The sequence below is a fragment of the Bradyrhizobium sp. cf659 genome (assembly GCF_900113725.1).
Classification (GTDB): domain Bacteria; phylum Pseudomonadota; class Alphaproteobacteria; order Rhizobiales; family Xanthobacteraceae; genus Bradyrhizobium.
The window spans coordinates 397,022-512,364 of the sequence record NZ_FOQJ01000003.1 but is presented as its reverse complement, the minus strand read 5'-3'; the positions used below and the strand labels follow the sequence as shown (position 1 = coordinate 512,364).

88 protein-coding genes and 2 tRNA genes (2 of these 90 running past the window's edge) are annotated in these 115,343 nt (G+C 63.0%); 38 read left to right on the top strand and 52 right to left on the bottom strand.

Annotated features, from left to right (window positions below):
* The 4 genes from BM118_RS16435 to BM118_RS16420 form a co-directional block, all read right to left on the bottom strand.
* A protein-coding gene (locus tag BM118_RS16435) for an OmpW/AlkL family protein (RefSeq protein ID WP_092186584.1) crosses the window boundary here: on the bottom strand, positions 1 to 478 show its 5' portion. 269 nt of this gene lie to the left of the window's left edge; only the first 478 of its 747 coding nucleotides appear in the window; the start codon lies at positions 476 to 478; its stop codon lies beyond the left edge, outside the window.
* A 183-nt stretch (positions 479 to 661) separates the two neighbouring features.
* The gene (locus tag BM118_RS16430; protein WP_092186583.1) at positions 662 to 931 is read right to left on the bottom strand and encodes a hypothetical protein; all 270 of its coding nucleotides are present in this window, start codon (positions 929 to 931) and stop codon (positions 662 to 664) included.
* Between the two features lie 266 nt (positions 932 to 1,197).
* Positions 1,198 to 3,108 (bottom strand): propionyl-CoA synthetase, encoded by a 1,911-nt coding sequence (locus BM118_RS16425; RefSeq protein ID WP_092186582.1) that lies wholly within the window; start codon positions 3,106 to 3,108, stop codon positions 1,198 to 1,200.
* A 341-nt stretch (positions 3,109 to 3,449) separates the two neighbouring features.
* The gene (locus BM118_RS16420; protein WP_092186581.1) at positions 3,450 to 4,835 is read right to left on the bottom strand and encodes a tetratricopeptide repeat protein; all 1,386 of its coding nucleotides are present in this window, start codon (positions 4,833 to 4,835) and stop codon (positions 3,450 to 3,452) included.
* A gap of 326 nt (positions 4,836 to 5,161) precedes the next feature.
* Between BM118_RS16420 and BM118_RS16415 the strand changes: the two genes are divergently transcribed.
* On the top strand, positions 5,162 to 5,620 hold the full coding sequence (locus BM118_RS16415; protein WP_143099479.1) for a hypothetical protein: 459 nt from the start codon (positions 5,162 to 5,164) through the stop codon (positions 5,618 to 5,620).
* Positions 5,568 to 6,683 (top strand): right-handed parallel beta-helix repeat-containing protein, encoded by a 1,116-nt coding sequence (locus tag BM118_RS16410; protein WP_244550162.1) that lies wholly within the window; start codon positions 5,568 to 5,570, stop codon positions 6,681 to 6,683. Before BM118_RS16415 ends, BM118_RS16410 begins: the two co-directional genes overlap by 53 nt.
* Positions 6,684 to 6,754: 71 nt before the next feature.
* On the opposite strand, the gene BM118_RS16405 is transcribed toward BM118_RS16410, so the two are convergent.
* On the bottom strand, positions 6,755 to 7,516 hold the full coding sequence (locus BM118_RS16405) for a tetratricopeptide repeat protein (protein WP_177234368.1): 762 nt from the start codon (positions 7,514 to 7,516) through the stop codon (positions 6,755 to 6,757).
* Between the two features lie 70 nt (positions 7,517 to 7,586).
* Here BM118_RS16405 and BM118_RS16400 point away from each other — a divergent pair, with 70 nt between their 5' ends.
* A complete protein-coding gene (locus BM118_RS16400; protein ID WP_092186577.1) occupies positions 7,587 to 9,164 on the top strand; it encodes a cation:proton antiporter in 1,578 nt (525 codons plus the stop codon).
* Between the two features lie 206 nt (positions 9,165 to 9,370).
* The gene (locus BM118_RS16395) at positions 9,371 to 10,141 is read left to right on the top strand and encodes a hypothetical protein (protein WP_092186576.1); all 771 of its coding nucleotides are present in this window, start codon (positions 9,371 to 9,373) and stop codon (positions 10,139 to 10,141) included.
* Positions 10,142 to 10,310: 169 nt separating this feature from the next.
* Here the strand turns inward: BM118_RS16395 and BM118_RS16390 are convergent, their stop codons facing one another.
* The 5 genes from BM118_RS16390 to BM118_RS16370 all read right to left on the bottom strand — a co-directional run bounded on the left by BM118_RS16390 (position 10,311) and on the right by BM118_RS16370 (position 15,495).
* Positions 10,311 to 11,117, bottom strand: coding sequence for an SDR family NAD(P)-dependent oxidoreductase (locus BM118_RS16390; protein ID WP_092186575.1), 807 nt, complete (start codon positions 11,115 to 11,117; stop codon positions 10,311 to 10,313).
* A 57-nt stretch (positions 11,118 to 11,174) separates the two neighbouring features.
* Positions 11,175 to 11,552, bottom strand: coding sequence for a DUF1850 domain-containing protein (locus BM118_RS16385; protein ID WP_244550161.1), 378 nt, complete (start codon positions 11,550 to 11,552; stop codon positions 11,175 to 11,177).
* Positions 11,549 to 13,657: a TRAP transporter permease gene (locus tag BM118_RS16380; RefSeq protein WP_092186573.1), complete on the bottom strand. Its 2,109-nt coding sequence runs from the start codon at positions 13,655 to 13,657 to the stop codon at positions 11,549 to 11,551. Before BM118_RS16380 ends, BM118_RS16385 begins: the two co-directional genes overlap by 4 nt.
* A 217-nt stretch (positions 13,658 to 13,874) precedes the next feature.
* Positions 13,875 to 14,822: a TAXI family TRAP transporter solute-binding subunit gene (locus BM118_RS16375; RefSeq protein ID WP_177234367.1), complete on the bottom strand. Its 948-nt coding sequence runs from the start codon at positions 14,820 to 14,822 to the stop codon at positions 13,875 to 13,877.
* A 193-nt stretch (positions 14,823 to 15,015) separates the two neighbouring features.
* Positions 15,016 to 15,495, bottom strand: coding sequence for a hypothetical protein (locus BM118_RS16370; RefSeq protein ID WP_177234366.1), 480 nt, complete (start codon positions 15,493 to 15,495; stop codon positions 15,016 to 15,018).
* 195 nt (positions 15,496 to 15,690) lie between these two features.
* On the opposite strand from BM118_RS16370, the gene BM118_RS16365 reads away from it, so the two are divergent.
* Positions 15,691 to 15,993, top strand: coding sequence for a hypothetical protein (locus BM118_RS16365; protein ID WP_092186570.1), 303 nt, complete (start codon positions 15,691 to 15,693; stop codon positions 15,991 to 15,993).
* A gap of 208 nt (positions 15,994 to 16,201) precedes the next feature.
* Here the strand turns inward: BM118_RS16365 and BM118_RS16360 are convergent, their stop codons facing one another.
* Positions 16,202 to 17,416, bottom strand: a complete 1,215-nt coding sequence (locus BM118_RS16360) for a hypothetical protein (protein WP_092186569.1) — start codon at positions 17,414 to 17,416, stop codon at positions 16,202 to 16,204.
* A 56-nt stretch (positions 17,417 to 17,472) separates the two neighbouring features.
* A complete protein-coding gene (locus BM118_RS16355) occupies positions 17,473 to 18,102 on the bottom strand; it encodes an NUDIX hydrolase (protein WP_092186568.1) in 630 nt (209 codons plus the stop codon).
* Positions 18,103 to 18,170: 68 nt separating this feature from the next.
* On the opposite strand from BM118_RS16355, the gene BM118_RS16350 reads away from it, so the two are divergent.
* The 6 genes from BM118_RS16350 (at position 18,171) to BM118_RS16325 (ending at position 23,654) form a co-directional block, all read left to right on the top strand.
* A complete protein-coding gene (locus BM118_RS16350) occupies positions 18,171 to 18,596 on the top strand; it encodes a PaaI family thioesterase (RefSeq protein WP_177234365.1) in 426 nt (141 codons plus the stop codon).
* 342 nt (positions 18,597 to 18,938) lie between these two features.
* Positions 18,939 to 19,949 carry an aldo/keto reductase gene (locus tag BM118_RS16345; RefSeq protein ID WP_092186566.1) on the top strand — a complete coding sequence of 337 codons (1,011 nt, stop codon included), beginning with the start codon at positions 18,939 to 18,941 and terminating at the stop codon, positions 19,947 to 19,949.
* Between the two features lie 15 nt (positions 19,950 to 19,964).
* The gene (locus BM118_RS16340; RefSeq protein WP_092186565.1) at positions 19,965 to 21,278 is read left to right on the top strand and encodes a tetratricopeptide repeat protein; all 1,314 of its coding nucleotides are present in this window, start codon (positions 19,965 to 19,967) and stop codon (positions 21,276 to 21,278) included.
* A gap of 33 nt (positions 21,279 to 21,311) precedes the next feature.
* On the top strand, positions 21,312 to 22,130 hold the full coding sequence (locus BM118_RS16335) for a CoA transferase subunit A (protein WP_092186564.1): 819 nt from the start codon (positions 21,312 to 21,314) through the stop codon (positions 22,128 to 22,130).
* A complete protein-coding gene (locus BM118_RS16330) occupies positions 22,130 to 22,873 on the top strand; it encodes a CoA transferase (protein ID WP_092186563.1) in 744 nt (247 codons plus the stop codon). The genes BM118_RS16335 and BM118_RS16330 overlap by 1 nt, the downstream gene beginning before the upstream one ends.
* A 202-nt stretch (positions 22,874 to 23,075) precedes the next feature.
* Positions 23,076 to 23,654 (top strand): hypothetical protein, encoded by a 579-nt coding sequence (locus BM118_RS16325; RefSeq protein WP_092186562.1) that lies wholly within the window; start codon positions 23,076 to 23,078, stop codon positions 23,652 to 23,654.
* A gap of 4 nt (positions 23,655 to 23,658) precedes the next feature.
* Here the strand turns inward: BM118_RS16325 and BM118_RS16320 are convergent, their stop codons facing one another.
* Entirely contained in the window at positions 23,659 to 25,257 is a 1,599-nt protein-coding gene (locus BM118_RS16320; RefSeq protein WP_092186561.1) for an oleate hydratase, read from the bottom strand.
* 233 nt (positions 25,258 to 25,490) lie between these two features.
* Entirely contained in the window at positions 25,491 to 27,302 is a 1,812-nt protein-coding gene (locus tag BM118_RS16315) for an AMP-dependent synthetase/ligase (protein WP_092186560.1), read from the bottom strand.
* A 109-nt stretch (positions 27,303 to 27,411) separates the two neighbouring features.
* On the opposite strand from BM118_RS16315, the gene BM118_RS16310 reads away from it, so the two are divergent.
* The 3 genes from BM118_RS16310 (at position 27,412) to BM118_RS16300 (ending at position 29,000) form a co-directional block, all read left to right on the top strand.
* Positions 27,412 to 27,759 carry a DUF3088 domain-containing protein gene (locus BM118_RS16310; RefSeq protein ID WP_092186559.1) on the top strand — a complete coding sequence of 116 codons (348 nt, stop codon included), beginning with the start codon at positions 27,412 to 27,414 and terminating at the stop codon, positions 27,757 to 27,759.
* Between the two features lie 186 nt (positions 27,760 to 27,945).
* Positions 27,946 to 28,515, top strand: a complete 570-nt coding sequence (locus tag BM118_RS16305; RefSeq protein ID WP_092186558.1) for a cysteine hydrolase family protein — start codon at positions 27,946 to 27,948, stop codon at positions 28,513 to 28,515.
* Positions 28,516 to 28,679: 164 nt separating this feature from the next.
* The gene (locus BM118_RS16300; protein ID WP_177234363.1) at positions 28,680 to 29,000 is read left to right on the top strand and encodes a hypothetical protein; all 321 of its coding nucleotides are present in this window, start codon (positions 28,680 to 28,682) and stop codon (positions 28,998 to 29,000) included.
* Between the two features lie 213 nt (positions 29,001 to 29,213).
* On the opposite strand, the gene BM118_RS16295 is transcribed toward BM118_RS16300, so the two are convergent.
* The 5 genes from BM118_RS16295 to BM118_RS41445 form a co-directional block, all read right to left on the bottom strand.
* On the bottom strand, positions 29,214 to 30,485 hold the full coding sequence (locus BM118_RS16295) for a flavin monoamine oxidase family protein (protein WP_092186556.1): 1,272 nt from the start codon (positions 30,483 to 30,485) through the stop codon (positions 29,214 to 29,216).
* 9 nt (positions 30,486 to 30,494) lie between these two features.
* Positions 30,495 to 31,205 (bottom strand): RibD family protein, encoded by a 711-nt coding sequence (locus tag BM118_RS16290; protein ID WP_092186555.1) that lies wholly within the window; start codon positions 31,203 to 31,205, stop codon positions 30,495 to 30,497.
* Positions 31,206 to 31,224: 19 nt separating this feature from the next.
* The gene (locus BM118_RS16285) at positions 31,225 to 31,893 is read right to left on the bottom strand and encodes an FABP family protein (RefSeq protein ID WP_092186554.1); all 669 of its coding nucleotides are present in this window, start codon (positions 31,891 to 31,893) and stop codon (positions 31,225 to 31,227) included.
* Positions 31,894 to 32,215: 322 nt separating this feature from the next.
* Entirely contained in the window at positions 32,216 to 32,395 is a 180-nt protein-coding gene (locus BM118_RS41450) for a hypothetical protein (protein ID WP_177234362.1), read from the bottom strand.
* 219 nt (positions 32,396 to 32,614) lie between these two features.
* Positions 32,615 to 32,776 (bottom strand): hypothetical protein, encoded by a 162-nt coding sequence (locus BM118_RS41445; RefSeq protein WP_177234361.1) that lies wholly within the window; start codon positions 32,774 to 32,776, stop codon positions 32,615 to 32,617.
* Positions 32,777 to 32,948: 172 nt separating this feature from the next.
* Between BM118_RS41445 and BM118_RS16275 the strand changes: the two genes are divergently transcribed.
* Entirely contained in the window at positions 32,949 to 34,439 is a 1,491-nt protein-coding gene (locus tag BM118_RS16275) for a hypothetical protein (protein WP_092186553.1), read from the top strand.
* 92 nt (positions 34,440 to 34,531) lie between these two features.
* Here the strand turns inward: BM118_RS16275 and BM118_RS16270 are convergent, their stop codons facing one another.
* From BM118_RS16270 to BM118_RS42085, 5 genes are all read right to left on the bottom strand, one after another.
* Positions 34,532 to 35,482: an efflux RND transporter periplasmic adaptor subunit gene (locus BM118_RS16270; RefSeq protein WP_092186552.1), complete on the bottom strand. Its 951-nt coding sequence runs from the start codon at positions 35,480 to 35,482 to the stop codon at positions 34,532 to 34,534.
* A complete protein-coding gene (locus BM118_RS16265; RefSeq protein ID WP_092186551.1) occupies positions 35,479 to 37,494 on the bottom strand; it encodes a preprotein translocase subunit SecA in 2,016 nt (671 codons plus the stop codon). Before BM118_RS16265 ends, BM118_RS16270 begins: the two co-directional genes overlap by 4 nt.
* Positions 37,487 to 39,643 carry an efflux RND transporter periplasmic adaptor subunit gene (locus tag BM118_RS16260; RefSeq protein ID WP_143099478.1) on the bottom strand — a complete coding sequence of 719 codons (2,157 nt, stop codon included), beginning with the start codon at positions 39,641 to 39,643 and terminating at the stop codon, positions 37,487 to 37,489. The genes BM118_RS16265 and BM118_RS16260 overlap by 8 nt, the downstream gene beginning before the upstream one ends.
* A 1-nt stretch (position 39,644) precedes the next feature.
* Entirely contained in the window at positions 39,645 to 41,510 is a 1,866-nt protein-coding gene (locus tag BM118_RS16255; protein ID WP_092186549.1) for a GAF domain-containing protein, read from the bottom strand.
* A 158-nt stretch (positions 41,511 to 41,668) separates the two neighbouring features.
* A complete protein-coding gene (locus tag BM118_RS42085) occupies positions 41,669 to 60,193 on the bottom strand; it encodes an LEPR-XLL domain-containing protein (protein WP_283806368.1) in 18,525 nt (6,174 codons plus the stop codon).
* Between the two features lie 554 nt (positions 60,194 to 60,747).
* Between BM118_RS42085 and BM118_RS16245 the strand changes: the two genes are divergently transcribed.
* The 4 genes from BM118_RS16245 to BM118_RS16230 all read left to right on the top strand — a co-directional run bounded on the left by BM118_RS16245 (position 60,748) and on the right by BM118_RS16230 (position 65,536).
* Complete coding sequence (locus BM118_RS16245) at positions 60,748 to 61,524, top strand: SapC family protein (RefSeq protein WP_092186547.1); 777 nt, start codon at positions 60,748 to 60,750, stop codon at positions 61,522 to 61,524.
* A gap of 365 nt (positions 61,525 to 61,889) precedes the next feature.
* On the top strand, positions 61,890 to 63,035 hold the full coding sequence (locus BM118_RS16240; protein ID WP_092186546.1) for a TRAP transporter substrate-binding protein: 1,146 nt from the start codon (positions 61,890 to 61,892) through the stop codon (positions 63,033 to 63,035).
* An 84-nt stretch (positions 63,036 to 63,119) separates the two neighbouring features.
* A complete protein-coding gene (locus BM118_RS16235; RefSeq protein WP_092186545.1) occupies positions 63,120 to 63,788 on the top strand; it encodes a TRAP transporter small permease subunit in 669 nt (222 codons plus the stop codon).
* Positions 63,785 to 65,536: a TRAP transporter large permease gene (locus tag BM118_RS16230; protein WP_092186544.1), complete on the top strand. Its 1,752-nt coding sequence runs from the start codon at positions 63,785 to 63,787 to the stop codon at positions 65,534 to 65,536. The genes BM118_RS16235 and BM118_RS16230 overlap by 4 nt, the downstream gene beginning before the upstream one ends.
* Before the next feature lie 278 nt (positions 65,537 to 65,814).
* Here the strand turns inward: BM118_RS16230 and BM118_RS16225 are convergent, their stop codons facing one another.
* From BM118_RS16225 to BM118_RS16210, 4 genes are all read right to left on the bottom strand, one after another.
* Positions 65,815 to 66,624, bottom strand: a complete 810-nt coding sequence (locus BM118_RS16225; protein WP_244550160.1) for a DUF2182 domain-containing protein — start codon at positions 66,622 to 66,624, stop codon at positions 65,815 to 65,817.
* Positions 66,625 to 66,648: 24 nt separating this feature from the next.
* Positions 66,649 to 67,281 (bottom strand): DUF1326 domain-containing protein, encoded by a 633-nt coding sequence (locus tag BM118_RS16220; protein WP_092186543.1) that lies wholly within the window; start codon positions 67,279 to 67,281, stop codon positions 66,649 to 66,651.
* A 443-nt stretch (positions 67,282 to 67,724) separates the two neighbouring features.
* The gene (locus BM118_RS16215) at positions 67,725 to 68,558 is read right to left on the bottom strand and encodes a nucleoside phosphorylase (protein ID WP_092186542.1); all 834 of its coding nucleotides are present in this window, start codon (positions 68,556 to 68,558) and stop codon (positions 67,725 to 67,727) included.
* A gap of 21 nt (positions 68,559 to 68,579) precedes the next feature.
* Complete coding sequence (locus tag BM118_RS16210; protein WP_092186541.1) at positions 68,580 to 69,248, bottom strand: ArsR/SmtB family transcription factor; 669 nt, start codon at positions 69,246 to 69,248, stop codon at positions 68,580 to 68,582.
* A 74-nt stretch (positions 69,249 to 69,322) separates the two neighbouring features.
* Between BM118_RS16210 and BM118_RS16205 the strand changes: the two genes are divergently transcribed.
* The 5 genes from BM118_RS16205 (at position 69,323) to BM118_RS16185 (ending at position 73,278) form a co-directional block, all read left to right on the top strand.
* Positions 69,323 to 70,063 carry an MBL fold metallo-hydrolase gene (locus BM118_RS16205; RefSeq protein ID WP_092186540.1) on the top strand — a complete coding sequence of 247 codons (741 nt, stop codon included), beginning with the start codon at positions 69,323 to 69,325 and terminating at the stop codon, positions 70,061 to 70,063.
* Between the two features lie 4 nt (positions 70,064 to 70,067).
* Positions 70,068 to 71,360 (top strand): MFS transporter, encoded by a 1,293-nt coding sequence (locus BM118_RS16200; RefSeq protein WP_092186539.1) that lies wholly within the window; start codon positions 70,068 to 70,070, stop codon positions 71,358 to 71,360.
* A gap of 166 nt (positions 71,361 to 71,526) precedes the next feature.
* Positions 71,527 to 71,745, top strand: a complete 219-nt coding sequence (locus BM118_RS42080; protein WP_210189047.1) for an SHOCT domain-containing protein — start codon at positions 71,527 to 71,529, stop codon at positions 71,743 to 71,745.
* A 45-nt stretch (positions 71,746 to 71,790) separates the two neighbouring features.
* Positions 71,791 to 72,138, top strand: coding sequence for a DsrE/DsrF/TusD sulfur relay family protein (locus tag BM118_RS16190; RefSeq protein ID WP_092186537.1), 348 nt, complete (start codon positions 71,791 to 71,793; stop codon positions 72,136 to 72,138).
* An 18-nt stretch (positions 72,139 to 72,156) separates the two neighbouring features.
* Positions 72,157 to 73,278: a cysteine desulfurase family protein gene (locus tag BM118_RS16185; protein ID WP_092186536.1), complete on the top strand. Its 1,122-nt coding sequence runs from the start codon at positions 72,157 to 72,159 to the stop codon at positions 73,276 to 73,278.
* Between the two features lie 124 nt (positions 73,279 to 73,402).
* Here BM118_RS16185 and BM118_RS16180 read toward each other — a convergent pair.
* The 9 genes from BM118_RS16180 to BM118_RS16140 all read right to left on the bottom strand — a co-directional run bounded on the left by BM118_RS16180 (position 73,403) and on the right by BM118_RS16140 (position 79,653).
* A tRNA-Phe gene (locus BM118_RS16180) sits at positions 73,403 to 73,478 on the bottom strand.
* A gap of 185 nt (positions 73,479 to 73,663) precedes the next feature.
* Positions 73,664 to 73,846 (bottom strand): DNA gyrase inhibitor YacG, encoded by a 183-nt coding sequence (yacG, locus tag BM118_RS16175; RefSeq protein WP_092186535.1) that lies wholly within the window; start codon positions 73,844 to 73,846, stop codon positions 73,664 to 73,666.
* Positions 73,847 to 74,012: 166 nt separating this feature from the next.
* The gene (locus BM118_RS16170; RefSeq protein ID WP_092186534.1) at positions 74,013 to 74,642 is read right to left on the bottom strand and encodes a Maf-like protein; all 630 of its coding nucleotides are present in this window, start codon (positions 74,640 to 74,642) and stop codon (positions 74,013 to 74,015) included.
* Positions 74,643 to 74,959: 317 nt separating this feature from the next.
* Positions 74,960 to 75,427, bottom strand: a complete 468-nt coding sequence (locus BM118_RS16165; RefSeq protein WP_092186533.1) for an arsenate-mycothiol transferase ArsC — start codon at positions 75,425 to 75,427, stop codon at positions 74,960 to 74,962.
* Between the two features lie 6 nt (positions 75,428 to 75,433).
* Positions 75,434 to 75,931: a UPF0262 family protein gene (locus tag BM118_RS16160; protein ID WP_092186532.1), complete on the bottom strand. Its 498-nt coding sequence runs from the start codon at positions 75,929 to 75,931 to the stop codon at positions 75,434 to 75,436.
* A complete protein-coding gene (gene hisD / locus BM118_RS16155) occupies positions 75,928 to 77,223 on the bottom strand; it encodes a histidinol dehydrogenase (RefSeq protein WP_092186531.1) in 1,296 nt (431 codons plus the stop codon). Before hisD ends, BM118_RS16160 begins: the two co-directional genes overlap by 4 nt.
* A gap of 281 nt (positions 77,224 to 77,504) precedes the next feature.
* Positions 77,505 to 77,948 (bottom strand): DUF2948 family protein, encoded by a 444-nt coding sequence (locus BM118_RS16150; protein WP_177234441.1) that lies wholly within the window; start codon positions 77,946 to 77,948, stop codon positions 77,505 to 77,507.
* 80 nt (positions 77,949 to 78,028) lie between these two features.
* Entirely contained in the window at positions 78,029 to 78,688 is a 660-nt protein-coding gene (locus BM118_RS16145) for an NAD-dependent epimerase/dehydratase family protein (RefSeq protein WP_177234360.1), read from the bottom strand.
* A 26-nt stretch (positions 78,689 to 78,714) separates the two neighbouring features.
* A complete protein-coding gene (locus tag BM118_RS16140; protein WP_092186528.1) occupies positions 78,715 to 79,653 on the bottom strand; it encodes an SDR family oxidoreductase in 939 nt (312 codons plus the stop codon).
* An 88-nt stretch (positions 79,654 to 79,741) separates the two neighbouring features.
* Between BM118_RS16140 and BM118_RS16135 the strand changes: the two genes are divergently transcribed.
* Positions 79,742 to 80,383: a TetR/AcrR family transcriptional regulator gene (locus tag BM118_RS16135; protein ID WP_092186527.1), complete on the top strand. Its 642-nt coding sequence runs from the start codon at positions 79,742 to 79,744 to the stop codon at positions 80,381 to 80,383.
* A gap of 252 nt (positions 80,384 to 80,635) precedes the next feature.
* On the opposite strand, the gene BM118_RS16130 is transcribed toward BM118_RS16135, so the two are convergent.
* The 5 genes from BM118_RS16130 to BM118_RS16110 form a co-directional block, all read right to left on the bottom strand.
* A complete protein-coding gene (locus tag BM118_RS16130) occupies positions 80,636 to 81,460 on the bottom strand; it encodes an alpha/beta fold hydrolase (protein ID WP_092186526.1) in 825 nt (274 codons plus the stop codon).
* A gap of 124 nt (positions 81,461 to 81,584) precedes the next feature.
* Positions 81,585 to 82,094, bottom strand: coding sequence for a hypothetical protein (locus BM118_RS16125; RefSeq protein WP_092186525.1), 510 nt, complete (start codon positions 82,092 to 82,094; stop codon positions 81,585 to 81,587).
* A gap of 216 nt (positions 82,095 to 82,310) precedes the next feature.
* Entirely contained in the window at positions 82,311 to 82,619 is a 309-nt protein-coding gene (locus BM118_RS16120) for an EthD family reductase (RefSeq protein ID WP_092186524.1), read from the bottom strand.
* A 128-nt stretch (positions 82,620 to 82,747) separates the two neighbouring features.
* Entirely contained in the window at positions 82,748 to 84,454 is a 1,707-nt protein-coding gene (locus BM118_RS16115) for an FAD-dependent oxidoreductase (protein WP_177234440.1), read from the bottom strand.
* A gap of 40 nt (positions 84,455 to 84,494) precedes the next feature.
* Entirely contained in the window at positions 84,495 to 84,695 is a 201-nt protein-coding gene (locus BM118_RS16110) for a hypothetical protein (RefSeq protein ID WP_092186522.1), read from the bottom strand.
* Positions 84,696 to 85,013: 318 nt separating this feature from the next.
* Between BM118_RS16110 and BM118_RS16105 the strand changes: the two genes are divergently transcribed.
* Positions 85,014 to 85,088: transfer RNA gene (locus tag BM118_RS16105), tRNA-Thr, on the top strand.
* A 320-nt stretch (positions 85,089 to 85,408) separates the two neighbouring features.
* Here the strand turns inward: BM118_RS16105 and BM118_RS16100 are convergent.
* The 4 genes from BM118_RS16100 to BM118_RS16080 form a co-directional block, all read right to left on the bottom strand.
* Entirely contained in the window at positions 85,409 to 85,783 is a 375-nt protein-coding gene (locus BM118_RS16100; protein ID WP_177234359.1) for a hypothetical protein, read from the bottom strand.
* A 371-nt stretch (positions 85,784 to 86,154) separates the two neighbouring features.
* Positions 86,155 to 86,523 carry a hypothetical protein gene (locus BM118_RS42320; RefSeq protein WP_244550159.1) on the bottom strand — a complete coding sequence of 123 codons (369 nt, stop codon included), beginning with the start codon at positions 86,521 to 86,523 and terminating at the stop codon, positions 86,155 to 86,157.
* Between the two features lie 151 nt (positions 86,524 to 86,674).
* On the bottom strand, positions 86,675 to 86,878 hold the full coding sequence (locus BM118_RS16090; protein ID WP_092186521.1) for a hypothetical protein: 204 nt from the start codon (positions 86,876 to 86,878) through the stop codon (positions 86,675 to 86,677).
* A gap of 924 nt (positions 86,879 to 87,802) precedes the next feature.
* Positions 87,803 to 88,825 (bottom strand): SphA family protein, encoded by a 1,023-nt coding sequence (locus tag BM118_RS16080; protein ID WP_177234358.1) that lies wholly within the window; start codon positions 88,823 to 88,825, stop codon positions 87,803 to 87,805.
* Between the two features lie 719 nt (positions 88,826 to 89,544).
* On the opposite strand from BM118_RS16080, the gene BM118_RS16075 reads away from it, so the two are divergent.
* The 6 genes from BM118_RS16075 (at position 89,545) to BM118_RS16050 (ending at position 101,318) form a co-directional block, all read left to right on the top strand.
* Complete coding sequence (locus tag BM118_RS16075) at positions 89,545 to 92,043, top strand: arylsulfatase (RefSeq protein ID WP_092186519.1); 2,499 nt, start codon at positions 89,545 to 89,547, stop codon at positions 92,041 to 92,043.
* Positions 92,044 to 92,450: 407 nt separating this feature from the next.
* A complete protein-coding gene (locus tag BM118_RS16070) occupies positions 92,451 to 95,132 on the top strand; it encodes an arylsulfatase (protein WP_092186518.1) in 2,682 nt (893 codons plus the stop codon).
* 214 nt (positions 95,133 to 95,346) lie between these two features.
* Entirely contained in the window at positions 95,347 to 96,456 is a 1,110-nt protein-coding gene (locus tag BM118_RS16065; protein ID WP_092186517.1) for an HlyD family secretion protein, read from the top strand.
* A gap of 281 nt (positions 96,457 to 96,737) precedes the next feature.
* Positions 96,738 to 96,941 carry a hypothetical protein gene (locus BM118_RS41435; protein WP_177234357.1) on the top strand — a complete coding sequence of 68 codons (204 nt, stop codon included), beginning with the start codon at positions 96,738 to 96,740 and terminating at the stop codon, positions 96,939 to 96,941.
* A gap of 64 nt (positions 96,942 to 97,005) precedes the next feature.
* Positions 97,006 to 98,742, top strand: coding sequence for an adenylate/guanylate cyclase domain-containing protein (locus BM118_RS16055; protein WP_092187025.1), 1,737 nt, complete (start codon positions 97,006 to 97,008; stop codon positions 98,740 to 98,742).
* A 164-nt stretch (positions 98,743 to 98,906) separates the two neighbouring features.
* Complete coding sequence (locus BM118_RS16050; RefSeq protein WP_092186515.1) at positions 98,907 to 101,318, top strand: cytochrome c3 family protein; 2,412 nt, start codon at positions 98,907 to 98,909, stop codon at positions 101,316 to 101,318.
* 26 nt (positions 101,319 to 101,344) lie between these two features.
* Here the strand turns inward: BM118_RS16050 and BM118_RS16045 are convergent, their stop codons facing one another.
* Positions 101,345 to 102,238, bottom strand: a complete 894-nt coding sequence (locus BM118_RS16045; RefSeq protein WP_092186514.1) for a hypothetical protein — start codon at positions 102,236 to 102,238, stop codon at positions 101,345 to 101,347.
* A 441-nt stretch (positions 102,239 to 102,679) separates the two neighbouring features.
* Here BM118_RS16045 and BM118_RS16040 point away from each other — a divergent pair, with 441 nt between their 5' ends.
* The 3 genes from BM118_RS16040 (at position 102,680) to BM118_RS16030 (ending at position 107,277) form a co-directional block, all read left to right on the top strand.
* The gene (locus tag BM118_RS16040; protein WP_092186513.1) at positions 102,680 to 105,187 is read left to right on the top strand and encodes an arylsulfatase; all 2,508 of its coding nucleotides are present in this window, start codon (positions 102,680 to 102,682) and stop codon (positions 105,185 to 105,187) included.
* Between the two features lie 122 nt (positions 105,188 to 105,309).
* Positions 105,310 to 106,833, top strand: coding sequence for a DUF1254 domain-containing protein (locus tag BM118_RS16035; protein ID WP_092186512.1), 1,524 nt, complete (start codon positions 105,310 to 105,312; stop codon positions 106,831 to 106,833).
* A gap of 84 nt (positions 106,834 to 106,917) precedes the next feature.
* Positions 106,918 to 107,277, top strand: coding sequence for a hypothetical protein (locus BM118_RS16030; RefSeq protein ID WP_092186511.1), 360 nt, complete (start codon positions 106,918 to 106,920; stop codon positions 107,275 to 107,277).
* A 261-nt stretch (positions 107,278 to 107,538) separates the two neighbouring features.
* Here BM118_RS16030 and BM118_RS41430 read toward each other — a convergent pair whose 3' ends face one another.
* The gene (locus BM118_RS41430; RefSeq protein WP_177234356.1) at positions 107,539 to 107,790 is read right to left on the bottom strand and encodes a hypothetical protein; all 252 of its coding nucleotides are present in this window, start codon (positions 107,788 to 107,790) and stop codon (positions 107,539 to 107,541) included.
* Positions 107,791 to 108,549: 759 nt separating this feature from the next.
* Here BM118_RS41430 and BM118_RS40475 point away from each other — a divergent pair.
* A complete protein-coding gene (locus BM118_RS40475; RefSeq protein WP_143099477.1) occupies positions 108,550 to 109,596 on the top strand; it encodes a hypothetical protein in 1,047 nt (348 codons plus the stop codon).
* A 161-nt stretch (positions 109,597 to 109,757) separates the two neighbouring features.
* Here the strand turns inward: BM118_RS40475 and BM118_RS16010 are convergent, their stop codons facing one another.
* Together BM118_RS16010 and BM118_RS16005 are read right to left on the bottom strand one after the other, a co-directional pair.
* Positions 109,758 to 110,363 carry a hypothetical protein gene (locus tag BM118_RS16010; protein WP_092186508.1) on the bottom strand — a complete coding sequence of 202 codons (606 nt, stop codon included), beginning with the start codon at positions 110,361 to 110,363 and terminating at the stop codon, positions 109,758 to 109,760.
* A 136-nt stretch (positions 110,364 to 110,499) separates the two neighbouring features.
* Entirely contained in the window at positions 110,500 to 110,979 is a 480-nt protein-coding gene (locus BM118_RS16005; protein WP_092186507.1) for a Crp/Fnr family transcriptional regulator, read from the bottom strand.
* Positions 110,980 to 111,478: 499 nt separating this feature from the next.
* On the opposite strand from BM118_RS16005, the gene BM118_RS16000 reads away from it, so the two are divergent.
* Positions 111,479 to 111,970: a septal ring lytic transglycosylase RlpA family protein gene (locus tag BM118_RS16000; protein WP_092186506.1), complete on the top strand. Its 492-nt coding sequence runs from the start codon at positions 111,479 to 111,481 to the stop codon at positions 111,968 to 111,970.
* Positions 111,971 to 112,210: 240 nt separating this feature from the next.
* Complete coding sequence (locus BM118_RS15995) at positions 112,211 to 114,043, top strand: caspase family protein (protein WP_092186505.1); 1,833 nt, start codon at positions 112,211 to 112,213, stop codon at positions 114,041 to 114,043.
* Positions 114,044 to 114,234: 191 nt separating this feature from the next.
* Here the strand turns inward: BM118_RS15995 and BM118_RS15990 are convergent, their stop codons facing one another.
* Both BM118_RS15990 and BM118_RS15985 read right to left on the bottom strand, forming a co-directional pair.
* Positions 114,235 to 114,723, bottom strand: a complete 489-nt coding sequence (locus BM118_RS15990; protein ID WP_092186504.1) for a cyclic nucleotide-binding domain-containing protein — start codon at positions 114,721 to 114,723, stop codon at positions 114,235 to 114,237.
* 128 nt (positions 114,724 to 114,851) lie between these two features.
* Positions 114,852 to 115,343, bottom strand: the 3' portion of a protein-coding gene (locus tag BM118_RS15985; RefSeq protein WP_092186503.1) for a ferric reductase-like transmembrane domain-containing protein. It continues 147 nt past the right edge of the window; the window shows 492 of its 639 coding nt (coding positions 148-639); the start codon falls outside the window, past its right edge; the stop codon is at positions 114,852 to 114,854.

Below are 115,343 nucleotides of genomic sequence, written 5' to 3'. Positions count from 1 at the left end.
TGAAGAACACGGTGTAGTTCACGCCGGCGCCGATATACGGCTTGAACGCACCGAAATTGTCGAAGTGATATTGCAGCGTCAGCGTCGGCGGCAGCAGCGTGGTCTTGCCGATCGGCAAATTCGCGAGCGAGCCGGTGCCGCTGATCGAATGCCTGGTCACACCGAGGATCAGTTCGGCCGCGATGTTCTTGGTGAAGAAATAGCTGATGTCGAGCTCGGGCACGACCTGGTCGCTGATCGAGAGGCCGGAATTCGGCGACGACAGCGACGGCACACCCGCGACGTTGACGGTCGAGCCGCCGGCATCGGGCAACACGCCGAGCACGCGCAGGCGCACCATCCAGGGATTGAACGCCTCCACGGGCGGCGGCGCCTTCTTGTAGACCGGCAGGTCCGCAGCCTGCACTGATGCAAAAGTCCCCGCGAGCATCGCGCCAACCATCGCGATCCGCGCCAAGTTTCTTGTCGTTGTCTGCATTTCAATCCCCTTCAGCCGTCTCTCGCGCTTCGTTGCGCGACATCAGCGTCAGAGCAGAAAGGGGACGGTGAAGGATTTGACGCCGATCAAATCAGGCGAAATGCGGCACGATTTGTGTCGCGGCGTTGCAGATGTGTCACGACCAATGCGAGTGAATGACGCAGGATAGTACCAGGCCCGATCTCACGGCCGCTCGGGATGGTTCAGCATGTACTCGCCGAGATCGCGCTGGCGGCGGTCGGCGCGAGCGGTCGCGGCGCTGCGCTGGACGTCACGGTCCTTGCGGCAAGCCACATATTCCGGCGAGCCCGCCGCATAACCGCGGCTCTGGCACACCGCGTCGTCATCGTCGCCCCCCATCGCCACCGGCGTCTGGTAGCGCGCCGAGCAGGCGGAGAGTGCGATGGCGAAGAGTACGGCAGTGAGCAGGCGCGGCGCGGCGGCGAGTGGCATTCGAGGTCCCCTGTTGGCCGGCCCTGTTTAGCGCGGAATGAGGAGATTGTAAGTCCCTGGACACCGTTCCCCGCTCGCTGTCATTCCCCGCCACCGGGTCTCGCCTTCGGCGAGCCCGATGACAGGCTCCGGCGGGGAATCCAGTACGCCGCGGCGGTCATTGGGTCACAACTCCGGCCGCAGATTACTGGATCACCCGCCTGCGCGGGCGATGACAGCGGAGAGTGGTGAGGCAGCGCCGCCTCTCGCCGGAGCAACGCTTCGCCTCACACCCTCCCCTTCAGCGCCTCCCCGATCTCGTCCAGCACCTTGGGGTCCTCGATCGTCGCGGGCATGGTCCAGGACTCGCCGTCGGCAATCTTCTTGATGGTGCCGCGCAAAATCTTGCCGGAGCGCGTCTTCGGCAGGCGGCCGACGGTGATGGCGAGCTTGAAGGCGGCGACGGGGCCGAGCTTGTCACGCACCAGCGCGATGATCTCTTTCTCGATCTCGCTCGGTGCGCGCTTCACGCCGGCCTTGAGCACCAGGAAGCCGCAGGGCACCTCACCCTTGATCGCGTCCTTGACGCCGAGCACGGCGCATTCGGCGACGTCGGGATGCGAGGCCAGGATCTCCTCCATGCCGCCGGTGGACAGCCGATGGCCGGCGACATTGATGATGTCGTCGGTGCGCCCCATCACCCAGACATAGCCGTCCTCGTCCTTGTAGCCGGCGTCCGAGGTTTTGTAATAGCCGGGGAACTCGCTGAGGTAAGATTCCTTGAAGCGCGAATCCTGATTCCACAGCGTCGGCAGGCAGCCCGGCGGCATCGGCAGCTTGATGACGATCGAGCCCATGGTGTTGGGACCGACGGGCTTGGCCGCTTCATCGACCACGTCGACCTGGTAGCCCGGCATCGGCACTGTCGGCGAGCCGTGCTTCACCGGCAGCATGCCGAGGCCAACCGGATTACCGGCGATGCACCAGCCGGTCTCGGTCTGCCACCAATGGTCGATGACAGGCACCTTCAGCTGCTGCTCCGCCCATTCCACCGTCGGCGGATCGGCACGCTCGCCGGCGAGGAACAGGGTGCGGAATGTCGACAGGTCGTATTGCCGGATGAACTTGCCGTCCGGGTCCTCCTTGCGGATGGCGCGGAATGCGGTCGGCGCGGTGAACAGCGCCACTGCCTTGTGCTCGGAGATGACGCGCCAGAATGCGCCGGCATCGGGCGTGCCGACCGGCTTGCCCTCATACATGATCGAGGTCGCGCCATGCAGCAGCGGGCCGTAGACGATGTAGCTGTGACCGACCACCCAGCCGATGTCGGAACCGCACCACCAGACCTCGCCCGGCTTGACGCCATAGAGGTTGAACATCGACCATTTCACCGCGACCAGATGGCCGCCATTGTCGCGCACCACGCCCTTGGGAATGCCCGTGGTGCCCGAGGTGTAGAGGATGTAGAGCGGATCGGTGGCGGCAACCGGCACACAAGGCGCCTTCTTGCCGTCGTTGATCGCCTTGCGGCGCAGGCTGGCCCAATCGTAGTCGCGGCCCGGCGTCAGGTCACAGGTGAGCTGCGGACGTTGCAGCACGATGCAGGACTTCGGCTTGCTGCCGGCAAGCTTGATCGCCTCGTCGAGCAGCGGCTTGTACTGCACGATGCGGCCGGGCTCGATGCCGCAACTCGCCGACAGGATCAGCTTCGGCTGCGCGTCGTCGATGCGGGTGGCGAGCTCTTTCGCGGCAAAGCCGCCGAATACCACCGAGTGCACCGCGCCGATGCGTGCGCAGGCGAGCATCGCGACCACCGCCTCCGGCACCATCGGCATGTAAAGGATGACGCGGTCGCCCTTGGCGACGCCGAAATCCTGCATGATGGCGGCGAGCGCCTGCACCTCGTTCAGCAGCTCGGAATAGGTGAGCTTGGTGATCGAGTTCGTCAGCGGCGAATCATGAATCAGCGCGACCTGGTCGGCGCGGCCGCGTTCGACATGGCGGTCGAGCGCGTTGTAGCAGGTGTTGACCACGCCGCCGGTGAACCAGCGGCCGTAGGTTCCTTGCGAGGCATCAAAAATCGTCTTCGGCGGCTCGATCCAGTCGATCTCCTTGGCCGCCTCGGCCCAGAAGCCCTGGGGATCAGCCAGCGAGCGTGCATGGACCTCGTGATAGCTGCTCTTGCCCTGGATGTTCATTTCCCGCGCTCCCGTTTCCCTTTATTCGCCTGGCCTTGACCTGACGACAGGACGGGCGTCCCGCCATGACCAGGATCAATTGCCAGCGTTGTTTGGGCGGCTATTTTCCCGGGAACGGGCCGCGGTTCAAGCTGAAAAGGACCTATCTTCTCCCTCTCCCCGTTCTTACGGGGCCGCGACGAGCTTCGCTCGCGCTGAGAGCGTTGGGGTGAGAGGCACTTTCCGCAGACACCGTAAGAGTCGGATTCGCGGAGGCTCCCCCTCACCCGGTATTTGCTACGCAAATTCCGGCCTCTCCCCGCAAGCGGGGAGAGGCGAAGAACACCGGCGTCGAACGCTTCTCAGCTGTCCATCGCGTTCAGCCGCTGCAACCGTTCCTGCATGACCTTCCTCAGATCGTAGCCGGCCCGGCCAAAGCTGGCGTTGCGGGTGGCGAGGAAATCGCGCTGGGTACGGCGCAGATCGCCGGCCGAACGCTTGCTCGCGGATTTCAGCACGCGCTCGTAGGTCTCGGCGATCTGGCGGTCGAGCACGCCGAGCTGCGGATCGGCGCAGATCACCTTCTCGACCTCGCGCTTCGCGGTCGCACAATCGAACGAGGGACCGTTGCCGGCATTCGCCGCGAGCGGACGCCGCGGCTCATCGCCGAATTTCGCGATCTCCGCGATCATGGTGCGCCGGCCGTTGGCCGCGTTGTCGTTGCCGGGGTCGAGCTTCAGCGCGGTCTCGTAATCGGCCAGCGCCTTCCTGCGCTCGCCCATCTTCTTGTAGAGCACGGCGCGGTTGTTGTAGGTCTGCGCGAAATTCGGGTCGAGCTTCAGCGCGGCTTCATAATCGCTCAACGCCGCTCCGAGCTCGCCCTTGAGCTGATAGGAATCGCCGCGGTTGGTGAAGAAGTTCGGCTTCGGCGCCAGCCGCAGCGCCTGGTCGTAATCGGCGATTGCCTTGTCGTATTCGCCCATCGCGGCCAGCGACAGGCCGCGATTGTCGTAATATTCCGGCACCTTCGGATCGAGCCTGATCGCCTCGCCGTCGTCGGCGACCGACTTGTCGAGCTGGCCGAGCTTCTTGTAGGCCGCGCCGCGATTGGTGTAGGTGCGCGGCCGGTTCGGATCGAGCCGCAGCGCCTCGCTGAGATCGCGGATCGCCTTCTCGTTGTCGCCGCCGAGATAATAGGTCACGCCGCGGTCGGACCAGGCCTGCGCGTCATCCGGCTTCAGCTTGATCGCCTGGTCGTAATCGGCGAGCGCGCGGTCGAGCCGGCGCTGATTGGTGTAGACGACGCCGCGCAGCTCGTAAGACTCCGCATCCTGCGGATCGAGCTCGATCGCCTTGGTCAGGTCCGCCGCGGCGCGATTGAGGTCGCCGCCGGCCTCGCGCAGGAGATCGCCGCGCACGCGCCAGGCCTTTGCGTTCCTGCCGTCGAGCGCGATGGCGCGGTCCAGATCGCGCAGCGCCTGCGTCAGGCCTCCGGAGGTCCGCGCATTGGCTTCGGCACGAGCGACGAGAGCCACGGAGCGGTCAGGCGCGGGATTTGCGCTCTGGTCGATGATGGCGCTGCACGCGGAGATCAGTTCCGCGGCAGTCGCCTTGCTGCCGAGCACGCAATCGGTGCCGGCCGAGGCTGGAGCGAAAAGGGCAAGGCTTATCGCCGCACCAAGGAAGAAGGCGCGAGGCGAGATTTTGGCAAACGAGGGCATCTGCGCGGAAAAATGCGTGCCGCACATGGCATAGGGCTCCGTGACGTCGGGTTCTCATCATTGTCGCGGCCATGCAGCAACCGGTTCAAGCAATGAGGTCGCCCGCGGTTCGAAAGCCGGCCGACGCAGGCAGAGTCGCGGGATCCATCGCGCCGTATCGGAGCGCACCGAAATCTCCGGTCTCTACCTGTGAGCGAGTTCACAGACTTGTATGATTAATGAGGTGTATTGTGCGCGAGCATTTCCGACCAGCCTTGAGACGTCGTGCTGAAACCAGTACCGGCATATTCCGAAATACTACTTAAAATAGTCAATTTCCACAATTACATGCGGAGGAAACGATGCGGTATGCGATGCCAATCTTCCGACTGCGTTACAATTCCATCTGGCTCGGCGCTGTCATGCTCGTGGGAACGACCCTTGCCACAACGGCGCAATACGTCCCCAATCGCCCGATCGATCCGAACCAGCGGCAGGTGGTTCTCGTTCATCAGGACACATCCGATTGTTCAGGCCGTGATGTCCCCAATACCGACTCACCGTCGGTCAGGGGCACGATCTGGGCAACGCGGCTGTTCGACGGCAACACCAGCGTGAAGGTGGCAATAACCGCCAGGCCCAACACGATCTATCACGTCTCGCTCAAATGCGTTCGCCCGATCGGCGACATCAAGACCGATGACGAGGGCGTCGGCATCTTGTCGCTGGTGTTTCCGACCGATCTGGTCGGCGCGGAGTACTCGTTCGAACTGGCGCCGGATGTCGCGCCGGCGGGAAGTCGCTACCAGAGCGCGCAGATTTCATTCAAATAGCCGGCCCCTCGCAAGGCGAGCCTGCAACCATTCCATATTCTTGCGTGGCAGAGCCATTGCCAATCGCCACATCATTTCGGAGAGCACCATGAACAGGATTGCACTGTCGCTCACCATCGCAGCAACATTTCTGCTGCTCGCGCTGCCGGCCACGTCCGCTCACGCCCAGGCCTCGCGGACCTGGGTGTCGGGGGTCGGCGATGACGCCAATCCCTGCAGCCGCACTGCGCCCTGCAAAACCTTCGCCGGCGCGATTTCCAAGACTGCCCTCAACGGCGAGATCAACTGCCTCGATCCCGGCGGTTTCGGCGCAGTGACCATCGTCAAGTCGATCACCATCGACTGCCATGAGATCTTCGCCTCGGTCCTCTTCAGCGGCACCAACGGTATCAACATTCCGTTCAACAGCTTCGCGGCGACGGATACGAGAAAGACCGTCCGGCTGCGCAACCTCAATCTGAACGGCGTCGACACCGGCCTTGTCGGGATCCGGATCAGCGGCGGCTCCACCATCGCCGGCGGCGTGGTCATCATCGAAGACACCCTCATCGACGGCGTTTTCGCCGGCTCGGCGTCCGGCATCCTGGATGATCGCACCGGCGGCGGCGAATTATATGTTTCCAATACCACCGTCCGAAATACCGGCACCTTCGGCATCGCCTACAATCCCGGAGCCGCCGGGCAGCGCCTCGAGATCGCGCTCGACAATGTGCGCGTTCAGAATTCGGCGAATATCGGCATTCTCATCGGCAACAACGGCCGTGCCATGATCAACCGGGCGGTGGTTACGGGCAACGCCCAGATCGGTGTCGGCGCGTCGGGCGGCGCGGCGGCGTCTGAAATAAACCTCAGCAACAGCGTGGTCAGCAACAACGGTCTCGGCGTAGGCAACCTCAACGGAACGGTCACCGTCCGCCTCTCGAACAACGATATTTCCTTCAACGCCACCGCGTTCAGCGGCGTCACCCTGTCGCATTTCAACAACCGGATCCAAGGTAACAATGCACTCGGTCCGGCTCCGACGCCGATCGGCTCGACCTCCAACCCCACCGGCCTGCAGTAGACGCCGACAGGACGGATGGTTTTGCGGAACGGCAAGAGCATGATCGGTCCGATCATGCTCTCGAAAACGCTCTAGTAGCCGTCCACCCCGTTCAGCCGCTGCAACCGCTCCTGCATCGCTTTTTTGAGATCATAGCCCGGCCGCCCGAACCCCGCGTTGCGGCGGGCAATGAAGTCTTCCTGCTCGCGCTGGAGCGCCTTGGCCTCGCCCGCATTGCGCGCCTCGCGGATCACGCGGGCATGCGATGCAAAGATCTCCCGGTCGAGATCGGCAAGCTCGCGATTTCCGCAGATCGCCTTCTCCACGGCGCGGGCCGCGCGGGCGCAATTGAAGCTGGGCTTGCCCGCGACCGCCATCTGCGCGCCGATCCGCTCGAGCTCGCGCGCCATCGCCTTGTGATTGGCCTTGGCCTTCTCGTGGTTCGGATCGATCTTCAGCGCGGCCCCGAAATCCTGCACCGCCCTGGGCTTGTCGCCTTTCTTCAGCCACAGCTCGCCCCGCGCGTTGAAGACATCCGCGAGCGTGGGATCAAGCAAGAGAGCACGGCTGTCGTCGGCAATCGCGTGGTCGACCTGATCATGCCGCGCGTAAAGCGCGCCGCGCGCCACGAGCGCCTTGATCAGGTCCCCCTTCGCCGTCTTCTCATTGTCGATCACGTCGGCGCAGGCGGAATTGGCCTTGTCCAGATCGTCGCCGGCGGCAGCCGCGAGGCACGGCGCGATGTCGACCTGCGTGACGGCGGCCGGCTCGCCGCCGGTCGCCGCCAGAGCCATGCCGAGCGGGAGCGCGCAGAGCAGTACGGCACCGGACAATTGAATGAGAAGAGAACGCATGGTCCTTGCAGTCGGAAAGTCTTGCCTTGAGGCCCTGCTATCCAGCATACGGCCGGATTGGTGTTAGCTTGTGGCGCCGCTCAACTCGGTTTCGGGGATCATCGTGTCGACATTCGAATGGATCATCGCGCTGCTGCTCGGCGCTGTTGCCTTATCGGCGCTGGCGCGGCGGATCAAGGTCCCCTACCCGACCTTTCTCGCCATCGGCGGCGCGCTGATCGCCTTCGTACCGTCGAGCCCGACCTGGGCGCTGGAGCCGGACCTGGCATTGGCACTTTTTGTCGCACCGGTGCTGCTGGATGCGGCCTTCGACACCTCGCTGCGAGATTTGCGCAACAACTGGGTTCCGGTCTCGACCCTCGTGGTGGCCGCGGTCGGCCTGACCACGGCCGGCGTCGCCTACGTCGCGCACCGGCTGATGCCTGACATGCCCTGGGCCGCCGCGGTTGCGCTCGGCGCCATCGTGGCGCCGCCGGACGCCGCGGCTGCGGTCGCGATCCTGAGCCAGGTCAAGCTGCCCCACCGCATGGTGAAGGTGCTGGAGGGCGAAAGCCTGCTCAACGACGCAACCTCGCTGCTGATCTATCGCATCGCCGTCGGAGCGGTCGCCACCGAGCATCTGACGTGGAGCCAAGTCGCGCCGACGATGGCGCTGGCGCTGGTCGGCAGCGTCATCGCCGGCCTTCTCGCGGCCCGCCTCATCCCGCCCATCATGGAGCGCGTGACGGAAGCCCCGAGCGCGATCATCGTGCAATTCGCCACCACCTTCATGATCTGGATCGCCGCCGAACATCTCGGGCTCTCCGGCATCCTCACCATCGTGGTCTATGCCATCACCATGGCGCGCACCGCGCCGGCGCGGATGCCGGCACGGCTGCGGGTGCCGTCCTATGCGGTGTGGGAGACGATGGTGTTCGTGCTCAACGTGCTCGCCTTCATGCTGATCGGCATGCAGATGCGGCCGATCTGGACGCGGCTCGACGCGGACGTGCGCTGGGAATATTGCGTGGCAGCAGCCTGGATCCTGCTTACGGTGGTCCTGGTGCGGCTGTCCTGGGTGACGTTCTACCGCACGACGCTGCGCGTGCTGATCGCGCACGGGCTCTACCACCCGAAGGATCCGAAGCAGGTGGCCTCGCCGAAGGGCGGCCTCATCATCTCCTGGTGCGGCATGCGCGGCCTCGTCACGCTCGCCACCGCCTTCGCCCTGCCGGAGAACTTTCCCTATCGCGACTTCATCGTCTTCATCGCCTTCGCCGTCGTGCTCGGGACGCTGGTGATCCAGGGCCTGACGCTGCGGCCGCTGATCCTGGCCTTCGGCCTCACGGACGACGACCCCGTCGGCGCCGAGGTCGCGCGCGGCCGCACTGTAGCCTATCGCGCGGCCCTCGATGCGATCGAAAGCGACCCGTCGGAGGAGGCGGAGATCCTGAGGCTCGAATATCGCGCCATCCTGATGCAGGCGGATCACGATCCGAACGGCGGCATCGTCAATGGCGAATTGCCCGCCGATCCCCTGCGCCGCCGCGCCATCGAAGCCGCGCGCAAATCCATCTTCGACCTGCGCGCCACCGAAGTGATCGGCGACGACGCCTTTCACCGCCTCGAGGAGGAGCTCGATCGCGCAGAATTGAGCGCGGGAGGATGAGACTCTCGATCCATCCACAAACTCGGTGTCGTCCCGGCGAAGGCCGGGACCCATAACCCCAGGGAGCAGTTGTGGCGCCAGGTTGGTAACCTCGAGTCTTCGCCAAACACGGTTTTGTGGCTATGGGTCCCGGCCTTCGCCGGGACGACGCCGGAGGGTGAACGGTTGGCGTTGAACCAGACGCCCCCTCCGCAGACTCATTCCAGATGACGACCCTGACCGACGACCGTCGTGTCCGCGCGCGTGATGCGTCGCCTGCACGATATTTTTATCTCCACATGGCCCTGGCCTGCGCGGCGACCGCTTTTCTCGGCTTCGCGCCGACCTATTGGGTACCGCTCGCCCGCGGTGCGTTTTCCGCAAGCCCCGTGATTCATTTTCACGGCCTCTTGTTCTTTACCTGGTCTCTCTATTTCGTGATCCAGACCTGGCTCGCGGCCTCAGGCCGCGTGGTCAATCACCGCGCGATCGGCATCGTCGGCGTTTCGCTCGCGACCGCAATGACGATCTTCGGCTTCCTCGCCTCCGTGCACGTGATGCAGCACTCCGCCGCGCTCGGGCAGAAGGAGGCCGGCATCGCCTTCTCGATCGTGCCGATGAGCGGCATCGCGTTCTTTGCGCTGGTGTTCGTGCTCGGCATCGTGAACACGCGCAGGCCGGAAGTTCACAAGCGCCTAATGCTGCTCGCCGCGGTCTCGATCCTCGACGCCGCGATCGCGCGCTGGTTTCTGACTTTCCTCGCTCCTCCCGGACCGCCCGGCCCGCCCCCGGTGCCGGTGACCATCGCGCCGGCCGTGGTGGCCTCCCTGCTGCTCGTCGTCGCCATGGTGCGCGACTGGCGCACCGAGGGCCGCGTGCATCCGGTCTACATCACCGGCACGCTCGCGATGCTGGCGGTGAAGGTGCTGAACTGGCCGATCAGCGAAAGCGCGGCATGGCATGCGTTCGCCGGCGGGATTCTGGCGCTGGCGCAGTAGTTTCTCCGATGTCGTCCTGGCGAAAGCCAGGACCCATTACCCCGAATGTCAATTGTTGAGGAAGGCTGGAGCCACCAACCTTCGCCAAACTTGTCCCTGTGGTAATGGGTCCTGGATCAGCGCTCGCTACGCTCGCTTGTCCAGGACGACGGCGGATGTGAGGCGGCGCCTACGCCCCCGCCTTGCACGTGATCCCGCCGTCGACCACCAACTCGATCCCCGTCACATATTTCGACTCGTCCGACGCCAAGAACAGCGCGGCGTTGGCCACGTCCCAGGCATCGCCCATGTGGCCCATCGGCACTTGCGCATCGCGCGCGCGCCACATCGCCTCCACGTCGCCCTTGGCGTAGCTGGAGGCAAGGCCGGCGGAATGTTCGACCATCGGCGTCTTCATCAGGCCGGGCAGGATCGCATTGACGCGCACATGATGCGGCGCGAACTCGATCGCGGTGGTGCGTGTCATCTGGTTCATCGCCGCCTTCGAGGTGCCGTAGGTGACGTAGGAGATGCCCATATGGCGGATCGAGGCGATCGAGGAGATGTTAATGATCGAGCCGCCGCCCTGCTTCACCATCACGGGGATGACGTGCTTCATGGCGAAATAGGCACTCTTGAGGTTGACGCTGAAGACGCGGTCCCAGCTCTCCTCGGTCACCTCGACCACGCTGCCCATCTCGGCGATGCCGACATTGTTGTCGAGCACGTCGATGCGGCCATAGGCCTTGAGGCACGCCGCGACCATCGCCTCGATCTCGGCTGACCGAGAGACATCGGCGGTGAACGCGGTCGCCTTGCCGCCTTCGTCCTTGATGATCTTCGCGGTCTCCTCGGCAGCAGTGCCGTTGCGGTCGACGCAGAACACCTGCGCACCCTCGCGCGCAAAGGTCACCGCGGTGGCCTTGCCATTGCCCCAGCCGGGTCCGATCGAGCCGGCCCCCACCACCATCGCAACCTTGCCCTTGAGCCGATCCATCGCGTGTCTCCCGTGTTGTTGTTGATTGTAGCCCGGATGAGCGAAGCGATATCCGGGCTACGGATCGTTGCAGACTTTCATCGTCGTAACGTTAGCACCTATGGGATGCCCGACAATCTCCGACAACGTCCGGCACGCGCCGTCATGGCAGAGCCGCCATTCCCCGGCCGCGCCGGAATTGCCGAGCACGACCTCCCGCATCGGCACCCGCTTCGGCTGCCATTGAAACCAGCCATCGACGAGCCGCGCCTCGGGCGGCGGCTCCATGCCGGCACCGGTGCCCTTGACCCGCGCCTGCACCAGTTCGAGACCATCCGGCGTGACGCGCCAGTCTTCCTGCCAGTCGACCTTTTCGATCGAATGCGTCCACACCAGCGTGAAGGCCGTGAGCGCCAGCGCCTTCACGCCCGACGCTGTGGCGAAGCAGAGGCTCACACCGCCTCGATCGCTGCCGGCGGGCGCTGCCGCCACTGCCACAGCACCAGCGCGGCAGAGAGCACGAAGCCCGCGGTGTCGCTGAACGGGAAGTCGCCGAGCAGGCAGAGCGCAGCGCCGAGCGCGACCACGCGCTCGAGCAGCGTCAGCCGCGCGAACAGGAAGCCGATCGCCACCATGCCGAACAGGCCGATCGCCACCAGCGCCTTGAAGGTCGCCAGCGCCACCGCGCCGTAGAAGCCGAGTTTTGCCGCCATGGGATCGCCGGCCTGGAGCATCAAGGCCGGCGAGTAGACGAAGATGAAGGGGATGACATAGCCGGCGAGCGCGATGCGCATCGCCTCCCAGCCGATCTTGTCCGGATTTTCCTTCGCGATCGGCGCGGCCGCGAGCGCGGCAAGCGCCACCGGCGGCGAGAGGTCGGCCATGATGCCGTAGTAGAACGCGAACATGTGGCTGGCGATCAGGGGCACGCCGAGTTTCGCCAGCGCGGGCGCTGCGAGCGCGGCGGTGATGATGTAGGTCGGGATGGTCGGAATGCCGGTGCCGAGCAGGATCGACAGCAGCATGGTCATGATCAGCGCCAGGAACAGGCTCTTCTCCCCGAGCCCGATCACCCAGCCGCCGAAGATGGTGCCGACACCGGTCTGCGACATCATGCCGATGATGACGCCGACGATGGCGCAGGCCATGCCGACGGTGATAGCGGATTTGGCACTTTCGGCCAGCGCGTCGCGGCATTCGCGCAGGGCCTTGAACCCGCCATTGATGAAAGCGGTGATCACAATCAGCCCGACGACGACGCTCGCGACCGGCACGATCTGAAGGCCGTCGCGCGACAACGCGGCGACGACGAGCGCGAGCCCGACCCAGAAGATGGTGCGGATCACCATGGAGGACGCACCGGCCGTGATGCTGGCGCCCAGGATGAGCGTCACCGTCAGCGCGAGGCCCATGCTGCCGGCATAGAGCGGCGTAAAGCCTTCGAACAGCATGTAGACCAGCGCGGCGAGCGGCAGCACGAGGTACCAGCGCGTCACCAGGGCCTTCCAGGCGCTCGGGATCTCCGAGCGCTTCATGCCGACAAGGCCGTGCTTGCCGGCTTCCAGATGCACCATCCAGAAGGCGGATGCGAAATAGAGGATGGCCGGGATCGCCGCCGCTTTCACGATTTCCGAGTACTGGACGCCGAGCGTCTCCGCCATGATGAAGGCGACAGCGCCCATCACCGGCGGCATGATCTGCCCGCCCATCGACGCCGTGGCTTCGACGCCGGCGGCAAAGGCGCGGCGATAGCCGAACTTGATCATCAAGGGAATCGTGAACTGGCCGACGGTGACGACGTTGGCGACGCCCGAGCCGGAGATCGTGCCCATCATGCCCGAGGCGAACACCGCGACCTTGGCAGGTCCGCCGCGGGTGCGGCCGAACAGGCCGAGCGAGACGTCGGTGAAGAGCTGGATCATGCCGGCGCGCTCCAGGAACGAGCCGAACAGGATGAACAGGAAGATGTAGGTCGCCGAGACGTAGATCGGCACGCCGTAAAAGCCTTCGGTGCCGAACGACAGATGCGTGACGATCTGGTCGAAATCATAGCCGCGGTGGTTGAGCGGCGACGGCAGATATTGGCCGAAGAACCAGTAGAGCAGGCACGCGCCGCACATCAGCGGCAGCGCCGCGCCCATCAGGCGCCGCGTGCCCTCGAAGATCAGCACCGCGAGCAGCGTACCGACGGCGAGATCGAGCCTGGTCGGATCGCCATCACGCGCGATCAAATCGGCATAGAAGATCCACTGATAGAGCCCGCAGAAGAAGCCGGCGCCGCCGATCACCCAGCCGAGCGCGCGGCCGACATCGCTTCTGGCGGTGAAATTGCCGATCAGACCGAAGGTGAGCAGGACCAGGAAGCCGACATGGACGCCGCGCACCACCTGGCTCGGCAGATAGTTGAAGGCGGCGACATAGAGCTGGAAGGTGGCGAAGGCAATGCCGATCCAGTAGGCGAGACGGCCCCACCAGCCCGGGCCGAAGCCCTCCGGGAAACCGTGCTCGAAATTGTCGAACTCGACCTTGATGGGCTCTACGGAGCCCTCTGCCTGCAACATCGATGTGTCCCCGCGCCCAATGGGCGTTCTTACAGCATTCACGCTGCGCCCTGAATACGTCATGCCCGGGCAAAAGCGCCAAGCGCGTCTTCGCGCAGATGACCCGGGCATCCACGCTCACTCCGTCATTCCGGGATGGTCCGAAGGACCAGACCCGGAATCTCGAGATTCCGGGTTCGATGCTTCGCATCGCCCCGGAATGACGACGGAGGGAGAATTACTTGATCAGCCCCTTTTCCTTGTAATAGCGGATCGCGCCGGGGTGCAGCGGAACCGGGCTGCCGGTGGCGGCCGTCTCGAGCTTGATCTCCTTGCCGGCCGCGTGGGCATTCTGCAATTCCGGCAGCGACTCGTAGACCAGCTTGGTCATCTGGTAGGCGAGATCGTCCGACACTGCGGAGCTCGTCACGAGATAGTTGACCACGGCCGCGGTCGGCACGTCCTTGTCCTGGCCCGAATAGGTGTTGGCCGGGATGGTCGCCGCGATGAAGGGCGGGCCGATCTTGTCGACGGTCTCCTTCGGCACCGACACCACCGTGATCGGGCTCGAGGTCGAGAGATCCTTCAGCGAGGCAACACCGAGCCCGGCCGATTGCAGCGTCGCACCCAACTGGCGGTTCTTCATGAGGTCGACGGATTCGGCGAACGGCAGGTACTCCACCTTGCCGAGGTCCTTGTAGCTCATGCCGGCGGCCGCCAGGATCGCGCGGGAATTCAGCTCGGTGCCCGACTTGGGCGCGCCGACCGACAGGCTCTTGCCCTTGAGGTCCGCCAGCGTCTTGATGCCGCTCTCGGTGGTCGCGACGATCTGGATGTAGTTCGGATAGATCGCGCCGATGGTCCTGAGCTTGTCGAGCTTGGACTTGAAGCCCGCTTCCTCTTCGCCGTCCCAGGCGGCCTTGAGCGAGTCGCCCAGCGTGAACGCCAGCTCGCCGCGGCCCTGCTGGAGCAGGATCAGATTCTCGACCGACGCCTTGGTGGCCTGCACCTGCGTCTTCACGTTCGGAATCTTGTCGCCGTAGATCTTCCCGATCGCGACCCCGAGCGGATAATAGACGCCCGAGGTGCCTCCGGTCAGCACGTTGATGAAGGATTGCGCATGCGCGCAAGGCGCCGACGCCGCCAGAGCAAGAGCCGCGGCCACGCCGAAAATCGTCCGTTTCATGATTTCTGTACTCCCCAAACCGGCGGGGAAATTGGCCGGATGAGGGGAGCGGGTCAACCCATCCAATAGGCAAAACAGGACTGCGGCAAATGGCCGTTCCGGCTCAGCTTTTGGGGAACCGGTCGGGTGCGGCGAGGTGGCGCAGCCGGATCGCGGCGCGCCCGAACGCATCGGGTTCGAGCGCGCGGTCAGCTCACTGGAACGTCATGTCCAGGCACTTCGAGATGTCGGAGCCGAGGCCGGAGGAGATGGTGATGCAGCCGCGCACCTTCTGCGCGGTGACGTCGGCCGCCCAGATCGAGTAGCCGCCGGGACCGAAGAACGAATTGGTGTTCGGCGGCTCGGTCTCGGTGGCGTCGAAGTCGTAATGGCCGTCGGTCTCGAAGATGCGCGGCTTCTTAGTGCAGCCGCCGTCGGTCTGGACGTTGATGACTTCCTTGTTGTCCCGGGTCAGCGCCAGCGAGACCTGGCAGCGGAAATATTCCGAGGTCCTGGTGTTGAAGAGATAGGTGTAGGATTTGCAGGTCGCCGTGTTCAGCTTGCCCGGGGCAAGGCCGCGGCTGCACGAAATCCGCTGGTTGTGGCTGAGCTGGTAATCATCGGCCCGGGCGGCCGGCGCCAGCGCCGTCAGCGACAATGCAGCAGCCCAGCAAAATTTGATCACGTGGCGCATCCGAATCATCCCTACCAATAATTTTGTCGAGTTGCGTTCTAGACGGAAAGCGGAACATAGTCGCGAGGGGACGAAGGGAAAATCACAAACTGCTGGGCAAGACGTGATGCGCCGCGGCGCTTTCGCGAATTGACCCGGCAATACCGTTCGTGATTTGTTCAAGCCGGATGCCCCGACGATGGGGAGGATGGGATCATGGCATTTTCAACGAAGGCATTTGCAATCGCAGCCGCGCTCGGCGCATTCACAGCACCCGCATTGGCACAGGCCGAGGCGACGCCCTGGGAGCTCAAGCCCGACATGGGCTACGCCTATGACAAGGAAGGCAAGACCTATTCCTACAAGATGGGCACCAGCAATGCCGGCGAGCTGCTGAAGGGGGCCAAGAAGGTGCCGAAGGGCACGCTGTTCTTCATCGGCCACAACGGCCAGCTCTACATGCGCAGCGGCCCGTATCTGGAAGGCGACGGCAAGTTCAAGTTCGGGCCGGATCAGTAGGGGACGGGCGGGCACGCGACACACTCGGTGTCGTCCCGGCGAAGGCCGGGACCCATACCGCGTGATCTATCGGATGGCGGACGGTAGGAGTACCGAACGACTGTCTTCGCCAAACTACTCCCTGGGGTTATGGGTCCCGGCCCCCCGTGCGCAATTGCGCAACTAGGCCGGGACGACACCTTTTAAAACGCAACCGCCAGCTCCCTCGCTAAAACGCCCCCGCCAATTCCCGCGCGCCGGCATTGTTGCCGTTGCTGTCCATCCGCGTATCCGTCACCGCGAGCAGCTTCGCCACCGTGTTGTGGCGGATCGCGACCGGGTTGCGCTCGTAGCCGCCGCGCTGGAAGAAGTTCGAGGTCGGCACCTGCTCGCGCATCGCCTGCGGCATCGTCACCATGTCGAGCCCGGTGCCGTCGCCGGTGAGGTTCATCATCTCGAGCTCGGCCGCGCTGAGCGGACGGGTGTAGCCCTTGGCGCGCGCGAACAGCACCGACGTCAGCAGCTTGTGGGTCTGGAGCATCGGCCCGACGTCGATGTCGAGCACCATGGCGTGCATCGCCCAGCCCTGCGCGGTGTTGCCGATCTTCTCGTGCTCCGACCAGGTGTCCGGCACCGACTTGGCATGCGCCACCATTTTCTTCAGCACGACGAGCTTGTGCTCGAGCGACTGGCGCGCCGGCCCGGAGGTCCGCGCCACCTTGTCGGAGAGCACGCGAATGAATTCATGGCCCTGCTCGGCCAGCAGCTCGACGCTGTTGGTGGTCAGGAGCTGGTTGTAGCCCATCGCGGTCGAGATCGCGCGCTTGCCGCCATGCTCGATACCCGCCTGCACGTCGTAACTGCCGGTGCCGCCGGTCTCGAACGAATAGACCCGGACGGCCTGCTCGCGCGTCAGCCCGGAGGCGAGCGCGTAGCGTGCATAGGCGCGCTTGAACTCGACCTCGCTGGACGGGCGCTGCGGCGCGAACTGGTAGAGCTCCTGCGCCGCGCGCAGCAGATCGGCGACGACGGGGATCGGCTTTTTGGTCGGGCGCTCCGGCGTTTCCTCCGGCTCCGGATTCACCGGCCGCTTCGGTCCGTTATAGAGCGGCGGGTGCTCCAGCACGTAATCGTCGAGTGTGATCTGCTGCCCGCTGCGCCGCTTGGCATTGCGGGTCTTCCGCTTCTCGGAGATCTGGCTCCAGTAGGCGCCGGCTTCCTCGTCGAAGGCCGCGCGCGCGGCCTGATATTCCCCGAGCTTGCGGCGATATTCGAGCACGGCGGGCGATGCCCCGCCTTGCGCAAAGAACTGCGACAGGAGCTGGGCCTTGGCATCGCGGACGGCGGGCGGCAGCGCATCGGACGCGCCGCCGCGCGCGGCGGGCGCGAGCACGACGAGCGCGAATGGAACCAGCGCAAGGCTCTTTCGAATCGAATGATGCATGCCGCCCTCTTAACAGGCATCCGGTAACCGTCACGTTAACGCGCCGTTTACCATCGTCACTTCCAGGCGAACACCGGCTGTTCCAGCTCGGTCACGCGGGTCTGCCGCCCCGCCAGCACCTCGCGGAACTGGTAGATCAGCGCCGCCGTCGGCGCGTGAATCAGGCTCGCCTGATGATGGAAGCGGATGACGCGGCGCGCGCTCTCGGGGATCGCGACGAAGTCGAAGGCGTCGTCGTGCTCGATCGTGGCGAGCGCGATGCGATGAACGGAGGCGACCTCGTCCGGGTTCGGACGGATCGCGGCGTCGTCCGTAGCCCAGACCACCACCGGCGTGATCAGATAGCCGGAGCGGGTCGGATAATCGTCGAGCGTGCCGAGCACCTGCGCGCTGGTGAGACGAAGGCCGAGCTCCTCGTCGAGCTCGCGCAGCGCCGCCTCGACCGGCGTCTCGCCGGCATCGCAGCGTCCACCCGGCAGGGCCCATTGGCCGCGATGGGCGCGCAGATGCGATGCGCGCAGCGTGAGCAGGAAGGCGGTGTCGTCGCCCTCGCCCGCCGCGGTCAGCGCGACCGCCACCGCAGCGCGCTTCAACGCCGGCGCCGCGCCGTCGTCCGGCAGCCGCGTGAAGGCCGCGCAGGCGGCCGCGATATTCCGCCGTGTGGCATCGTCGAACGGTCTCATCATGCTTGACTACACCACGTCCGCCCCCGATGAAATGAGATCGCAAGGCCCGCAGAGGAATGGACGACGAGATGACCAACAAGGCCGCCGCAAGGCTGAAATCGGAGGGCTGGACCATCCTCGAGACTACGGGCTTCATGCACCTGATCGGCCCCTTGTGGGAACGCAAGTTCGACGGCCACTACGAATTCGCACTCGCCACCGAGGACAAGCATCACAACCGCCGCGGCATGGTCCAGGGCGGCGTGATGATGACGTTCGCCGACCGCACCTGCGGCATGACCGCCCGCTACGTCTCCGGCAAGGAGTTCATGGCGACGGTGCAGCTCGACACCCATTTCGTCGAGGCCGGCCAGATCGGCGACATCCTGATCTCGCGCCCGCGCGTGGTGCGCTCGACGCGCAGCCTCATCTTCATGAGCACCGAAGTCACCGTCGAGGGCCGCTGCATCGTGATGGCCAACGGCGTGTTCAAGATCTTGAAGGGGCCGGCGTAGCGGCTCGCTCTCCGTCGTCGTCCTGGCGAAAGCCAGGACCCATTACCCCAAGGAGAAGTTGTGGCGCGAGCACGTAACCACGAGTCTTCGCCAAACCACGTCCTGGGGTAATGGGTCCTGGATCGGCGCTCCGCTCCAGACAACGCTGCGCGTTGTCTGGAGCTGCGCTTGTCCAGGACGACGTTGGGAGGCGGTGTCGCGTCCCCCAACCTCGTCATTGCGAGCGCAGCGAAGCAAACCAGATGCGTTCCGCGGACGCATCTCTGGATTGCTTCGCTGCGCTCGCAATGACGGCGCGGGATGGTTATGCTGCCGGCTTCGACAGTGTTGAGGAAGCAGCCCATGCAATACCGCCAGCTCGGCCGCACCGGCCTGAAAGTCTCGCCGATCTGTCTGGGCACCATGATGTTCGGCGGGCCGACCGATGAGGCCGCATCAAAGCGGATCATCGCGAAAGCCCACGAGGCCGGGATCAATTTCATCGACACCGCGGACGCCTATTCGAAGGGCGGATCCGAAGAGGTGGTGGGCCGCGCCATCGGCAACAACCGCCATTCCTGGGTGCTGGCGACAAAGCTCGCGAACCCCATGGGCAGCGATCCCAATCGCGGCGGGCTGTCGCGGCGCTGGGTGTTGCAGGCGGCGGACGAAAGCCTGGCGCGGCTCGGCACCGACCACATCGACATCTACTATCTGCACAAGGAGGACCATGCGACGCCGCTGGAGGAGACGGTGCGCGCGATGGGCGATCTGATCCGATCAGGCAAGGTGCGCTATTTCGGCGTCTCGAACTACCGCGCCTGGCGCGTCGCCGAGATCTGCAACATCTGCGACCGGCTCGGCATCGACCGGCCCGCGGTGAGCCAGCCCTATTACAACGCGATGAACCGCATGCCCGAGGTCGAGCACTTTCCGGCCTGCTCCTATTACGGCCTCGGCATCGTGCCTTACAGCCCCTTGGCGCGCGGCGTGCTGACCGGCAAGTACAGGCCGGATGCAGTCCCGGACAAGGAGACCCGCGCAGGCCGCAACGACACCCGCATGATGCAGACGGAATGGCGGCCGGAGTCGCTCCAGCTCGCGCAGGAGATCAAGAGCCACGCTGAAAAGAAAGGCATCACCGCCGGCCAGTTCGCGGTCGCCTGGGTGCTGAACTCCGCTTTCGTGACCTCCATCATCGCCGGCCCCCGCACCGAGGAGCAGTGGGACGACTATATCCGCGCGCTCGACTATCGCTTCACCAGCGAGGACGAGGCCCTGATCGACCGCCTGGTGACGCCGGGCCATCCCTCGACGCCGGGCTACAACGACCCGGCCTATCCGATCGAAGGCCGCCGCGCGCGAACGGCTTGAACTCCGGAGACGACGATGGCGCATGACGACCGCTACGGCCTGCCACTCTCCACCGCATCCGATGCCGCGGCATCCGCCTATCGCGAAGGCGTCGACCTCATGCTGGCGGGCTGGACCGGCACCGCGGAGACGCTGGAGCGCGCCATCGCCGCCGATCCGGACTTTGCGCTTCCCCTTATCGCCCGCGCCCGCGTGCATGCCTTCTACCAGCAGGGCGACCTCGCGCGGCAGAAGGCGGCACGCGCGCGCGAGCTCGTGGCGAAGCGCGGCACGGAGCGTGAGCGCTCGCATGTCGAGACCTTGGCGCTGGCGATCGAGGGCCGCCTGCCCGAGGCGATTGCGGCGACGCTGAAACATATCGAGGCATGGCCGCGCGATGCCGTGGTGCTGTCGCTGCCGCTCGGCGCGTTCGGCCTGTTCGCCTTCTCCGGCATGGCCGATCACGACCGTGCGCGGCATGAGCTGTGCGAACGCGTTGCGCTACATTATGGCGAGGACTGGTGGTTCCTCACCATGTCCGGCTGGGCGATGACCGAGAACGGCGACGTCGCCCGCGGCCGCGGCATCACCGAGCGCGGCTTCGCCCTGCGCCGGCAGAATGCCCATGCCGCTCACGCCGTGCTGCATGCGATGTTCGAGGATGGCTCGATCGAGGCGGCCGACCGGCTCGTCGACGAGTGGATTCCGACCTACGACCGCGCCGGAATCCTGCACGGCCACATCCGCTGGCATCAGGCGCTCGGCGCGCTGGAGCATGGCGATGCAGCACGCGCACTCGCGATCTATGCCGACGTGCTCCAGCCCTCCGCCACGCAGGCGCCGCCGCTCAACGTCATCACCGACGGCGCCTCGCTGCTCTGGCGCCTGTCCTCTTACGGCCACGCCGTGCCGAAGGCACTCTGGCTTGATGCCGACGCCGCCGCGCAAAAGCTGTTTCCGAAATCGAGCCTGCCCTTCGCCGACGTCCACATGGCGCTGTTCGCCGCCGCAACGCAAAACCGCGACGCGCTCGCCGCACGCCTTGCCGTGATCGAGCAGCGGGTCGCCGAGGGCAAGCTGCCGGCCGGCCCCGTGGTGCCGGCGATCTGCCGCGCGCTGGCGGCCTTTGCGGACGAGGACTATGCGGCCTGCGTGCGGACGCTCGCGCCAGTGCTCACCGACGTCGTCCGCATCGGCGGCAGCCACGCCCAGCGCGAGCTGATCGAGGATACTTTTATTGTCGCCCTGATGCGCGGCGGCGAGCTGCCGCGCGCCCGCAGTATGCTCGACGCCCGCCTGCATCGACGCCCCTCCCTGCGCGATACGCGCTGGCAGGCGGCGTTGGCTTGAGGCAGGATAAGAAAAACAATGCGGGGGACGCCCATGACCGAGATCGTTGCGCTGGAGGCGCTTGTCGCGCGCGTCACATCGGGGCAGTCGCTGGCAATTCCCGTCGACGGCTCCGGCGTCGCGATGGCCGCGACCGCGGCGCTGCTCGAAGCCGGTATCCGCGATCTCAAGCTGATCTGCGTGCCGATCTCGGGCCTCCAGGCCGATCTCCTGATCGGGGCCGGCGCCGTCGCCTCGCTCGAGACCAGCGCGGTGTCGCTCGGTGAAGCCGGCGCCGCGCCGCGCTTCACCGCGGGCGTCAAGAGCGGCGCGTTTGCGTTACGCGACTCCACCTGCCCCGCGATCTACGCCGGCCTCCTCGCGGCGCAAAAGGGCGTGCCGTTCATGCCGATCGCCGGCATCATCGGCAGCGACCTGCTCAAGGTGCGGCCGGACTGGCAGGTGATCGACAGTCCCGTCGGCGAAGCGCGCAAGGTGGTCGTGGTGCCCGCGATCTCTCCCGATGTCGCACTGTTTCACGCGCCCGAGGCCGACCGTGCCGGCAATGTCCGGATCGGCCGCCACCGCGAGCTCGCCGGCCTCGCCTATGCCGCAAAACGCACGCTGGTCACCGTCGAGCGCATCGTCGATCGCAATCTGCTGGAGACGGAAGACTCCGCCGCCGGTGGGCTGCCTTCGCTCTATGTGGACACCATCGCGGTCGCCGCGCGCGGCGCCTGGCCGCTGGCCCTGTGGGACGAATATCCGGCGGACGAAGCCGAGATCGCGCGCTATGCGGCGATGGCGCGCAGCGAAGACGGCTTTCGCGCCTATCTCTCCGGCTTCCTGACGCATCGCAAGCAGGTGGCCTGATGTCATCGGAACGCGAACGGCGCGAAATCCTGATCGCCACCATCGCCGACCTGCTCGACGGCATCCGTCACGTCGCGGTCGGCGCATCGTCGCCGATCCCCGCGGCCGGTGCGATGCTGCTGCGCGCACGCAACGAACGCGACGGCAAGCCGCCGGTGCGCATCTCGATCCTGGGATCGCAGGCGCATAATTTCTTCACCAATGGCGGCATCGAGTTGTTCGACTGCGCCGCGCAAGGACGGGTCGATGCCTTCTTCCTCGGCGGTGGCCAGATCGACGGAGCGGGCAACATCAATCTGGTCGGCACCGGCGACTATCCCACGAACAGCGTGCGCTGGCCCGGCTCGTTCGGCTCGGCCTATCTCTATCATCTCATTCCGCGCGTGATCCTGTTTCGCGAGGAGCACACCCCGCGCGTGTTCGTGCCGAAGGTCGATTTCGTCAGCGCCCGGGCGATCACACCGGGGGTCGCTCGCCGCGGCGGGCCATACGCGCTCCTGACCAACATGGCGCTGTTCGGCTTCGACCGCGAGGCAGGCGGCTTTGCCTTACGCTCGGTGCACCCGCCCTTCACGCCGGCCGACATCAGGGAAAATACCGGCTTCACCTATGAAGAACCGGAGGTGGTGCGGGAAACCGCACGGCCCGATACCGCAACCCTGGCATTGCTGCGCGGCCGGATTTTCGACGAACTCGCCGAGACTTACCCGGCCTTTGCAAGGACGATGAAGCAGGCGGCGTGATCATTCGGCTCCGCCACGAAAAAAACACCGGCCTGGCGGCAAGTGCCTGCCGGGACGGGTTGGGCGATTGGACGAATCGCCGATGGGTGGCGCGGTGGTATTCAGGTCGGGCGTGGCGACACAAACGGGATCGCAACCAATTTGCGGTTCGATGGTTATTGAACGGAACTTTTCCGCGGTCCCCTGGCATATGAGCCCCACGATGCGCCTCTGCCGACCGGCCCTCGCAGCAGCCTTCGTTGCCCTCGCAAGTCCTTGTTTTGCCGACTCTTCCAGGCCGATTCCCGTCAACAATCCGTCGGTGCAGCAGAGCGCCTTCATCGATTTGCTGGCGCTGATGTCCGGCCACTGCAAGACGCTCAAGGTCGCCGGACGTACCCTTGCCTGCAAGACGGTGGCCTACGCCCATGGCGATACGGGCCGGGTCAATTTCGCCGTCGCCGTCGACGACCCCACCGACGAGAACCACGTCGTGTCGTTCTCCGGCGAGAACGGCAAGCGGGCCGACGACAACTCCTACGAGCTGCCGATCGACCGCATGCTGCTCAATTCCAAGGACCGGCCCAAGGTCGACGGCCTGCCCGTGCCGGCGGAGCAGACCTCCACCGGAATCTGCCGCCAGACCGGCAATTTTGCCGCCCGGAAGGTGACTGATGTCACCTGCTCCGCAACCGACAGCGAGGGCCGGAAGTACGAACTCCTGTTCGTCTCCGACGGCACGCCGGTGAGTGTGCGCCGCATCAGGCAATCGTCGCCGTCGATCCAGGATCCCTTCAAGTAGATCCTCACGCGAACGCCTTCTCCAGCGTCGCGAAGATCACCGCGAGCGACTTGTCGTGGCGGGTCACCGGCGGCACCGGGCGATCGATCTTCATGAGTTGATAGACCGCCATCTGCGCCGCGCGCACCGAATATTCGACGGTGAACACGACGTCGTCGGGGATTTCGACGAACTGGCTGACGAAGGCGAGATTGACCGAATTCCTGGGAACCGGCAGCGGCCGATCGGTCGCGTTGCGCGGCATGAACATGCTGGTGATGTAGGGCATGCGGCAGGGAATGCAGATCGCATTCTCGAACACATCGCGATCGAAGTTCAGGTGCCCGCACAGCTCGTTCAGGATGTCCGCACCGCCGCAATCGGACATCGGCTTCCCGACGAAATTGCCGACGCGGTCCGGATGCAGCGCATAGCCCCAGAACACCTGCACGTCCTTCGGCTGACCGGCGAAATGCGGCTGATGATACAGCACCGCCGACATCAGCCAGTTGGAATCCCTGAACGTCACCAGCCCGCCGGTGCCGGCCCTGTTGCCCGAGAACGCCTCCATCTTGTCGAAGAAGCGCGGATCGCGGCAGGTGACCGTAAAGGACAGCCAGTATGATTCCGGGATCGAGGTGTTGAACGCGGACGGATTGCCGAATTCGGGACGTCCCTGCGCGATCGTCTCCCACAGCGCCCAGCCCTGGCTGTCGGCCTTGGTCAGGTGCGGCGGCGGCTCGGTCATGGTGCCGAGGCTCGAGGCATCCGTCATCGAGCCGTTCTGGAAGAACACGAGATCGCCGTCCTCGAGGCGGACATTGGCGGTGCGGCCGTCGCGATCGAGCACGAGCTGGCGCACGCGCACGCGTCCGGCCTCGTCTTCGAGCGTCATGTCGGTGACGCTTGTGCCGCGCACGAATTGCACGCCCTGCCGCTTCAGCCAGTCGGCAAGCGGCCGCACGATCGCGTCATACTGGTTGTAGACGGTACGCTTGACGCCGGCGAGGGTTTCGATGCGCGGGAATTCGTTCATGAAGCGGTGCAGATAGCGCTTCAGCTCGACCGCGCTGTGCCAGGGCTGGAAGGCGAAAGTGGTCTGCCACATGTACCAGAAATTGGACTCGAAGAATTTCGGCGACAGCCAATCGGTGATGCGGCTGTTGCCGAGCGTCTCCTCCGAGGCCTCGGTGAGCCGCAGCAGCTCGAGCCGGTCGCGCGCGGAGAAGCCCATGTGGGAGACGTCGATCTTGAAGCGGTTGCGGTCGACCAGCCGCGCCTGCGAATGCGCCGGGTTCTCCTCGTTGAATGCGACGGTCTCGTCCCGCACGCTCAGGCCCGGACGTTCGAGCGAGGGGATGCCCGACAGCAGGTCCCAGGTGCATTCGTAGTGATCGGTGGTGAGCATGCGCCCGCCGCGCAACGAATAGGCGCCGTTCGCGAGCAGCGCGCCGTCGAGGCTGCCGCCGAGCAGCGGCTGCGCCTCGTAGATCACGATGTCGCGCCCCGGCACCTGCGCGTCGCGAACCAGGAACGCCGCGCCCGCGAGCGATCCGATGCCACCACCGATGAAATACGCCTTCATGACTTGCCTCGATTGCAATTCGAATTCTCGCAGAGAGATTGCATGGGGGCCGGCGGCCGAAGTTGCGCTGGATCAAGCGCAGCGGAAGCGGCGTTCAAGAGGACGTGAGCGCTCTCCTTCTCTCCCTCTCCCCGTTCTTACGGGGAGAGGGTCGGGGTGAGGGGCTGCCTCAGCAATAACGGTGAGAGTTAAACTCGCGGAGGCTCCCCCTCACCCGTATCGCATCTTCGATGCGATACGGCCTCTCCCCGCAAGCGGGGGAGAGGCGAAGATCAAGCCGGCTTCTTCGCATAGATCTGCGCGATCTCGTCGGCGAAGCGGTGCTCGAGCGCGGGGCGCTTGTTCTTCAGCGTCGGCGTCAGCAGGCCCGCGGCAATGGTCCAGGGATCCAGCGTCCACCACACCGCGCGCGGCGTCGCGTAGGACGGATAGGCCTTCACCGCCGCCGCGATTCTGGCAAGCAGGGCGGCCCGCTCCGCCGCGCCGCCTTGCTTGCCGCTCGCGGCGAGCCTTTCTTTCTCCTGCACCCAGGCTTTTGCATTGAGCACGACCAGCGCGGTGAGGAACGGGCGCTGCTCGCCGACCACCAGCGCCTGCTCGAACAGGGGATCGGCCAGGATCGCGGTTTCGAGATCCACCGGCGCGATCTTCTCGCCGGTGGACGTCACGAGGATGTCCTTGATGCGGCCGGTGATGGTGATGCGCCCGTTCTCGATGCGGGCCTGATCGCCGGTGTGCAGCCAGCCATCGGCCTGCTTCACGCGACGCGTCTCCTCGGGCTTGTGCCAGTAGCCGAGCATCACGCTCGGACCGCGCACCAGCAGCTCGTCGTTCTCGCCTAACCTGACCTCGACGCCGTCGAGCACGTGGCCGACCGAGCGTGGATCGTTGTCCTCGGGGGTGTTGACGGAGACCACCGGCGAGGTCTCGGTCATGCCGTAGCCCTGGAGGATGTCGAGCCCGAGCGCGAGAAACAGCCGAATGACGGGCTCGGCGATCGGCGCACCGCCGGAGACCGCGACGCGCAGGCGGCCGCCGAGCTGCGCCAGCACCTTGTCGGAGACGAGCCGCTTCAACAGCGGCCAGGCCAGCCGGTCGAACAGCGAGAGTGCGCCGCGTCCCTGCCGCGCATCGAAACGCCGGCCGCCGACGGCAATCGTGAGGTCGAGCAGCGCCCGCTCGATGCTTCCGGCCGATGCGCGATGCTGCATGATCAGCGCATGGACGCGCTCATAGATCCGCGGCACCGAGATCAGCACCGTCGGCCGCACATGCTTGAGGTCGTCCCCGAGTTGCGGCACCGAGCGCGCATAGGCGACGCAGGCCCCGGCCGCGATCGGATAATAATAGCCGCCGGTGCGCTCGAAAGTGTGCGAGAGCGGCAGGAAGGACAGGAAGACGTCGTCCGGCGACGCCGCGATGCGACGCGCGATCGCCTTCACATTGGCCACGATGTTGTCATGCGACAGCATCACGCCCTTCGGCCGCCCCGTCGTGCCCGAGGTGTAGACGATGACGGCAAGATCGTCCGGAGCAACCGCGACGTCGGGCAATGGCGCAGTCGCGCCAGGTGCGGACGCAAGCCACTGGTCGAGCGCGACAATACGTGAATCGGCCGGCACCGGCCCGGTCATCTCGGTGCACACGATCCGCTTGAGCGCATCGAGCGGTTGGCCGGTGGCCATGATCGCCTGCCAGCGCGCCAGCGTATCGACGAACAGCAGCAGCGCGCCGGAATCGGCCAGGATGTAGGCGATGCTGTCGGGGTTGTCGACCGCATGCATCGGCACCGGCACGAGACCGCGCGACAGCGCCGCCTGGTCCATCGCGATGTGCGGAATGCCGTTCGGCATCAGGATGGCCACGCGCTCGCCGGGCGAAAAATCCTCCGCGGCCAGCGCCCGCCGCCACAGCTCGAATTCCGCGTCGATCTCGTGCCAGGACTGGCTGACCCAGCGTCCCGCGCCCGCGTCGAAATGGCGATAGGCCTCCGCCGCCGGCGTCGCCTTGACGCGCCAGCGCAGCAGCTCCGGCAGTGTCTTCACGTCAGCGAGCGCCTGCGGTTGACTGATCGGCCCCGACATGGCGTCCTTTCCTGACCGTCGATTCCCGTGAATCTGGGGACTCGACACTAGGCTGGCCAGTCCTCGCCGCCTTGATCCTCAGCAAGGCGGCCATGCTTCGGAGCGATCCATGACGCGCGACCTGCTGTTTCTGCTGCGCCCGGGTTTCGAGGACCCGGCCTATCCGGGCCGGCGCTTCTATTGCTGGCATTGCGCGCTGATGGAGGGCGTGCTCGCCTCGTTTCCACAGCTGGCCGACAAGCTCGACGTCGAGCGCATCGCGTGGCCGCAGCCGCGGCAGGCCGTGATCGTGCTGGTCGGTGCGGAGAACCAGTCGCTGCCGCTGCTCGTGCTGGCAGACGGCGCGACATCGCGGCACCAGACCGGCAGCCACCGCGGCCGCGCCTTCATCGCCGACAAGGATGCGATCCTCGCCGCGCTCTCCGAACGCCACGGCTTTCCCGATCCGCATCCGTAGGACGAGGTTCGTAGCCCGCATGAGCGAAGCGACATGCGGGAACAGTCCCCCCGGATATCGCTTCGCTCATCCGGGCTACGGGCCTGCGTCCGGGGCACGAGAGCTGTCTTGAAACGAGGGAAAATCGGCATTGCCTGGACCCGCGAACGCGTCAAATACTTCCCCAAATTCTGAAAGCCACTCGCCATGCCAAGCCCCCTCCCCGCACTCATCGTCGTCGACGTCCAGCGCGTGTTCGACGAATGGGAGGCGGCAGGCAAGCGCCGCAATAATCCGGATGCGGTGGCGCAAATTGCCGCTCTCCTGAAGGCGTTCAGGGCGAGCGGTGCTCCGATCTTCCACATCCGCCACGAGGGCACGAAGCCGAATTCGTCGTTTCTGCCATCGCGTTCCGGCTACGCCGTCAAGGACGAGGCGCGCGAACAGGACGGCGAGCCCGTGATCGTCAAGCGCGTCAACAGCGCCTTCATCGGCACGGACCTCGAGACGCGCCTGCGCGCCAGCGGCATCACCGTGCTCGTCATTTGCGGCGCCACCACCAACCATTGCGTGGAGACGACGACGCGGATGGCCGGCAATCTCGGCTTCGACACGCGGCTGGTACGCGATGCGACCTGGACCTTCGACCGGATCGGCCCCGATGGCGATGCGCATTCCGCCGAGGAGATCCATGCGATGACGCTGTCGAATCTCAACGGCGAGTTCGCGCGCATCGTCACCACGGATGAGGTGGTCGCATCATTCGCGGCGAAGTGATGGCAACAGTGCGATCAACGCCGGTGATGCGACAATAAACCCCACGACACGCGATCATCTGCGCTGAATCGGACATCGCGCGCTGCGTCGTTTCGACGCCCGCACTGGCCGGAACGCAGCCAACGCCCATGTGTTGTCACACGACATTCAACTGGAGTGATGACATGAAGTATCTCATTGTCGCGATGGCCGTCGGTGCTGCGGCGCTTGCCGGCGGATCGGCGGCGAACGCGGCCAACACCACAAGCGCGACGCAGAGCGCGCGGGGAGGCCAGCCGACCGACATCAGCGCGCAGCACCGGCACCACCATCATGGCTATCGCCATCATCACTGGCGCCATCACCACCACGGCTATTATCGTCCGCACTACCGCAGCTACGGCTATTACCCGCGGCACCACGGTTATTACGGCGGCGGGCCGTACGGATATTACGGTGGCGGCGGTCCGGGCGTGAGCTTCAGCTTCGGCGGCGGCAGCTGGTAAGCGAAAGGTCCGCAGAGATGCGGGCCTTTTTGCTGCAGAGATAGCTCGGCCTCCATGGTTCGAGACGCGCCGTAAGGCGGCGCTCCTCACCATGAGGGTTTAAGATTTCACCGCGAAGCAAGACCTCATCCTGAGGAGCCCGCCCACAGCGGGCGTCTCGAAGGATGGCCGCAGGGACGCTGGCCGCCGAGATCCTTTGCGAAGGCCGCGCGCCTACCCCCGCAAGATCGTTCCCGCCGTCTCCAGCCCGCTCGCCAGCGCCGCCTCGACCGTGCCCATGTCGCGGCCGCGATAGAGCGCTTCGCCGGAGAACAACACCGCTCCGTCGGCGCGCGCGAGCATCGCTTGCGCATCGCGCGTGCGCGGCGTGGCCCAGGAATAGGCGCCGCGGGCGAAGCGATCGTGCCCCCAATTGGTCGCCGCAGCCGCGACGAGGTCGCGCGCGACCTCTTCGCGCGACAGGCCGAAGATGGCGGCGAGCGAACCGAGCCCGGCCTCGATCAACGCTTGCGGATCGAGGCCTTGCAGCTCCGCCGTCCGCGGGCCGCCGAACCAGCCGGTGAGCACGGGATGCTGCTCCGGATATCGCGTCCACCACACCGGGATGGTCTGGTCCGACAGCAGGAAGGTCATATCCGCAAGATCCGGCCTTCGCTCGCGCCACCATGGCCGCGCAAACCGCAGCAGGATCTTGACGACGTTGCCGAATCCGATGTCGTCGGCAGCCGCCGCCTTCGCACGCACGCTCGCCGGAAGCGCGATCTCGCGCAGCAGCGGCAGCGGCACGGTGAGGATCACCCGATCGCAGCGATGCACGTCGCCGCCGGCACCGCGAACGACCACCGTACCGCCCTCCTCCTCGATCGCCGACACCACGCAGCCAAGGCGGATCGTCACGCCATGCCTGCGGCACTCGGCCGCCAGAAAATCGATCAGCGCGCCATAGCCGCCATTGATGCGCGCCTGCCTGTGGAGCCCGCCGTCCATCCATTCCTCGCGCAGCGCCAGCGTGGAGGCGCGCTCGGGATCGGCGGCATCGTAGCCCTCGACCATCCGCTCGATCGAATAGCGCAGCCGATCATATTCGGGCCCGGCAAAATGACGGCGCAGGAAATCGGCGACGGTGAGGTCGTCTTTCAAATCCCCGAGCACGGCATGCAGCTCCGCCTCGTGCGGGTCGTGAGGGTCCTCGCGCGTGAAATTCGCGCCGTCAAAGCTCCGTAGCGTGCCTTCGATCTCCTGAAGGGACAGCCCCGCCTCGCCCAGCAGGGCGCGCGTCACCGGCGCCTCGCCATGGACGAATTCGGCGCCGCCATCGGCGGGGTAGCCGAACTCTGCCGCCGGCAGCGGGTGGATGCGCCCGCCGCAGCGCTCGCGTGCTTCCAGGATCGTCACCCTCTTGCCGGCGCGCGCAAGCTCGCGCCCCGCCATCAGGCCAGCCGCGCCGGCGCCGACGATGACGATGTGCTCGGATTTGTCCGACATGCCGGCGCTTTACCTGACGAGGCCCTGCGGATCGTTCTTGATCAGATACCGCAGCAGCAAGACACCGCCGCCGAGCTCCCGCGTGCTCTCCAGCGTCATCGCCGTGATGGGGGCGCGCTTGTCGCTGTCTGAGTCCGTCGAGTCGAAGACGAAGGGTGCGCCCTTGGCGCCATCGATCGCGGGGCTGAGGATCAGGTTGAATTCGTCGATGAGACCGGCGCGCAGGAACGCGCCATTGGCGACGCCGCCGCCCTCGACCAGCAGCCGTTTCACGCCAAGCTCGCGATTGAGGATGTCCAGCGCCAGCGCAAGGTCGATCTCCGACCTGCCGGCAAAGATGTAGGACACGCCCTCGCCGCGCAGGCCTGCAAGATGTGAATCCGGCACGCTCTCGGTCAGCACCACCACAATCGGATCGCCGCCGATGTCGGAGCGACCCCAGCCGATCTTGCCCTGCGCGTCGAGCACGACGCCATAGGTCTTTGCATCACGCCGCGCAAACCACGGCTCCCGCGGAAACGTCTCGGCCGTTGCGGCGGGATAGGGCGTGCCCTTGGCGAACTCCGAGCCGGTGACGCGGCCGATCACCCAGGCATCGCCGCCGAGCTCGTCATGGATCTTCTCGAACCAGTCCGTCCCGGCCCCCTTCGGACGCCAGCGGCTGGGGTGCGTGCGGCCATCCAGGCTGGAATGCATCAGACAGATGACATACGGCTTCATGCGAATCTCCGGACTGCGCTCAAGCGTCCGTTCCGCTGCCGCCGCTCTTGGCGCGATCGTTGACGATCACTGCGAGCGGATTGAGCTTTGGCGGCGCGACGAGCTTCAGCGTGTTGGTGTCGTGATGATTGAACGGCGCGCCGCGCACGAACAACTCGGTCTGGATCAGATAGGTCCAGCTTCCGTCGTCGTTGAAGGTGATGTCGCAGCGGTAAGCATCGGTGCGGAAGGCCTGTTCCAGGAAGTCGGTCGAGCAGATCCCGTAAGCGGTGTCGCCGCGCTTGGCCGTGACGGATATTTTCCTGTCGTCAGGCCCGGCCTTGCCGGAGGCGAGCAGCACCTGCCCGCGCGGGATCGCCAGCGTCTGCATGATCAGCCCGGTCGCGGGCTCCCACAGCCAGTAGCCGACCTGGTCGTGGAAGGTGATGTCCTCCTCGGGCGTGTTGATGTGGATGTGATAACGCAGACCGTAGAACAGCTGCGGCCCGTTGGCCTGCGGATCGATCGGGTCCATCCGGACGCGCTCGATGAAGGTCCGCCGCTCCGGCCCCTCCGCCTTCGGATTGACGTCGATCCCCTTGTCCGCCTGCCACGTGCCGGCGAGACGGCGGAGCGGGCCGAGATTGGCGAGACTGTCGGGCGAAACGTCCTCGGGCTCGGTGAAGATGTCGGCGGGAAGGGGAAGCATGGGTGTCCTCGCGGGAAGTTGCGGGGAGCAGCAATAGCACGGCGGCGGGAACGTGGCTCGTGCTCAAGCCTCACAATTGCGAATGGACATAGGCGCCACGCGCAGACGATTGTCGGGCTTGGAGGGAGTTCGCGAGGGCAAAAATACGACGCCCAGTCTCGATGGCTTAGGGCAAACCCTCGCGAAACAGCGATGACCAAGACAGTGCATTTGGTTCGGCGATCTTCAGACCATCAAACCGGCGACCGGTTCGAACGTGAATTGAGTGTCATGCCCCGAAGCGGAGCCGAACCGTCCTGGTTCGGCTCCGTCGCCAGGACGTTTAGTGGCGGTGGTCGCGGACCTCAGGTTGATTGCGGTGGTCCCGGACGATGGGTTGATTGCGATGATCGCGCACAACGGGCGGGTCGCGATGGTCGCGGACGATGGTGAGCGCGTTCGCCGGCGCCACCACGTTTGCCAATGCGATCGCTGCGAGAGCCACAAGAATGTAATTGCGCATGAATCTTGTCCTTTGCCTGGTGGCTCACTGCGAGCCACCTGACGACAAGCTAGATTGGCCAGCTCGAATGATATGTGCCGGCGATCACGCGCTGATTGTCGATGCGCTGGCGGCCGTGCCGTCGTCCGATCGGAGGAGAGGCCAGGCGACGGCCATCGCGATCCATCACAATTCGGCTGTGGCGGCGGAGGAGCCTCCTCAGCGCCGACGTCTGCTGCTTCAACGCAAGGCACCCGTGGTGATCGACCACTGAAAGAACGTCATCAGAGCAGCGACCACGATGGCCACGACAAAAAGGTTCGGCTCCTGGGCCGGCCGGAAATCTTCGCTACGCGCCGCCTTGATGCGAGCGCAGCCATGAATCAGCATGGTCAGCAGCACGGCGCCGGTCAGCGCATAAACGGAACAGATGGAACCATAAATAATTGCAATCTCTGTTTACTCAACCTTAGATTATCACCCCTAAACCGATAAATGTCTGCTTTTTGAAGAAGCAGGCCCAAAAGGCATGGCGGACCTTTGGCTGTCCGTTTCGATTGTAAGGGGCTGAACGATGGATGCACGCGCTGCCTGGAGCGATTCCAGGCAAGACGGCAGCCTCGAGACCGTCAAGCCGTGGTCGAACATCGGAACCTATGTGTTCCTGACAACCTTTGCCTGTGTGTTTTACGTTTCCAACGCGCCGCTTCTGCTTGGCCACTATGACCTGGGATGGCACCTGGCCGCCGGGGACCTGATTAGAGAGAGCGGGCGTATTCCCCTTCAGGATCCCTGGTCGTTCACCCTCGGAGACAAGTCTTGGTATAATCTTTCCTGGCTTTGGGACGTGATCGCCAGTGTCCTGCTGCAGTACGCGGGCTTGAGTGGTCTTGTCCTGCTTGTCGTCGCTTGCGGCGGAATGATAGTCGGGTGCCTCGCATCCGCCTGCTTGCGCGGCGGAGCTTCGGCGGTTGCCGCTTGCATCGCCGTCTTCTCTGCATGCCTTCTGTATCCTGCCTATGAGGCGGCCCCCAACATGTATCTCGCCGCTTCGCCGAACATCTCGACGATGCTGTTTTGCGTGATCTTCTACAGAGTGTGCATCGAGGGAGCGAGATGGCTGCTGTTGTTGCCGGCGATGATGGTCATTTGGGTCAATCTGCACGGCGGTTTCTTGATCGGCTTTCTTGTCATGGGCGTGTTCTGCGGCGTCTCGCTGCTCAAGCAGGATTGGCCGGATTTCAAGAGATATGGTCTTGCGGGAATTGGCTGCGCTGTCGCAGTGCTCGTCAATCCTCTTGGCTGGCACATCTATGACGGCGTGACGGCTACGATGGGTCACTTCGTGCAGGCCAATATCGGTGAGTGGTTACCCTACTCCCACAATCTGGAAATACCGGGAAGCATCCCCGGCATGATCTACATGGCAGCATTTGTTGCGCTCGAACTGTCCTGCGGAAGGCAGAGCCCCATTCCCTTGCAATCGCGGCTGCTCGCCTGGCTCTTCCTGCTGCTGGGGCTTCATCAGTTCAGATACATGTCCTTCTTCTTTATTTTCTCAGCGCTTCCACTGGCTCTCCACATCGATCAACTCCTTCTCAAACAACTGCCAAGACTCCAGGTTCAGAAATCGCTGCTGCTCGCCGGCCTCATCGGAGCGCTGGCACTGCCGCTGATCTTCCTGCAGTCGGTGCTGGCTCTCGAGCTTCCGCAGATGCTTTCGGAGCAGGACGTCAACTATCTCAACGCACACCTCTCGCATGCGCGGCTTCTGAACCACTGGAACGTCGGCGGACTTTTGATTTTCCACACCCGCGGCAGGGTACACGTATTCGTCGACGGTCGGGCGGCGACCGCCTATCCCGACGACCTGTTGCGTGACTATTTCAAGCTGGTTCGGGACGAGATTGATGAGGCTGCCTGGGACTCGGTCATTGAAAAATATCGTATCGATGCGGTTCTCTGGATACGGACGCATGAGCAGTTGAGGCGGTTTCTCGTCGATCGGCGGGGTTGGAAGGAGGATTATACGGGTTCGTATGAGAGTGTCTATGTCAGACCGTAGCCGCCGCAGCGCTCCCCAGGTGCCGGAAGACCGGCAAGGTCGTTTTCTGCAAGCGGATTGAAGCTGGCCAAGACGTGCGTCGTACGATCGCTTCACCCCAGACCGGAGAAGCGAACCCGACATTTCAGCCCTGCGGGGAGTGCGTAGTCGGGATTTGGCAGTTCGAGCCGTATTCCGATGGTGCCGCTGGCTGCATCAAAGACTTGATCGACGATGGTCACTTTTGCCGCGTATCGGCCTCCGATCGGCTCTTCCAGGTAAACCTCCGCGACCATGCCGCTCCGGATCTTTCCGAACTGGCTCAACGGCACGAACACCTCGACGTTGAGCGGATCGACTTGCGAAATGGTGACAAGCTGCGCCTGGTCAAAGGCATATTCCCCAGGCCCGAGCATGCGGGCGACCACAATTCCATCGATAGGACTTCGAATCGTGCGCTGCCGAAGCAATTCGCCCGCCCGCGCCAACTCAAGCTGCGCCAACTGCAAGTTGATTTTCGCTTCCTCCAGATCGATTTCCGCCACCCTCGCCGAGGTCTCCGCTTCGTCTGCGGCGGCGGCTGAAACGGTATCGTTTCTTCGCAACAGCCTGGTCCGTTCCTCCTTTCGCTTCTGAAACTCGAATTTGGCCGCGCCGGATCGCACGGCGCTGTCGTTTTCCGCACGCGCCTTGGCGAGCGCAACCGCCGCGGCCTCCACGCTCGATTCAATTCTGGCGACGACGTCGCCCTTCTTGAGAATTGCGCCGCGATCAACCAGAACTTCGGTGATCAAGCCCGGCACAGGGGTTCCCAGCTTGAGCACCATCTTTGGTTGAACAAGGCATTCGAACTGATCGTCCGCCTTCGCTTGCTGTGCGGTCGACGGAGCCGCGGCACTTATTGTGTAGAGCAAGAAAATGCCTGCCCCGAGCCGGTGCGGGCGGACAAACCATCGCCGTCCGCGTCTGAGAGTCCCTGCCGTCACATTCTCGCCCTGATTGCATCCTGATGCCTCGTTCCAACACGAGGACCAACCGGCAATGTTCGTCGTGCAACCGGTCATTCGCCCCTCCCTGCAAAAGCCAAAACCTGATCGAGACGTCGGTCGAGCTTGAGAGTCTGAGCCCGCACATAAGCGGCGTGGCGCTCGGCGCGATATTGCGCCAGACGGCGGAGTCCGACGTACAGGAAGGCAAAATGCCGGTTACTCCGCACACCAGACCGCTGCAACAGGTCCACCACTCGCGGCGCATACACCGTAAAGATGTCGTCTTCCAGAGACACGATGGCTTCGCAGCTACCGGCATCGCCCTGCCGCGCGCACCGTCCAAACAGTTGCCGGTCCACTCGCCGCGAGTCATGGTACTCGGTCAAGATGACATGCAAGCCGCCCCGTTCGGCGACATCCGGATCCAGCAAAATGTCGGTCCCCCGTCCGGCCATGTTCGTTGCAACCGTTACGCGAGACGCCTGCCCGGCGAGGGCGATAATGCTGGCTTCCATTTCGTCCTGCTTGGCATTGAGCAACGCATGCACGATCCCCCGCTCGCTCAATGCGGCACTAATTTCTTCGGATGATTGAACGGACCGTGTTCCGATCAGCACCGGCCGACCCGCGCAGGTTGCCAGATTTTCAACGACGCTGGCGACGCTGCGCCATTTCTCGGCTCGCGTGGCATGCACACGCTCGCTTCCATATTGGCGCCGCGACGGCTGATGCAGGGGCACGCGCACGACGTCGAGCCCGTAGACGGAACGGATTTCCCGCGCCACCTCGTGCGCCGTCCCGGTCATCCCTGCCAGCCGAATGTATCGCCGAAACAGCCGCTGGTAGGTCAGACGTGCGAGCGTTTCCCGCCGCTGCGTTGGCTCACAACCCTCCTTGACCTCGATGGCCTGGTGCAGACCTCGTTCCCACGAGCGGTCGGGCATGACCCGGCCGGTCGATTCGTCGACAATCTGCACCTTGCCCTCGGTGACGACGTAATGCTGATCGCGAAGGTAGAGCATCAGTGCGCTGAGCGCTTGCGTAACGAGCTCTTCACGCGCTCGGACGGAGGTCCACACTCCCTCCAGGTCATGCGTGAAGTCCTCGAGCTTGCTCCGACCGGTCGCCGTGAGCGACAGGCTGCGTTCGACCAGGTTGACGGTATAATCCTTCGGCGCGTCGAGTTTCCGCGCAAGCTCCAGCGCCTGCTCCCACTGGCGCGCTTCTTCGCCGGGGCCTACCGAAGACGACAGGATGAGCGGGGTGCGCGCCTCGTCAACGAAGACGCTGTCGGCCTCGTCAACGAGACCGAAGTATAGGCCACGCAACACCAACTCCTGGTCGCGCTGGGCGTCACCCCGGAGTTTATCGAGTGCCAGATGGAGCCTGCTGCCCTGCCGGGACATCGCAACCCTGTCTCGCAGATAGTCGAATGCCAACTCCTTGTTCGTGCAGTAGGTCACCGATTTCGAATAGGCCTCGCGCCGCTCGGCCTTCGGCAGTCCCTGCACCACAGCGCCGACGCTCAGGCCCAGGAAGCCGTAAAGCGATCTCATTTCGTCGGCATCGCGTTTTGCGAGATAGTCGTTAACGGTGATGACATGCACTGGGTAGCCGGCAAGGGCCATCGTGGCCGCCGGCAACGTCGCGGCCATTGTCTTGCCTTCTCCGGTCGCCATCTCGACCAGTTTGCCCTGCAGCAGGGCCCAGCCGGCCATCAACTGCGTGTCATAGTGCCGTTTGCCCATCGTGCGGGCGGATGCCTCGCGAATGAGTGCAAAGCACTTGCCGACGCGCTCCGGCACAAATCCTTCGCGGCGCAATGGCATCCGCATCCCGCGGGCCACTGCCAGCAGGTCCGCATCCGTGGCTGCGCCGAACGCGTCGGCATGCTGGTCTACATGCGTCAGGATTTGCCTCAACGCATCGGAGGGCTGACGCAGTCGATCGCGTATCGGCCTGACCGCCGTCGCCAACAGGAATTCAGCCGCACGGTCATGCCAGGGAGGATCCCGCTCCAGGCGCTCCGCATACGGACGCCCGGTCGCCAGATCGTCGATATCAATGCCAATCGCTGCCCTAGACATTGAAGCTTGAGAGAAAAAGCAGCCGAATGCTGCGGTAAATTCTGATCGCAAGTGGTTGCATCTGATGCTCGAACCGGACAAATACCCGCTGACCGAAGTGACCGACATGGTTCGTGTCGTCGAGCTGCACGTCGATCTGGAACATCCGCTCAAGCGTCTTTGGGCCTTTGGTATCGCGCGGATCAACCGCGATCTCGCCGCCACCCTCGACAGCCAGCGCTGTACTCGGCAGGTACTCAACGCCGCCCGGGACTTCGCGCAGCACCCTCCCTTCCCAGGTTTGCCGGGCCTGATCGACGCGGCGGACGCGGACCCGGTCGGTCGCCAGCCGCACCTGGTCCACGGACTCCTGCGCGATCACCACGCGGGCGAGCGGCATCGCTTCGCCAATGACATATCCAAGCGGATCTCCTTTGCGATAGAAGCGCCCCGGCATGTCCCCTGCCTGCTGCGCGACGAAGACTCCGTTGCCTTTGGCTCGAACCACGAGTTCGGAAACACGTTCGCTAAGCAGCCCCAGATTGGCCTGCTCGTGGGCAATCTTGTCGAGCGCCAGTTGCGCCTTGGTTCTATCGGTCACGAATTGCGCCGAATACTCGGCCTGCAGTTCAGCAACTCTGGCCTCGCTTCGACGCTGCTGCGCGATCAGGCCGGGCTCGTCGCACTGAACCAGAGCATCGCCCTGCCGGACAGGTGAACCTGGCTGGACAATGAAACGACTGAGAAATCCGTTCGCGCCGGCTCGGACGATCGCCTCCTCCGGCAACCAGAACACGCCTTCGGCGTGCGAATGATGCGGTACCGGCACGAACAGCAGGAAACCGGCGAGGCTGAGCGCAATGGTCGCGACTGTTGCCAGAACGCGTGGTCGATGTCTGCGCATTTTTGGATCGCTGACAAAGTGCCGGACCATCCTGACGACCGGAAATACGACCATCGCGCCGACCGCCCAGATCGCCAGCAGGACGCCAATGATGAAGAACTGCCCGGCGATGAACAACGCAATGGCGACGGTGACGCACAGCCGGTAGACCGTTGAGACGAGTCCGTAGAAGAGGAACCAGGCCTTCTCGGCGACCGAGGCATTGGGAGCCTCCGCTTCGTGCAGGCCGAGAACGTATCGCTCAATCACGTAGCCCCAATAGCGCGCCGATCGCACCGCAAGATTGGGAATTTCGATGAGGTCCGCCAGAATGTAATAGGCATCGTACCGTAGAAACGGATTTCCATTGAATAGCAGCGTGGATACGCCGGCGACCAGCATCGTGTTGAACAGGACGGCACGCACCGGGCCGGGTTCAATCAGGAGCCACAGATAGAACGCACAGGCAGCAATGAACAATTCGACCGCCATGCCGGCGGCGCCGATCATCGCCCGTTGATACTTTGACTTGAAGACGGTCGCGGCGGACGCCTCGACATATGGCACGGGCACCAGGACCATCAAGATCAGCCCGAGATCATGTACTTCGCCGGCACCGGCCTTGGTTGCCGTCGCATGACCGAGTTCGTGCATAAGCTTGATCAGCGGAAAGACCAAATAGAGCGCGACCAGATTCTCCGCCGCAAACACCCGATCCGAGAAGTTATTGCTGAGCTCTGGCCAGTGCGGCCAGATCAGGAATATCGCGGGAATCACGACCGCACACCACAGCAAACCGCCCCAGCGGCTCCAGATCCAGCGCACAAGCCCATCGAAGCGGTTCAGAAAACCGTCGGGATCCCACAGTGGAATGCGGATCGCCATCGGATTGGCGTAGGACCGGCGCAGCCGAGCGGTTTCCTCGCGTTCGCCGCGCGCGAACAGCTCGGCCACGTCCGGCGTCACGTCGCTTTGCAGCAGGTCGGCCGAATGCAGTTGCCCCAGCAAGTGGATCATTTCATCCTGCGTCGGAGCATCTTCGCCCAAATGGCGATTGGCGAGCTGCCACAGCTCCGCCACGCTTCGCGAACCGTCCATCAGCGCGATTATGAGCCGCGCGGCCGGTGTGAAGCGATGAATTCGAGACGATGTTGCGTCCTGCAGCAGGTACCACACCTCGCCGCGATAGCGGTGCCTATGCAGGCGCGCATGGGACCGCAGCTTCGGCTTACGCGAGGCGACGCGGTACCACCAATTGCTGACTAAGGGTGCCGTTGTCGCGCTCATGCTAGGGCTGCCATTTCCAGGCGGTCAAAATCAGCCAATCCATCAATCGATGGGTCCAGATCCAGAATAGATTGCGTTCGCCCACGATGATCTTGCCAATGCCTTCCATGCCGGGTCGCACCCGTTCCGAAGGGCTTTGAAGGCGCGCTTCGACACGAAATACATTTCGTCCCTCCTGCGCCGTCGATACCGGCATGATCTGTTCGATCGTAAAATCCATGCGTTCGCTGAGGATGCCGGATAGCGTCAGTTCGCCCGACTGCCCGACGACGACGTACGCGATGTCACGCTCCTCGACTTGAAGGATGATGCGATACGAATCCAGCGGCGCGATCTGGAAGAGCAATTTTCCCAGCTCAACCGGAGAGCCGAGCAGCTGACGGAGGTCGCCCGATACGACGACGCCGTCGAAGGGGGCAATCAGGGTCGCGCGGGCGAGTTTGTCGCTGACCAGCGTCAGGGCTGCCTCCGCCTGATCGATCTGTGCGGAGACAATTGCCATCGTGGAGCGCTCTTGAGCGGCAAGCGCCTGACGGTGCCTGCGCGTCAATTGCTCGCGTTCCGACATCAGCTTGATTCTTTCGAGCTTGAGGTCTCGATCGTCCAAGCGGCACAGGACCTGTCCCGCACGTACCGCGTCGCCCGCGCGCACGAAGCTTTCGACGAGATATCCGTCGAACGGCGCCGCCGCCGCACGTTGCACAGCCCCTTCGACGACCGTCTTTGCCGATATCCGATAAGTGCCGGTCGCAAAATTGAAGAACAACAATACGCCGACAATCGTCAGCGCTATCAGTTTGGCGCCGGGGTGCCGCGGTCCGAACAGGATTTGAAGGAAACGATGGAGTTTTTCGCCGGCGTGCCGCAGCAAGCCGCGCTCGGCCCCCAGCTTGAGCTCCAGGATCGGACCCAGCAGACCGCCTACGGTCTTGCACAATTCCACGGTCTCGGCGTCAAATGGCTCGCCGCTACCGCGCTCGAACGTCGCCACGCCGATGACGTTGCCGTTGTCGAGCAACGGCACCGAGCAAACGGCGACGTCCCCTAATTGTCGAGCCAGCTCCGCATGCGCAGTCGCCGCGGACCCAACCTCGTCGATCGCCGGGTAGACAATTGTCACGTCGAGATCGAGCACTTCGTCCATTGCCGTGCCGATGCGGCGGCCGAGATCCATCTTGGGATCGAATGTCGCGGTGTTCGAAATGGCGCGCACTTCCACGCTTCCGGACTTTTCCAGTCCGATGCTGACGCGATCACATTGCAATGCGCCGGCAAGCTCATTGCTCACCGCGAGTGCCGACGCAGCGAAACGGCGCTCGTTCATCGCGGTCGCAACCAGACCCATCGCGAGCGCCATCCTGGCCAGGCGAGCGTCCCGCTCTTCCAGAGTTCGCTGTCGAAACTGGTCGACCAGCCAGGCGCTGGCCCAGTGCAGCGTCCGCAAAGCTCGCTGCAGCGCCTTGTCCGAGCCGGCCGCGAGCTCGAGTACGACGGCGCCATGGAGGACGCCCGCAACCTCGATCGGATAGCCGACGAATGCCCGCTGATCGAACGCTGGCACCGATCCACCACCCGCCGGAATCACCACGCCCCGGCGCTCGGAAAGCGCGCGCTCGGCCGCGGGACTAAGGTGTTGCAGATCGCGTCCCGCATGCGGCCATAGCGCAGCCGGCGTGTAGGCGCCTTCCGCATTCGGACCAAGGAGCAGCAGCCCGCCGCCGACCCTCTCGATCTGCAAGCACAGGATCGTCAGCCAGCTCGCACAGAATTCCGCACTGTCCTTCGCGGCTGAGAACCTCGCCCACGCAGCCGATTCCGCGCGAATAGCATCCTCGACAGCGGAATAGAATGGCGCTGCATCGACCATCGCTTTACGTCAGCTCAATGCGCAAGATGTCGGCCGGGACGGCGCACCCTGCCCATCCAGACCGGGGAGCAATCGAAAATGATCCTTCCCTCGATCCCCAACGCGGGTATCCGTCGAAACGTCCAAACGGCAAATGTAACTTGCGCACCTGTTACCTGTTACCCCATCGCGCCTGTCGATATCGGGCGCACGCGAATCCCGGAATTCGGACTTCGTTGCACTTCGGTTCTTCCAAGATGATTGAGGAAGTCGTCCAGCCATTCCGAGGTTGCCTTCGAAGCCGTGCTGCGTTGATCCAGCAGGCCAGAGCTCGTGACCTGCCAGTCAATCACGGGCGTATCGGACTTCGGCACTGGAACGCTCGAAGAACGTGCCTGATGGTTGCCGTATGTGTCTTTCTCGTCTCCGACTGATTGCGACGCCTGCTCCGAACTCGCGACAACCGTCGCAGAGTCCAGCGAGCGAGCCAGTGGCGACGCCAGGTGAACGAACGAGGCGTCGAAACCATGCGGCGTGCTCGGTTCAGCCTTGACTCCTGCAGCCTGCCCGACCGGCTCGCGTGCCGGAACGGAAATCGGGGCGCCCGCAACCAATCCTGTCGTCGGCGTATTTGCGCTGCTTGCAGCATCGGCGTTGAGCGCCCTCAAGAGACCGGGGGCAAAGTCGATTTGCGAGACAAGCTCGGTCAGCTTGATAGCTGCGGTTTCGCGCCGCGAGTTGCCGCCGTCCGACACGATGACTTCCGAAGGAAGCCCGGCCGCGAACCAGCCGTCGGGCAACGCCCGTTCGCCAGGCATCCGCTCTTCGTCCATTACGCCGGACTCGCTGTGCCCGAATCCGATGGCGTGGCCAATCTCGTGGGCAAGCACCGACAGCAGATCGATGCGACCGGCGGCCTCCCCCGTCGGTTTCGCGGTCAAGGTCGCGCCGTGGCCGCTGAACTCGCTGTCGTCGCCCGGCGTCGGGTCGACGAACCAGCCGTAGCCGCCGGCATCCACGTCGACGGTAATCTTCCCATCGGCGAACTCTGCGAGCTGATCGCCAGGCAGATCGGCCACCGCGAACTCCAGTCCCGACAATCCCGTCAGGAGCGACGCATCCTCGACGCTTGCCCATCGGCGAACGGCTTCCGCTGCAAGGGTCAGCAACTGTTCGTTGCTCAAGCTCGCCGCAACGCCGTCAGCCGTGGCCGAAAGCGCCGTCGTAACCTGCGCCGCCGGAACTGCAGAATCGTTGGTCTTTGCGGTTACCGAGTCGAACGAGGCGGTGGCGCCCTTGGTGAAGAGGCCGAAGCGACCATCCGCGGCGACCGCGTTGAAGACGAAGCCAACCGAGGCCTGGCCGTTGATCGTGACGCTGACCGACGAGCCTCGCACCGATACGCCAAGCGTATAGTCGGTCGTCGCGTTGAGCGACTGTGAAGCCGCGGCGTCGATAAACCATCCGGCGGACGTCCGGTGGCCGATCAGCACCTGCTTGCTTGCCACATCGATCGCGGCAAACTTGAAGTCGGTGCTGCTGTAGTAGTCGAATACCAGCCCCGCACGGCCTGCCGTACGCAGGACAGCGCTGAGGTCCAGTAAAGACGTGGTCTTGAGGTTCGTGACGTTTGAGAGGTCGATCAGGTTCAGCGCGGTATCGCTGCCCGCCGGCGCCGCTCCCGTGAGCCGCCCGGCCGAGGTCGACCAGGTTCCGCTCGATTGCGTGTCGAACATCGCACCGGCGCCGGTCGTAAAGTCCTCCCGATAGGTCACGGTGGCCGTCAGCGGCACAACCTGCACCGCGATATTGTCGATGGCGCCGCGTGACTTGTTGGCGCCGAACCCGACCAGGCCCCAATTCAGGCCGTAGCTGTAGCCATCGACGACCGTCGGCTTGAACACATAGCTCAGACTGGTCTTGTTATCGACCGTCAGGGTCGCGGTCAGGCCGTTCACCGACAGCGACAGGTTATACCACGCGTCGGACTTGAGGCTCCCCGTGATGGCTCCCTGCGCAAGCACGTTCCAACCTGCGGCCGTGCGTTCTCCGATGACCACCTTGTTGGTGCCGATATCGATGCCGGCATATTTGAAGCTGGTTGCGCCCTGGTAGTCGAACACAACGTAGCTATTGGCGTCCCAGCCTCCGGTTGGCTTGATGACTTTTACCGTGGCCAGCACTTCATAATACGAGGGCAGCGCGTCGCCGATCTGGTAAATTGCGACGGCGTCCGATTTCGTCGAAGTCGACGCCACCTGCAGTGCGCCGCCGGAGGTCTGCCAAATGCCGCTATCGGCGGCAAACCCTTGCAGCTCGCCGGTGTTGAAATCGGCGGAACGCAGCACGTCGCGCTTACCACCCGGCACGTTGCCGGCCTGCGGATCCCGCGGCGCACCCGTCTGGTCCTGCCAGGCAGAATCCTGCTGGCGCACGACACCGAGCTCGGCCCATGGCTCACCATTACGGACGTCGCCGACGCTGCCGAGGGTCTGGTCGGCCCCGTCGCTCTTGCTCAGGGCGTACAGGAACTCCGCCAACTGAGGCTGAAGCGTTCGACTGACGGTGGCCGTGCCAAACGGCGCGAACGGAACAATGTAGCTGTTGAACTCGCCGACCCAGTCGATCAAGCGGTCGCCGCCGGTATTGCCGATCAGCACGTCACGGCCCGCACCGCCGTAAGCGCGATCTTCGTAGCTGGCGTGGGTATCCGGCGTCAGGTTGAGGCTGCCGACGGTGCCCTGGTTGTCGTCGGCGTTGATCAGATCATCGCCCCAGCCGCCGTACGTCGTATCGCGGCCGGTACCGCCAACCAGCCAGTCGTTGCCGTGGTCGCCGAAAATACGGTCGTCACCGTCGGTGAAGAAATCATCGGTGGTGGAAACAGTACCTTTGCCGGCCAGCTGCGGTCCCTCGGTGGCCGAGAAGTTGAGCAGGAACCCGTCGATGTAGGACATCGGGTGGTATTCGTCGTACAGGGCGAACTCGCCCGTCGCGCTGTCGTAATTGAGCACGTTACCGGGGTTGACCGGCTGGCTGTAGAAATTCGCCAGCGCCTCGGCGCCTGACATGGCATCGTCGCCCCAGCCGCCGTGCAGGAAGTCGTTGCCCCAGCCGCCATAGATGACGTCGTCGGCCTGCAACGGGTCAAACAACGGGTCCATCAGCGACTTTGCAAAGGGCGTGAGATCGACCGCTTTGAGCAATTGTCCGGTCACGTTGATGGTGGCGACCTGAACGTTGCCCGGCGTGCTGATAACCGATTCCGTGGTTGCCACCGTCACGCCTGCCAGCGCTTCAGTGAGGCCGTTGCGGCTGGTCAGAATCCGGCCGTCGTCGCCGATCACACCATCGTCGCCGGTGCCGCCGGAGATCCAGTCGAAGCCCCAGCCGCCGATCAGGTCGTCATCCTGGCCTTCACCGAACAGCACGTCGCTGCCGGTCATGCCGTAGATGAAGTCGTCGCCGGATTCGCCGTGGATCTCATCGGCCGCGCCGATATCGGTCGCGGCCGCCGGATCGAAGCTCACCCCGCCGGGCGTGTAGTCGAGCAACTGCGCCGCACGCGGAATGATCTTGTTGGTCGAGCCGGAGAGCGCGTTGTAATTGTCGTAGTTGAAGGACAGGTAATTTCCGCTGGACACGCCATTGGTGCCGACCAGGCGGAAGATATTGCCGTTGTCGCCGAGGATCGTATCGGCGTCGCGCGAGTGCCCGGTGGGCAGCGTATCAATCGTGGCGCCCGTGCTGTTGAGGCTGGCATCGCCGAGATTGTTCCGGCTGATGTCGATCCCGGCACCACCGAAGAGCAGATCCGCGCCGTCCGGCCGCAACGCAGCGGTCGTCAGGCTGAACAAGCTCGAGTTGCCACCGATGATGTCGTCCTGGCCAAGATTGCCGAAGATCACGTCGCTGCCGCCGTTGCCTTCGATGTAATCGTCGCCGTCGTTGAGGCCTTCAAAACTTGCCTGTACGGTCAATGTCGTCGACCGAGACGCGCCGACGTTGGTCGGCGCGCTCACATGAAGCGTGCCGCCTGCGGCAAGCGCAAAATCCATCGGCGGCAGGACAAACGTCGAGGGGATCAAGCCGGAGAGCGCTCCGATCGTGCCGTCGCCCTGGATCGTGTCGTTACCAAGCTGTCCGAAGATCTCGTCATCGCCGGAGCCGCCGGCGATGTAATCGTCGCCAAAGCGGCTCGCGACAAGCGTTGGATCCAGCGTGATGGTCCAATCACCCCACGCCGGCCTGCCGCCGGGCACGGGCTGCACCGTGGCGACGAATGCGCCAGCCACCTGGGCCAGCCCGTCGGGACCATAGATCAGCGTGCCGGTCAGGGCCCGGAAACGGGGATCGATGGCATCGCCTGAACCGGCGTTGAGAACCAGGCTCACGTTATCGCCGAACATCAGGTCTTTCTGATCGCCACCGTCGAGGCGGTCGCTGTTGGCGCCGCCAATGATGATGTCGTCCTCACTACCGCCGTAAATCGCGTCGGCACCGCCGCTCCCCGGATTGAGGCTGAGCGTGTCGATCCCCACGATCGTCACCCCGTCCAGCGCATAGAAGGCTTCGCCCTCGTCGCCGATGAGGATGTCGGCTCCGCCCAGGCCGCTGATCCTGTCGTTACCCAAGCCGCCGATGATCAGGTCGACGCCTGCTCCGCCGGTCAGGAAATCGTCGCCCGCCGTGCCGGGATCTTTGACATAGGTGACCTTGCCGCCAAACAACTGGAACAGCCCCTGGTCGCCGAGGATGATGTCGAGGCCGGCGTCGCCGCTGACGTTGTCGTCGCCGGTTCCGCCGATGAGAATATCGTTCCCGTTATTGCCGTAGATGGTGTCATTGCCGCCGAACGAGGCGTCGGTCGTCTGGATGAGATCGATCGTCGTCCCCAGCGCGTCGGCCCCGACATAACCGCCGTTGAATCTGATCAGGCCGTTATCGCCGATCACGATATCAGCGCCGTCGTTGGCACCATTCGAACCCGCCGCGTTATCGCCATAGATCGTATCGGCACCCTGGCCGCCGAAGATGATGTCGGCACCGGCGTCGCCGGAAAGCACGTCGTCGCCGCCGGTCCCGGGCGCGGTGGTCTGGATCAGCTTGACCTGCGTCGGGCCATCGTTGCCGCTGACCGGGTCGAAGTCGAAACGCGCGTTGTCGCCTGCGATCGAGTCGTTGTCGGCACCTCCGTTGACATGGTCCACACCGGCGCCGCCGATCAGCATGTCGGCCCCGGCGCCGCCGTTCAGCGTATCGCTGCCGCCGACCTCGGTGTCGATCGACCACGCGACGCGCGGGCCGCGGTATGTGCCGTCGGTCTGATCCTCCGGGTAAGAGGCGACGCGATAGAAGTAGTTCAACTGCGGCTTGCTCGGATCGACCACCACCGGCAACGTGTCCCACGGCTTGTCAAGGGTAAGCTGAGTGGCCGTGTTGGCGATGATTTGACGATACTGGACGTGACCGTCCGGCGAGATCGCCTGCACGATCAGACCGACCAGGCCGCCATAGCCCGTTTCAAAATTGCCCAGTGGATCCGTCAGCACAGCTCTCGGCGTGCCGTCGATCGAGACATTGGCCGCGCTGAACAGGACTCGGTAGAAACTCGAATTGACCGGAGTGATCGTCCAGTTCGAGTCGACGGTAATGACGGTCGCCGTATTGCTCACGATCGTCCGCAACTGCGCGCTGCCATCCGACGCCACGACCTGGATCGTGGATCCCACCAGCGCGCCCACCGCGTAATTGGCGGCGCTATCGGTGATCGTGGTCGCGGTCGCCGACGCGACCGTATGGGCGACAGGCGGATTGACCGGGCTCTGAGCCACGGTCGCACCCAGGCGCGTGACGATCTCGCCGGCATCATCCAGGTAATCGACCCGACCGATGTCGCCGAACAGGGTATCGGCGCCGGAGCCACCGGTGATGGTGTCATCGCCAGCGCCGCCGAAGATGACAAGCGGCAGGCTGGATGCCGAGCCATCGACCGTGTCATTGCCCGCGCCGGTGTCCAGCGAGAACGCGCCGGCCTGGCCGTCGATCAATTTCACCGTGACGTGGTCGTCTCCCTCCCCGGTATTGAGCATGGTGAGGGTGTAGAAATCTCCATTCCGCTTGGTGGTGTGGTCGTCGGAATGGGTCGCGTAGTTGACGGTGACCGTGTCGTCGCCCGAGCCGAGATTGACCTGAACGACTTCCATGTCGCCATAGGTAATGCCGCCAGGCTGGACGCCGTCGCCGATAATCAGGTTCGGGCCCATGCCGAAGCCGGTGATGCGTCCCTTCCGGTCGCCGCCTTCGATGCGATATTCGCTGCGGTCAGTCGGCGTCCCGCTGCCGCTCACGTTCGTCAGCGCCAGAATTTTGGTCCCGGCCGCCCCATCCGTTACCCCGTCGATCGTCCAGACGCGGTCCAGCCCCGGTCCGACCGTCACTTGCAGCGTCCTGCCGACCAATCCGGTCTCGAGATTCGGAATTGCAAGCAACTTTGCCAGCGCCTGAAGATCGGCAGTCTCGACCGTCATGGTGTTGGCGGCCGCATCATAGCCGAGCACATTGCCATCGGCGGAGGTCAACCGCCCGGTGTCGTCGGCGACGCTGTCTTCGTCGAAGACGGTCGTGAAATCGACCTGCTCTCTCTCGTCCGCAAAGAAGTTCGGGCTGAGATTTGTAATGGCGTACTTCGACAGAACGCTCGGCGCGGTGACACTGGGCGATGCCGGATCGACCGCGCTCGGGTTCTGCAGCTTCAGCCGCATATGGGCCGGATCGCCGGCAATCGTGTCGACGGCCTTGATCAGCCAGAAGCGGTCGAACAGGTCGCGAGGCCTGGAGGGATCGAGCACGACACCGGTGCCGGGCCCCTGGGTCAACTCGAGCGTCTTGTCAATGAGATCGACGAAGGTGTTGAAGTCCGCGATTCCGTCGTTGTTGAAATCCTTCGAAAGGTCGCCGAACAGGCTCTGCAGCTCCGCCGTCTTCACGTCCATGTATTCAAAGGCGCCCTCACCACTACCGGGTGTAAAGGCCACCACGTCTCCATCGGACGGGCGCACATTGAGCTCGCCCGGCAACATCAGTGGTGCCGGCAGGCTGAGTGAGCCGGAGCCTGCCGCACCTTCGATGATGAGAGGACCACGGATCTTGTTCACGGTGTGGAGTTCAGGCGCGAACACCTGCGTATCGTCGCCGTCGAGCACGCCGTCGTCGATCGCGCGAACATAGATCGTCTGTGGAGCGTTCCAGCTATCCGGCTGACCGCTATCGTTGTCGAAGGTGACCTGGACGGCTGACGCCCATGTGAAGCCGTCCAGCGAGACTTGCACCTGTTCCTGGAACCGCGCAAAGCCGTCCAGGGTCGTGCGCGTGTTCACCGCGTCGATCGTAAGCGTCACGGACGCCGTCGGCTGCTTCGAGAGCTGCACGGTGTAGCTGTCGGTAAGCCCGCCTTCGATGACGTCGGTCGAGCCATCGCTCTGGGTGACGATCACCGTCGGCGCATCGTTGTCGTAAATGTCGACCACCGAATCCTGGACGACGAGCTGGTCGTAACCAGGCTTCAGATAGTAGTAGCCCGCCCTGATCGCACCGCTGATCGAGGCCGCGTTGCCGTTGCGGTAGAATTCCAGTGTGTTGCCGGTGATTGCATAGCGCAGCTCACCATCGGTCTCCCCGTGGTACTTTTGCAACTCGACGGCCGTGCCGGCACCGAGATCGCCGTCGGCGTCGTACATGATGACGATCGGCTTCGCAGCGTCGTTCTGGACGGGCCGTGCCGCCAGGAACATGTACGACACCGGCTTTGTCGGCGCGAAATCGTCCGCCAGGCCGTCGCCGAAGACGTCCGTCAACAGATCGCCGTCGATCTTGTACAGGGGCTGTTGAAGGTATTGATCGACGTCGTGCTCGCTGGTGACCGAATACGAAATGTAGTCGGTGTGGAAGCCCTCCAGCACGTTATCGTCGATCGCGGTGATGGTAACGGTTTGCGGCTTGTTCCACGCGTTTGGAGCAGACGGATCGGCGCTGAACGTCAGCGTGGTGGCCGACAGGCTGACCTGATTGTTGATGGTCGTCAGGTGCACCGTCACATCGTCCGTCGGCGCCCGCGTCAGGACAACCTGATAGGTGTCGCCGAAGCCGCCTTCCAGAACGGTATTGTTCCGATTCGTCGGTGTTATGATCACCCCGGCGCGATCGTCGTCGTTGATCTGTACCTTGACGCTCAGCACCTTGGCGTCCGCGTAGAGCGGATCGGTGGTTTCGTCCGACATCGTGTGATTGATGAACGTGTAGGCAGTACCTTCGCTGCCGACGTCCTGGGCGGCCCGGAACTTCACCGTCTGCGGGGTAAACCAGTTCGTCGCGTCGAACGTCAAAACCGGACCGATCGGATTTCCCGCCGCATCGAGCAATATGTTGGACGGATTGGCCGGATCGTAGAATTCCAGATACCTGTATCCCTTGGCCTCGTCCTCGGGCGGCAACGCGGCCTGCACGACATTGATCTTCACCACGGTCCCGGGATCGGGCGCGCGGGTCAGGCGAACCGTATAGCTGTCGTATTGCCAGCCTTCGCCGCCGCTCGTCGCACCCTCGGTCACACGCGACACGCCGCCGCTTTCGCTGACGACGATGAAGTCCTTTTCGTTGTCGGCGACATTCGCCGACACGCCATCGACAGCAAGGCCGGCATAGCTCAAATCGCCGCTTTCGACGCTGTGAAGGACGATGCCGCTGTGACCCTTGAGGTCGTCGCTGATCACGGGGATCGGCGCATCGGACGGGCTGCCGCCGACAAAGAAGCTGTCGCTCCCGAGGCCACCGTCGAGCTCGGTGATGACCCCGATCCCAGTGGACAGCACGAAGAACCGGTCGTTGCCCTCGGCGCCATCGGCGACGAGCTTCTCGATATTGACGTAGCTGATATTGAGGCCTGCGCCAAACACGCCGGCATCGGTCACGACAAAGTCGTCGCTGAACTCGGTGCCGATGACCCGTACCGTATCGAATCCGTCGCCGCCGTCGATGCCGACCGGTGCGTTGACAGCGTAGAGAATCGTATCCGCGCCGGCGTCGCCCTTCATATCGGTGCGGCCGCGCTCGCTGTCGGTCGAACCCGCAAGTGCGAAGGCACGCACGGTGAACAGGTCGTCGCCTTCACCGCCGTTCAGATTGAGGGCTCCGATGTTGTGGAACACGGTGAATTCATCGTTGCCGTCACCACCGTTGACGGTGGTCGCGACGCTGACACCGTTGGACAGCCATCCGCGCGTGATCGCGATCGTCGCAAATACGTCGTCAGGCGCGATATGCGTCGTCAACCCGATGATCGGATTGTCGACTATGCGCTCCGAGTGGAACACCTGGCCGATCTGGATCCGGTCGTTGCCCGTTCCGAGATTGATGGTCGTGGCGCCGAGCACGTCGTCGCATACGACGTAATCGTCACCACCGACGGTGTTGAGCACCAGGCCTTCGATACTGCGGTAGTTGAACCGCTCGACATTGGCACCGCCATTGTTGAGCAACGCGACGAAGGCGGTATTGTGGTCTGCGCCGAGCGCGGTCAATTCCGAGACGTAGTGGCTTGAAACCGCCAGTTTCAAGGCAGCGAGCACATCTGTCTTGGTGTACCCCGGGCCGGTGGTCAGATTGACGGCGTCAAGGGCGGCAAGCATCGTCGCCGGCGCCTGATGCGGGCCATAGGCCGCCGTGATCGCATCCTTGAAGAGCTCGTGCTTCTTCAGGTCGGTATCGAGCAGGTCGGCCTTGATGAAGGCCTTGTCCAGGGCCGCCGTCAGCTTCGCCTCCAGCGGGAAGTAGGAGTCCGACATGGCGCGGAGCAGGAACACGTCCGCTTCGCCCGTGCCGGTCACGGTCAGCAAATCCGAATCGCTCGTTCCGCCGCCGCTGTCGTATGCGGTGGTGAGCTCGGTGGTGTTACCGCCGCGCGCGTTGATCAGATAGAAGTCGCCATCGGCCTCGCCATCCAGGACGTCCGACCCATAGCCGGCGACCAACGTGTCGACGCCGTCGCTGGCGCCGGCCACGCCGTCGTGCTTGCCGACGACGCCATCGCCGCCGAACAGGATGTCGTTGCCGTGCCCGCCCTCGAGAATGTCGTTGCCGGAGCCGCCGTACAGCTTGTCCTGGTCAGACTCGCCGAGGATGGTGTCGTTGCCAGCGTCGCCATACAGCGTATCCGCGCCGGTGCCACCCCACAGCACGTCGTTGTCGTCGTCGCCGTGCATGACGTCGTTGCCACCGCCGCCGAGCAGATTGTCATTGCCGAGACCGCCAAAGATCGTGTCGGCGTCGCCACCCACCGTGACGACGGGCTTGGCGAGATCGCCGTCGATGAACGTGCCGAAGTCGCCGAACAAGGTGTCCTTGTCGGCGCCACCGTCGATGGCGTCCTTGCCGGACCCGCCGAACACCACGTCATCGCCGCTGTCGCCGTGGATCGTGTCGTCGCCCTTGCCGCCGTACAGCCAATCGTTGCCGCTGCCGCCGCTGATCAACACATCCGCATAGCCCTGACCGGACTCGGTCCCGCTGACCGCAACCGGGCTGTTGTAGGTGAACAAGGCGCCGTCGCCGACGACGACGTCGTTGTCCGCACCGCCGTCGAGCAGCGTGTCGGCCGCGCCCGAGCCCGCGATGATGTCGTCACCCTCGTTGCCTTGGATCGTGTCCGCCCCGTCGGTCAGACTGACGAGCGCGCGGACGAAGCCGTGGCGAGTGGCCATGTCGATCAGGCCATCGGTGATCTCGCCGTTGTCGCCAAGCAGGATGTCCGCGCCCTTGCCTCCGGCGATCGTGTCGCCGCCTTCGTTGCCGAGGATCAAATCCGCGCCATCACCGCCATACAGGAAATCGTCCCCGGCGCCGCCGCGCATGACGCCGCCGCCGTTGCTGCCGTGGATCGTATCGCTGCCGATGCCGCCGTCGATCTCGTACTTGATGCTCGAGCCGACGCCCGACAGGTCGATGATGTCGTCGCCCTTGCCGCCGATCGCGATGATCTTGCCGGTGACGTGGTAATATTGCTTGGCGTCCGAACCTGCGTCTTCCAGATTGTCGGACCAGATCGCGACGACGTTCGGATCAGCGGTGGCTTCCACGGTGATGTGTTCGCCGAAATCGCTGAGATCGCCGAGCTTTCGCTCGCCGGCGAAGTCGCCGATGTTGATGATCAAGTCGCCGTTGTCGAGCTCGCTGGCCAGCACCGGCGGGCGGAAGAAATCCACGTCGAAGTCGGCCAGAACCGCCGGCGGCGTGATCTGGAATTTCTTGTCCAGTTCGAAGAATCCAAAGTCGATCTTCAGGAACGCGAACAGTTCGGCCGTGACCTTGCCTGACACGTCGAAAATCGCCAGCGGCGCAAGGAAGCGGTCGGCAACGTCCGGCGCCTTGAGCTGGTTGCTGAAATTGGTGGCCAGTTCGTCGAGACGAATCTTGCCGTCGCCGTCGTTGTCGAACAGGTTGAAATCCACGTCGATGAAGATACCGCCGCCGACGCCGCCGCGGGCGATGCCGAGATTCAATTCGGCCGCGGCCCACAGACCGCCATCGAACGTGAGTTCGGGCGGATCCTCGCCGTCGCTCGGATCGCTGGGCGTCGGGTCGTCGTTGATGAACAGGCCGTTGGCCAACAGCAGCGGATTCTTGAAGTCGCTGGCGGCGAAATCGATGAAGCCCTGCGTATCGTAGCCGAAGGCGAAGTCGATATTGAGATTGGCCTCCAGGTTGATCGAGACGCCGAGCGGGCCGAAGATCGAGAAGAAGGCCGAGAATTCGGCTTCGAAACTCAGCTTCGGCATGTCGTACGAAATCAGCGTCGCCGGCTTGCCCATCAGCATGCCGAACACCTGCGACGGATCCTCGAGGATGTCGAATTTGAAGGGATCGCTGGTGCCGCCGCCGGCACCTTGGGCCATCCCGCCGAGGATTTCGGCCGCCACGCCACCCGCCTCGCCGAGAACCTCTTGCAGGCCCGCCGGAAGCCCGGAGATGAGACCGTGCAGCGGACCATTGGGATCCAGCACACTCGCCGCAAATCCGCTCAGGTCGAAGTCGACCGAGCCGAGATTGCCGCCGAAGTTCGCGAACAACGGCGAGCTGCTGTCGTAGACCGTGAAGTCGCCGAACGGCACCAGCAACGAGCCGCCCGATGAAAGGTCGATCGAGTTGAGCATGCTGATGATGTCGAAAATCGTCTCGACCGCATCAATGAACCTCGGATCCACTGACCCCGAGGCCTTCGCAATGTCGAGCAATGTGATGTCGAGACCGAGGTCCGACAGGACCGGCAATGGCGTCGTGACGATGTCGATGATCGGCTGAACCGGCTCGGTGACGTCCTGAATCTTCTCGACCAGCGGCTCGACGACGTTGGTGATATACGAACCGACGTCCAGGCCGACGTTCTTGAACTCGACCACCTTCAACCCGTCCATGATCGCGGAGCCGAATTCGAAGTTGTCGCCGGGGTCGAACAGGTTGATCGGGTCGATACCCCAATCGAACAGGAAGTCTGCCTTGAGCTGCGGGAAACCACCGTCGTCGCCTGCAATGCCGAGGGTCATCCCCAGTTCGGCGGAGGCGTCGGCGCTGAACAGCACATTGAAGCCCATGCGGCCGAGCTCCGACAGGCCCAGCCGCGTATCGTTCGGATCGTCGTCGTTTACGATGTCGATTCCGAAGTTTGCCGTCAGATGGGTCTCGTCGCCGTCCCCGTCGACATCCTTGTTCTCAGCGGTGAATTCCAGGAAGCCGAGCGTGCCTTTCAGGCTCGCGTCCGGCAGCGTGACGCTGGCGCGGAGCTGCAGCTCGGGATTGCCATGTCCATCGTCCAGGAAGAAGAAGAATCCGTCCTTGCCGCTCAACCCGAAGCCCAGGTTGAGCTCCCAGTCGATGTTCAGCTTGATCTCGCCGTCGGTTTCCAGCCCCAGCCCGGGAATCCCGATGTCGAAGCCGATGTCGGCGCCGGTATCGAGCAGGTTTTGGCCGATCTTGACCTTCCACCAGATCTCGGCGTCCGCGATATCGGAGACGTCGCCGAGATTGTTGTAGCTCTGGATGTCGTCTTCGGTGCCGGCAACGAACTTGCCGTCGCCATCCTTCAGGGCATTCCCGTCCTGATCGACCGCGATGAGGAATCCGCTGTCGCCCAGCAGCTTGAACAGGATGTCCTTGATGCCGTTTTCGCTGGGATCGGCCAGCTTTTCCACTTCGGCGCGGAAGTCGTTGAGGAAACCGGTGCGGAAATCGCCGACGACATCGGCCGCCCGGCCGAGCTTGTCGCCGATGATCGGCAGCGTGAAGCCGAACATTTCCCCATCCATGGCATCCTGCACGCCGCCGAGCGCGACGTCCACGCCATCGACGATGAACATGATCTGGTCGAGCAGGCTCAGGTTCTGGAAGCCGTCGGTCAGGTCGTTCAGCACGTCCGAGACGTCGAGCACGATCGTGTCGGCGGGCGCCGCGGCCGCGTCGGTCTTGAGGAAAAGGCCGTTGGCCAGGTCTTGCAGATCGCCGGTCAGGGTGATGTCGCCGACGAGATGCGTCTCGGTCGGGAAGTAGATCGGCAAGGTGGCGCTGACGGGCGCACTGAAATCGACGTCGATATCGCCCAGCAGGCTCTGCAGGTCCGCGAGATCCTGCACCAGGCTGCGGCCGTTGGTGAAATGGCCGGCCGCGAATGACGCGTTGACCGTTCCGGCGATGCTCGCCGAGCCGCCGATGACCGACAGGCTCAGCGGACCCAGCGCCGCCTTGAATGCCATGTCGCTGCCGGACAGATCGAGGTTCGCCTGGAGGCCGCTGCTGTCGTAGAGGTAGAGCATCGAGGGGTCGTTCAGGCCGATGCCGATATCCAGCTTGAAGTTCGCACTGCCGTGCGCATCGAGCGTGGCGGCGCCGCCGAAATCGACCACTCCCGTCGGCAAATCCAGATCGGGAATGCGGACGCTGAGCGACCTGCCGAACGCGGCGCCGAGGTTCAGCTCGATCTTGATGACGTCGTCGTCGACGTTTCCGGGTGTGCCGAAATCGTCAAGCGTGAAGCTGATGAGATCACCGGCGGGATCGACGCCGAAGGCCTCGCTGATCGTCTTGTCCAGCAATTGCAGCGAAGCTGCCGGATTGTGCTGCGCTTCGGTCAGTGCATGGGAGAACGTGTCGGCGAAGTCGAGCAGATCGCTGACGCTGACGTCCACCAGCGGAATCGGGGCGCTGAGCAGACTGTCGGCGACTTCGATTTCACCGAGCAGGTTGCGCACCATAAGTAGCGCGTCGACGATCGAGTCGAAATCGAAGTCGACGTTGTCGAACTCGACCAGATTGCCGAGATCGCTCTCGAAGTCGGAAATGGCCGCGTTGGGCGTACCGATGGAAAGTCCTGCCAACGAAACCGGAAGGTCGTCCAGGACCTCGACCGTGGTGAGGCCGCCGGAGAAGGAAACCCCGCCGACGAAGGTTTCGAACGACCCGACCGTCACGCGCGCGCCACGAACGAACTTGTCCGTGAGATCGCCGCTCAACGTGAAATGCGTATCATCGACCGGCGTCACGGTGACGCCGGCCAGGTTGACGACGTCATCCCATTTCGCCAAAGCGTCGCCAAGGTTCGCGGCCAGGTCGACCGTGCCGGCGCCGAGGGTAATGAACGGAAGACTGCCATCCAGCGAGACGTCGAGATGCAGCTGCACCAGGCCGGTCAGGCTAGGGGCATCGAGCAGGGTGTTGACGTGCGACAGACCGGTGGTGAACTCGGTAAGCGAGATGCTGTTATCGGCACCCGCGCCGGTGCCGGGGTCGTTGACCCCGATGCTGAAGTCGGCGCTCAAGCTGGCATCGCCGGCAAGATTGATGCCGACAAAGCCGACATGTCCGCTGGCGTCGATCCCGCCCGGCGTAGACACCTCGAGGCTGCCCACCAGGGAAGCGTCTCGCATGAAGAAGCGATCGGAAAGCTTGATGCCGGTGAGTTGACCGCCGTCGATCTTGCCGTCGCGTTGCGCTTCGTCGATGGCGTCGATACCCGCGATCCGCAGGCCGGCGGCCGCGCCGGAGCCGTTGGCCGCGCTGACCATGAAGGCACGGGCGTTGGGGCCGTTCGCGAGGTAAGTCGTGTCGATCAGGGTCAAGCCAGTCTGGGCTTCGTTGATCTCGACCTGCACCTGTCCGGCAGTGGCCGTCTCGATCGCGAGGATCACGCCTGCAATGTCGGTGACGCCATCGAGGGACACGCGGATCACCTGACCCGCGACGGTCGGGTTGCTAACGCGAATCTCGATGTCGTCGCTGTCGGAGGCTTGCGGACCGGCGGCAAGACCCAGTGCCTGCGCCCCGGTATCGCCGGCGACGGTGAACCCGGTTATCCCGCTGCCCGCGACCGCCGACAGCACCAGCTTGTTGCCGGCGGAATCGGCCACCAGCTGGCCGGAGAAGTTCGTAGCGGTTGCGCTCGTCGGAAGCGCCAACCCATTGCCGGCCGACGCGGTGATCTGCAACTGCAGCACGGTCGCCGGATCGCCTTCGAACTTCACCCGCGCATGACCGAGGGCGGAGTCCGAGCCCGAGGACTTTGCCGTGACGACGCCGCCGAGACCTGCCGCCTCCAGCGCGGCGTTGATGTCTTCGACGAGGTCGGAAAGATTGGCGTTGCCGGTCAACGCACTTGCGCCAAGGGTGACGGTCTTCGGCGCCGCACCGTTGACCGCGACGTCGAAGCTGATGGGACCCACAGGCGCGAAGCTGGCTAGCACGCCCGTCTTCAGCGTCGCCACCGACAGCGCCTTGTTCAGGTCACTGACCACGCTGAGGATCGTCGAATTGCTTGCGGTGTCGTCGGCAAACAGGGTCAGGGTGCCGCTGAGGCCGCCGGTGGTCGTGATGGTGAGCGTCGCATCCGCCGGGAGGCGGCCGACATATTGCGTCAGGTCCTTGGCGGCCCCGAGCCGGGCCTGTGTGATCGTCGTCGCGTTGGTCAGTCCAAGCTCGAGGACGGCCGGATCGTCGATGGCCGCAGTGAACGCCACATCGTCCACCGATGCATCCGTGATCCGCAGAACCAGCGACGTGCCGGAGGCCCCGACGGCAACCTTGGTACCGACCCCCGCCGCCAGCAATGCGGCATTGACGTCAGCGGCGAGATTGCCGATCGTCGTGTTGCCGACCGTGGCGGACTGAAGCACCGTCACATGGTAGTCGGTGCCGCCGATCGTCAGCGTGAAATGCGCATCACCCGCAGTCAGCACGAACGTATCGAGGCTGTCGCCGACCAGCGGCCCGGTGGAGCCGCGCGTCGCATAGAAGCCGAGATCCTTGACGGCCGGGTCCGCCTGCGCCGCGACAAAGCCGAAGCCGACGACAGCGATATCGACCGCCTCCAGGCTTAGCCGGTTGCCGTTCGCAACGGCTTCGATCCTGCCATTCAGCGCGGCCAGCGAGTCGATAGCCTCGTTGATCGTATCGACGAGGTCGGCAACCTGTGTATCGCCCTTGCCGACGGTCACGACATGCGCCGTGCGGTACTGGTCTCCGACGTCCCAGTCGTTCTCGGTGCCCCCCTGCAGCGCCCCGGTGGTGATCGTGGTCGCGGTGATGGAAATCACCTTGGCCGACGAGCCATCGGTGATGTTGAAGACCGTGTCTCCGACGCTGACCTTACCGGTGAAGCTGTGTCCCGGGGCTGTGTCGGTCAGGAGCGTGCCGGCAGCCGAGATAGCGGTCGCGGCGCCACTCGCCTCGTTGCCCAGAACGATCTCAAAAGTGGCGTCGCCCGACAGCGGACGCATCGTGCTGATGACCGCCGAAGGCGCCGTCAGCGCCGGCGCAGTCTTGATGTCGACGCCGTCGCCGTCGTTCAGACCCGTCAATGGCGTTCCGGTCGACAGGCCCGCCTGCGCACCGGGCACGGTGTCACCCAGATAGAATCCGAGCGTGAATCCGTCAGCGAAGCCAATGCTCGCGTTGACGTTCACCAGGGTATTGCTTTGAATCCCGAGCAGCGGCCCCAGATCGAAGTCGAATGCGATCGGCAAGTCATCGTCGAAGTCAAGGCGCGGCAGCAGCGCACCGAGATTGATCGTCAGCGCCTCCGAAGTCGGGTCGTAGACCACGGAGCTGCCGGCGCCCAATATGGTGTTCAGCCGGAACGCCAGCTCCTGGATCGTATCGAAGGTCGCGGAGTTGTCCGCCCGCAGCAGCTTTATCGTGTCGTCGCCAATGCCGGTGTTGCCGGTGGTCGAGTCGGCGGCGACCGTCACTTCGACGGCCTCCGAGACCGCTCCGCGCATGAGGGTGAACCGCATCTTGACGTCGCCGGCGATAACGCCGTCGGTCGGCGTGGCCGTGTGCACGGTCGCGAGGTCGTCGGCGTCGTTGAGCACGAAGCCCAGTTCGGTCAAATTACCCGCGACCTGCTCGATCTTGAAGCTGGTGACCGTCGGGTCGATGATCTGGAAGGTCAGACTGGTGCCGTCGCCCTGCACGACGATCGCGGTGTCGAGGCCGGCCGTTCCCAGCGCTGCGTTGAGGTCGCTCGCAAGGCGGTTCGCGCCGTCCTTCACTCCGTCTGCGCCGTTGTCATAGAGCAGCGTCCTCGACACGACACCGCCGAAATCCAGCACCTCGCCGATGGACCCATCGACGAGAGGAAGATTGATCTGGTCGAAGAAGTCGCTGCTGCGCAGATTGTTGAGCTCGTCGGACAGTCGCCCGATCAAGGTGACGACGCCGGCGGCGTCGATATTGCCGAAGTTGAGGGCGTCCTGATCGATCCCGCTGTAATCGAAAGAGTAGGTGTCGGCGTCAAAAACATCGGTCGCACCGAGCGTGACGGTGCCGGCGGCGGATGCAACCCCGGTCAACGCAACGGATATCGGCAGCGATCCCGCATCGAGCGTCCCGCTCCTCTGGACGTCGAGGGGACTGACATTCGCCGAAATTTCGGCCGGCGTCAGCATCTGGTCGTGATTGCTGTCGAGGCCCGTCAGATTGACCTGGACGGCGGCATTCAGATCGATGGTGCCATTCTCGACGCCAACCGACAGAAATCCGAGGTGCGTGCCGAAGTCGAGATTGTTCGACTGGGCTTCGGCCGTCACCTGCAGCGGATCGGTGCCAAGATAGAATCCAGGGCCGCCACCCGACAATTTGACGCCAAACACGAGACTTGGCAATTCGACGCCGAGCCCGAGCGCGCCGTTGACCTGCAGGCCGAAGCCGCCCGGGTCGTTATCGCCCAGGTTGTACTGCAAGGTGGTGGCGGCCGCATTCAGATCGAGCTTGAACTGGTAGTCCCCGGTTACATCGTCCCAAGTCTGCAGTGTCACGAACGGCGACAGCGCGTTGGAAAGTCCGCCAAACGTGGTGTTCGGGTCCGAGTGAGTGTTGAAGTAGTCCAGAACCGGTTGGACGAGGTTGTCCTCGAGTGTCGCTCGCAGATCGATGATGTCGCTCAGCGACTTGTCGATACCGGGAATCTTCACCTGCAGGGCCGGCGCAGCGGCGATGGTGTCGGCAAAGCCAAGAAGGCTTGTCAGGCCGTCGGTGGTCGCCTGTTGAATCTCGGTCGAGATCAGTGTGGTGTCCGCCGACAGCAGCAGTCGCGGCTCCATGGCTTCCAGCGAAAACTCCTGGCGTCTTGCCTTGGCTGGCCGGCCGGCCCCTCCGATTCCGCGCATCCGTCGACGATTGCGCGGAAACAACTCCTCCGCGACTCTGTCCATCGCTGTCTCGAATGCCGTTCGCCGGGGGGTTGCGCCGCGCAGGAATTTCTTCATCACAGCACCTTTAAGCCGGAGGATGCAGCACGCACGCAGAGGCTGGCGCAACGAAATGACGCGCCGGTGACAGATCGCGAATTTGGACTGAAGAAGGCTTGAGCACTTGTTCGAACGGCCGAATGCGGCATGCGAAGCGCAGCCTCCGCGCCGCTTGGAAATTAAGCGAGACTATCGATTGAGCCAAGGCGACCCCCGGAAGGAAAAGGGATGCTCGAGCAATTCAACTTAGAGAGGCAATTTTGAATGGCCGGGAATGTCTACCTATTTTTCCCGCGCGTCAACTCGCAAGAATCACGCGCTCAAGAATACAAAACACTATGACAGTTGTATTGAACCTGGAAATCAACCTTTTGGATTGCCGACAATGCCCGACGGCTGCCGTTGCCCCTCGCACGATCGCGATGTAGTGTTGCAGTTGTTGGCACCTGATCGATTTACGAAGGGCGACAATAATGACCAAGCAATTGCTGATTTACGAGTCCGCCGTACCGATGTCCGCCTCGCGTCACGGCAAATTATCTCTGGAAGTTGCCGACTATTCGTTCAGCGCGTCCATCAACGCGGTGCCGCTGATGGCGGTGGAGTTCATCCGTGCAGCCACCGAGTACGCGATTGTATTCGCTGAAGTTCGAGACGATGTCTTGCCGGCAGCAGTGCTCGGCGTCCGACCGGATCAGAACCTTTTCCTGTCGGAGGATTCCAGATGGCAAGCGAATTACATACCGGCCTTTATCCGCCGCTATCCGTTTGTGTTCTCGGCGACCAACGAACGCAAGATCGTGACGCTGTGCGTCGAGGAGTCCCATCCCGGCTTGAATAGCGAAGGCCGCGGTCAGCGCTTGTTCAATGACGACGGCAAGCCTTCGCCTTACACCGAAAAGGTGTTGAAGTTCTTGAAGGAGTACCAAATCCATTTTGAGCGCACGCGCCGGTTCGGCAGGCGCCTGAAGGAGTTGGGATTGCTCGAGCCGATGCGGGCGCAAGTGACGACGCCAAAGGGAGAGACGCTGACACTCGGCGGCTTCATGGCCGTCCCGCGCAAGAAGTTGCGCGCACTCGGGGGCGACGCGCTGGCCTCATTGGCGAAAACAGATGAACTGGAACTATTGTATTTGCATTTGTATTCGATGCGAAATTTCAAAGGCGTGAGAGACAGGCTCATCGACTCGCCTTTGTCGGAGGACACTGAGCCGGAAAACGCCGGAGAATCCGCAGCCTCGGTGCATTGATCGCCACCGGCAGTAACAGCGTCATATCCGCGCCTGTACCGCTGGCCACGAACCGGCTCATGGGTCTTGTTGGCCAGATCGAGGAGCAGGCGCGCAGGCCGGTCTTCGGCTTTTCATTTATAGATGCTGGCGTCGCTGACGCCATGCTTGCGGCAGATCGGCGACCGAAACGTCGGCCTCATGCCCTTCCAAAATTCCGATGATCTGCGCTTCCGGCGTGCGGCGCATCATTGCCGCAACCCGCGTCGTAGCGTCGCATCATCCCGAACATTCCTTGCCAATCCCCCGCGCAAGTCTTTGACTTCTCCCAATAAAAATAAGGGCTGATCCGCCAGGGATCGCCATTCCAACGGGAGGAGGAAACCATGACCAAATCAAACAAAAACAAGGGGAATACTTCCAGCCGCCGCCGCTTTCTCAAGATCGCTGCTGCGGGGGCCGCCGCGACGGTAGCCGCGCCGACGATCGTTAGCGCGCAGGGCCCAATTAGCATGCGCTTTCAGAGCACTTGGCCGTCGAAGGATATCTTCCACGAATACGCGCTCGACTACGCCAAGACGGTCAACGACATGACCGGCGGCGACCTCAAGATCGAGGTGCTTCCCGCCGGCGCCGTGGTGCCCGCGTTCGGGCTGATCGATGCCGTGTCGAAAGGCACGCTCGACGGCGGCCATGGCGTACTGGTCTACCACTATGGCAAGCAGAACGCGCTGGCGCTGTGGGGCTCGGGTCCGGGCTACGCCATGGACGCCAACATGCTGCTCGCCTGGCACCGGTGGGGCGGTGGCAAGGAGCTTCTCGCGAAGCTGTATGCATCGCTCGGCCTGAACGTGGTTTCGTTCCCCTACGGACCGATGGCGACACAGCCGCTCGGGTGGTTCAAGAAACCGGTCACCAGCGCCGACGACTTCAAAGGCATCAAATTCCGCACCGTCGGCATCTCCATCGACATGTTCACCGCCATGGGCGCCGCGGTCAACGCGCTGCCCGGCGGCGAAATCGTGTCGGCGATGGATCGCGGCCTGATCGATGCAGCCGAGTTCAACAATGCCTCGTCGGACCGTCTGCTTGGCTTCGCCGACGTCTCCAAGGTCTGCATGCTGCAAAGCTACCACCAGAACGCCGAGCAGCTCGAAATCACCTTCAACAAGACCAAGTACGACGCGCTGCCGGACAAGATGAAGGCGATCATTGCCAATGCGGTGAGCGCCGCTTCGCAAGAGATGCAATGGAAGGCGATCGACCGCTACTCGAAGGACTATGTCGAGTTGCAGACCAAGGACAAGGTGAAGTTCTACAAGACGCCGGATTCAGTCCTCAAACGGCAGCTCGAGATCTTCGATGACATCGTGAAGAAGTACTCGGAGACAAATCCGCTGTTCAAGGAAATCGTCGAATCGCAGATCGAGTTCGCCCGCCGGGCGACGCAATGGGAACAAGACACCGTCGTCAACCGCAAGATGGCGTTCGATTACTACTTCGGGCCGAAAGGGACCGCGAAAAAGACCTGACGGTACCGGCAACGCACCGTTCGGGACGACGGCGGACGGTGCTTTGTCATTTGCTTCTTTCCTCGGATCAATCGGCGGCGACCAATGACCGTCCAAAGATTTCTGCTTGTCGTTGACGAAATCAGCACGTGGTGCGGCAAGGTCGCGGCCTGGCTGATTATCTTGCTGATGGCCGTCGTCTGCGTCGAGGTGTTCAAGCGCTACATCATGAACATGCCGACGGCGTGGATCTTCGATCTTGATAACATACTGTACGGAACCGCGTTCATGCTGTGCGGCGCCTATACGCTGGCGCAGAACGCCCATGTCCGCGGCGACTTCCTCTACAGCTCGATGCGGCCGCGCATGCAGGCGTCGCTGGACATCGTGCTTTATGTGGTTTTTTTTATCCCCGGCATCGCCGCCCTCATCTACGCGGGCTTTGACTACGCTGCCGATTCGTGGCGGATCGCGGAGCATTCGAATGTCACGGCAGACGGGCCGCCGGTTTATCACTTCAAGTCCATGATCCCCATCGCCGGCGGGCTGGTGATGCTGCAAGGCATTGCCGAGATCGTGCGTTGCGTGGTCTGCCTGAGGACCGGCGAATGGCCCAGCCGGCTCAAGGACGTCGCCGAGATCGACGTCATCGAGCAGCAACTCGCTCACAGCGAATATGTCGACGAGGAGTCGCGCAAGATCGCCATCGAGCGGGCGCATGAAATCGACGAGAGTGCGCGCCAGCGCGGCATGGGCGGGGATCTGAACACATGAGCGATCCGGCACTCGGCCTCCTGATGCTCACGCTCATCGTGGTTGTGATCATGATGGGCTTCCCGACGGCGTTCACGCTGATGGGGCTTGGCATAGTCTTCGGCTACATCGCGTTCTATGACCCGACGCATTCCTGGGCCAACAACCGCGTGTTCGATTTGATGGTCGAGCGCACCTACGGCGCCATGACCAACGACGTCCTGATCTCCATCCCGCTGTTCGTGCTGATGGGCTACGTGATGGAGCGCGGCGCGCTGGTCGACAAGATGTTCTACTCGATCCAGCTCGCGTTCCGCCGCGTGCCGGCTTCGCTTGCGGTCGCGACCCTGATCGTCTGCACGTTTTGGGGGATCGCGAGCGGCCTTGTCGGCGCGGTGGTGGTGCTGATGGGCGTTATCGCATTCAATCCCATGCTCAAGGCGGGGTACGACGTGAAGCTCGCCTCCGGCGTCATCACGGCGGGCGGCACGCTCGGCATTCTGATCCCGCCGTCTGTGATGATCATCGTCTATGCTGCGGTGGCCGGTCAGTCGATCGTGAAGCTGTACGCGGCGGCGATGTTCCCCGGCTTCTTTCTGTCGTTCCTGTATCTCATTTACATAGTCGCCTGGGCGCTGATCAATCCGAAGATCGCCCCGCCCTTGCCGGAGGACCAAACGAAGGTTCCGGTGCCGGCGTGGCTGTCGAGGTTCGAAGACACCTATCGTTCACAGACGATCCTGATCTCGCTGATCAAGGGGCTGATCTCTCCGTCGCGGGCAACGCGAATCGACGCGGAAGGCCGTCCCGTCAGCTACTGGATGCTGCTCTCAAGCTTCGGTTACGCGCTGGTGCCATTTACGATCGTCGCCGGCACGCTGGCCACCGTCTGGTGGTACGTCGTTATTCACCAGCAGGCCGCCGTCGAGCTCGCGGTAACCGGCGTGCAGCAATTGGGCACACCCGAGCTGGTTACGAAAGAGGCCACGCCCGCTGAGCAGGGGCCAGGACTCGAATTCTACCTCTGGTTCTGGGGCATCACGGCTGCTTGCGCGCTGTTGCAGGTCCGTTACTACTGGCGGTTCAACGCCGAGCGGCTCTCGATTGTGAAACTGCTGGCCTCGTCGACCATGCCGCTCGGCATTCTCACGGTCGTCGTGCTCGCCGTAATCCTGTTCGGAATCTGCACCGCGACCGAATCCGCCGCCGTTGGCGCCTTTGGCGCATTCTTGCTGGCGCTGCAAGCCCGCACGCTCGACTGGAAGCGTACCAAGGAAGCGGTGTTCCTAACCGCGAAGACCACCGCGATGGTGTGCTGGCTGTTCGTCGGCTCGGCGCTGTTCTCGGCAGTGTTCGCAATTCTCGGCGGGCAGGCGCTGCTTGAGCGATGGGTACTCTCGCTCAACATGACACCGGTGCAGTTCATGCTCCTGTCGCAGGCGATCATCTTCGTGCTCGGCTGGCCGCTCGAATGGACCGAGATCATTATCATCTTCGTGCCGATCTTCCTGCCGATGCTGAAGCACTTCAACATCGACCTGATCCTGTGGGGGACGCTGGTGTTCGTAAACTTGCAGGCGGCGTTCCTGTCACCGCCGGTCGCGATGTCGGCGTTCTACCTCAAGGGCGTCTCACCGAAACATGTCACGCTCAACCAGATCTTCGCCGGCATGATGCCCTACATGATGATCGTCATCCTGTGCATGGTCATCATGTACCTCTGGCCCGGCATGACGCTGTGGCTGCCGAACTATCTGTACGGGGGTTGAGGCGCAGCGGGGAGCTCCGGGCGCTAGTCACACGGAAATGGTGCGCCACTCAAAATAAAACTGCGAACTGCTATATATAATTGAAATATCGATATGATTTTCTGGTTGCTCTTGATGGGGGCCGGGCGCTCGAATGTTGAGCGCCATCAGCCGTATGGCCCTCATCTCAGATGGAGCTTCCTCCGCTAGGGATTGTTAGTTGTCTTGTATTGGATGGCCGAAATTTGCACGGAGACCGTGCGCTGCAATGGCTCGAGCTTGGCGCAAGCCAACACGCATCACACCGTGCGCGCAAGAACGATCGTTCCGAACAGGATAAGGGTCACGCCCGCCGCATAGCTCAGGCTTCGGCCGAACGGAAGCAGTTTCTCGCAGGCGACATAGAGTGCAATGGCGATGATCCAGAGCAAATTCATCACGCCGCTGACGAACAGCAATGCCATTAAGAACCAGCAGCAGCCGACGCAATAGCTGCCGTGGCGAAGTCCCATGCGGAATGCTCCGCTTCTGCCGACTTGCCAGTACCTGCTCAGGAACAGCAGCGGGCTTTGACAGTAGCGAAGACAGGCGCCCTTGAGCGGCGTGAACTGATAGAGCCCGGCGGCCAAAAGAAGAGTGCCGCCCAGAATGGCGCTCGTACTTGCCATCGCCATCGACAGGAGCCAGGTACGTTCGAGCGCCCACTGCGCCAGGACCGCAACGAGACTGAACCCGGCCCATGCCAGGAGGTAGCCGGCGAGAAAGATCCAGACCTCCATCGCGGCGCCAGATGTAGTCTCCTGCCTGCGCTTGACGGTCGCATACAACAGGACGGTGGGCGCCGCGCTCGGCACCATCATCGCGATCATCATCACCCACCACATCGCGAACAGCAGCACGGCATAGAGTGGCGTCCACGGCATTGGCGCCATGTCCGGCATGTCGGCCATCATCTCGGTGTCCATGCCGGCCCCGCTCGCCAGATAGGCCCAGGCCAGCGCCACCACCGCGGCGGTCCCGACCACCACGATCAGGCGGTCGCGCTTAAGCAGGTGTTCAAGCGCCAAATGCCTGCTCATCGGCTTTCCCCGGAAGAGGATGTCGCCCATCGATGGCTCGACTTTGGCGCAGCATCAGGCTGCGACGCCCTCGGGTGTCTGCACGACGGTCGCAAGCGAGCTGTGCGTGCCTTTGGTCTCGAAACTGATCGCCCCCGTCGAGCGGATGTTGGCGGACGCGACCTCGGCAGCCCTGTGCTCGAAACCCTCGGGCACCACCACCTGAATGCGATGAGGAGAACCCGTCACCGGATTCTTGATCGGTTCGACCTCCGTCTCCAACACGCCCTTGGCGACGAGCTTGGCGACGCGTCCGTCCTTGTCGAAGGAAAATTCGAACGGCGCAAAGACGGGATCGTGGACGGTGGTCACGATCAGGCTGAGGATCTGGAACAGCGTGCCCTCGGCGGAATGCTTCCCGGAGAAGATGTCAAACAGCGCCTGGCGCTGGTCCGGCGTTGCGCGCTCATCGATGATCGGCTGCATTTTGCCGTTGCCTTCATGCAGCGCTCCCGGGAAATCGACGGTGGCCGCGAAGCACAGGCCATCGAGGTTGGTCCCCTCGAAATGTCCCTTGGTGATCCGCATGCCGACCAACCCCTTGCAATAGCCCTGGGTCGGCAGGGCATTGAAGTCGCATGGGCAGCCAAACGCGCAAGTACAATTCTTGATCCATTCGCCTTCGAGACGCCAATCCGATGCAGCCATGGCACATCTCCCAATGTGAGGGGACGAGGCAGCCGTTCGATAAGTCGACGTCAAAAAGGTGCGAGCGGGATCGAAATCCGATCAGAAGGTCGGCATCGCAAGGGAATCTGTTGACGCACTGCCATTTGCCGTCCCGATGGCGAAAAGCATATCAGCCGCGACCTGGCGCGTACAGCGAACCCATTCGGCGGAAACGGCAGCCGGATTGGCGGAAGTCCGAAGATCAGAGGGATGGTGCCCAGGGAGGGGATCATACGGAATCACCGACAAAAGGAACCGCTGTTTGTCCTTAGTATGGTGGCGCGAGCGCCTGGGAGGGCGGCGGGGTTTTGCTGCACCGCAAAACCCACAATCGCGGGAGCTTTTCGTTATCGGCGGGCAGGCTGGCCGGGAAGCATCTTTATGGCCTGCTGAAGCCGCCGCTTGTCCGCCTCCCTGGCTATTCAACTTGCTGTTGAAGTGGCCGACCATCCTCGAGCCGCTGCGGCGACGACCGCAAGCGTCGCTTTTGCCCCGTCGGCCTCGCCCTTTTCGAAGTCGCCCTCCGTCTGCGCCATCGCATTCGTGACGTGCGCGAAGCAGACGACGGGACGGCCGCTCGTCGCGCCGAAGGCGTAGAGAGCGGCGGCTTCCATCTCGACAGCAAGCGTGCCCAGATCACGCGCGCGCGCGATCGCCGCTTCGGTTTCGCGGTACGGCGCATCGGTCGTCCACGTCGCGCCCCGATGCAGCGTGATGCCCGGCAGAGCCCGCCCGGCCTGCTCGACATGCGCGAGAAGCGACGTGTCGGGTGCTTCGGCGAAGGTCGAGCCCGGCAGGTAGTGATAGCTCGTCCCCTCGTCGCGCAGCGCGCGGTCGATCAGGACGAAGTATGGCGTGGGTCCGATCGGGGTGATTTGTCCGGCGGACGTGACGCTGACGAGCAGCCGGCAGCCGGACGCGAAGAGCTGCTCGGCGACCAGGACGGCGAACGGTGCGCCGACGGCGCAGCCGACGATACCGATCTCGCCGATGCCGTCGAGATCGAACGCAAGAAGTTCAGTGTGATAGCAGGCCCATCCTTCATGGATGCGGCCGGCGCCGGTCCGCTTGAGGTGACGGACGACATCACCGTCCGGATCCAGCATGCAGATTTCGGGGACAGCGACGAGCGGCAACTGCCTCTGCCGCCGGGCCTCCCTCAGCAGCGCTTCGGGCCGGAACACTGAGGGCGCCTCGTGGTCCTTGACGCTGACGATCGGCCACGCGGATTCTGCGCGATGAGGCTTATCATCCATGATGCACCGGATTCGCTTCTCTTAAGCCACGGACTCGACCGGCAGGCCGGCGGCTTTCCATTCGGGGTAGCCGTCCTCAAGGCGGCGGACGCGATAGCCGCGGGCCCGGAGCGCTGCGACGGCTTCGAACGAAAGGACGCAATAGGGGCCGCGGCAGTAGGCGATCACCTCGCGGCCTTTCGGAAGTTCGCTTAAGCGTCGTTCCAGTTCGGCGAGGGGAATGTTGAGAGCCCCTGGAAGATGGCCCAACGCGAACTCGTCTTCGGGGCGCACATCGAGCACCGCGACCAGATCGTCGTGCAATCGTGCGACCAGATCATCTCGCGACACCGGTTCGAGCGCGTCCCGGGCGTGGAAGTAGTCGGTCACGACGCGGCCGATCTCGGCGATGTTCCGCTCGCCGACGCGACCCAGCGCCTTAGTCAACGCGACCACTTCGACTTCGCCCGCCAGGCGATAGAGAACGTGTTTACCCCGACGCTCCGTCTCGACGAGTCGCGCGCGCCTGAGGATCTGCAGATGGCGGGAGGTGTTGGCGAACGTCAGATGGGCGCGGGCCGATAGCTCCTCGACGCTGCGCACCCCCTGGGCGAGGTGCTCCAACAGCTCAAGCCGGTGCGGATGGCCCAATGCCTGCGCCACCTGGGCAAGGTTCTCATAGATCGCGTGTTTCGGTCCGGTACTTGACACGGCAACTCCTGAATATATCATTCAGCAGATCGATTGAATGTTATCTAGCCGCTCTTAGAGAGGAGTGCAAGTCCATGATCCTCCGCCAGTTCTTGCATAGCGAGCCCGTCGGCATCTCCTACCTCTTCGGCTGCGGCGGCAAGGCGGCCGGCGCGGTCGTGGATCCCGTCGGCGACATTCAGCCCTACCTTAAAGCTGCCGACAATGCCGGCATGCGCATTCACTTCGTCATCGATACGCATGTCCATGCCGACCACCTCTCGCCGGGCCGGGCTCTCGCCGACGCGGCAGGAGCACCCTACGTGCTCTCGTCGGCCGCGGGCGTGTCGTTTCCGTTCAAAGGTGTCGGCGACGGCGAAGTCCTTCCGCTCGGCAACGTCACGGCAACGGTTCTCCATACGCCGGGTCACACACCCGAGCACATCTGCATTCTCGTGACGGACCGGACGCGCGCCGACGAGCCCTGGTTCGTCCTGACCGGTCACACCCTGATGGTCGGCGATCTGGGCCGTACCGAGCTCGCCGTCAGCGCCGAAGAAGGCGCAAGACAACTGTTTCGCAGCGTGAGCAAGCTGAAAGGTCTGCCCGACTATGTCGAGGTACTGCCCGGCGCTTATGCGGGTTCGGTCTGCGGTCGTCGGCTGAGCGGCAAGCCTTGGTCGACCATCGGCTTCGAGAAGCGGCACAACCAGGCGTTCGCGATCGAGGATGAAGCCGAGTTTGTCCGGTTCATGGTCGCCGAGATTCCGCCGGCGCCGCCGGAAGCCGCGAAGATCAGAGCCGCCAATTCGGGCGTCACTGCCGCTGCGGCCTGATGCCATGAGCGAAGCGGTATCCGCTCCACAAGCCGCCTCTTCGGTCAGGTTGGGCCTGAGGGAAAACTGGCCGCAGTTCGCCCTGCTCGTCCTGATCAACGCCTTCGTCGGCGGGATGGTCGGGATCGAGCGAACGGTCGTGCCACTGATTGGCGCCGAGGAGTTCAAGATCGGCTCGACGACTCTTGTCGTCTCCTTCATCGTCAGCTTCGGCGTCGTGAAGGCGTGCGCCAACCTGGTCTCCGGTCAGCTCGCCGACAAGTGGGGGCGCAAGCGGGTTCTGATCCTCGGATGGCTGGTCGGCCTCCCGGTGCCTTTCATGATCATCTGGGCACCAAGCTGGGATTGGGTGATCGCCGCCAATGCCCTTCTCGGAATCAATCAGGGCCTTGCCTGGTCGATGACCGTGATCATGAAGATCGATCTCGTCGGGCCGAAGTCGCGCGGCCTAGCCGTGGGTCTGAACGAGTTCGCCGGCTATCTCGCGGTCGGCGTGACCGCTTACCTTACCGGATATCTTGCGTCGGAGTATGGGCTGCGGCCGGCACCGATCTACCTCGGTGTGGCCTATGCGATCCTCGGCGCCGCGCTTTCGGTCCTTTTGGTGCGCGATACGCGCGCGCACGTCCGATTGGAGATGGCGGCGCATGCACAGCAAGCATCTCCGATCAGTTTCCGGGAGATATTCCTCCTCACGTCGTTCGGGGATCGCAACCTGTTCGCCGCATCGCAGGCCGGGCTGGTGAACAACCTTAACGACGGCATGAGCTGGGGCATCTTCCCGCTGTTCTTCGCTTCTTTCGGTCTCGCCGTCGATCGGATCGGCATTCTGAAGGCCGTCTATCCGGCAACCTGGGGCATCCTCCAGGTCGCCACGGGTCCTCTGTCCGACCGCTGGGGCCGCAAAGGGCTAATCGTTGCCGGCATGTGGGTACAGGCCGCGGGTTTGTTCCTGACCGGGGCAACAAGTCATTTCGAGTGGTGGCTCGTCGGCAGCCTGCTGCTCGGACTCGGCACGGCCATGGTGTACCCGAGCTTGATCGCCGCGGTGTCTGACGCTTCGCATCCAAGCTGGCGCGCGCGCTCGCTCAGCGTCTACCGCTTCTGGCGCGATCTCGGCTACGCGATCGGCGCGCTGTCGGCCGGCATCATCGCGGACAGATTCGGACTTTCAGCGGCGATTGTGTCGATCGCCGCCCTGACGTTCATTTCCGGCGCTGTCGCGGCGGTGTTCATGCGGGAGCGTACAGCGGCTTCGGTTGACCTCGCGCAAAAAGCGAGCCGACCGGCGGAGTAGAGTTGAATTTCTTCAATGATGGAGCAAGCCGATGCAGAAAGTCTTGGTTCAAACGGTCGCTGCTCTCTCCCTCCTGCCTGGGGCAGTATGGGCGCAGGCGCCGTCAGATACTGAACGCTACTACGGGTGGGGTCCGCACATGATGGGATGGGGCGGAGGATACGCCATGATCTTCGGTCCGTTGTTCATGGTTCTCTTTCTCGCAGTCCTGGTTGCCCTCGCGATTGTCCTAGCACGCTGGCTGGGCGGGCTATGGCCAGGAACATATCCGCCACACCAATTGCCGCCCGCGCGCACACCGCTCGATATCCTCAAGGAGCGCTTTGCGCGCGGCGAGATCGACAAGGCGGAATTCGAGGACCGGCGACGCGTTCTCGGCGAGTGACTCGGCGCGCATCCTCAAGCTCGCTTAGCCGGAAAGGGAACGCCGATGCAGATTCTGCTGATACTGAACGACCCACCCTATGGCACCGAGCGGACCTACAACGGCTTGCGCCTCGCTCTCGCCAAGAGCGATCCGGCGATCACCGTGACGGTATTCTTGATGGCCGACGCGGTAGCGGCCGCGAAGTCGGGCCAGAAGACGCCGGACGGCTACTATAATGTGGAGCGCATGCTAAAGGGCGTTCTCGCGGGCAAAGGACAAGTCCTGCTTTGCGGCACCTGCATGGATGCCCGCGGATTCACTGATGCCGAGATACTTAGCGGCGTGAAACGCAGCACCATGGCCGAACTCGCGACCGTGACCGCTTCCGCCCAGAAGGTGTTGGTGTTTTGAACCGCGCGAGGAGCCGGCATGCCGCCGATTTATCTTGACTACAACGCGAGCACGCCGGTGGATCCGGCAGTCGCGGCGGCGATGAGGCCATTGCTGGAGCAGGCCTTCGGCAATCCATCGAGCGGGCATTGGGCGAGCACGCCGGCGAAGGCCGCCCTGGAGCGCGCCCGCGGCCAGGTCGCCGCGCTGATCGGCGCTGCACCAGAGGAGATCGTGTTCACCAGCGGCGGCAGCGAAGCAAACAACCTCGCAATCAAGGGTACGTTCTTCGCGCCGAACCGCCAAGGGGCGCATATCATCACCTCGGCAATCGAGCATCCGGCTGTGCTCGCTCCCTGCCGATTTCTCGAGCGTTTCGGCGCCTCGGTTACTTATGTACCAGTGGACCGGACCGGCCGCGTCGATCCGGAGGACGTCCGCCGGGCAATCACTCCGCAGACGTTCCTAATCAGCGTCATGCACGCCAACAACGAGGTCGGCACCATCCAGCCGATCGAGGGGATCGGCGAGATCGCGCGGGAGCACGGCATCCGTTTTCACACCGACGCAGCGCAGTCGGTCGGAAAGATCTCGACCAACGTCAACGAACTCAGCGTCGATCTATTGTCGATCGCTGGTCACAAGCTCTATGCGCCGAAAGGCGTCGGCGCACTCTACGTGCGCGGCGGCCTCGAATTGGAGCCGTTGATCCACGGCGCTGGCCATGAGCTAGGCCGGCGCGCCGGAACCGAGAGTGCGCTGCTTGCCGTAGGACTCGGAACGGCTTGCGTGCTGGCTGCGGACCTTGCTCCGATGGAACGCATCCTGGCTCTGCGTGATCGTCTTTGGCAGGCGCTGCAAGATCGCTTCGGCGAGCGCGTCGTGCTCAATGGCCATGCGACATATCGCTTGCCCAACACCCTCAACATGTCGTTCGTCGGCAAGGTCGGCTCGGATATCCTTGCACAGCTCAGTGATGTGGCGGCATCGACGGGTTCGGCGTGCCATTCGGGACGCGTTGAACTCTCGCCCGTTCTGGCCGCGATGGGCGTGCCAGAGAGGATCGGCATGGGAGCGATCCGTTTCAGCTTGGGAAAGACCACCACATCGGACGAGATCGATGCCGTGGTCACACGTCTAGCCTGGATCGTATCGGCCTGATCGCTTGCGCGGCAAATCATTTGCCAGTCTGAAAGCGCCGTTTCTCCACCAAGAGGAGGACAGGCTCGTTCGTGCAATCGCTCGCGGCGTACAGGATCGTGCTCTAGCGTGGAAAAGCGCAGTTTGGTGCCCAGGGGCGGAATCGAACCACCGACACTGCGATTTTCAGTCGCATGCTCTACCAACTGAGCTACCTGGGCGTGCTGAGCGAAGGACCCAAGGCCCATCGAGCGGGCGGTTTATAGTGGGCTGAAGGCGGCCTGTCCACCCGGCTTCGCCAAGTGTCTACGCCGGGCGCGGCCCGGCTGTGTACAAGGTGGGGTGGGCTTGCTGCGGCTGGCGCGGGGCGTACCGGTCGCCCCTATAAATAATTGATATTACTTAACTATTCTTCGCCATCCGCTTCGTCATCACGACCGGGGATGACGTAGGAGCCCTTCAGCCAGCGGTTCAGGTCGACGTCGCGGCAGCGCGAGGAGCAGAATGGGAGGGTGGCCTGCACCGCGGGCTTGCCGCAGATCGGGCAGGTTTTGAGCGGCCCAGCGGGCTTTTTGACCTGTTCGTCCATGATGTCGGCAGCTTACACGGGGTGAGAAAGTCTAGGAGCCTGTCGGTAAAGGGGTTCTTCGGGCGGACGCGCAGGCGTCGCGGCCGGGGTCCCGCGGGCCAATTCTACTGTGCATGGGGTTGTTTTCGAGATTTTTGTTAAGACCCGCCCGACGCGGCATTCGCGTTCACACGGCGGTGGCGTTGAGCCAGCCGAAGCGGATCGGAAAGCCTTCGCCGCCAAGCAGCGTCGTGGTCTCGTAGAGCGGCAGGCCGACGACGTTGCTGTACGACCCCACCATCTTCACCACGAAGGAGCCGGCGATGCCCTGCACGGCGTAGCCGCCGGCTTTGCCGCGCCATTCGCCGGAGCCGATATAGGCCTGGATGTCGTCCTCCGACAGGCGCTTGAAGCGGACGCGGCTCTCGACCAGGCGCTGGCGGAAGGCCTCGCGCGGCGTGACGAGGCAGATCGCGGTGTAGACGCGGTGATTGCGGCCCGAGAGCAGCCGCAGGCACTGCGCCGCCTCGTCCACGAGGTTGGCCTTGGGCAGGATGCGGCGGCCGACCGCCACCACCGTGTCGGCGGAGAGGATGAAGGCGCCGCGCAATTCGTCGTCGAGCTGCACCGATTTCAGCGCCGCATCCGCCTTGGCCCTCGCGAGGCGATTGGCGCAGGCGCGCGGCAGCTCGCCCCGCTTCGGCGTCTCGTCGACGTCGGCCGGCCGGAGCGCATCCGGCTCGATGCCGGCCTGGTTGAGCAGCGACAGGCGCCGCGGCGAACCGGAGGCAAGAACGAATTTGGGGCGACCGAGCATCAGGTGATTTGGGGGATGAAGCAGGGGGTGAATTGCGCGCGGAACCTATCGGAAGGGGGCTGATTTCACAACCCGGGAACCCGAGGTTTGGTGATTCGAGGTTTCCGATATGCCTGTGCCCTCAGTCTGTGACGCGGATGTTACGCCGGCTCTTCGCCTCTCCCCGCTTGCGGGGAGAGGCCGGAGCGCATCGCAGATGCGGTCCGGGTGAGGGGGGCTCTCCGCGAGTCGAACTGCCGCCGTGATTGCGGAAACAGCCCCTCACCCCACCCTCTCCCCGCAAGTGCGGGGCGAGGGAGCGAAACTGCAATCGTCCCTCATTCGCTCGCCGCGCCCACCTTCGCGAACCGCCGGCGGATGCGCAGCAGGAGCTGGTCGCAGACGTCGCGGTAGGCGGCGAGCTTCTGGTCGCGGCTGCCTTCGATGGTGGTGGGATCCTGGGTCGGCCAGTATTCGACGTCGGCGGCGAGCGTGCGGGTCAGCTCCAGCGCCTTGTGATGCGCCTCCGGCGACAGCGTGATGATGAGGTCGAAATTCAGCCCCTCCCAGTCCTCGAGCTCCTCGAAGGTCTGCGGCTTGTGGGTGGAGATGTCCTGGCCGAGCTCGGCCATCACGCTGACCGCGAACGGATCGAGCTCGCCGCGCCTCGCGCCGGCCGACTTCACGTAGAGGCCCTGCGGAAACATGTGCCGCAGCAGGCTCTCGGCCATCGGCGAGCGCACGCTGTTCATCGCGCAGGCGAACAGCACCGATTGCGGATCGCGTGCGCGTGGGGGCGCAGCCATCCGCGTTTATCCCTTCCAGTGCAGAACAGTAATGAGCGTGAACAGCCGGCGCGAGGTCTCGAAGTCGACCCGCACCTTGCCCTTCAGCCGCTCCTGGAGCGTGCGCGATCCCTCGTCATGGATGCCGCGGCGGCCCATGTCGATGGCCTCGATCTTGTCCGGCGTCGCGGTGCGGATCGCCTGGTAATAGCTGTCGCAGATCATGAAATAATCCTTCACGATCCCGCGGAACGGCCCCAGCGACAACAGATGCACGACCACAGGCGTGTCGTTCTCGCGGCGAATGTCGAACATCAGGCGGTTGCCGGTGATGCCGATATGCAGCGTGAACGGCCCCTTCCCGTCGGCGCCCTCCGGCGCGAACAGGTTCTGCTCGATCAGGTCGTAGATCGCGATCGCGCGCTCGTGCTCGATGTCGGGCCCGGAACGGCCGATCGATTCCTCGTCGAGGGTGACCGCGACGATGCGATTGTTGGAGTCGTCCTGTTCGGGCGGCTTTGTCATGACAGATTGAGGCGCAATCCAATCGAGCGCGAATGGGCATCCAGCCCTTCCGCCTTGCCAAGCGTCATCGCGGCAGGTCCGAGCGCACGCAGCTGATCCGGACCGCATTTCAGGATCGAGGTGCGCTTGATGAAGTCGTGCACCGAGAGGCCCGAGGAGAACCGCGCCGAGCGCGCCGTCGGCAGCACGTGATTGGAGCCGCCGACATAATCGCCGATCGCCTCCGGCGTATGCGCGCCGAGGAACACCGCACCCGCATTGCGGATTCTTGCGGCGAGCGCGTCAGGGTCTGCGGTCATGATCTCGAGATGCTCGGCGGCAATCGCATCCGCGAGCGGGATGGCATCGTTGAGGTTCTTCACCATGATGATGGCGCCGAAATCGGCCCAGGAGGCGCTCGCGATCGCGGTGCGCGGCAACGTCTTCAGCTGCGCCTCGACCGCCTTCTCGACATCGGCGGCAAGGCGCGCCGAATCGGTGATCAGGATCGATTGCGCGCTCGTGTCGTGCTCGGCCTGCGCCAGCAGGTCGGCGGCGATCCAGTCGGCATTGCCGGTGTCGTCGGCAATGACCAGCACCTCGGAGGGACCGGCGATCATGTCGATGCCGACCTTGCCGAACACCAGCCGCTTGGCGGCGGCGACATAGGCGTTGCCGGGGCCGACGATTTTTGCGACCGGCGCGATAGTGGCGGTGCCGTGCGCGAGCGCGGCGACGGCCTGCGCGCCGCCGACGCGGTAGATCTCGGTGACGCCGCCCAGCTTCGCCGCCGCCAACACCAGCGGATTGAGCTTGCCGTCGGGCGCGGGCACCACCATCACGAGGCGCGAGACGCCGGCGACCCTCGCGGGCACCGCGTTCATCAGCACCGAGGACGGATAGGCCGCAGTTCCCCCGGGCACGTAGAGGCCGGCGGATTCGATCGCGGTGTAGCGCCAGCCGAGCTCGACACCGAGCGGGTCGGTGAAGCGCTCGTCCTTCGGCAATTGGCGGCGATGGTAGGTCTCGATGCGGTCCCGCGCGAGCTTGAGCGCATCCAGCGTCGCGGCATCGCAGGCCTTTTCCGCGGCCTCGATCTCGGCGGCCGAGACGCGAAGACCGGATGCGTCCAGCGTCAGCCGGTCGAACTTTGCCGTGGCCTCGAGCAGGGCCGCGTCGCCGCGCCTCGCCACGTCGTCGACGATCGCGCGCGCGGCGGCCTCGACGTCGGCCGAGACCTCGCGCTTGGCGGCGAGGAAGGCCGCGAATCGCTGGTCAAAATCGGCGCTGTTGCGGTCGAGGCGAACGGGCATGTCTGGCTTGGCTTCTGGCTGGTTTCTCGGGGCGGATTGGCGCACCAGGTCCCCTGCTCAATGGCGCGGCGGCCTCCCGCCGTCAACCCTTGGCAGGTGTCGTCGTTATCGGTCGTCGTCCTGCTTTGACGTCGTCCTGGCGAAAGCCGGGACCCATTACCCCAAGTCTTTGTTATTGAAACAGGATGTGACCCCAGCCCATTCTATCATAGCCGCCGGTGGCTATGGATCCTGGCTTTCGGCAGGACGACGGCTGAGGGTTTGACGCGGTATGACCATCCTCACCCCTCCCCTTCGATCCCCGTCCCAAGTTCGTCCGCCCCGAGATCGGTCAGCTCGCATTCCAGGCATTCTACATCGAGGCGGATGGCGCCGCCCTGGGCGAACAAGAGCAGGGCGCTGCCGCCGGGCTCCTCGTTGCGGCCGTCCTGGGAATGAAACTCGATCCCGACAAGGTCCAGAACCTTGTCCGGAGCCCCGATGTCGATGTTGCGCGATTTGCAGGCAAGCACGCGGTCGAAGCGGAGCGCGGCGACCAGCCGGCGCGGCTCGGCCTCGCCGTCCAGCGTCTGCTCCCAGTCCAGCCGGCTCATGCCGACCACCAGCCGCTTCTCGCTCTGCCGCCAAATAATGTCGGCGGCCTGCACCCGGGCATCCTGCACATGGGTGGAGATCACGGCGAGATCGTCGGCATCGAGCGCGATCAGTTTGAGCTGGGGCGACATCGCCGGCATTTCTCCTCGGGGCGGACACGGCCCAACGCGCGCGGCCGCGGAAATTTCCCTAGACCTAACAACCCGGCGAACTAGAGGCTATTGATATCCTCCATCTCCAGCACCTTGCGCGGATACCCCTGCCGGGCGACGCGGATCATGGCGCGGCCCATTTGCTCGGTGGAGGTGACGAGCCGCGGCGAAATCCGGCGCAGCACCGACCAGAGTGGCCCGGTTGCGGTATACACGGCCTGCACCCAGGCGGTCTTGGAGCGGGCACCATGCAGGGGCTGGATCGCGCCGGGCCGGAACATGTAGGCGCCCTTGAACGGCAGCTTGAGCAGATCGTTCTCGGTCTTGCCCTTGACCCGCGCCCACATCCGCGGGCCCTGCTCGGTAGAATCGGTGCCGGCGCCGGTGACGTAGGTGAAGGTCATCTGCGGATTGAGTCTCGCCAGCGTCGTCGCAACGGCGAGCGTGAGGTCGTAGGTGAGATGACGGTAGCGCTCCTCGCTCATGCCGATCGAGGAGACGCCGAGGCAGAAGAAGCAGGCGTCGAAGCCGCTGAGTTGAGACTCGATCGCCGAATAATCCAGGAAATCGTCGTGGATGATCTCGGTGAGCTTGGCGTTGCGCACGCCGGTCGGGCTGCGGCCGACCACGAGCACGCGGTCGATGCCGGCATCGACCAGGCACTCGCGCAAGACGCCCTGCCCGACCATGCCGGTCGCGCCAAAGATGATGACTTGCATCGGGACGTCCCCAACAGCGTCGCGGCTCATGCGGCGACCGCGATCGCGTCGAAGGATACACCGGTCAGCGTTGCCGAGACATCCCACAGCATGGCCGCCGCAGCGAAATCCTTGGCCTGCGGCATGATCTTCGCCGGCGCTGGCGGCCCCTTCAATTCGTAGAACCCGTTCGGACCGTAATAGCCGCCGGGCTCAGGCGCTGGAGATGTCGCCGCGAACAGCGTGGGCAGCGCGCCCTCGGCAGCGGACTGGCTGATCAAGGGTTGAAGCCACCGTCCCACCCGCCACGAGAGGGTGTTGGCGCCCGGCCCGTTCGAAATGAGATCGGTCCGCGCGTAGCCGGGATGAGCGGCAAGGCTCGTCACGCCCCAGCCGGACGCGAGGCTGCGACGCTGCAACTCCAAAGCAAACATCAGCATCGCCAGCTTGGACTGGCAATAGGCCCGCCACGGACGATAGGAACGCTGGCCTTGCAGATCGTCGAAATTGATCGCGCCGGAGCGGTGCGCAAGGCTCGAGAGATTGACGACACGCGGCGCCTTCGCCCGACGAAGCTGCGGCAACAGGCGCGCCGTCAGCGCGTAATGTCCGAGATAATTGGTGCCGAGCTGCATCTCGAAGCCATCCTCGGTCTGCTGCCGTTTCGGCAGCGCCATCACGCCGGCATTGTTGACGAGGAGGTCGAGCTGCTCGTTGCCGGCGGCAAAGCGCCTGGCGAAATCGGCGACGGAGGACAGGCTGGCGAGGTCGAGATGCTCGTAGGCGATCAGCGCATTGGGAAACCGCTCGCAAATGCCCTCGATCGCCCGCAGGCCCTTTGCGTCGTTGCGTCCGGTGAGTATGACAATGGCACCGGCGCCCGCCAGGGCCATCGCCGTTTCGTAGCCGAGCCCGCCCGTCGCGCCGGTCACGACGGCGGTCCTGCCGCTGAGGGAGGGAATGTCTGCCGTGGTCCAGTCAGTCATGCCGTAGCTCCAGGCTATCAGGGGGTGGAAAAGGCTTGCGACCGGTCTAAATGTGCACTAGGTGCAAATTTGCAAGAGGTGAAATAATTTGAAGGCTTCAAAGCACGCCAGGAAACGCGCCAAGCCCTTGTCCTCCGGAGAAAAATCGCCGGCGGGGCCCGGCCTGCGCGAGCGCAAGCAGCAGCAGACCCGCGAGCGGCTGAAGCGCGCGGCGATGGCGCTGTTCCTGGAGCGCGGCTTCGAGGCCACCACCATCGACGACGTCGCGGCCGCTGCCGATGTCTCGCGCCGCAGCTTCTTCCATTATTTCGCCTCGAAAGAGGACGTGGTCGCCGCCTGGCAGGAGGATGCCGCGGCCGCGCTGGTCGCCGGGATTCTCGCACGGCCTGCGGACGAAACCATGCTGACGGCGGCGGAGAATGCGATCGCGGCGGCGGTCAAACGGATCGATCCGACTGAAGCGGCCGCGATGTCGCGGCTCAAGCGCGACAATCCCGCGCTCCACGCGCGCGACCAGCTCAAATACGAAAAGCTTGAGCGCGCGCTCGCGGACGGGCTTGCGCAGCGCTCCGGCCGCAAATCGGACCGGCTGAAGGCGCGGCTCGTCGCCATGATCGCCACCGGCGCGATGCGCGTCGGCGGCGAGAGCTGGATCTGCGAAGGTGCGCGGGAGAAGCCGGAGGCTTTCGTGAAGCGCACGTTCGATGCGATCAGGGCGATATTGAAGTGAGAGTTCTTCTTCCTTCTCCCCTTGCGGGAGAAGGTGGCATAGGCGGCCTTCGGCCGCCGTTCCTAGGAACGCCGATGCTTCGCATCGGCTACGGCGCCGGATGAGGGGTTGCTTCAACGCATTCAAACGCAAGAGAGTCACTCGTGGAGGCAACCCCTCACCCGTCCCGCCGCTGCCGCGGCGAGCCACCCTCTCCCGCAAGGGGGGAGGGAAGAGAGCGTCGCGGAACGAGCACCAGGCTATCGCGCGACCTCACTCCTTGAAGAACGCCAGCAGGTCCGCGTTGATGGTCTCGGCGTGCGTGGTCGGCATGCCGTGGGGGAAGCCCTTGTAGGTCTTCAGGATACCCTTCTTGAGCAGCTTGGCGGACAACGGCGCGGAGTCGGCGTAAGGCACGATCTGGTCGTCGTCGCCGTGCATCACCAGCACGGGCACGTTGATCTTCTTCAGATCCTCGGTGAAGTCAGTCTGCGAGAATGCGACGATGCCGTCGTAATGCGCCTTGGCGCCGCCCATCATGCCCTGGCGCCACCAGTTCTGGATCACCGCTTCCGACGGTTTGGCGCCGGGACGGTTGTAGCCGTAGAAGGGACCTGCGGCGATGTCGCGGTAGAAGGCCGAGCGGCCGGCCGCGAGCTGGACCTGGAAATCGTCGAACACGCTCTTCGGCAGGCCGCCGGGATTGGCCGCCGTCTGCACCATCAACGGCGGCACCGCGGAGAGGATCGCCGCCTTCGCCACCCGGCTCTCGCCGTGGCGCGCGATGTAGTGCACGACCTCGCCGCCGCCGGTGGAATGGCCGACGTGGATGGCGTTCTTCAGGTCGAGATGCGCGGTGACCGCCGCAAGATCGTCGGCATAGTGATCCATGTCGTGGCCGTCGGCGACCTGCGCCGAGCGGCCGTGGCCGCGGCGGTCATGGGCGATGACGCGGTAGCCGCGGGTGACGAAGAACATCATCTGCGCGTCCCAGTCGTCCGACGACAGCGGCCAGCCATGGCTGAACACGATCGGCTGGCCCGCGCCCCAGTCCTTGAAAAAGATCTCGACGCCGTCTTTGGTGGTGATGGTGGGCATTGCAGGGCTCCTTCAGTGAAAATCATTCCGGGGCCCGCGAACCGCGAGCCGGCGACATGAAGATGGTTGTGCGATGTTCCAGGGGCGATGCCTCGCACCGCCCGCGACGACGAGAATCGGGCGATCAGGCAAACGTCATCGGCTTGAAGCGGCGCCAGGCGCCGATGGTGAGCACCACGAAGAACACCAGCACGATGCCCTGCACCACGGCGAACACCGGGCCGGACGGCGGCGCCGGCGGCACGGCGGGTGCGAGCGCGGCGAGCGCCGGCACCTTCAGGAACGACTGGATCACCAGCACGAAGACGTTGAAATACAGCGAGATCATCGCGGTCACGATGTAGACCGGACGCCAGACGCCCGCGAGCTTCATGCCGTAGAGCGCGATGCAGGCGATCGCGAGCAGCACCAGCGAGATGATGCCGATGATGTGCGAGGGCAGCAGCTTCTCGAACGGAAACAGGAAGCCGGTCACGCTGGTGAGGATCGTGAACAGCAGGAAGATCGCGGTGAGGCCCGGCATCGGCTTCGAACCAAGCAGGCCGAACATCGCGACGAGGCCGGCGACGATGGCGATCAGGCTGATGATGACATGGACCATCGTGAAGGCGGGCAAGCTCAACCCAAGAACCATGACATCTCTCCTACTCTCTGCATTGAGATCCGCGAGATGGTATTACGGTCCTCATCGAATTTCCACATGCGTTGTCGCCGCACGCATGCACGAAGCCATGCGTCGTCGTGCGAATCGACAAACGCATGGCTGGATTTTTTGCATCGCTGTCACAAGCGACGGCAGTTTGCAGATCTTCGACGAAAGTTGAATCGAATTGGCGAGGCGCTTCGCGACTCACACTTCCTTGGTGTCGAAGATCAGCAGGTCGGCACCGCCGCTGGCGAATTTCGGCACATCAGCGCCGGTCGCCTTGCCTTCCGGGCTGCCGAATGCCGCTTGGATGTCGGCCACGCTGTCGAAGGTGAGAATGGCGACGAGGTGGATTCCGGAAGGACCTGCGGGAGATGCGACCGGCCCCTTGCTGACGGCGTATTTCTTCAGGCCGGGCAGTTTCTTGGCGAGCGGAATGTGGGTCTCGACGTAGTACTTGTCGAAGACCGCAGCATCCTTGGGCGTCTTGTAGAGCACGACGATTTCAGCCATTTAGTCCTCCCAGTTGAATCTTTTGTTCGTTCCACGGGCGATGCGCCTCGCGGGCGCGACGAGTGTCCGTGGGACACGGCGCGATGGCAAGCCTCATTCGACTTGCCATTCCCTTGTCTTGTCCTTGTCTAAAGCGCCGGTTTTGCGGCGTCGCCGAGATAGCCATGCAGGGAGGCAACGACCTGCGCGCCCTCGCCGATGGCGCCGCCGACGCGCTTGACCGAGCCGGAGCGAACGTCGCCGACGGCATAGACGCCGGGCACGGAGGTCTCGAGCGGCGCGACGAGCCGGCCCAGATTCTGCTCGGACTGCGCGCCTGTGACGACGAAGCCGCCGCGATCGAGCGTCACGCCGCAGCCGTCGAGCCAGCCGGTGGCGGGATCGGCGCCGACGAACAGGAAGAGATTGCGGATGTCGGCGAAATCCTCGTCGCTCGACAGCCGGCTCTTCCAGCGGATGCGCCGCAGCAGCGAGGCCTCGTCGCCCTCGAGTGCCGTGATCTCGGTGTTGAACATCAATTCGATGTTCGGCGTCGCTTCGATGCGCTCGATGAGATAGCGCGACATGCTGGCGCCGAGACCGCCGCCGCGAATGATCATCAGCACCTTCTTGGCGTGACCCGACAGGAACACGGCGGCCTGGCCCGCCGAATTGCCGGCGCCGACGAGGGCCACCTCCTCGCCAGCGCAGAGCCGCGCCTCGACCGGGGACGCCCAGTACCAGACGCCGCGGCCCTCGAACGTGTCGAGATTTGCGATCTCCGGCCGGCGATAGCGCGCGCCGCTCGCGACCACCACCGCGCGCGAGCGCAATGTGTCGCCGCAATCCAGCGCGAGCCCGAAGGTGCCGGCACGGCGCGAACAGTCCAGCGACTTCACCGACATCGGGATCATGATCTCGGCGCCGAACTTCTGCGCCTGGGTGAAGGCACGGCCAGCCAGGGCCTGGCCCGAGATGCCGGTCGGAAAGCCCAGATAGTTCTCGATCCGCGCGCTGGCGCCGGCCTGGCCGCCGAAGGCGCGGGTGTCGAGGACGGCGACGGAGAGACCTTCGGAGGCCGCGTAGACCGCGGTCGCGAGTCCCGCCGGCCCGCAGCCGACGATCGCGACGTCGTAGATCCGATCATCCTTCGCTCCGCCGATCATGCCGATGGCGCGCCCGAGCTCGATCTCGCTGGGATTGCGCAGCACGCGGCCGTCGGCGGTGACGACCAGCGGCCAATCCTCCGGCTTCGGCGAATAACGCGCGATCACCTCGGCCGCGTCGTGCTCGCTGTCGGCATCGAGCAGATGATGCGGCTGGCCGTTGCGGGTGAGGAAGCCCTGCAAGCGCACCACGCCGGCGGAGTTCGACGGCCCGATCAGCACCGGGCCACCGACGCCACCCTGGATCAGGCTGACCCGGCGCAGGATCAGCGCGCGCATGATGCGCTCGCCGAGCTCGGCCTCGGCGACCAGCAGGGCGCGCAGCCGGTCCGGCGGGATCAGGAGCACCTCGACATCGCCCTCGGCGCGTCCGTCGACCAGCGCCGGCCTGCCCGAGAGCTGGCCGAGCTCGGCCAGGAACTGGCCGGGTCCCTGGTCGATCACCGGGGTGACATGACCGAGCCCGTCACGCTGGGTGATGGCGACGTGGCCCTTCAGGATGACGAACATGCCGGGCCCCGGCTTGCCGGTCTCGAACAGCAGCTCGCCATCCGAATAGGTGCGGAGCTCGCCGAAATGCCCGATGCGCTCGATCTCTGCCGGCGTCAGCGCCGGAAAGGTCTGCTCGGGGCGCGTGAACCGCAACATCAGCGCGTCACGGTCGTTTCGTTGCTGTCCGTCTTGCCCCATTGCCACGTCGCTCAACTCCAAAATTTCCAGCCGCCGGATTTTAACCGCCGGTCTTGCCCGCGGTCCCCTCATTTAGGGAACCATCTTCGTTCTGCGAGGGGTCGGCGCTTGCGGCGCGTTCGCGCGCCTGCAGCTTCCGCCGCTTCAGGTTTTCGCGCAGCGCTGATTTCAGCCGGTCGTCCCGGGACGACCTCGCCTGTCTCGAATCCTGCCTCGTGCTCTTGTCGTTCTCGTCAGCCATCACCGGTCCATTGCAGCGGTCGGCGATAACATGCCCCATGAACGTGGCAGCTCAAGAGGCCCGCGCGATCCGATCGTGCGAAACTCCAAAATGAGTCGAATCCGGTAGCCCGGCCAACTGGCCAGTTGGGTGGGGAAATCGGAACCCGAATCGACGGAAAGTCGGCCGCTTCGAGCAAAAACAGCCGTTTTGACCCCGATATCGGCCCGATTTTCTCGTTTTGACGGAGCTAGCAAGCTTGCACAGGAGGGGGGCTTGTGGCAGATATCGGCCCGCTTGGTAGGCCCTTTGTGGCGGCCGATTCTTATCCCAGCACATGCTGCCGTAGCTCAGTGGTAGAGCACTCCATTGGTAATGGAGAGGTCGACAGTTCAATCCTGTCTGGCAGCACCATCCATCCCATTGGATGCATTGATCTTCTTGAAAATTCGGTCCTGAGTGCCACACAGACCAATGGTTTCCCTAAAACTTCGCATGGATAAGCATGATTCGAGGCTCCGGTTTCGGAGCTTGAATCAGGTCTCGGGCAGCACCATCAACCGCCCCGCTCCGCTTTCGGCGGCATAGCGGACTTGGCCGCGCTGCTATTGGCGACCCGGTCGCGAATGACCTTAGCTGAACTGGCGCTTTGGCCTGAGATCCACTTTCGCCGAATGCTGTCATTGACCTAACAAGCCAAGGCGAGCCGCGCTCTCGAAACGAGAGCTGCCGGATCACTGTGAATTTCGATTCTTGCTTGCTCCCCTCAACCGCGTCGAAGCTGACGGCGATTTCACCCACTCTGCCATCTGGATGCAGGTGAGAAGATCGACATAGCTCTGGCTTCCGCCGGCTGTGGCTTCACCTTCGCAGCTGTCACGAACGGGAACGGAAGCAGTGCCCCAAACCGTACCGAGCTGCTTCTGTGCAGTTGTCTCATCGCGCATGCAGTCGGCAAAGCTCTGAGGCAGGGCAAGCCCCATTGCCTTGTCGTCAGCCGCGGTGGCCTTGCATAGCGCTTCCACCTTCAATTCGGGGACGCGATCGGAAACGGGCATCACAAACAATTGGCTTCCGAGGAGCGCTGCAGATAATGCCGCTATATTCATCTTGACCTCCTTCAAGCGCTACGAATTGAACTCAGAATGCCACAAAGAAGCACTCCGTCAGAACTGGCCTGGTTGAGCTGGAGGACTAGGCCAATCGGATCGCAGGTTGTTCCTGTTGTTGCGATCAAATAGGTCTTGCCTGCACACAAAGCCGCTCTGGCAACTATCCACCAGAGGTGTGGCCTGGCGAACGCCGGGGGCCGTCGCGACTTTTGCGCGCGACGTCTTGGCAGAGGCGCCCGTTGCCACGGCCACCGCAAGGGCGCAAAGTACAGCAACCCAGCACGTCTTCCTCATAATGGGGTCCTCCTTCGATCGCCGACGACGCCAGACGATTGCGCGGCGGCCTGATTGCTCAGTCACCATAGCTACTAGCGTTCAGTAACAAGGCGGATACGGATCGTAGCCGCAGCGAGGCGCGGATCCTTCGAGAAATTGTCACTGCCTGATCCCCAGTCGTCGACAATACGGCTGGTGAGATCATGGCCGGCCGCGCGCACGGGGCGATCGGCGAAGACGATTGCATTCGGCGAGACTCCGGTCAGCACCAGCTTGCCGCTCTGCAGCGCGGCACTCTTGGAGTTCAGTACGAAAAGCGATGGCACCACCTCTGACTTGGCGGCTCCGATGGTTTTCTGCAGCGGAACGTGAGCGGGAGGTGCCGTTTGGGCAACTGCCGTGCCCGTGATTGCGACGGCGGCAAAGGTGACGATGAGGACGCGCAATGCAGCGAGACACATGCGAGATCTCCGGCACTCGGTGAACGTCGCGTACACCGAGACACGACGTTACGGGAGCGGCGTTGATCCAGATCAAGCTGGCGCCGGCGCTCTCCATCACCCTCGCATCGCGAGGGCCCGAAGGCGCCAGATTATCGCGCCCCGCCTGCCGCTAATTGGAGCGGGAAAGGCTGTTTCGTGGAGCGGACGGAAGCTCGAGCGAGCGGCTCACGTCGCTCATTGCCGGGAATTCTCCGACCAGGAGCCTTGCGAAATAGGCTCTCAACAAGTGGTCGAAGGTCAACTCTGCTTCGCTGCCGCCGCGGCCCTCAAGGCTGACGTTATCGGCAATCCCACCAAGTACTTGTTGCGCCATGGCCTGCCTCCTCGAAGCAGCACACCACCCGGATGCCTCTTTTCCTCGTTGTTGTCAGTAAGAGATACGCCACGATCGATCGGTTTGATCCATCTCAAATGACCTGCGCATTATTGAACGGGAAGCAAAGGCGACCGCGCATCGGCGTCAGCCTTGATAAAGGCGCAACAGGTGTTGCCGCTGGCGTCCAGAGAGATCGTCAGCGCGATGTAGGTACTACGACGTAGGTACTACTTCGTTATCATCCGCCTCGGTGGCGCGGTCGGCGCAGGCGCTGCCGGCGAGATGACAAACGTCACCCTGGCATTCCAGCCCTCGGGCCGGCTTTCCGCAGCGAATTCCTTGTAAGCCTTGAAGTTGAGGTAGCCCTGCAGGGATCAGGTCGCCAAAGCCCGTCACTGAATCGCTGAGAGAATCGAAGCGCGAAAACGGAATTGAGCCCAGTTGCAAGCGAACCCGTCACCAGGGCGTTGAGCGAGGCCGTATTGGCACCGTAGATTCCGATCAGGCTGGCGGAGGCCTGACCACCCAGCACTGGCGTTGCAAAGACGTAGGTCGCGTTCAGCAGGCCGAGATCCACATTCGCATTGACGTTGGCGTTCGACGTGGCCGTCAAATTCGCGGGGATACTATGATCCTGACAATATGCCGTGGCCCAATAACGTGCGCCATAGCCGTCGTGGTTCCGGGATAACTTGGCACATCACGGGGCAGAGTGCCTACAAGATCGACGATGCGGATAAGGCATGATGCGGCGGGGCATTGCACTGGCGCCATCTGCACGAATATGGCGAACACCGATCAGGACGCGACGCGCCATGCTGAATTGGTCGCGACCTCGATAGCTCAAAGAGTGCCTGGTATCGTCAGTCTTGACGAATGCACGCCGTATACGCTGGTCGAGATGACGAACGCAGGCCGCATTTACTTCGTCACGATCCTTCGCGTCGGTGCGACCGTGCTGGTCGGTGCCATTGGCGACAGCGAGAAAGTCAGCCACGTATTCCAGCCAGCTGGCCGATTTTCTGCGGCAAACTCGCCGTACCCTTTCAGGTTCAAATATCCCTGCATGTCACCGACCGGAAACAGGTATCCGATCTGAGGACCGACTCCCACCACGCGCGACCGAAAACCCCCAAGGATCGGGGGCTGACCAAAATCGTCCGTGATCTGTTGATAGTAGTAGCCGACCAGCCCGACGAAGAGCTGCTTCGAGAGAAACTGCGAAGCACCCCAATCGATGTGGAAATCGATGCCATTTTGGTATTGCGTGTCAGGATTCTTGAAATTGTAGGTGAGCCCGGCGACTGCGGAAAATTCGTGCCCCAACTTCTCATTGAAATAGGTGTAGCCGCCGCCGCCGTCGATCGCGCCGTGTCCGATGCCGAGGTTAGCAAGACGGGTTGGAGAGTAGGCGCCAACAGGAATGTCGCCGGTCAAATAGGTCATGAAATTGTGGACGCCGGCGTTCCACTTCAGCGTTGCTTGCGGATACAGATCGCCCACCGAGGTGATTGAATCAGAGAGGCTCCCCGTGCGGGTCGTCACAAAGGGCCCGACCGCTGTTGTCAGCGTTCCGTCGAGGGTTGCGGCGGATCGGCCAAACAAGCCGGTGATGCCGATTGCCAATTGTCCGCCAAGTACCGGCGTCGCGAACGTATAGGTCGGGTTGAGCAGGACGAGGTCCGCCTGCGCGTTTAAACGCAGATTTAAATCGACATTGACGTTAGCGGGGATCCGGCCGACGCGGATTTCTCTTGCCGCGGCTGCGTTGCCGAAGGCCGACACGCTGGTGTGATAATAGACCTCGGCCATCGACCAGCCGGGGACTGCGGGGACTGCCGCGAGGCTGCTGAAGCGCCCCGGAAGCCAGTATGAAACGCCATCCTCGTCGGCATATGCCAGGTCGGACGAGAATCCGGCCAATGCCACAGCCAGACCGATCATTGCGCGAATAAGCCGACAATGAGACTTTGGTTCGGATAGGTACCGCTTCATCCGCTCGTCCTCCCGCCAACGAATGACAGTGTATCGATCGGCGATTCAATGTCTCGCTCCAAGGTAACAACCTCGTCAGATTCGGCTCAGCATGTTGCGCTAAAGGCACTCAGCATCGCCGCTGACTCGTAGGATTACCGACAGCATCGTTGACCAGAGGTATCCATATCTAGGCAAGCTGCGCCCGTGTGTAGCAAGACGACTGCAGGATAGTGCCTCCTGCCAGAGGCGGCGGTCACATCGAACGCTCTTGGTTAAGTCGCTGTGACACTCCGTCACGCACTCGTGCGGGGTGATAAGCGAGCAAACCTCAGCCGTTTGTGTCGCTCATGTCTCCGGCATCGTTCGGATGTCATCGAGTTAGATCAGCGCTCGACAGCCGGATGCGATCTGAAGTAGAGTGTTCGAGCGTGTTCGGAGTATATTGCAATGGATATTCGCAAGATACTTATTGCGCTGATCGCTGCCTTCATCGTCACGCCTCCAGCATTTACACAGCAAACATAACGCCACGAGCTGCTCAAAGCACCGCTCGCGCGCGATCCGTCTTGATCAGATTAAGACGGAAACTGCCCCGAGGTTCACGTAGGGGCTACGTACCGCCGACCAGGAGAGAAGATTTCGGTTTCCAGCCAAGTCAGATCAGTTCGGTTTTCGGGAGTTAGCCAATGATGAGCGCCTCGAACCTGCATCGCCGAATTAGTTCACGCTTTCTGCTCGCTGCTCTCTTGCTGATGCCGTTGACAGCCCCCAACGCCAGCGCCCAGCAAACCACTGGCACTCCCGGTTCGCCCGGGGCGACGACCACGATCGACGGCAGGTACCTGCCGAATCCCCCGCAGCAGTTCAAGGGCGAGATCAATCCCAACGCCGTGCAATCGAAGCCGTACTGGCCGGCGCGCGTTGTGCCGGCGAAGGGCGCGCCCAACGTGCTTCTGATCATGACGGACGATGTCGGCTTTAGCGCGCCAAGCACGTTTGGCGGCGTGATCCCGACGCCGGCGCTGGACCGTATCGCCCAAACGGGTCTGCGTTACACGGCGTTCCACACCGTGGCACTGTGCTCGCCAACGCGCGCTGCGCTCCTCACCGGCCGCAACCATCACTCGGTGGGCACTGGCGTCGTCGTCGATCAGGCGACCGGCTACCCCGGCTACAACAGCATCATCCCGCGCGACGCCGTCGCCATCGGCGAGATCCTCCGGCAGCACGGCTACGACACCTCGTGGTACGGCAAGGACCACAACTTGCCGCAGTGGGAGGCGAGCCAGGCTGGCCCGTTCCACAACTGGCCGACCGGACCCATCAAGGGCTTCGACTACTTTTACGGCTTCCCAGGCGATGACACGAGCCAATGGCAGCCGAACAATCTCTTCCGCAACACCACTCCGATTCAACCCTTCCAGGGAAATCCCGGCTGGAATCTGATCACCGCGATGGCCGATGAGGCGATCGGGCGCATCAAGATGCTGAATGACATCCAGCCCGACCGTCCCTTCATGATCTACTACGCGCCCGGCGGCACGCACTCGCCGCACCATCCGACGCCCGAGTGGATCAAGAAGATCAGCGATATGCATTTGTTCGACAAGGGTTGGAACGACCTGCGTGAACAGATCTTCGCTAACCAGAAACGACTGGGTGTGATTCCGCAGAACGCGCAGCTAACGGCCTGGCCGGACAGCATCCCGAAGTGGGATACGCTTTCGCCCGAGGCGAAGAAGCTCTACACCCGGCAAGCCGACGTCTATGCTGCGTATCTGGCTTACACCGACTACGAAATTGGTCGCGTCATCCAGGCCATCGCGGACACCGGCAAGCTCGACAACACGCTCGTCATCTACGTCAGCGGTGACAACGGCGCGAGCCCGGAGGGCACGCCCCACGGCCTCTACAACGAGTTCGCTGTTGCCAATGCCGTGCATCCGACGGTCGAAATGAACATGAAGTTCTATGACGCCTGGGGCTCCGACCAGACCTACCCCCACTACGCGGTGGGCTGGGCTTGGGCCTGGGATACGCCTTTCAAATGGACCAAACAGATCGCGTCGTATTTCGGCGGCACCCGCAACGGCATGGCCATGGCATGGCCGGCGCGGATCAAGGACGCCGGCGGCATCCGTCACCAATTCCACCATGTAATCGACGTCGTGCCGACGATCCTCGAGGCGGTTGGCGTCCCCGAGCCGGTGACGGTCAACGGCATCGCCCAGAAGCCGATCGAAGGCGTGAGCATGGCCTACACCTGGGAAGGCGGCAGCGCGCCCAGCCGGAGGACGACGCAGTACTTCGAAATGTTCGGCAAGCGGGCCGTTTATCACGATGGCTGGATGGCCTCGACGCCTCCGCTGAGCCCGCCTTGGGATCTCAGTTTGGCGGAGCCGCCCTCGGACGTCATGAACGCCTACCGTTGGGAGCTCTACAATATCAACGAAGACTGGACGCAGTCGAACGACCTCGCCGCCAAGATGCCGGACAAGCTGCGCGACATGCAGCAATTGTTCACCATGGAAGCTGCGAAGTACCAGGTGTTCCCGCTCGACGACACGCGTTTGACCAGGTTCATCTCGCACAAGCCGACCTACGCTCCGGGCCGAACCCAGTTCACCTATTCGGGTGAGCTGAGCAATGTGCCGTTCCCGGAAACGGGCTCCGCGCCGAGCCTGCTGAACCGGTCGTACACGGTCACCGCCGAGGTCGACGTTCCCCAAGGCGGCGGCGAGGGCATGCTGATGACCGACGGCGGCCGGTTCGCTGGCTACGGCTTCTACCTGCTGAAGGGGCAGCCGGTGTTTACCTGGAATCTGGTCGCCCTGGAGCGCGTCAAGTGGCAGGCCAAGGAGACGCTCGCTCCGGGCAAGCACACGCTGGAGTTCGACTGGAAATATGACGGACCGGGCCTGGGCAAGGGCGGCACCGGCACCTTGAAGGTGGACGGCAAGGTGGTGGACAGCCATCCCATGCCGCGCAGTCTTCCCATAACCCTGATGTGGGATGAGACCTTCAACGTCGGCCTCGATACCGGCACATCGGTGGATGACCAGGACTACCAGGTGCCATTCCGCTTCACCGGCAAGCTCAACAAGCTGACCGTGAAGCTCGGGCCGAACGAGACGTCATCCGCGGAAAAGGAGACGGTCGCGAAGACAATGCGAGACAAGCAGTAGGTTCGTTGGCGAACGGAAGTTAGTCATGACCAGAGCTCGCGAGGGCAGATCTGCAGCGATAGCCGGAGGGTGACGTCTACAAGACGCTTGGCCTACTGGTGCTGGCAAGCACGATATGACGGCGGCAAGCCCGCTGTTGCGACAATATTGTAGACACCAGCGTGTCGCAACGAGAGCGCTGCAGGATAGTGCATCCTCTCGACGGCGACGGCCAACGCTCTTGGTCTGTTTTGCGACGCCTACAAGTTTTGCGACGCCTACAATAGGCGAACAGGGATTTGCCGTAGCGCCACTCACGTTGCCGGTCCTCGTCCAGGACCAATTCCAGGACCAATTGATTTGGATCAACGCGCGAAATCCGGATGCGATCCGAATAGAGGCGCCCTGCGTACCGGGAGGATATTCCAATGAATGTTCGCAAGACCCTTACTGCGCTGATCCCCGCCCTCGTCATCTCCGCGCCGGCATTCGCACAACAGACGCAACAAGCTGCACCTCCACCGGGCTCACCCGCTGCGACCATCACCATTCCCGGCGACCAGCTCCCACCCCCGCCACAAAAATTCGGCGGCAAGATCGAGCGCGATGCCAGGGATTCAAAACCGTATTGGCCCTCGCGCGTGGTGCCACCAAAAGGCGCGCCGAACGTTCTGCTGATCATCACGGACGATGCCGGCTATGCTGTTCCCAGCACATTCGGCGGCGTGATTCCGACGCCTGCGCTTGACCGCATTGCCAAGGACGGCCTGCGCTACACCAACTTCCATTCAACGGCACTTTGTTCGCCGACACGTGCGGCGTTGATCACAGGGCGCAATCACCATTCAGCGGGCTATGGTGTTATCGCCGAACAGGCGACCGGTTATCCCGGCTATGACAGCATCATCACCAAGGACAAGGCCACGATCGGCCGGATCCTTTCCGATAACGGCTATCGCACCGCGTGGTTCGGCAAGAACCACAATACGCCGGAATACCAGGCGAGCCAGGCCGGGCCTTTCGATCAATGGCCGACCGGCATGGGCTTTGAATATTTCTACGGCTTCATGGGCGGCGACACCAACCAGTGGCAGCCCGGTAACCTCGTCCGAAATACCACGCCGGTCTATCCCTACGAGGGGAAGCCCGGCTGGAATCTTGTGACGGCAATGGCAGACGAAGCGATCGACTACGTGAATCGCATGAACGCGCTGTCACCCGACACGCCGTTCTTCGTCAAATTCGCGCCCGGTGCAACCCATGCGCCACATCACCCGACGCCAGAGTGGGTCAAGAAGATCAGCGACTTGCACCTGTTCGACCAGGGTTGGAACAAGCTGCGCGACACGATCTTCGAAAACCAGAAGCGGCTCGGCGTCATTCCGCAAAATGCGAAGCTGACGCCGTGGCCGAAAGACCTGATCAAGGAATGGGATCAGCTCTCGGCCGATGAGAAGAAGCTGTTTACCCGACAGGCCGATGTGTTCGCCGCCTATGTCGCGTACGCCGACAATGAAATCGGCCGCGTGGTCCAGTCCATCCAGGACATGGGCAAGCTCGACAACACCCTCATCATCTATATCGAGGGCGACAACGGAACGAGCGCGGAGGGGCAACCCAACGGCACGCCGAACGAAGTGGCCATGTTCAACCAGATCAACCCGACGGTCGAGGAGCAACTCAAATATTTCTACGACGTCTGGGGCACCGACAAGACCTACAACCACATGTCCATCGGCTGGGCCTGGGCGTTCGACACGCCGTTCTCCTGGACCAAGCAGATCGTCTCGCACTTCGGCGGCACGCGCCAGGGCATGGCGATCTCGTGGCCGAAGGTGATCACGGACAAGGGCGGCATCCGCACTCAGTTCCACCACGTCATCGACGTCGTGCCCACCATTCTCGAAGCTGCTCAGATCAAGCAGCCGGAATTCGTCGACGGCATCAAGCAGAGCCCGATCGAGGGCGTCAGCATGATGTACACGTTCGATGCGAAGAACGCGAACGCGCCCTCCACGCATCCGACGCAGTATTTCGAGATGTTCGCGGATCGTGCCATTTACAATGACGGCTGGATCGCCAGTACGAAGGTCATGCGACCGCCGTGGGTGACGGTCGCGAAGCTGCCGAGCCCGCTCGATTATCCTTGGGAGCTCTATGACCTGCGCAACGACTGGACTCAGGCCGAGGACGTCGCGGCCAAGTACCCGGACAAGCTGAAGGAATTGCAGGCGCTGTTCTGGAAGGAAGCGGAGAAATATCAGGTGCTGCCGCTCGATTCGACGGTGGCTACGCGGATGATTACGCCGCGTCCCAGTCTGAGCGCGGGCCGCACCAGCTTCGCCTGGACACGACCGATGACCGGCACGCCGAATGGCGACGCGCCGAGCCTGCTGAACTCCTCCTATAACTTCAAGGTCGACGTCGATATTCCCGATGGCGGCGCCGAGGGTATGCTCGTGACGCAAGGCGGTCGTTTCGGCGGCTACGGCTTCTATGTCCTGAAGAACAAGCCCGTCTTTACATGGAACCTCGTCGACCTGAAGCGCGTGCGTTGGGAGGGACCGGAGCTGACGGCCGGCAAGCACCTGGTAGAATTTGACTTCAAGTACGATGGCCTTGGCGCGGGCACCATGGTGTTCGGCAATTATACCGGCATCGGACAAGGCGGCACCGGGACGCTCAAGGTCGACGGCAACGTGGTGGCCACCGAGAAAATGGAGCACACGCTTCCGTTCATCCTGCAATGGGACGAGGCGTTTGATATCGGATCCGACACCGGCACGCCGGTCGACGACAACGACTATCGGGCGCCGTTCGCCTTCACCGGCAGGATCAACAAGCTCACGCTGGACATCGACCGGCCCAAGCTGAGCCCGGACGACGTCAAGCGCCTGCAGGAGGCTGCGCGTGCGGCGGGTGACGGCCCGTCCGCCGACGACGGAAAGACGGCTTCGGCCGAACCACAAGTCGGCACCGTCGGCTTGAGCCTGGTCGAAAAAGGCAAGTTGCGGATCGACAAGCGCGAGGGCTGCCGCAAGCAGGCCGAGGCGCAGGGGCTGGGCATGCTGGACCGGGTCAAGTTCGTGCAGACGTGCGTCCAGCAGTGATGGTGGAGTCTCCGATCGAGCAGGCTGGGCTGATGCCAGAGAGAACGTAGCCCAGTCTCTCGATCGCCCAAGGTTCGTGTCTCGCTCGTGTCAACGAACGGATTTTGCTGGCACCGCACGCATACCGCCCGAGTCGTCTTGATGCAAACTCTTGGCGGCCCGATGGTTTGAAGGACTGCACGTTCCTACCGAACAGATACTCGAAGGCGGGCCAATGCTGGTCATTCTTTGCCTCTATCTCGCCTTGGTGTGGCTGATTTTTTCGCGGCTGAAGCTGATCAAATGGGGCTGGGCATCGGGCACGGTTACGATGCTCGTTGGATCGCTCATCCTTGCGGTCTTTCTGGCGCTCTTCAATCACCTAACGCCGACGGGAAGCCTCACCGTCATATCGCGCGTCGTCGAGGTGATGCCGAATGTTTCGGGAGAGATCGTCTCGATCTCGGCGAAGACGAGCGTGCCGGTCAAGGCCGGAGATACTCTATTCCAGATCGATCCTGCGCCCTTCGAGACCAAGGTCAGACAACTGGCGGCGTCGCTTGCGCAGGCCAAGCAGCAGGCCAAGCAACTCGAGTCAAATTACGAACAGGCGACCGCCAATGTCGAAGGTCTGACGGCACAGCTTACCTACAACAAGCAGCGGCTGTCCGACATTGAGAAGCTCACCGGGGAGCAAGCGCAGAGCGTGTTCAAAATGCAGGACACGCAGGTTCAGTATGAAACCGTGAATTACCAGCTGCAGGCGGCGAAAGCCGCGCAGACTACCGCTAAGCTGGCGCTTGATTCCGAGATCGGCGGTGTGAACACAACGGTGGCGCAAACGCAGGCGCAGCTCGATCACGCGAAGTGGGAGCTCGAACAGACGACAGTACGCGCTCTCGGCGACGGCTACGTCACGGTGCTCGCGCTGACGGTCGGCGATCGGGCGCTCCAAGCGCACGCAGTCATGTCGCTCATTCTCTCCGAAGAGATCACGCTTGTCGCAATGTTCGCGCCGAACGGCTTTGAGACCATCAAGCCCGGAGCGGATGTCAAGATCGTGTTTGACAACCACCCCGGGCGAATCTTCTCCGCGAGGGTCACCGACATTCCGCGCGGCGTCGGACAAGGACAGGTGGCGGTCTCCGGCATGCTCGCAAAGGCCGGCGCGATACGTGGAGCGGACACCTATCCGGCGGTGATTGCGATTCCGGATAACTACGATCGGTCCGCACTTCGGCTCGGCATGCCTGGCACGGCGACCGTCTTCGCGCCAAATGCCGGCGTAATCGGTATCCTCAAATACATACTCATCTGGATCAGCTCCTACACAGCTTATCTTTAATCACGAACCTCTCGAACACGCGCCGCGGGGGACGACGCCAATCGAATGGAGCGTTAACATGAATTTACGCAGCCTCTTGGTCACGCTTCTCCTGGCACCGCTCGCAACCTTTCCTGTACAGGCCCAACAAATCACAGGTACGCTGGGTTCGCCCGGCGCTACCACCACAATCGACGGAGGACAGCTTCCGCCACCCGATCCCAAATTCGGCGGACTCATCAAGGAAACGGCATCCGAGTCGACGCCATGGTGGCCGCCGCGCGCAGCGCTGATCACCGGACGTGATCACCGGCTACAACTGGAAACTCTACAACGTTCAGGGAGAGGCGATCGTGCTGCACACGCTCTTCTCGATCGTCCTCGGTCGTACATGGCTTGGCGAGAGAAATCTCCAGACGGGAGACGGCTTCTCGATCCAGCGGCGGAAGTTTGAGCGCGTGTCGCGATCGAACATGATCGATGCCACACTGCAGCAGCGAGGGTAGTACGGTGACAGACATTGCCAGCACGACCGGCGTTCCTGCTCGGCGGGGCAACCAGCTGGGCGGCCTGCTGATCTTTCGCCAGTCGATCAGACGCAAGATCGTCGGCATTGCCTTGGCATTGATCGTCCTGATGGTGATCACATCAGCTCTATCCATGGTGATGTCCAGGCGCGTGGAGCATTTGCTCGACGAACTGACGGTCCGATATATCCCCGCCTATGGTCACCTGGCCCGAGCCAACATCCGCTCGCTTGAACGAGCGCTGGCGCTCCGTCGAATGGTGATCGCCAAGATGCAGACGCCTCCCGATGAGGAAGGGTATGCGGCCCGCCTGCGCTTCTTTCAGGAAAAGGATGGCGAAGTCGAGCACGAGGCGAACGCTGCACGCACGCTCATCAACGCGATCATAGACGACGTCAACACACATTCGGACAACGCCGCTCTGGCGCGCATCGAGAATCGTATCGACAACGCCATGACGGAGGGGCGCCCCAAACTGGGCGAAGAACAAGCGAAGTTGCAAGAGCAGCTCGAGGCCAGGGATTTCGCGGAGGCTCGAGCCACCCTGGCACGAGTGGACACCCTGCGCGATCAATTGACCCAAAAGATCGATACGATCCGCGCCGACATGCTATCGCAGGTGTTTGCCAGTACATCGACCGTGATCCGCAATCAGCAGCAAGCGATAAGCGTATCAGCTGTTGTAACAGGTCTTGCGGCGGCGCTTGGCCTGGGCTTTGCTTTCCTTGTTAGTAGCGGCATCACCCGCCCGGTACGACGGTTGCTGGAAGGCACCCGAGAAATCGAAGCCGGCCACCTCGATCAATTGATCAGCGTCTCCACAAAAGACGAGATCGGTCAACTGTCAGCCGCGTTCAACCGGATGGTCGAACAGCTGCGCCGGAACGAACGTATCCGCGAAACATTCGGTCGGTATATCGATCCGAGAGTCGTGGAAGGACTGCTCGACCGCCCCGACGCGGCGACCCAGGGCCAGCGACGTGTCATGACCGTGATGTTCTGCGACATGAAGGGCTTCACCTCCATGAGTGAAGGCATGACGCCTCAAGGGCTGGTCAAGGTCATGAACTGCTATCTGACCATGATGTCGGAACCGATCCGGGAACGCCGCGGGGTGATCGACAAGTACATCGGCGATGCCATCATGGCCTATTGGGGCCCGCCTTTCATCGAGGAAGCGGACCAGACCCGCCTAGCATGCCTGGCGGCGATCGATATGGTCGATCGAGTACCCGAGCTTCGCAAGCAACTGCCGGAGCTCTTGGGGGTGCGCGTGATACCGGCCGAGTGTGACGTGCGGATTGGAATTGCCACGGGTGAGGTCCTGACCGGCAGCATCGGCTCGGACCTGATGATGAGCTTCACTGTCATGGGCGATGCGGTCAATCTTGCGTCTCGCCTTGAGGCCGTCAACAAGGTTTATGGAAGCCACATTCTCATCTCTGAAGTCACCGCCGCCGGACTCGGGGCCGAACTCGAACTGCGCGAGATCGATCGTCTGGCGGTCGTCGGACAGAGCAAGCCACAAGCTGTGTTCGAAGTGATGGGAAAGCATGGCGAACTTACCGGGCAGCAGCAATTGTTGCGGTCGCGCTACAGCGATGGCCTTGCCGCTTATCGGGCCCGCCGCTGGGAAGAGGCGCGTAGTGCCTTCGACGCAGCTCTCGAGGCGTCTCCAGGGGATGGCCCGTCGCTCGCTCTCCTGAACCGTCTCGACCATCTTCGATCCAATCCGCCACCGGCGGACTGGAATGGTTCGTGGCAAATGGAGCACAAATAGCCATCACAACACCAGCCAGCGCGGCGTTGCACGGCTGTTCATGGCCGCGCTCCTGACGTTCTGCATCTCGCTCGTAGACCTCGCCCGCGAAACCCGAATTGCCCTTCACGACAACGACCTTCGCATGTAACTCTTCTTGCGCAGCGCGCGATGGGTGACCGGACGTGACGAAGGGTTCTCGGAAGAGCCGCAGGCGTCAGAAGGCCGCCACGAAGGCCCGGCCCGAACAAGACCGTTCGGCTCCTGCTCAACGCCCCGCGCCAACATTCCGCTTGCTAACTGCCGCTCTGCTGGCAATCGGGTCGGGGGCGCTGGTCTTTCTGCTCGCAAGCGGGCTGTCCTGGTTCAAGACGGCCGACATCTCGTCTCAACCGACCCGCGAGGCGGAGCTGCGCTTTGTCGGCAGCCAGGCGTGCAGCGGCTGCCACCAGGCGGAGACGAGGCTGTGGCAAAGCTCGCAACACCGCCATGCCATGGATCACGCGACCGACGCGTCGGTTCGCGGCGACTTCAACGACGCCGCGTTCGAATATGCCGGCACGCGCTCGCGCTTCTTCCGCAACGACCGGAAATTTCTGGTCGAGACCGACGGGCCGGACGGCAAGCTTGCGACGTTCGAGGTGAAATACGCCTTCGGGGTCGATCCCCTGCAGCAATATCTGATTGAATTCCCCGATGGGCGCATCCAGGCCCTGTCGATTGCATGGGACACGCGGCCCAAAGATCAGGGCGGGCAGCGCTGGTTCCATCTCTATCCGGATGCTGCCGTCACCAGCAGCGATCCCCTGCACTGGACCAGGCTTAATCAAAACTGGAATTTCATGTGCGCCGAGTGCCACTCGACGGACGTGCACAAGAATTACGACGCCGCGAAGGACCGGTTCGCCACCAGCTTCTCCGAGATCAGCGTCGGCTGCGAGGCCTGTCATGGCGCAGGCTCGCGACATGTTGCATGGGCGCACCAAAAGCCTGCAGCGCGCAGCCCGGACAAGGGCCTGCTTGTCAGATTCGACGAACGCTCGGGCATCACCTGGTCTGCCGATGCCGGAACCATGACTCCGAAGCGCAGCGCGCCTCCGGCAACGCTGCGTAAGGAAGTCGAGGCCTGCGGGCGCTGCCACGCGCGACGCGGACAGTTCTCCGAAGACTGGATGCCGGGCAAGTCCCTGTCGGAAACCCATCGGGTGTCGCTGCTCGATCGGCAACGCTTCCATGCCGACGGCCAGATGCGTGACGACGAGGAGACCTACAACTACGCCTCGTTCAAGCAGAGCAAGATGCTCGCCAAGGGCGTCACCTGCAGCGACTGCCATGACCCGCACAGTGCAGCACTCAAAGCACCCGGCGATGGTGTGTGCGCACAATGCCATGCGCCGGCCAAATATGAAGCAGCCGCCCACCGGCAGCATGCCAATGTGTCGCCGCCGCCAGGTTGCCCGTCCTGCCACATGCCGGAACGTCGCTACATGGTTGTCGATCGCCGCCACGATCACGGCTTCCGCATCCCCCGCCCCGATCTCTCTGTGCAGCTTGGCACACCGAATGCCTGCAACGACTGCCACCGCGACAAGCCGGCCGCATGGGCGGCGCAACAGGTCGAAACCTGGTTCGGTCCGGAGCGCCAGGGTTTTCAGACCTATGCACGGGCATTTCATGCGGCATGGAGCGAAGCAGCCGACGCGCAGGCCCTCCTTGCAGCCGTCGTCGCGAATGACGCTCCCGGGATTGTCCGCGCCAGCGCGCTTGCCGAGCTGCCCACTCCCGACGCCGACCTGATCCGTCGCGCTCTCTCCGATCCCGATTCACTCGTGAGGTTGGGCGCGCTCGATGCGCTGGAGGGCATTCCGGCCGACCAGCTCTGGATGCTCGCATCCCCCCAATTGACCGATCCGGTGCGTAGCGTGCGCATCCGCGCCGCCGAGCTTCTCGCATCCGTTCCACCATCGCGGCAACCGGCCGCCGATCGCGACAAGTTCACGCAGGCCGCCGCCGAATTCGTGGCGGCGCGGAAATTGAATGCGGATCGTCCGGACGCCCGGACTGCGCTCGGCAACTTCCTTGCACGACAGGCCGGTGCCGCAGAGGCCGAGGCCGAATATCGGGCGGCCCTCAGGCTTGATCCATCGTTCTCACCCGCCGCCGTCAATCTTTCCGATCTCTACCGGCAGCTTGGGCGCGACGGTGATGGCGAACGCATTCTTCGCGAGACCCTGTCTAACTCCGGGCAAGATGCCTCACTGCACCACGCGCTCGGCCTCGTGCTCGTGCGGGAAAAGCGCGCCGATGAGGCGCTCGGTGAATTGCGTCAAGCAGCTGAGCTGGACCCCGGTCAACCGCGCTACGCTTACGTCTATGCCGTGGGGCTGAATTCCTCCGGCCGCCGCGACGACGCCCTTGCTGTCTTACGAACCAGCTTGCAAGCGCATCCGAATGATCGGGACACCCTTTCCGCGGCCCTCGCCCTGAGCCGCGAAAAAGGGGATTCCGCGTCCGCCCTGGGCTATGCTGAGCAACTCTCGCGCTTGATGCCGGGCAATCGCGAGATTGAAGATCTCATCACGCAGCTCAAGCGGTAAGCAGCTTCGATCGACCTGCGGCTCGGCTAGTTTCGCACCGCGTATAGCGGCGTCCTGAGCGTGAGCTGATATGCCGGTTTCGGCAGCCACATGATCTCGGCGGTCAAGCCAAACAGTCGGTTGTCATTGTCATCCATGCGGTCCAGGTCCAACCGCACGATGGGCTGGGTGAACGACTGGATCGGCGCTAAGTTCGGAAGCTGGGCGCCTTCGAACGACTGCACTCCCACGCGCCCCGTAAACTTCCAGTTATTCGGCCACTGATAATAGCCACCGACATAACCGATCGTATTTGGACTAATTCTCACCGATGCGTTGCCCACGTCAACGCGCGTGTGCTGGATGCCCGCGAGAAAGCCGCGAGTCTCATCCTTGTCCAGCGCATAATCGAACTCGAGAATGTTGTTGAAGGACGTCGCGGTCAGTGGGCCGTTTGGAATCGATTGGGTGATCGTGGATTGCAGCGTCACGGTCGGGAAATTCCCGCCATTCTGCTGGTAGATGTCGGCCTGGAAACCGATATTCCAGCTTGTGATGTCAAATGAAGACCATCCGCTGCCCGCAAACTGTGTGGAGCTACCGGACACGCCGGCGTAGAGCGAGACGCGATCGGTGACATCGATCGTAAACGGAAGATCGACGTTGAGTGATTTTGCCGCCGGCAATCCGGTCGATGATGCGGCGCCGTTCGGTCCTGTGAGCGTTTGCACCGCAGTGAAGAAGGAGGGATGACCAAAGCCAAACGCCAAAGATCCCGCTGGGATTTGCGCGTAATAGGTTCTGAGATCGAGGTACATCGTCGGCACGGTCGGCTTTTTGTCGCCGTCGCTGTCGTCGTCGGCCTCAGCGGCCAACGAGCTTGCCGCCGGCCAGATCAGGACGACGCCGAGTGCGGCCTTCAGAACGATCCGAAACCTCATCAATGCCCGGCTCCGAGTTCGACGCAAGCCTTGCTTACCCGCAAGGCCCCGCCAGATGCTGCAACATATCGTGCCATGAATTGCGTCACTTTGTCTGCAACCTTCGGATCACGATTTTCCCCGTAGACCTGAAGCAATGCCAGGACGCACGACCGATCCACCATGCCGCGATCCAAGCACCTCGGCGGAATTTGACCAGGACTGCCAACGTGGTCCGCTCTGCGCTCCAAACTGCCCCCGAGCACCAAGTTGCACTTTGACGAGCTGACGTCCAACGGCTGCAATTCAATCGTGAGGGCTCCAGTCTTGTCCAACTCAGACACTTGATCTGCATCAAAGTATGGCTCGGTCGATGCGAGCAGTCTCGATCCAATTTGCACGAGCCTCTCTTATTGCGCGCCCCTCTTTTGACGGCACAGCTCTCAACGGGAGTACTCTGCCATGAAAATTAATCGCAGCATGATTGCGGCCGCAGGTCTTCTTGCCCTTGGTTGCGTCTCAGCATTGGCTCAGCAGGTCACGGGTGTCCCGGGATCGCCCAGTGCGACCACCACATTGGACGGAAAACAACTCCCTCCCCCCGAGCCGAACTTCGGTGGGGTGATCAAGGAGAAGGCCTCGGAGTCGACAGCGTGGTGGGCTCCGCGCGTTGTCCCGCCGAAGAGCGCACCCAATGTGCTGCTCATTATGACCGACGATGCCGGCTTCGGTGCGCCGGGGACGTTTGGCGGGGTGGTCCCCACGCCGGCGCTCGACCGTATCGCCGCACAGGGGCTGCGCTATACCAATTTCCACTCTACTGCACTTTGCTCCCCGACGCGGGCGGCCATCATCACGGGACGCAACCATCACTCGGTGGGTACAGGCGTGGTGGGCGAATTGGCAACGGGGTTTCCAGGTTACGACACCATCATCCCGATTGATAAAGGCACCATCGGCACAATTCTGAAGGAGAACGGATACGCAACCTCGTGGTTCGGCAAGGACCACAATACGCCTTCGTTCCAATCGAGCCAGGCCGGGCCGTTCAATCAATGGCCGAATGGCATGGGCTTCGAGTATTTTTACGGCTTTGTCGGCGGCGATGCCAGCCAGTGGCAGCCTAACCTGTTCCGCAATACGACGGCGATCTATCCGTTCCAGGACAATCCCGGCTGGAATCTGACGACCGCGATGGCGGACGACGCCATCCAGCACATCAAGCAACTCAAGGAGATCGCGCCCGACAAGCCGTTCTTTGTCTATTACGTCCCTGGCGGCACACATGCACCGCATCATCCAACGCCGGAGTGGGTGAAGAAGATCGGCGACATGCATCTGTTTGATGACGGCTGGAACAAGTTGCGCGAGACGATCTTCGCCAATCAAAAGCGATTGGGCATCATGCCCGACTACGCCAAGCTGACACCGTGGCCAAAGGAATTGCCACAGTGGGATTCCATCAGTGAGGTGGAAAAGAAGCTCTTCATCAAACAGGCGGATGTCTATGGGGCGTACCTCGCCTACACCGACCACGAGATCGGCCGGGTCATCCAGGCTGTCGAAGATCTCGGCCAACTCGACAACACCCTGATCATCTACATCAGTGGCGACAATGGTGCGAGCGCGGAAGGCATGCTCAAGGGCACGCCGAACGAGTTCACTACCTTTAACGGCGTCCCGGTGCCGGTGAAGGCCCAGTACCTCTGGTATCCATTCTGGGGATCGGAAAAAACCTTCCCGCATTTTGCCGCACCCTGGGCATGGGCGATGAGCACGCCGTTCAAGTGGGTGAAGCAGGTGCCGTCGCACTTCGGCGGAACGGCTCAGGGCATGGCCATATCCTGGCCCGGCCACATCAAGGACGTCGGCGGCATCCGCCGCCAGTTTCACCACGTCATCGACGTTGTCCCGACCATCCTCGAAGCGACCGGCATTCCTCAGCCCGAGATGGTCAACGGCATCAAGCAGAGCCCTATCGAAGGTGTGAGCATGGCCTACACGTGGGACAAGGCCAGTGCGGACGCCCCAACCCAACACACGACGCAATACTTCGAGATGCTGGGCAATCGTGCCATCTATCACGAGGGTTGGGTGGCGGCGACCACGCCGGTGACCTTGCCTTGGGAATTGAGCAGCGCGCCGCCGCCGGATGTCATCACCGGCTACAAGTGGGAGCTCTACAACGTCAAGGAAGACCCCACCCAGTACAACGACCTTGCAGCCCAGATGCCGGAAAAGGTCAAGGAGCTGCGGGCGCTCTTCGATTCCGAAGCGCAGAAGTACAACGTGCTGCCACTCGATAACACGACGCTCCCGCGCTGGAATGCACCACGCCCGAGCCTCACGGCCGGCCGCACGGTCTTCACCTATTCGGGCGAATTGAGTGGCGTGCCGGCAAGCGCTGCGCCGAGCATTCTGAACAAGTCCTACACCATCACCGCCGAGGTCGCGATTCCCCAGGGCGGTGCCGAAGGCATGATCGTCACGGAAGGCGGGCGCTTCGGCGGCTATGGCCTGTTCCTGAGCAAGGGTGTGGCCGGCATTCGCCGGGGCAAGCCGGTGTTTCTCTACAACCTGCTCAACCTCAAGCGCACGATCTGGTCGGGGCCGGAGCTCGGCGCCGGCAAGCACACCATCGTCTTCGACTTCAAGTCGGATGGTCCGGGCGTGGGGAAAGGCGGCACAGGCGTGCTCTCTGTGGACGGCAAGGAAGTGGACCGGAAATCCATAGAACATGGCACCCCGATCACGTTCCCTGAGGACGAAACCTTCGACGTCGGCCAGGACACCCGGACCGGCGTCGCGATGATCGAGTATCGCTACGATCCTCCGTTCAAGTTCACAGGCAAGATCAACAAGCTGACGTTCAAGCTCGAACCGGAGCTCAAGGCGGCAGCGGAGTCCAAGGCGGAACTTGGGCCCATGGCAGCGCCGGATCCGGATCCTATTGAGGCGCCGAAGCGATAGCGGCCTTCACTGACACCAATCGTGTGGCTGAAGGACGACGCAGAGACGACATACCAAGGCATTTTTTGTTGGCAGACCTATTTCGGAGAACCGCCGTTCAGGTCGAAACAAGGGAGAGTGCCATGACCCGGAATGACAAGATCAGCCTGTCTGCGCTCAACCGGCGGGATGTTGGATTAGGAGCCCTGGCGGTCGGCACAGCCGTTCTCCTCGCGCCGAAGTCCGGTGTGGCTCAGGGCGTCTTGCGAGCATGGTGGGACGAGACCACCAGCGACTTGAAAGACGTCGCGGCCGATATGCGGGAGGCGGCCGCCTATTTCCTGGGTATGGAATCATATGTGTACGGCTATCCGCTTGTGATGATGGACGTGACGCGTGACGTGCTGACCGCGGCCCCGGCGCCGAATGCGGATGGCACGGCAGCACCAATCAACCAGCTCGCCAAGATGCCGAGCTATGTCAGCCCGGATTTCAAGAACGTCGTGCGGATCAGCCTGAACTCGCTGTGGACGACCGGATGGGTGGATTTGGAAAATGAGCCGATCGTGCTTTCGGTCCCCGACACCAAAGACCGCTACTACGTCTTCTCGATCATGAATATGTGGACGGACGTCTTCGGGTCGGCCGGCAAGCGGACGACGGGTACGTCGCCGGGCAATTTTCTGATCGTCGGGCCGAATTGGAAAGGTACGGCTCCGGCGGGCATCAAGGAAACGTTCCGCTCATCGACGCGATATGCGTGGGCGCTCGGTCAGACGCAGGCCAATGGACCCGCTGATTTCGCCGCGGTCAATGCGATCCAGGCCGGTTACACGCTGACGCCGCTGAGTGCATGGAGCACGCCTTACACACCACCGACCAAGGTTCCCGTTGACAGCAAGGTCGATGTCAAGATCACGCCACCCGACCAGGTGGCGCAAATGGATGCCGGCACATTCTTCAATCGCCTTGCGATGGCGATGAAGGACAACCCACCCTATGCCGAGGATTCACGGGCGCTTGCGAGATTGAAGAGACTTGGCATCGAGCCCGGCAAGCCCTTCGACATCAGCAAGATCGACGGCGGTATCGCCGCGGGCCTGAACAAGGCCGTCAAGGAAGTTCAGATCAAGATGGCCGAAGACATCACCAAGCTGAAAAATGTCAACGGCTGGATCAACATGCTCAATCTGGGCCGCTATGGCACCGACTATAACACCCGAGCCGGCGTCGCCTATATGGGTCTCGGCGCCGATATGCGCGAAGACACGGTTTACCCCACGGCCTACGTGGACGCCGACGGTCAGCCGCTCGACAGCGCCAACAGCTACGTGATGCGGTTCGAGAAGGATCAGCTGCCGCCGACCAATGGCACGTGGTCGGTGTCGCAATACAAGGGCAATTTTTACGAGCGGAACGCTCTCGACCGCTACGTCATCGCCCCATGGATGCCGCTTCAGTTCAACGCCGACGGATCGTTGGACATCTATTTGCAGGCGACCTCGCCGGGTAAAGACAAGGAGTCGAACTGGCTGCCGACCCCGCTCGGGCAGTTCAACCTCACGCTTCGCAACTACTTCCCGAAAGAGGCTGCTTACGACGGACGTTACAAAGTTCCAGCGGTCAGGAAGGTGCTCGAAGTAACAGTCGGGAAGGGAACGCGCTAACGCGCGTTTGTGCATGATCGGAAGTGCGTATCGATTTTCCGAGGCGAGCATGCACTTCAGGCAGTCGCTGTGAGAGACGTTACCATGAAATGGGCTACGACCGCTGCCGCTGTAGAAGCCGCCGCCACCGGGCTGATCCTGTTCCTCGGCCCGGTGCTTTTTGGACGGCTGATTTTCGGAGCCGAATTGTCCGAGCCGGGCCAGGCGCTCGGTCGGCTGACAGGCATAGTTCTGCTGGGCTTTGCGTTGACGTCCTGGCCGGACCCCTCTGCGAGACCTGTCACTCGGGCGATGCTCGTCTATAATCTACTCGCAACCGTTTATCTCGGTTATCTGGGAATGATGGGGACATTAGTGGGTGCACTGCTATGGCCCGCTGCTATCCTGCACTTGCTTTTCACTGCTCTGCTGGCTGCTGAGTGCATGGCTCCCAGGCGAGCGTGAGATTTCGCGCGGAAACTCCTATCGAACTGCGAGAAGGACCATAGTTATGGATAGACGGCTTGGATTGATATTGCTGGCTGCCGGAGTTGTTTCTTGCAATCCATCAGTCAGGGCGCAACAGGCAGAAACTCCGCAATCGATGCTGGCGGCACAGATTCGCATACAAGGTTTCACCTGTGACAAACCGCTTGGTGCCGTGAGAGATAACAAACGCTCCCGGCCAGACCACGCCGTCTGGGTCCTGAGATGCAGCAACGCGACCTACCGGGTCACCCGCGCTCCCGACATGACGGCGAACGTCGAACCGCTACGATGAGCGATCGCGATGAACCGAGCTCGTCCGCAGCTGATCGGACCGTCGTATGTCTGAGTCTGGCCCATCGCGTCATTTAGCTGCGCCAAAGTTTCGAGGACATTCTTCGCGCGTTGGTAAAGGTCCATTTCCTTCTTTGCCCATTGAGCAAAGAGGCTTGCCGGATAGCCCAACGTGTAAAAATCGAGATGCGGCACCATTCTCTGGGTTCAATTGCGCACAGATCAGCATTCTCGCGGCATGTTGCGCCCGAGTTTTGCTCGTTTCCTTGACCCTCTCCAAGTGAAGAGGGCGCAGGGAAGACCGGGTGCCGGCTGGCACCCATGATCCGCTGCGCGAAGAATTTGCACACGCAAATGCGCAGACGGGACAACAGGTGGGCCGGAAAACACCCGGCCTTCCCTGCGCGATGGGTTGACGGCGTATGCGCGCTCTCCCCGGAGCCGAGTTCCTTCTGGCCTCCGTCACCTTGCGAATTGGCGATGTTCCGAGACCCGGTTGAGCCTAGAAGCATCTCCGCAAGGCTTGACCGTAGCAACGACGGTCAGGACCACACGATTTTGCCGTACGCAGCTTCACCCTGCTTCGCCCAAAGGGCTTCGCAAGGCGTTGGCGCCGTTCGTCCGCACGCAGCAGGACCTCACGAGGTTCATCTCGCCCTGGTCCAGCCTTCGCGTGCCCGACGCAGCCGCGTCCACCGCACCCCGATCCACGTTCGTTACGACGTACGATCGCCCCTCTCCGAGAACCGGGATGACGAGAGAATGCCGTAATTCCGAATTTCGGTAAAGTGGAATATTTTTGCGGCGGGGGATTGACGGGGTTTTGCATGAGGCGGGTGTTTTGCCCGACGGGTCAGACCGACGCAGCCAATATAGGTGCTCGGCCCTCTCTGAGTACATCCAGGGCGTGGTAGGCTAGTTTAGGAGCAGAAGCCTCCCAGCAAGGAGAAAGTAGCAATGGAGGACAACGACCAAACAGACGATCCGAACAGAATGCTTAGACCGGAAAGCTGCATCATTCCGCCTGCTCTGCCGAAGTCAGAGCTTCACAAGCTAATGTTCAGGTCATCGGATGAGGAAAAGGCAGCGATCGTTGATTATGTCGAATGGCAATCAAACAAAGATCCAGAAAGGGATCAAGAAAGGGTGCTTCACGCGGAAAAAATTGCGAGCGAACGCGTTCTCGGGACAGACTATGATGTTTGGGATGTGCACACGGACGCTATTGATCCGAACAAAGCCCGTTGGTGGGTGATAACCAGCCCAACGAACTTGTATTCTCAAAGTTTGATGCCGAGCTTGGATTACACGCTTTCGTTCCACATTGGCCTAATGGCACGCGTTGGCGCCGCCAACCGACCACAAGGTAGTGAGGCAGAGCAAGCGTTTATCCCAACGACCACCCGCTATCTTGTTCAAGCGCATGATGCCTTCGATGCAGCCGATGAAGCGGCCGATTTTCAAGCCGTCGGAATGCGATGCCGCGAAACCCTTCTCACGTTGGTGCGTGAAGTTAGCGAACATGGCAACGTATCGATGGGCGATCAGGTACCCAAAATCGGTGATTTTGTCGGCTGGTCCGACCTGATAGCGAATCACATAGCAGGAGGCGGATCCGCAGAATTTACAAGAGGCTATCTGAAGAACACCTCCGATCGGGCATGGCGCCTTGTAAATTGGGTCACGCATGCGAGGAACGCCACTCGGGAGGATGCGCGCCTAGCAGTAGTTGCGACCTCGCACGTGGTCGACATCTTCGCGCTGGAGACGCTTCGTCAAAAGGTACAACCGCCGGAAAAATGCGGACGCTGCGGATCACGAAAGATCGAAACCGATTGGAGACCAGATCTTGGCCGCCACGGCGATTACGTAGTGAGATGCGAAGCATGTGGAGCAGAAGCGCGCAAGGTAAAGGTCCGCAAGCCAACGGTCCGCGGAATACCTGAGGAACGTCGCCCGTCCACCAAGAAGAAGAAGAATAGGAAGACTGGAACAAAGCGTTAGATACTGTTCGCATTCTCCTCCCAAGAAGAGCGATTCGTAGGATGGGTAGAGCGAAGTGAAACCGAGGCGACGTGTGACGACGAAACATGATGGGTTTCGCAAGTGCTCTACCCATCCTACGCGCTGCCTTGGGCCCAAAGCGAAGCCGAACCATCGACCACCTATCGCTGAGCCGGACTAGGATACATCGTCTCAACCACGCAGTCCGTCCATGCGGCCGCCTTCTGTGCCCCGTAGAGGCGGGCAACGTCTCGGCCATTCGCAGCGTTAGCGGCTATCCCTAATCGTCGACCGCACGCGTCGCGTGCCTTCTGGCCGAGTGCGCCATTCGCATCCGCATCCACTTGCTCTTTTGCTTCATCCATTAGCCGCTTCATCGCAGGCGGGATGTTAGGATCAGCCGAGTTCTGCCCCTGCTTTCTTGCGTCCCATACCTTCTTCGCACAATCAAAGCGGGCCTGCTTGAGGATCGGCCCAAGCTTCGCTGGCAGTTCGTTACCTACCGCCAAGCCTTGAAAGTCTGAATTCCCCATTTGACGTACCAAAAGTTTGGTGGAGCATACACAGTATGCTGCTATCTCAACTTGAGAAAACTGCAGTTGTGCCCGGGCTTTGGGTGTCATCCCCTCGTCGTAGTGCTGCACGCAATTCGCAGACATAGTTCCCACAAAATCAAGAACAGTATCCATGTTGCGAAGCAGCACATCATCGGCGGCGAACGCAGGTGATGTGAGCAAGACTATCCCTATTATTATCGCCCGTGCCATGCCTTCACTCTTACAGATGAAAAGTGTCGGCCAACAGCATCACCCGCGGAACCCGCGGTCAACTCTATTTCGCTCCGAGGCCTCGTGCGATGACGAAACATGATGGGTTTCGCAAGTGCTCTACCCATCCTACGCATTATCTATTGTCTTCACTCACCCGGTGCCCGGCAAACCGATCATCGGCCCGGCGCAGCCGTCGGCATAGTTCGCGATTGATGTTCTGCAGCACGATCACATAGGCGTGGATGTCGGCCTTGTAGCAGGCATAGAGCTTCTGGGCCGTCAGCTCGTACAGCACCGTCGGACTCTCGGCGACCACAGTGGCCGAGCGGTTTTGCATTTCGATCAGCGCCATCTCACCGAAGAAATCGCCGGGCTCCAGAACGGAAATCGGGATGACGCTCCCCGCATTCGCCCGTTTGCTCACCGCCAGCCGGCCGGACTTGACGATGAACATCGAGCGTCCCGGCTCGCTTTCCGCCACGACCGTTGCGCCGGCATCAAAGCGGCGCTCGACCAGCATCGAAATCAGGAGGTCGAGACTTGAGTCCGGCAGACCGCCGAAGAACGGCGTCGCGAGCAGGAACGCTTTCAGATCAGGGGCACTGACAGCCATCGCGCAACGATACGCCCATCGCCATTTGCGACAAGCAGAGCACACATCGGCGCTGACGACGCCCGACATGTTCGAACAATGCTGCCGGCAAAAGTCTCGTGGATGGGTCAAGCGACTTGTCGGCCGTAGCTCAAAGAGCGAAGGCGGAAGCGAGACCCATCGCGCCTTGCCTGCCCGGAAGCATGATGGGTTTCGCAAGTGCTCGACCCATCCTGCGCGCTCTCGGTCCTCGCCTGTAATTTGACGCGGGTGATGAACGTCGTCGTCGCACGCGCCACTCCATCCCGGGTTCCACCGGGCCATTCTGCTGACGCAATCTCTGTCTTAGTCGGTGAGAACACTGCGTGAGGACCACTCCGGTTCGCACAACGGTTCCATAGCCAAGGGGTTGGCTCGAATCCGCAAGGGATTGGCGCAAGTTCATGAACGCTGCCGCGTTCGCTTGACCATGCTTGCGGGATCGGGAACCGGACGTTCGAAAAAAATCACAGGAGTTACGATGCTGTTCCGCTCGAGCGCCGCAATTTGCGGCGCCCTGGTTGCGCTTGCCGTTTCTGTTTCCGTTGCGCGAAGTGAAGTGAGTGGCGTTCACTCGAGCGCCGTCGTGGATGCCGCTTCCGGGGAGGCGATCGTTGGCGCAGCATCCATGTACAATCCATTCAAGCCCGGCAAGGAAGAGGGCGGTCCGAACACAGCCTCCGGCGAGCGTTATGATCCCTCTGTCTGGGCGGCCGCCATCAAGACGAATCTGCGTCGGAAGTTCGGTGGGGTCCAATTTGGCGCAAGGCCGAAATATGCCCTGGTCGAGGCCGTCGGCAAGAAGGTCATCGTCAAGATCAATGACGTGGGGCCATTAAGGCCCGGCCGCATCATTGACCTCAACGAGCGGACGATGCGCCATTTCGATCCAAGCCTGGAACTCGGGGTCATTGATGACGTCAGAGTTCGCCCGCTTGCAGGGGACTATTGGATTCCGGGACCGGTGGGCTGAGCGTCCCCGCGCGAAGGAGGTCGTGCACGTCCCGGACAGCGGGCGGCCCCGATGACCTCCTCGCCTCGGATCCACGGGGCCAAGTTCATGCTATGCGGCCGGGCGCAAGCGGAGGAGATGAACCTTAACTCAACTCGCTTGAGCCGAGCGGGGCCCTCCTGTGACCAATATCACAGAGCAAGCATTTGCTTTTCGTCAGGCTCTGTCTAATCTTTCAGACTGCATTCCGGGGGGACTGCTGTGAGTCGTTTTGGTCCTTTTGCATTATTAATATTCGCCGTCTTGCTTGCCTGCGGTCCGGCCCATGCCGAGAAGCGCGTGGCGCTCGTCATCGGCAATTCGGCCTACAAGAGCGTCCCCCGGCTCAGCAACCCGGCGAACGATGCCACCCTGGTCGGCGGCATGTTCAAGAAGGCGGGCTTCGACGATGTCGATGTCAGGCTCGACCTCAACGCCGCCGACATGCGCAGGTCGCTGCGCGAGTTCGCGGGCCGGACCCGCGATGCCCAAGTTGCCGTCATTTACTATGCCGGGCACGGCATCGAGCTGGACGGCACGAACTATTTGATCCCCACGGATGCCGCGCTGGAAACCGACGGCGACGTGCTCGACGAGACCGTCGCGCTCGACCGGGCGCTCTTTGCCGTGGAGCCTGCCAAGCAGCTTCGCCTCGTCATTCTGGACGCCTGCAGGGACAATCCGTTCGCCAAGACGATGAAGCGCACGGTCGCCTCGCGCGCCATCGGGCGCGGACTTGCCAAGATCGAGCCGACCAGCCCGAACACCATGATTGCCTTCGCCGCCAAGGCGGGCTCGACGGCCTCGGATGGCGACTCCAAAAATAGTCCGTTCGCCGCCGCCCTGGTCGAGCGGCTGCCGACGCCGGGGCTCGACCTGCGCAAGGCCTTCGGCTTCGTCCGCGACGATGTCCTGAAGAACACCGGCTACAAGCAGGAGCCCTATGTCTACGGCTCGCTCGGCGGCGACGACGTGCCGCTGGTCGCAGCGAAACCGGTCGCGACTGGGCCGCAGGCAAGCCCCGACAGCGAAATCCGGCGCGACTACGAGCTGGCGCTTCAGCTTGGCACGCGTGAAGGATGGACTGCCTTCCTCAACCGCTTTCCGAGTGGCTTCTACACCGATCTCGCCAAGGGCCAGCTGAACAAGATCGCCGCCGAAGAAACCCGCACTGTGGCCGCAGACAAGGCTCGGCAGGCAGAGGAGGAGAAGGCGCGGCTTGCGGCGGACCGCGCCAAGAAGGCCGAGCAGGACAAGGCGGCTGCCGTCGCCAAGGCCGCCGAGGACGCCCGGCTTGCGGCCGAGAAGGCCAAGCAGATCGAGGAAGCCAAGGCGGCCGCAGCCGAGCAGCGCAGGAAGGACGCCGAGGCCGCCGTGGCCAAGGCGCTGGCCGACAAGCAGGCCGCCGAGAAGGCACTCGCCGACAAGATCGCGAACGACAAGGCGGCCGCCGAGCTGGCCGCAAAGCAGGCGACCGAGAAGGCTCAGCGTGACGGCGAGCAGAAGGTCGCGGCGGTTGCCCCAACACAATCGGCGCCGAGTCTCTCGCCGCAGGAGACGGCCAAACTGGTGCAGTCAGAACTCCGTCGCGTCGGGTGTCTGACGGGTGCAGCGGACGGAGAATGGAACGCTGCCGCGCAGCGCTCACTGACGCTGTTCAACAAGCATGCCGGAACGAAGTTCGACACCAAGCTGGCGAGCTTCGACGCTCTCGACGCCATCAAGAGCAAGCAAGGACGCGTCTGCCCGCTGGTCTGCGACCGCGGCTCCAGGGCTGATGGCGACGCTTGCGTGAAGATCACCTGCCGCGCGGGCTATCGCGTCAACGACGACAACGAATGCGAGAAGGTGCAGGACAAGAAGCCGGTTGCAACGCGCGAGGATGCCAAGCCGCGCGACGACGAGAGAAAGAAGAGCGAAGCCGCGCCCTCGAAACCGCAGGCGACAGGTCGTATGTTTTGTAACAATGCGGGTTGTCGTCCCCTTCGGCCGGGGTGTCGTATCGAAGGTGCAAATCCCCGTGCGGGCTACGCTGGCGCAGAAATCTGCAACTGAGAACGAGTGACGGGCGAGGAAGAAACCTTCGGTACATGAAGCTGCCGGCTCGACGCCAAGCTCGCGAGCTTCGATGCGTTGGACCGTTAGCCGCGGATGCAATCGTCCCGGATTGCGCGTCGCTCCATCCGCGCCACGAATTTCGCCAAAAAGTACAAGAGCGAACTGCGCGGCATCGCGAAGAAGCATATTCATCGCGCAGAGGGTTCCTCTTCGCCCACCTCGTGTCCGGTGAGGCGATCGTCGGAGCGGCGCAGCCGCCGGCAAAGCTCGCGATTGATGTTCTGCAGGACGATCACATAGGCGTGGATATCGGCCTTGTAGCACGCGTAGAGCTTTTGCGCCGTCAGCTCGTAAAGCACCGTCGAACTCTCCGCGGCCACCGTGGCGGAACGATCTTGCATTTCAATCAGCGACATCTCACCGAAGAAATCGCCGGGCTCCAGAATGGAAATCGGGATGACGCTCCCCGAATTCGCCCGCTTGCTCACCGTCAGCCGACCGGATTTGACGATGAACATCGAGCGTCCCGGCTCGCCTTCCGCCACGACGGTCGCACCGGCATCAAAGCGGCGCTCGACCAGCATCGAAATCAGAAGGTCGAGGCCTGGGTCCGGGAGACCGCCGAAGAACGGCGTAGCGAGCAGGAACGCTTTCATCTCGGGAGCACTGACAACCATCGCAAAAGGATACGCCGCGTCGCGATCTGCGGCAAGCAGAGCGCACACAGGCGATGACGACGCCCAACGTGCTTGAATCAAGGCGCTTGAATAAAGACGTCTGTAAATCGCGATCAATCGCGCCTGGCTTACCGCGGCGCAATGCTCTCGCCGCGCAACGTCCTTCGCTTTCGCCACACCTGCAGGTCAACCATGGCTTTTACGGTTGCCGCGAGGACAGCTGCGCAAAGCACCGCCTTCGAGATCGTCTCCATCGTCCCCTCGATCAGCAGGCAATGGACCACGCTGCCGGCAACGATGACGATCGCGAGAGGCACATGAATCAGGCGCCACGTTCGCAGTCGCAGTCCCAATCGCCGGCGCAGCGCAGCCAGGAGCGCAACGGTGAAGATGGCCCACATGGCGGTCACGCCAAAGGGGGAGAACGGCGTCGGCGATGAGAAGGTCAGCGCGTCGATCATGTCGGGCGGGCTGGTGAACCAGAGGCCGGCGACGTGGATCACCACCGCCAGAGCAAGCGCGCCGCCGATCCAGTGATGGGCGCGGCGTCCGCGATAGGCCGACAGTCCCGGCAGATATCCGCCAATCAGCAGGGGCTGAACGAGCACCAGGCCGAGGGC

Excerpts from the sequence above, each read along its gene's own strand:
- BM118_RS16375 (WP_177234367.1), bottom strand. The coding sequence starts at position 14,822 with ATGAAACGGACGATTTTCGGCGTGGCCGCGGCTCTTGCTCTGGCGGCG.
- BM118_RS16405 (WP_177234368.1), bottom strand. The coding sequence starts at position 7,516 with ATGCGTTCTCTTCTCATTCAATTGTCCGGTGCCGTACTGCTCTGCGCG.
- BM118_RS16390 (WP_092186575.1), bottom strand. The coding sequence starts at position 11,117 with ATGGATCGGCTCAAGGGCAAGGTTGCGATGGTGGTGGGGGCCGGCTCG.
- BM118_RS16130 (WP_092186526.1), bottom strand. The coding sequence starts at position 81,460 with ATGCCCACCATCACCACCAAAGACGGCGTCGAGATCTTTTTCAAGGAC.
- BM118_RS16395 (WP_092186576.1), top strand. The coding sequence starts at position 9,371 with ATGACGACCCTGACCGACGACCGTCGTGTCCGCGCGCGTGATGCGTCG.
- BM118_RS16340 (WP_092186565.1), top strand. The coding sequence starts at position 19,965 with ATGGCGCATGACGACCGCTACGGCCTGCCACTCTCCACCGCATCCGAT.
- BM118_RS16100 (WP_177234359.1), bottom strand. The coding sequence starts at position 85,783 with ATGAATATAGCGGCATTATCTGCAGCGCTCCTCGGAAGCCAATTGTTT.
- BM118_RS16275 (WP_092186553.1), top strand. The coding sequence starts at position 32,949 with ATGGATGCACGCGCTGCCTGGAGCGATTCCAGGCAAGACGGCAGCCTC.
- BM118_RS16165 (WP_092186533.1), bottom strand. The coding sequence starts at position 75,427 with ATGGCTGCGCCCCCACGCGCACGCGATCCGCAATCGGTGCTGTTCGCC.
- BM118_RS16240 (WP_092186546.1), top strand. The coding sequence starts at position 61,890 with ATGACCAAATCAAACAAAAACAAGGGGAATACTTCCAGCCGCCGCCGC.
- BM118_RS16005 (WP_092186507.1), bottom strand. The coding sequence starts at position 110,979 with ATGGCTGTCAGTGCCCCTGATCTGAAAGCGTTCCTGCTCGCGACGCCG.
- BM118_RS16110 (WP_092186522.1), bottom strand. The coding sequence starts at position 84,695 with ATGGCTGACGAGAACGACAAGAGCACGAGGCAGGATTCGAGACAGGCG.
- BM118_RS16305 (WP_092186558.1), top strand. The coding sequence starts at position 27,946 with ATGCCAAGCCCCCTCCCCGCACTCATCGTCGTCGACGTCCAGCGCGTG.
- BM118_RS16425 (WP_092186582.1), bottom strand. The coding sequence starts at position 3,108 with ATGAACATCCAGGGCAAGAGCAGCTATCACGAGGTCCATGCACGCTCG.
- BM118_RS16345 (WP_092186566.1), top strand. The coding sequence starts at position 18,939 with ATGCAATACCGCCAGCTCGGCCGCACCGGCCTGAAAGTCTCGCCGATC.
- BM118_RS16035 (WP_092186512.1), top strand. The coding sequence starts at position 105,310 with ATGACCCGGAATGACAAGATCAGCCTGTCTGCGCTCAACCGGCGGGAT.
- BM118_RS16075 (WP_092186519.1), top strand. The coding sequence starts at position 89,545 with ATGATGAGCGCCTCGAACCTGCATCGCCGAATTAGTTCACGCTTTCTG.
- BM118_RS16355 (WP_092186568.1), bottom strand. The coding sequence starts at position 18,102 with ATGATGAGACCGTTCGACGATGCCACACGGCGGAATATCGCGGCCGCC.
- BM118_RS16120 (WP_092186524.1), bottom strand. The coding sequence starts at position 82,619 with ATGGCTGAAATCGTCGTGCTCTACAAGACGCCCAAGGATGCTGCGGTC.
- BM118_RS16150 (WP_177234441.1), bottom strand. The coding sequence starts at position 77,948 with ATGTCGCCCCAGCTCAAACTGATCGCGCTCGATGCCGACGATCTCGCC.
- BM118_RS16370 (WP_177234366.1), bottom strand. The coding sequence starts at position 15,495 with ATGCGCCACGTGATCAAATTTTGCTGGGCTGCTGCATTGTCGCTGACG.
- BM118_RS16030 (WP_092186511.1), top strand. The coding sequence starts at position 106,918 with ATGAAATGGGCTACGACCGCTGCCGCTGTAGAAGCCGCCGCCACCGGG.
- hisD (WP_092186531.1), bottom strand. The coding sequence starts at position 77,223 with ATGCCCGTTCGCCTCGACCGCAACAGCGCCGATTTTGACCAGCGATTC.
- BM118_RS16190 (WP_092186537.1), top strand. The coding sequence starts at position 71,791 with ATGCAGATTCTGCTGATACTGAACGACCCACCCTATGGCACCGAGCGG.
- BM118_RS16290 (WP_092186555.1), bottom strand. The coding sequence starts at position 31,205 with ATGAAGCCGTATGTCATCTGTCTGATGCATTCCAGCCTGGATGGCCGC.
- BM118_RS16310 (WP_092186559.1), top strand. The coding sequence starts at position 27,412 with ATGACGCGCGACCTGCTGTTTCTGCTGCGCCCGGGTTTCGAGGACCCG.
- BM118_RS16245 (WP_092186547.1), top strand. The coding sequence starts at position 60,748 with ATGACCAAGCAATTGCTGATTTACGAGTCCGCCGTACCGATGTCCGCC.
- BM118_RS16295 (WP_092186556.1), bottom strand. The coding sequence starts at position 30,485 with ATGTCGGACAAATCCGAGCACATCGTCATCGTCGGCGCCGGCGCGGCT.
- BM118_RS16360 (WP_092186569.1), bottom strand. The coding sequence starts at position 17,416 with ATGCATCATTCGATTCGAAAGAGCCTTGCGCTGGTTCCATTCGCGCTC.
- BM118_RS16090 (WP_092186521.1), bottom strand. The coding sequence starts at position 86,878 with ATGGCGCAACAAGTACTTGGTGGGATTGCCGATAACGTCAGCCTTGAG.
- BM118_RS16045 (WP_092186514.1), bottom strand. The coding sequence starts at position 102,238 with ATGAGGTTTCGGATCGTTCTGAAGGCCGCACTCGGCGTCGTCCTGATC.
- BM118_RS16170 (WP_092186534.1), bottom strand. The coding sequence starts at position 74,642 with ATGCTCGGTCGCCCCAAATTCGTTCTTGCCTCCGGTTCGCCGCGGCGC.
- BM118_RS41450 (WP_177234362.1), bottom strand. The coding sequence starts at position 32,395 with ATGCGCAATTACATTCTTGTGGCTCTCGCAGCGATCGCATTGGCAAAC.
- BM118_RS16270 (WP_092186552.1), bottom strand. The coding sequence starts at position 35,482 with ATGACCGGTTGCACGACGAACATTGCCGGTTGGTCCTCGTGTTGGAAC.
- BM118_RS16265 (WP_092186551.1), bottom strand. The coding sequence starts at position 37,494 with ATGTCTAGGGCAGCGATTGGCATTGATATCGACGATCTGGCGACCGGG.
- BM118_RS42085 (WP_283806368.1), bottom strand. The coding sequence starts at position 60,193 with ATGCGCGGAATCGGAGGGGCCGGCCGGCCAGCCAAGGCAAGACGCCAG.
- BM118_RS16215 (WP_092186542.1), bottom strand. The coding sequence starts at position 68,558 with ATGGATGATAAGCCTCATCGCGCAGAATCCGCGTGGCCGATCGTCAGC.
- BM118_RS16315 (WP_092186560.1), bottom strand. The coding sequence starts at position 27,302 with ATGTCGGGGCCGATCAGTCAACCGCAGGCGCTCGCTGACGTGAAGACA.
- BM118_RS16160 (WP_092186532.1), bottom strand. The coding sequence starts at position 75,931 with ATGACAAAGCCGCCCGAACAGGACGACTCCAACAATCGCATCGTCGCG.
- BM118_RS16185 (WP_092186536.1), top strand. The coding sequence starts at position 72,157 with ATGCCGCCGATTTATCTTGACTACAACGCGAGCACGCCGGTGGATCCG.
- BM118_RS16330 (WP_092186563.1), top strand. The coding sequence starts at position 22,130 with ATGTCATCGGAACGCGAACGGCGCGAAATCCTGATCGCCACCATCGCC.
- BM118_RS16000 (WP_092186506.1), top strand. The coding sequence starts at position 111,479 with ATGCTGTTCCGCTCGAGCGCCGCAATTTGCGGCGCCCTGGTTGCGCTT.
- BM118_RS16010 (WP_092186508.1), bottom strand. The coding sequence starts at position 110,363 with ATGGCACGGGCGATAATAATAGGGATAGTCTTGCTCACATCACCTGCG.
- BM118_RS16205 (WP_092186540.1), top strand. The coding sequence starts at position 69,323 with ATGATCCTCCGCCAGTTCTTGCATAGCGAGCCCGTCGGCATCTCCTAC.
- BM118_RS16080 (WP_177234358.1), bottom strand. The coding sequence starts at position 88,825 with ATGATCGGTCTGGCTGTGGCATTGGCCGGATTCTCGTCCGACCTGGCA.
- BM118_RS16300 (WP_177234363.1), top strand. The coding sequence starts at position 28,680 with ATGAAGTATCTCATTGTCGCGATGGCCGTCGGTGCTGCGGCGCTTGCC.
- BM118_RS16350 (WP_177234365.1), top strand. The coding sequence starts at position 18,171 with ATGACCAACAAGGCCGCCGCAAGGCTGAAATCGGAGGGCTGGACCATC.
- BM118_RS16220 (WP_092186543.1), bottom strand. The coding sequence starts at position 67,281 with ATGGCTGCATCGGATTGGCGTCTCGAAGGCGAATGGATCAAGAATTGT.
- BM118_RS16225 (WP_244550160.1), bottom strand. The coding sequence starts at position 66,624 with ATGGGCGACATCCTCTTCCGGGGAAAGCCGATGAGCAGGCATTTGGCG.
- BM118_RS16145 (WP_177234360.1), bottom strand. The coding sequence starts at position 78,688 with ATGCAAGTCATCATCTTTGGCGCGACCGGCATGGTCGGGCAGGGCGTC.
- BM118_RS42320 (WP_244550159.1), bottom strand. The coding sequence starts at position 86,523 with ATGTGTCTCGCTGCATTGCGCGTCCTCATCGTCACCTTTGCCGCCGTC.
- BM118_RS16115 (WP_177234440.1), bottom strand. The coding sequence starts at position 84,454 with ATGGGGCAAGACGGACAGCAACGAAACGACCGTGACGCGCTGATGTTG.
- BM118_RS16200 (WP_092186539.1), top strand. The coding sequence starts at position 70,068 with ATGAGCGAAGCGGTATCCGCTCCACAAGCCGCCTCTTCGGTCAGGTTG.
- BM118_RS16415 (WP_143099479.1), top strand. The coding sequence starts at position 5,162 with ATGCCAATCTTCCGACTGCGTTACAATTCCATCTGGCTCGGCGCTGTC.
- BM118_RS42080 (WP_210189047.1), top strand. The coding sequence starts at position 71,527 with ATGATCTTCGGTCCGTTGTTCATGGTTCTCTTTCTCGCAGTCCTGGTT.
- BM118_RS16255 (WP_092186549.1), bottom strand. The coding sequence starts at position 41,510 with ATGGTCGATGCAGCGCCATTCTATTCCGCTGTCGAGGATGCTATTCGC.
- BM118_RS16230 (WP_092186544.1), top strand. The coding sequence starts at position 63,785 with ATGAGCGATCCGGCACTCGGCCTCCTGATGCTCACGCTCATCGTGGTT.
- BM118_RS16260 (WP_143099478.1), bottom strand. The coding sequence starts at position 39,643 with ATGAGCGCGACAACGGCACCCTTAGTCAGCAATTGGTGGTACCGCGTC.
- BM118_RS16285 (WP_092186554.1), bottom strand. The coding sequence starts at position 31,893 with ATGCTTCCCCTTCCCGCCGACATCTTCACCGAGCCCGAGGACGTTTCG.
- BM118_RS16430 (WP_092186583.1), bottom strand. The coding sequence starts at position 931 with ATGCCACTCGCCGCCGCGCCGCGCCTGCTCACTGCCGTACTCTTCGCC.
- BM118_RS16070 (WP_092186518.1), top strand. The coding sequence starts at position 92,451 with ATGAATGTTCGCAAGACCCTTACTGCGCTGATCCCCGCCCTCGTCATC.
- BM118_RS40475 (WP_143099477.1), top strand. The coding sequence starts at position 108,550 with ATGGAGGACAACGACCAAACAGACGATCCGAACAGAATGCTTAGACCG.
- BM118_RS16325 (WP_092186562.1), top strand. The coding sequence starts at position 23,076 with ATGCGCCTCTGCCGACCGGCCCTCGCAGCAGCCTTCGTTGCCCTCGCA.
- BM118_RS16380 (WP_092186573.1), bottom strand. The coding sequence starts at position 13,657 with ATGTTGCAGGCAGAGGGCTCCGTAGAGCCCATCAAGGTCGAGTTCGAC.
- BM118_RS41430 (WP_177234356.1), bottom strand. The coding sequence starts at position 107,790 with ATGGTGCCGCATCTCGATTTTTACACGTTGGGCTATCCGGCAAGCCTC.
- BM118_RS16420 (WP_092186581.1), bottom strand. The coding sequence starts at position 4,835 with ATGTGCGGCACGCATTTTTCCGCGCAGATGCCCTCGTTTGCCAAAATC.
- BM118_RS16235 (WP_092186545.1), top strand. The coding sequence starts at position 63,120 with ATGACCGTCCAAAGATTTCTGCTTGTCGTTGACGAAATCAGCACGTGG.
- BM118_RS16410 (WP_244550162.1), top strand. The coding sequence starts at position 5,568 with ATGTCGCGCCGGCGGGAAGTCGCTACCAGAGCGCGCAGATTTCATTCA.
- BM118_RS16365 (WP_092186570.1), top strand. The coding sequence starts at position 15,691 with ATGGCATTTTCAACGAAGGCATTTGCAATCGCAGCCGCGCTCGGCGCA.
- yacG (WP_092186535.1), bottom strand. The coding sequence starts at position 73,846 with ATGGACGAACAGGTCAAAAAGCCCGCTGGGCCGCTCAAAACCTGCCCG.
- BM118_RS15990 (WP_092186504.1), bottom strand. The coding sequence starts at position 114,723 with ATGGTTGTCAGTGCTCCCGAGATGAAAGCGTTCCTGCTCGCTACGCCG.
- BM118_RS16140 (WP_092186528.1), bottom strand. The coding sequence starts at position 79,653 with ATGACTGACTGGACCACGGCAGACATTCCCTCCCTCAGCGGCAGGACC.
- BM118_RS16125 (WP_092186525.1), bottom strand. The coding sequence starts at position 82,094 with ATGGTTCTTGGGTTGAGCTTGCCCGCCTTCACGATGGTCCATGTCATC.
- BM118_RS16335 (WP_092186564.1), top strand. The coding sequence starts at position 21,312 with ATGACCGAGATCGTTGCGCTGGAGGCGCTTGTCGCGCGCGTCACATCG.
- BM118_RS16065 (WP_092186517.1), top strand. The coding sequence starts at position 95,347 with ATGCTGGTCATTCTTTGCCTCTATCTCGCCTTGGTGTGGCTGATTTTT.
- BM118_RS16040 (WP_092186513.1), top strand. The coding sequence starts at position 102,680 with ATGAAAATTAATCGCAGCATGATTGCGGCCGCAGGTCTTCTTGCCCTT.